The 113056-nt window shown below is 64.9% G+C and carries 105 protein-coding genes, 4 tRNA genes, 1 other RNA gene and 2 pseudogenes (2 of these 112 running past the window's edge); 43 read left to right on the top strand and 69 right to left on the bottom strand.

Annotated features, from left to right (window positions below):
- Positions 1 to 506, top strand: the 3' end of a protein-coding gene (gene aceB / locus AB4Y73_RS11570) for a malate synthase A (RefSeq protein WP_441871643.1). The gene continues 1147 nt to the left of window position 1, outside the view; 506 of the gene's 1653 nt are visible here — the last part of the coding sequence; the start codon falls outside the window, past its left edge; it ends in the stop codon at positions 504 to 506.
- A gap of 293 nt (positions 507 to 799) precedes the next feature.
- On the opposite strand, the gene AB4Y73_RS11565 is transcribed toward aceB, so the two are convergent.
- Positions 800 to 1996 carry an MFS transporter gene (locus tag AB4Y73_RS11565; protein ID WP_441871641.1) on the bottom strand — a complete coding sequence of 399 codons (1197 nt, stop codon included), beginning with the start codon at positions 1994 to 1996 and terminating at the stop codon, positions 800 to 802.
- Between the two features lie 161 nt (positions 1997 to 2157).
- Here AB4Y73_RS11565 and AB4Y73_RS11560 point away from each other — a divergent pair, with 161 nt between their 5' ends.
- A complete protein-coding gene (locus AB4Y73_RS11560) occupies positions 2158 to 3117 on the top strand; it encodes a D-2-hydroxyacid dehydrogenase family protein (protein ID WP_441871639.1) in 960 nt (319 codons plus the stop codon).
- Between the two features lie 10 nt (positions 3118 to 3127).
- Here the strand turns inward: AB4Y73_RS11560 and AB4Y73_RS11555 are convergent, their stop codons facing one another.
- Positions 3128 to 4339 carry an ROK family transcriptional regulator gene (locus AB4Y73_RS11555; RefSeq protein ID WP_441871637.1) on the bottom strand — a complete coding sequence of 404 codons (1212 nt, stop codon included), beginning with the start codon at positions 4337 to 4339 and terminating at the stop codon, positions 3128 to 3130.
- A gap of 162 nt (positions 4340 to 4501) precedes the next feature.
- On the opposite strand from AB4Y73_RS11555, the gene AB4Y73_RS11550 reads away from it, so the two are divergent.
- Genes AB4Y73_RS11550 through AB4Y73_RS11530 form a run of 5 tightly spaced genes read left to right on the top strand, consistent with a single transcriptional unit; the run spans position 4502 to position 9120 of the window.
- Positions 4502 to 5251, top strand: a complete 750-nt coding sequence (locus AB4Y73_RS11550) for a sugar phosphate isomerase/epimerase family protein (protein WP_441871635.1) — start codon at positions 4502 to 4504, stop codon at positions 5249 to 5251.
- Positions 5248 to 6393, top strand: a complete 1146-nt coding sequence (locus AB4Y73_RS11545) for a Gfo/Idh/MocA family protein (RefSeq protein WP_441871633.1) — start codon at positions 5248 to 5250, stop codon at positions 6391 to 6393. Before AB4Y73_RS11550 ends, AB4Y73_RS11545 begins: the two co-directional genes overlap by 4 nt.
- The gene (locus tag AB4Y73_RS11540; protein ID WP_441871631.1) at positions 6380 to 7570 is read left to right on the top strand and encodes a Gfo/Idh/MocA family protein; all 1191 of its coding nucleotides are present in this window, start codon (positions 6380 to 6382) and stop codon (positions 7568 to 7570) included. Before AB4Y73_RS11545 ends, AB4Y73_RS11540 begins: the two co-directional genes overlap by 14 nt.
- A 1-nt stretch (position 7571) precedes the next feature.
- Positions 7572 to 8573 (top strand): sugar phosphate isomerase/epimerase family protein, encoded by a 1002-nt coding sequence (locus AB4Y73_RS11535; RefSeq protein WP_441871629.1) that lies wholly within the window; start codon positions 7572 to 7574, stop codon positions 8571 to 8573.
- Between the two features lie 10 nt (positions 8574 to 8583).
- Positions 8584 to 9120: a GNAT family N-acetyltransferase gene (locus AB4Y73_RS11530; RefSeq protein ID WP_441871627.1), complete on the top strand. Its 537-nt coding sequence runs from the start codon at positions 8584 to 8586 to the stop codon at positions 9118 to 9120.
- A 9-nt stretch (positions 9121 to 9129) separates the two neighbouring features.
- On the opposite strand, the gene AB4Y73_RS11525 is transcribed toward AB4Y73_RS11530, so the two are convergent.
- Positions 9130 to 11277, bottom strand: a complete 2148-nt coding sequence (locus tag AB4Y73_RS11525; protein WP_441871625.1) for an amylo-alpha-1,6-glucosidase — start codon at positions 11275 to 11277, stop codon at positions 9130 to 9132.
- Positions 11278 to 11292: 15 nt separating this feature from the next.
- Positions 11293 to 12411: a glycosyltransferase family 4 protein gene (locus tag AB4Y73_RS11520; RefSeq protein WP_441871623.1), complete on the bottom strand. Its 1119-nt coding sequence runs from the start codon at positions 12409 to 12411 to the stop codon at positions 11293 to 11295.
- 185 nt (positions 12412 to 12596) lie between these two features.
- Between AB4Y73_RS11520 and AB4Y73_RS11515 the strand changes: the two genes are divergently transcribed.
- Positions 12597 to 13295 (top strand): DsbA family oxidoreductase, encoded by a 699-nt coding sequence (locus AB4Y73_RS11515; RefSeq protein ID WP_441871717.1) that lies wholly within the window; start codon positions 12597 to 12599, stop codon positions 13293 to 13295.
- A gap of 83 nt (positions 13296 to 13378) precedes the next feature.
- Positions 13379 to 14008 carry a TetR/AcrR family transcriptional regulator gene (locus tag AB4Y73_RS11510; RefSeq protein ID WP_441871621.1) on the top strand — a complete coding sequence of 210 codons (630 nt, stop codon included), beginning with the start codon at positions 13379 to 13381 and terminating at the stop codon, positions 14006 to 14008.
- On the opposite strand, the gene AB4Y73_RS11505 is transcribed toward AB4Y73_RS11510, so the two are convergent.
- Together AB4Y73_RS11505 and AB4Y73_RS11500 are read right to left on the bottom strand one after the other, a co-directional pair.
- Complete coding sequence (locus tag AB4Y73_RS11505; RefSeq protein WP_441871619.1) at positions 14005 to 14676, bottom strand: LytR C-terminal domain-containing protein; 672 nt, start codon at positions 14674 to 14676, stop codon at positions 14005 to 14007. The genes AB4Y73_RS11510 and AB4Y73_RS11505 overlap by 4 nt on opposite strands.
- On the bottom strand, positions 14669 to 14968 hold the full coding sequence (locus tag AB4Y73_RS11500) for a type II toxin-antitoxin system VapB family antitoxin (protein ID WP_255769974.1): 300 nt from the start codon (positions 14966 to 14968) through the stop codon (positions 14669 to 14671). The genes AB4Y73_RS11505 and AB4Y73_RS11500 overlap by 8 nt, the downstream gene beginning before the upstream one ends.
- Positions 14969 to 15130: 162 nt before the next feature.
- Here AB4Y73_RS11500 and AB4Y73_RS11495 point away from each other — a divergent pair, with 162 nt between their 5' ends.
- Both AB4Y73_RS11495 and AB4Y73_RS11490 read left to right on the top strand, forming a co-directional pair.
- The gene (locus AB4Y73_RS11495; RefSeq protein ID WP_441871617.1) at positions 15131 to 16060 is read left to right on the top strand and encodes a hypothetical protein; all 930 of its coding nucleotides are present in this window, start codon (positions 15131 to 15133) and stop codon (positions 16058 to 16060) included.
- 297 nt (positions 16061 to 16357) lie between these two features.
- Positions 16358 to 17773: a stealth family protein gene (locus AB4Y73_RS11490; RefSeq protein ID WP_441871616.1), complete on the top strand. Its 1416-nt coding sequence runs from the start codon at positions 16358 to 16360 to the stop codon at positions 17771 to 17773.
- A gap of 54 nt (positions 17774 to 17827) precedes the next feature.
- Here the strand turns inward: AB4Y73_RS11490 and AB4Y73_RS11485 are convergent, their stop codons facing one another.
- From AB4Y73_RS11485 to AB4Y73_RS11475, 3 genes are all read right to left on the bottom strand, one after another.
- On the bottom strand, positions 17828 to 18757 hold the full coding sequence (locus AB4Y73_RS11485; protein WP_441871614.1) for a phosphodiesterase: 930 nt from the start codon (positions 18755 to 18757) through the stop codon (positions 17828 to 17830).
- Between the two features lie 122 nt (positions 18758 to 18879).
- Positions 18880 to 19434, bottom strand: coding sequence for a glutathione peroxidase (locus AB4Y73_RS11480; protein WP_441871612.1), 555 nt, complete (start codon positions 19432 to 19434; stop codon positions 18880 to 18882).
- Between the two features lie 55 nt (positions 19435 to 19489).
- Positions 19490 to 20800, bottom strand: coding sequence for a peptidoglycan DD-metalloendopeptidase family protein (locus AB4Y73_RS11475; protein WP_441871610.1), 1311 nt, complete (start codon positions 20798 to 20800; stop codon positions 19490 to 19492).
- 250 nt (positions 20801 to 21050) lie between these two features.
- Between AB4Y73_RS11475 and AB4Y73_RS11470 the strand changes: the two genes are divergently transcribed.
- Positions 21051 to 21968 (top strand): oxygenase MpaB family protein, encoded by a 918-nt coding sequence (locus AB4Y73_RS11470; protein ID WP_441871608.1) that lies wholly within the window; start codon positions 21051 to 21053, stop codon positions 21966 to 21968.
- A 56-nt stretch (positions 21969 to 22024) separates the two neighbouring features.
- On the opposite strand, the gene AB4Y73_RS11465 is transcribed toward AB4Y73_RS11470, so the two are convergent.
- A tRNA-Ser gene (locus tag AB4Y73_RS11465) sits at positions 22025 to 22112 on the bottom strand.
- A 291-nt stretch (positions 22113 to 22403) separates the two neighbouring features.
- Between AB4Y73_RS11465 and AB4Y73_RS11460 the strand changes: the two genes are divergently transcribed.
- The 4 genes from AB4Y73_RS11460 to recR all read left to right on the top strand — a co-directional run bounded on the left by AB4Y73_RS11460 (position 22404) and on the right by recR (position 27131).
- Positions 22404 to 22730: a hypothetical protein gene (locus tag AB4Y73_RS11460; RefSeq protein WP_441871606.1), complete on the top strand. Its 327-nt coding sequence runs from the start codon at positions 22404 to 22406 to the stop codon at positions 22728 to 22730.
- Between the two features lie 111 nt (positions 22731 to 22841).
- Positions 22842 to 22938, top strand: an RNA gene (gene ffs / locus AB4Y73_RS11455) — signal recognition particle sRNA small type.
- Positions 22939 to 23000: 62 nt separating this feature from the next.
- Positions 23001 to 26468, top strand: coding sequence for a DNA polymerase III subunit gamma and tau (locus tag AB4Y73_RS11450; protein WP_441871604.1), 3468 nt, complete (start codon positions 23001 to 23003; stop codon positions 26466 to 26468).
- 63 nt (positions 26469 to 26531) lie between these two features.
- Positions 26532 to 27131: a recombination mediator RecR gene (recR, locus tag AB4Y73_RS11445; protein WP_164202505.1), complete on the top strand. Its 600-nt coding sequence runs from the start codon at positions 26532 to 26534 to the stop codon at positions 27129 to 27131.
- A gap of 6 nt (positions 27132 to 27137) precedes the next feature.
- Here recR and AB4Y73_RS11440 read toward each other — a convergent pair whose 3' ends face one another.
- Together AB4Y73_RS11440 and AB4Y73_RS11435 are read right to left on the bottom strand one after the other, a co-directional pair.
- Positions 27138 to 28283: an ABC transporter permease gene (locus tag AB4Y73_RS11440; RefSeq protein WP_441871601.1), complete on the bottom strand. Its 1146-nt coding sequence runs from the start codon at positions 28281 to 28283 to the stop codon at positions 27138 to 27140.
- Entirely contained in the window at positions 28280 to 29251 is a 972-nt protein-coding gene (locus AB4Y73_RS11435) for an ABC transporter ATP-binding protein (RefSeq protein WP_441871599.1), read from the bottom strand. Before AB4Y73_RS11435 ends, AB4Y73_RS11440 begins: the two co-directional genes overlap by 4 nt.
- Before the next feature lie 217 nt (positions 29252 to 29468).
- On the opposite strand from AB4Y73_RS11435, the gene AB4Y73_RS11430 reads away from it, so the two are divergent.
- A complete protein-coding gene (locus AB4Y73_RS11430; RefSeq protein ID WP_441871597.1) occupies positions 29469 to 30827 on the top strand; it encodes an aspartate kinase in 1359 nt (452 codons plus the stop codon).
- Between the two features lie 106 nt (positions 30828 to 30933).
- Here AB4Y73_RS11430 and AB4Y73_RS11425 read toward each other — a convergent pair whose 3' ends face one another.
- Both AB4Y73_RS11425 and AB4Y73_RS11420 read right to left on the bottom strand, forming a co-directional pair.
- Positions 30934 to 31149 (bottom strand): hypothetical protein, encoded by a 216-nt coding sequence (locus AB4Y73_RS11425; protein ID WP_441871596.1) that lies wholly within the window; start codon positions 31147 to 31149, stop codon positions 30934 to 30936.
- 132 nt (positions 31150 to 31281) lie between these two features.
- On the bottom strand, positions 31282 to 31524 hold the full coding sequence (locus tag AB4Y73_RS11420; RefSeq protein ID WP_441871594.1) for a hypothetical protein: 243 nt from the start codon (positions 31522 to 31524) through the stop codon (positions 31282 to 31284).
- An 80-nt stretch (positions 31525 to 31604) separates the two neighbouring features.
- On the opposite strand from AB4Y73_RS11420, the gene AB4Y73_RS11415 reads away from it, so the two are divergent.
- From AB4Y73_RS11415 to AB4Y73_RS11400, 4 genes are read left to right on the top strand one after another with little or no spacing between them, the layout of a single operon-like run.
- Positions 31605 to 32087 carry a MarR family winged helix-turn-helix transcriptional regulator gene (locus tag AB4Y73_RS11415; RefSeq protein ID WP_441871592.1) on the top strand — a complete coding sequence of 161 codons (483 nt, stop codon included), beginning with the start codon at positions 31605 to 31607 and terminating at the stop codon, positions 32085 to 32087.
- Positions 32088 to 32111: 24 nt separating this feature from the next.
- On the top strand, positions 32112 to 32675 hold the full coding sequence (locus tag AB4Y73_RS11410; RefSeq protein WP_441871591.1) for an SSI family serine proteinase inhibitor: 564 nt from the start codon (positions 32112 to 32114) through the stop codon (positions 32673 to 32675).
- A complete protein-coding gene (locus AB4Y73_RS11405) occupies positions 32608 to 33585 on the top strand; it encodes a 3-methyladenine DNA glycosylase (RefSeq protein WP_441871589.1) in 978 nt (325 codons plus the stop codon). The genes AB4Y73_RS11410 and AB4Y73_RS11405 overlap by 68 nt, the downstream gene beginning before the upstream one ends.
- A complete protein-coding gene (locus AB4Y73_RS11400; protein ID WP_441871587.1) occupies positions 33582 to 33965 on the top strand; it encodes a serine protease inhibitor in 384 nt (127 codons plus the stop codon). Before AB4Y73_RS11405 ends, AB4Y73_RS11400 begins: the two co-directional genes overlap by 4 nt.
- Before the next feature lie 128 nt (positions 33966 to 34093).
- On the opposite strand, the gene AB4Y73_RS11395 is transcribed toward AB4Y73_RS11400, so the two are convergent.
- The 3 genes and pseudogenes from AB4Y73_RS11395 to AB4Y73_RS11385 form a co-directional block, all read right to left on the bottom strand.
- On the bottom strand, positions 34094 to 37129 hold the full coding sequence (locus AB4Y73_RS11395) for a S8 family serine peptidase (RefSeq protein WP_441871715.1): 3036 nt from the start codon (positions 37127 to 37129) through the stop codon (positions 34094 to 34096).
- Positions 37130 to 37800: 671 nt separating this feature from the next.
- A pseudogene (locus AB4Y73_RS11390) lies at positions 37801 to 40744 on the bottom strand (exo-alpha-sialidase).
- A gap of 239 nt (positions 40745 to 40983) precedes the next feature.
- Positions 40984 to 41169, bottom strand: a complete 186-nt coding sequence (locus AB4Y73_RS11385) for a hypothetical protein (RefSeq protein ID WP_441871585.1) — start codon at positions 41167 to 41169, stop codon at positions 40984 to 40986.
- A 270-nt stretch (positions 41170 to 41439) separates the two neighbouring features.
- Here AB4Y73_RS11385 and purS point away from each other — a divergent pair, with 270 nt between their 5' ends.
- The 3 genes from purS to purL are packed head-to-tail and all read left to right on the top strand — an operon-like array spanning position 41440 to position 44772.
- Positions 41440 to 41691 carry a phosphoribosylformylglycinamidine synthase subunit PurS gene (gene purS / locus AB4Y73_RS11380; RefSeq protein WP_066287204.1) on the top strand — a complete coding sequence of 84 codons (252 nt, stop codon included), beginning with the start codon at positions 41440 to 41442 and terminating at the stop codon, positions 41689 to 41691.
- Position 41692: 1 nt separating this feature from the next.
- Positions 41693 to 42466 carry a phosphoribosylformylglycinamidine synthase subunit PurQ gene (gene purQ / locus AB4Y73_RS11375; protein ID WP_441871583.1) on the top strand — a complete coding sequence of 258 codons (774 nt, stop codon included), beginning with the start codon at positions 41693 to 41695 and terminating at the stop codon, positions 42464 to 42466.
- Positions 42463 to 44772: a phosphoribosylformylglycinamidine synthase subunit PurL gene (gene purL / locus AB4Y73_RS11370; RefSeq protein WP_441871581.1), complete on the top strand. Its 2310-nt coding sequence runs from the start codon at positions 42463 to 42465 to the stop codon at positions 44770 to 44772. Before purQ ends, purL begins: the two co-directional genes overlap by 4 nt.
- A 78-nt stretch (positions 44773 to 44850) precedes the next feature.
- Here purL and AB4Y73_RS11365 read toward each other — a convergent pair whose 3' ends face one another.
- The 5 genes from AB4Y73_RS11365 to AB4Y73_RS11345 are packed head-to-tail and all read right to left on the bottom strand — an operon-like array spanning position 44851 to position 47115.
- Positions 44851 to 45144: a DUF503 domain-containing protein gene (locus tag AB4Y73_RS11365; RefSeq protein WP_441871579.1), complete on the bottom strand. Its 294-nt coding sequence runs from the start codon at positions 45142 to 45144 to the stop codon at positions 44851 to 44853.
- Positions 45144 to 45461: a putative quinol monooxygenase gene (locus AB4Y73_RS11360; RefSeq protein ID WP_441871577.1), complete on the bottom strand. Its 318-nt coding sequence runs from the start codon at positions 45459 to 45461 to the stop codon at positions 45144 to 45146. Before AB4Y73_RS11360 ends, AB4Y73_RS11365 begins: the two co-directional genes overlap by 1 nt.
- 30 nt (positions 45462 to 45491) lie before the next feature.
- Positions 45492 to 46121, bottom strand: a complete 630-nt coding sequence (locus AB4Y73_RS11355) for a hypothetical protein (RefSeq protein WP_441871575.1) — start codon at positions 46119 to 46121, stop codon at positions 45492 to 45494.
- Between the two features lie 14 nt (positions 46122 to 46135).
- A complete protein-coding gene (locus AB4Y73_RS11350; protein WP_441871572.1) occupies positions 46136 to 46684 on the bottom strand; it encodes a DUF1990 family protein in 549 nt (182 codons plus the stop codon).
- On the bottom strand, positions 46681 to 47115 hold the full coding sequence (locus AB4Y73_RS11345; protein WP_441871570.1) for an MmcQ/YjbR family DNA-binding protein: 435 nt from the start codon (positions 47113 to 47115) through the stop codon (positions 46681 to 46683). The genes AB4Y73_RS11350 and AB4Y73_RS11345 overlap by 4 nt, the downstream gene beginning before the upstream one ends.
- A gap of 45 nt (positions 47116 to 47160) precedes the next feature.
- Between AB4Y73_RS11345 and AB4Y73_RS11340 the strand changes: the two genes are divergently transcribed.
- Positions 47161 to 48189, top strand: a complete 1029-nt coding sequence (locus AB4Y73_RS11340) for an isopenicillin N synthase family dioxygenase (RefSeq protein ID WP_441871568.1) — start codon at positions 47161 to 47163, stop codon at positions 48187 to 48189.
- A gap of 31 nt (positions 48190 to 48220) precedes the next feature.
- Here AB4Y73_RS11340 and AB4Y73_RS11335 read toward each other — a convergent pair whose 3' ends face one another.
- Complete coding sequence (locus tag AB4Y73_RS11335) at positions 48221 to 48646, bottom strand: CoA-binding protein (protein ID WP_441871566.1); 426 nt, start codon at positions 48644 to 48646, stop codon at positions 48221 to 48223.
- 320 nt (positions 48647 to 48966) lie between these two features.
- On the opposite strand from AB4Y73_RS11335, the gene AB4Y73_RS11330 reads away from it, so the two are divergent.
- Genes AB4Y73_RS11330 through AB4Y73_RS11310 form a run of 5 tightly spaced genes read left to right on the top strand, consistent with a single transcriptional unit; the run spans position 48967 to position 54350 of the window.
- Entirely contained in the window at positions 48967 to 49329 is a 363-nt protein-coding gene (locus AB4Y73_RS11330) for a hypothetical protein (protein ID WP_441871564.1), read from the top strand.
- Positions 49305 to 51314: an acetate--CoA ligase gene (gene acs, locus AB4Y73_RS11325; RefSeq protein WP_441871562.1), complete on the top strand. Its 2010-nt coding sequence runs from the start codon at positions 49305 to 49307 to the stop codon at positions 51312 to 51314. Before AB4Y73_RS11330 ends, acs begins: the two co-directional genes overlap by 25 nt.
- Positions 51311 to 52498, top strand: a complete 1188-nt coding sequence (gene sfnG / locus AB4Y73_RS11320; RefSeq protein ID WP_441871560.1) for a dimethylsulfone monooxygenase SfnG — start codon at positions 51311 to 51313, stop codon at positions 52496 to 52498. Before acs ends, sfnG begins: the two co-directional genes overlap by 4 nt.
- A complete protein-coding gene (locus AB4Y73_RS11315) occupies positions 52498 to 53859 on the top strand; it encodes an O-acetylhomoserine aminocarboxypropyltransferase/cysteine synthase family protein (protein ID WP_441871558.1) in 1362 nt (453 codons plus the stop codon). Before sfnG ends, AB4Y73_RS11315 begins: the two co-directional genes overlap by 1 nt.
- Positions 53856 to 54350, top strand: a complete 495-nt coding sequence (locus AB4Y73_RS11310; protein ID WP_441871556.1) for a CoA-binding protein — start codon at positions 53856 to 53858, stop codon at positions 54348 to 54350. Before AB4Y73_RS11315 ends, AB4Y73_RS11310 begins: the two co-directional genes overlap by 4 nt.
- A gap of 37 nt (positions 54351 to 54387) precedes the next feature.
- Here the strand turns inward: AB4Y73_RS11310 and AB4Y73_RS11305 are convergent, their stop codons facing one another.
- From AB4Y73_RS11305 to AB4Y73_RS11285, 5 genes are all read right to left on the bottom strand, one after another.
- Positions 54388 to 55290, bottom strand: a complete 903-nt coding sequence (locus AB4Y73_RS11305; protein WP_441871555.1) for a hypothetical protein — start codon at positions 55288 to 55290, stop codon at positions 54388 to 54390.
- Positions 55287 to 55838, bottom strand: a complete 552-nt coding sequence (locus AB4Y73_RS11300; protein ID WP_441871553.1) for an RNA polymerase sigma factor — start codon at positions 55836 to 55838, stop codon at positions 55287 to 55289. The genes AB4Y73_RS11305 and AB4Y73_RS11300 overlap by 4 nt, the downstream gene beginning before the upstream one ends.
- Before the next feature lie 249 nt (positions 55839 to 56087).
- Positions 56088 to 56450: a YegP family protein gene (locus AB4Y73_RS11295; RefSeq protein ID WP_441871551.1), complete on the bottom strand. Its 363-nt coding sequence runs from the start codon at positions 56448 to 56450 to the stop codon at positions 56088 to 56090.
- A 341-nt stretch (positions 56451 to 56791) separates the two neighbouring features.
- The gene (locus tag AB4Y73_RS11290; RefSeq protein WP_441871550.1) at positions 56792 to 58081 is read right to left on the bottom strand and encodes an adenylosuccinate synthase; all 1290 of its coding nucleotides are present in this window, start codon (positions 58079 to 58081) and stop codon (positions 56792 to 56794) included.
- 245 nt (positions 58082 to 58326) lie between these two features.
- Entirely contained in the window at positions 58327 to 59298 is a 972-nt protein-coding gene (locus AB4Y73_RS11285; protein ID WP_441871548.1) for a M14 family zinc carboxypeptidase, read from the bottom strand.
- 398 nt (positions 59299 to 59696) lie between these two features.
- On the opposite strand from AB4Y73_RS11285, the gene AB4Y73_RS11280 reads away from it, so the two are divergent.
- On the top strand, positions 59697 to 60332 hold the full coding sequence (locus AB4Y73_RS11280) for a uracil-DNA glycosylase (RefSeq protein WP_441871547.1): 636 nt from the start codon (positions 59697 to 59699) through the stop codon (positions 60330 to 60332).
- A 145-nt stretch (positions 60333 to 60477) separates the two neighbouring features.
- On the opposite strand, the gene AB4Y73_RS11275 is transcribed toward AB4Y73_RS11280, so the two are convergent.
- The 4 genes from AB4Y73_RS11275 to AB4Y73_RS11260 all read right to left on the bottom strand — a co-directional run bounded on the left by AB4Y73_RS11275 (position 60478) and on the right by AB4Y73_RS11260 (position 63895).
- Entirely contained in the window at positions 60478 to 60900 is a 423-nt protein-coding gene (locus AB4Y73_RS11275; protein ID WP_441871545.1) for a DUF3151 domain-containing protein, read from the bottom strand.
- A 2-nt stretch (positions 60901 to 60902) separates the two neighbouring features.
- Complete coding sequence (gene fbaA / locus AB4Y73_RS11270) at positions 60903 to 61922, bottom strand: class II fructose-bisphosphate aldolase (protein ID WP_441871543.1); 1020 nt, start codon at positions 61920 to 61922, stop codon at positions 60903 to 60905.
- A gap of 160 nt (positions 61923 to 62082) precedes the next feature.
- On the bottom strand, positions 62083 to 63042 hold the full coding sequence (locus tag AB4Y73_RS11265; RefSeq protein ID WP_441871541.1) for an endonuclease domain-containing protein: 960 nt from the start codon (positions 63040 to 63042) through the stop codon (positions 62083 to 62085).
- Between the two features lie 163 nt (positions 63043 to 63205).
- Positions 63206 to 63895, bottom strand: a complete 690-nt coding sequence (locus tag AB4Y73_RS11260; RefSeq protein WP_441871539.1) for a TrmH family RNA methyltransferase — start codon at positions 63893 to 63895, stop codon at positions 63206 to 63208.
- A 52-nt stretch (positions 63896 to 63947) separates the two neighbouring features.
- Between AB4Y73_RS11260 and AB4Y73_RS11255 the strand changes: the two genes are divergently transcribed.
- Complete coding sequence (locus AB4Y73_RS11255) at positions 63948 to 64778, top strand: HAD-IIA family hydrolase (protein WP_441871537.1); 831 nt, start codon at positions 63948 to 63950, stop codon at positions 64776 to 64778.
- On the opposite strand, the gene AB4Y73_RS11250 is transcribed toward AB4Y73_RS11255, so the two are convergent.
- From AB4Y73_RS11250 to AB4Y73_RS11160, 19 genes and pseudogenes are all read right to left on the bottom strand, one after another.
- Positions 64775 to 65824, bottom strand: coding sequence for a thioesterase domain-containing protein (locus AB4Y73_RS11250; protein WP_441871535.1), 1050 nt, complete (start codon positions 65822 to 65824; stop codon positions 64775 to 64777). The two genes, AB4Y73_RS11255 and AB4Y73_RS11250, sit on opposite strands and share 4 nt — an antisense overlap.
- An 81-nt stretch (positions 65825 to 65905) precedes the next feature.
- Complete coding sequence (locus AB4Y73_RS11245) at positions 65906 to 66532, bottom strand: hypothetical protein (RefSeq protein WP_441871533.1); 627 nt, start codon at positions 66530 to 66532, stop codon at positions 65906 to 65908.
- Between the two features lie 96 nt (positions 66533 to 66628).
- A complete protein-coding gene (locus AB4Y73_RS11240; RefSeq protein WP_441871531.1) occupies positions 66629 to 67387 on the bottom strand; it encodes a GAF and ANTAR domain-containing protein in 759 nt (252 codons plus the stop codon).
- 86 nt (positions 67388 to 67473) lie between these two features.
- Positions 67474 to 68046 carry an orotate phosphoribosyltransferase gene (pyrE, locus tag AB4Y73_RS11235; protein WP_441871714.1) on the bottom strand — a complete coding sequence of 191 codons (573 nt, stop codon included), beginning with the start codon at positions 68044 to 68046 and terminating at the stop codon, positions 67474 to 67476.
- Between the two features lie 75 nt (positions 68047 to 68121).
- Positions 68122 to 69333, bottom strand: a pseudogene (locus tag AB4Y73_RS11230) (FAD-dependent oxidoreductase); the annotation flags it as partial.
- A 74-nt stretch (positions 69334 to 69407) separates the two neighbouring features.
- Positions 69408 to 71699, bottom strand: coding sequence for a gluconokinase, GntK/IdnK-type (locus AB4Y73_RS11225; protein WP_441871712.1), 2292 nt, complete (start codon positions 71697 to 71699; stop codon positions 69408 to 69410).
- A 70-nt stretch (positions 71700 to 71769) separates the two neighbouring features.
- Positions 71770 to 72999, bottom strand: coding sequence for a D-mannonate dehydratase ManD (gene manD, locus AB4Y73_RS11220; RefSeq protein ID WP_441871529.1), 1230 nt, complete (start codon positions 72997 to 72999; stop codon positions 71770 to 71772).
- A gap of 39 nt (positions 73000 to 73038) precedes the next feature.
- Positions 73039 to 74475 (bottom strand): glucuronide transporter, encoded by a 1437-nt coding sequence (gene uidB / locus AB4Y73_RS11215; protein WP_441871527.1) that lies wholly within the window; start codon positions 74473 to 74475, stop codon positions 73039 to 73041.
- A gap of 316 nt (positions 74476 to 74791) precedes the next feature.
- Positions 74792 to 76165 carry a mannitol dehydrogenase family protein gene (locus AB4Y73_RS11210; protein ID WP_441871710.1) on the bottom strand — a complete coding sequence of 458 codons (1374 nt, stop codon included), beginning with the start codon at positions 76163 to 76165 and terminating at the stop codon, positions 74792 to 74794.
- A 92-nt stretch (positions 76166 to 76257) separates the two neighbouring features.
- Entirely contained in the window at positions 76258 to 77664 is a 1407-nt protein-coding gene (gene uxaC / locus AB4Y73_RS11205; RefSeq protein WP_441871525.1) for a glucuronate isomerase, read from the bottom strand.
- Between the two features lie 87 nt (positions 77665 to 77751).
- On the bottom strand, positions 77752 to 78810 hold the full coding sequence (locus tag AB4Y73_RS11200; protein WP_441871523.1) for a LacI family DNA-binding transcriptional regulator: 1059 nt from the start codon (positions 78808 to 78810) through the stop codon (positions 77752 to 77754).
- A 107-nt stretch (positions 78811 to 78917) separates the two neighbouring features.
- A complete protein-coding gene (locus AB4Y73_RS11195) occupies positions 78918 to 80084 on the bottom strand; it encodes a Gfo/Idh/MocA family protein (RefSeq protein ID WP_441871521.1) in 1167 nt (388 codons plus the stop codon).
- Positions 80085 to 80153: 69 nt separating this feature from the next.
- Positions 80154 to 81023, bottom strand: a complete 870-nt coding sequence (locus tag AB4Y73_RS11190; protein ID WP_441871519.1) for a sugar phosphate isomerase/epimerase family protein — start codon at positions 81021 to 81023, stop codon at positions 80154 to 80156.
- A gap of 48 nt (positions 81024 to 81071) precedes the next feature.
- Positions 81072 to 81977: an ATP-binding cassette domain-containing protein gene (locus AB4Y73_RS11185; protein WP_441871517.1), complete on the bottom strand. Its 906-nt coding sequence runs from the start codon at positions 81975 to 81977 to the stop codon at positions 81072 to 81074.
- Complete coding sequence (locus AB4Y73_RS11180) at positions 81974 to 83863, bottom strand: dipeptide/oligopeptide/nickel ABC transporter permease/ATP-binding protein (RefSeq protein WP_441871515.1); 1890 nt, start codon at positions 83861 to 83863, stop codon at positions 81974 to 81976. Before AB4Y73_RS11180 ends, AB4Y73_RS11185 begins: the two co-directional genes overlap by 4 nt.
- Complete coding sequence (locus AB4Y73_RS11175; RefSeq protein WP_441871513.1) at positions 83860 to 84801, bottom strand: ABC transporter permease; 942 nt, start codon at positions 84799 to 84801, stop codon at positions 83860 to 83862. Before AB4Y73_RS11175 ends, AB4Y73_RS11180 begins: the two co-directional genes overlap by 4 nt.
- 99 nt (positions 84802 to 84900) lie before the next feature.
- Positions 84901 to 86427, bottom strand: coding sequence for an ABC transporter substrate-binding protein (locus tag AB4Y73_RS11170; protein ID WP_441871511.1), 1527 nt, complete (start codon positions 86425 to 86427; stop codon positions 84901 to 84903).
- A 217-nt stretch (positions 86428 to 86644) separates the two neighbouring features.
- The gene (locus AB4Y73_RS11165) at positions 86645 to 87658 is read right to left on the bottom strand and encodes a Gfo/Idh/MocA family protein (protein ID WP_441871509.1); all 1014 of its coding nucleotides are present in this window, start codon (positions 87656 to 87658) and stop codon (positions 86645 to 86647) included.
- On the bottom strand, positions 87655 to 88515 hold the full coding sequence (locus tag AB4Y73_RS11160; protein WP_441871507.1) for a sugar phosphate isomerase/epimerase family protein: 861 nt from the start codon (positions 88513 to 88515) through the stop codon (positions 87655 to 87657). Before AB4Y73_RS11160 ends, AB4Y73_RS11165 begins: the two co-directional genes overlap by 4 nt.
- Before the next feature lie 212 nt (positions 88516 to 88727).
- On the opposite strand from AB4Y73_RS11160, the gene AB4Y73_RS11155 reads away from it, so the two are divergent.
- The 3 genes from AB4Y73_RS11155 to AB4Y73_RS11145 all read left to right on the top strand — a co-directional run bounded on the left by AB4Y73_RS11155 (position 88728) and on the right by AB4Y73_RS11145 (position 91289).
- The gene (locus AB4Y73_RS11155) at positions 88728 to 89744 is read left to right on the top strand and encodes a LacI family DNA-binding transcriptional regulator (protein WP_441871708.1); all 1017 of its coding nucleotides are present in this window, start codon (positions 88728 to 88730) and stop codon (positions 89742 to 89744) included.
- 120 nt (positions 89745 to 89864) lie between these two features.
- Positions 89865 to 90686 carry an ammonia-dependent NAD(+) synthetase gene (gene nadE, locus AB4Y73_RS11150; RefSeq protein WP_441871505.1) on the top strand — a complete coding sequence of 274 codons (822 nt, stop codon included), beginning with the start codon at positions 89865 to 89867 and terminating at the stop codon, positions 90684 to 90686.
- A 96-nt stretch (positions 90687 to 90782) separates the two neighbouring features.
- Positions 90783 to 91289 carry a MarR family winged helix-turn-helix transcriptional regulator gene (locus AB4Y73_RS11145; RefSeq protein WP_441871503.1) on the top strand — a complete coding sequence of 169 codons (507 nt, stop codon included), beginning with the start codon at positions 90783 to 90785 and terminating at the stop codon, positions 91287 to 91289.
- A 30-nt stretch (positions 91290 to 91319) separates the two neighbouring features.
- Here AB4Y73_RS11145 and AB4Y73_RS11140 read toward each other — a convergent pair whose 3' ends face one another.
- The 5 genes from AB4Y73_RS11140 to AB4Y73_RS11120 all read right to left on the bottom strand — a co-directional run bounded on the left by AB4Y73_RS11140 (position 91320) and on the right by AB4Y73_RS11120 (position 96514).
- Positions 91320 to 92099 (bottom strand): enoyl-CoA hydratase, encoded by a 780-nt coding sequence (locus tag AB4Y73_RS11140; protein ID WP_441871501.1) that lies wholly within the window; start codon positions 92097 to 92099, stop codon positions 91320 to 91322.
- Between the two features lie 44 nt (positions 92100 to 92143).
- Positions 92144 to 93067, bottom strand: coding sequence for a 3-hydroxyisobutyrate dehydrogenase (gene mmsB / locus AB4Y73_RS11135; protein ID WP_441871499.1), 924 nt, complete (start codon positions 93065 to 93067; stop codon positions 92144 to 92146).
- A gap of 10 nt (positions 93068 to 93077) precedes the next feature.
- Complete coding sequence (locus tag AB4Y73_RS11130; RefSeq protein WP_441871497.1) at positions 93078 to 94133, bottom strand: enoyl-CoA hydratase/isomerase family protein; 1056 nt, start codon at positions 94131 to 94133, stop codon at positions 93078 to 93080.
- Complete coding sequence (locus AB4Y73_RS11125) at positions 94133 to 95632, bottom strand: CoA-acylating methylmalonate-semialdehyde dehydrogenase (protein WP_441871495.1); 1500 nt, start codon at positions 95630 to 95632, stop codon at positions 94133 to 94135. Before AB4Y73_RS11125 ends, AB4Y73_RS11130 begins: the two co-directional genes overlap by 1 nt.
- 93 nt (positions 95633 to 95725) lie before the next feature.
- Positions 95726 to 96514: an IclR family transcriptional regulator gene (locus tag AB4Y73_RS11120; RefSeq protein WP_441871493.1), complete on the bottom strand. Its 789-nt coding sequence runs from the start codon at positions 96512 to 96514 to the stop codon at positions 95726 to 95728.
- Positions 96515 to 96713: 199 nt separating this feature from the next.
- On the opposite strand from AB4Y73_RS11120, the gene AB4Y73_RS11115 reads away from it, so the two are divergent.
- The 4 genes from AB4Y73_RS11115 (at position 96714) to AB4Y73_RS11100 (ending at position 99746) form a co-directional block, all read left to right on the top strand.
- Positions 96714 to 97433 (top strand): CoA transferase subunit A, encoded by a 720-nt coding sequence (locus AB4Y73_RS11115; protein ID WP_441871491.1) that lies wholly within the window; start codon positions 96714 to 96716, stop codon positions 97431 to 97433.
- 49 nt (positions 97434 to 97482) lie between these two features.
- A complete protein-coding gene (locus tag AB4Y73_RS11110; RefSeq protein WP_441871489.1) occupies positions 97483 to 98154 on the top strand; it encodes a 3-oxoacid CoA-transferase subunit B in 672 nt (223 codons plus the stop codon).
- Positions 98151 to 99335 (top strand): acetyl-CoA acetyltransferase, encoded by a 1185-nt coding sequence (locus tag AB4Y73_RS11105; RefSeq protein ID WP_441871487.1) that lies wholly within the window; start codon positions 98151 to 98153, stop codon positions 99333 to 99335. The genes AB4Y73_RS11110 and AB4Y73_RS11105 overlap by 4 nt, the downstream gene beginning before the upstream one ends.
- A 207-nt stretch (positions 99336 to 99542) precedes the next feature.
- Positions 99543 to 99746, top strand: a complete 204-nt coding sequence (locus AB4Y73_RS11100) for a cold-shock protein (RefSeq protein ID WP_013599688.1) — start codon at positions 99543 to 99545, stop codon at positions 99744 to 99746.
- Positions 99747 to 99845: 99 nt separating this feature from the next.
- Here AB4Y73_RS11100 and AB4Y73_RS11095 read toward each other — a convergent pair whose 3' ends face one another.
- Complete coding sequence (locus AB4Y73_RS11095; protein ID WP_441871706.1) at positions 99846 to 100979, bottom strand: acyl-CoA dehydrogenase family protein; 1134 nt, start codon at positions 100977 to 100979, stop codon at positions 99846 to 99848.
- Between the two features lie 162 nt (positions 100980 to 101141).
- On the opposite strand from AB4Y73_RS11095, the gene AB4Y73_RS11090 reads away from it, so the two are divergent.
- The 3 genes from AB4Y73_RS11090 to AB4Y73_RS11080 are packed head-to-tail and all read left to right on the top strand — an operon-like array spanning position 101142 to position 104736.
- Complete coding sequence (locus tag AB4Y73_RS11090; RefSeq protein ID WP_441871485.1) at positions 101142 to 102896, top strand: AMP-binding protein; 1755 nt, start codon at positions 101142 to 101144, stop codon at positions 102894 to 102896.
- A 48-nt stretch (positions 102897 to 102944) separates the two neighbouring features.
- Positions 102945 to 103751 carry an exodeoxyribonuclease III gene (locus tag AB4Y73_RS11085; RefSeq protein WP_441871484.1) on the top strand — a complete coding sequence of 269 codons (807 nt, stop codon included), beginning with the start codon at positions 102945 to 102947 and terminating at the stop codon, positions 103749 to 103751.
- 34 nt (positions 103752 to 103785) lie between these two features.
- Positions 103786 to 104736: a hypothetical protein gene (locus tag AB4Y73_RS11080; protein ID WP_441871482.1), complete on the top strand. Its 951-nt coding sequence runs from the start codon at positions 103786 to 103788 to the stop codon at positions 104734 to 104736.
- A gap of 37 nt (positions 104737 to 104773) precedes the next feature.
- Here the strand turns inward: AB4Y73_RS11080 and AB4Y73_RS11075 are convergent, their stop codons facing one another.
- From AB4Y73_RS11075 to AB4Y73_RS11020, 12 genes are all read right to left on the bottom strand, one after another.
- Positions 104774 to 105826 carry a LacI family DNA-binding transcriptional regulator gene (locus AB4Y73_RS11075; protein ID WP_441871481.1) on the bottom strand — a complete coding sequence of 351 codons (1053 nt, stop codon included), beginning with the start codon at positions 105824 to 105826 and terminating at the stop codon, positions 104774 to 104776.
- Between the two features lie 31 nt (positions 105827 to 105857).
- Positions 105858 to 106835, bottom strand: a complete 978-nt coding sequence (locus AB4Y73_RS11070; protein ID WP_441871480.1) for a carbohydrate ABC transporter permease — start codon at positions 106833 to 106835, stop codon at positions 105858 to 105860.
- A complete protein-coding gene (locus AB4Y73_RS11065) occupies positions 106832 to 107797 on the bottom strand; it encodes a carbohydrate ABC transporter permease (RefSeq protein ID WP_441871479.1) in 966 nt (321 codons plus the stop codon). The genes AB4Y73_RS11070 and AB4Y73_RS11065 overlap by 4 nt, the downstream gene beginning before the upstream one ends.
- Before the next feature lie 91 nt (positions 107798 to 107888).
- A complete protein-coding gene (locus AB4Y73_RS11060; protein ID WP_441871478.1) occupies positions 107889 to 109226 on the bottom strand; it encodes an ABC transporter substrate-binding protein in 1338 nt (445 codons plus the stop codon).
- Between the two features lie 286 nt (positions 109227 to 109512).
- Complete coding sequence (locus tag AB4Y73_RS11055) at positions 109513 to 110124, bottom strand: hypothetical protein (protein ID WP_441871477.1); 612 nt, start codon at positions 110122 to 110124, stop codon at positions 109513 to 109515.
- Positions 110121 to 110690: a DUF6286 domain-containing protein gene (locus tag AB4Y73_RS11050; RefSeq protein WP_441871704.1), complete on the bottom strand. Its 570-nt coding sequence runs from the start codon at positions 110688 to 110690 to the stop codon at positions 110121 to 110123. Before AB4Y73_RS11050 ends, AB4Y73_RS11055 begins: the two co-directional genes overlap by 4 nt.
- A gap of 74 nt (positions 110691 to 110764) precedes the next feature.
- The gene (locus tag AB4Y73_RS11045) at positions 110765 to 111145 is read right to left on the bottom strand and encodes a hypothetical protein (protein WP_441871476.1); all 381 of its coding nucleotides are present in this window, start codon (positions 111143 to 111145) and stop codon (positions 110765 to 110767) included.
- Positions 111142 to 111333, bottom strand: a complete 192-nt coding sequence (locus AB4Y73_RS11040) for a hypothetical protein (RefSeq protein WP_275214020.1) — start codon at positions 111331 to 111333, stop codon at positions 111142 to 111144. The genes AB4Y73_RS11045 and AB4Y73_RS11040 overlap by 4 nt, the downstream gene beginning before the upstream one ends.
- Positions 111330 to 111815 (bottom strand): Asp23/Gls24 family envelope stress response protein, encoded by a 486-nt coding sequence (locus tag AB4Y73_RS11035; RefSeq protein ID WP_441871475.1) that lies wholly within the window; start codon positions 111813 to 111815, stop codon positions 111330 to 111332. Before AB4Y73_RS11035 ends, AB4Y73_RS11040 begins: the two co-directional genes overlap by 4 nt.
- A gap of 144 nt (positions 111816 to 111959) precedes the next feature.
- Positions 111960 to 112035, bottom strand: a tRNA-Phe gene (locus AB4Y73_RS11030).
- A gap of 48 nt (positions 112036 to 112083) precedes the next feature.
- Positions 112084 to 112157, bottom strand: a tRNA-Asp gene (locus AB4Y73_RS11025).
- A gap of 91 nt (positions 112158 to 112248) precedes the next feature.
- Positions 112249 to 112321 (bottom strand) — tRNA-Glu (locus AB4Y73_RS11020).
- A gap of 168 nt (positions 112322 to 112489) precedes the next feature.
- Between AB4Y73_RS11020 and AB4Y73_RS11015 the strand changes: the two genes are divergently transcribed.
- On the top strand, positions 112490 to 113056 hold the 5' portion of the coding sequence (locus AB4Y73_RS11015) for a PHP domain-containing protein (RefSeq protein ID WP_441871474.1). The gene runs 453 nt beyond the window's last position; 567 of the gene's 1020 nt are visible here — the first part of the coding sequence; it begins with the start codon at positions 112490 to 112492; its stop codon lies beyond the right edge, outside the window.

Raw genomic sequence — 113056 nt, 5'->3', positions numbered from 1 at the left:
GCGAGGTGTTCGACTCCATCCTGGGCGAAAAGCCCAACCAGCTGGACCGGACCCGCGAGGACGTTACCCCCGATGACCGCGCCCTGATCAACGTGGCCGCCACCGAAGGCACCATCACTGAGCAGGGCATCCGGAACAACATCGAAGTAGGCATCCGCTACATCGAGTCCTGGCTGCGCGGAAACGGCGCCGTGGCCATCCACAACCTCATGGAAGACGCCGCCACCGCGGAAATCTCCCGCTCCCAGCTCTGGCAGTGGATGTTCGCCTCCGCCATCACCGACCACGGCGAAATCATCACCCACCACTGGATCGAGGAACTGCTCGACGAAGAGTTCGCGCGCCTGGAACGCTTCGACGGCGACCGCTTCGAAGACGCCCGCGACATCTTCGAAGAAGTCACCCTCAGCCAGGACTTCCCGTCCTTCCTCACCCTCCCCGCCTACGCCCGCTACCTCACCGAAGCACGGGAAAAGGCAACCAAGGAAGAGCTCGCCGCCGCGTAAACGCTGCACAGATTTCCGTCCGCCGGGCAGGCACGCCCTTCGCAACAGGCACCCCGAGATCCGGGGAGCCGGCCCGGCGACGGAACACCCCTTGGGCAGGCCCGACGCCGGACCGACACCGGGTGTGATCCCCCGACGCTCTCTCACTTAATGCAAGAAAACGGCCGACGCTCTCTCACTTTCCTCAGGAAAGTGAGAGAGCGTCGGCCGTTAAGCCGCATTAAGTGAGAGAGCGTTGGATTGGAGGCAGGAGCGTCGGAGGGGAGGGAGAAGAACGACGGCGGCGGGCCGGGTCAGCGACCCTTCGGCACCAGGCGCACGGAGGCGGTGGTGCCAGCGAAGAACATTAGCGTCGATGCCAAAACCAGGAGCAGCGCCGGGGTCCACGATCCTGTGGAATTGTGGACGAACCCCACGAGCGGCGGTGCCACCCCGGCAAAGCAGTAACCGAGCCCCTGAACCGTGGCGGACATCCGGCCGGCCGATGCCTGGTCCTTGGCCAGTTTGATGATGGCGATGAAAATGAGGGTGATGCCGCCGCCCTGCGCAATGCCGCCGGAAGTGGACCACAGCCACCACAGGTCCGGGGCCAGCATCAGCCCGGCGGGCACCGCCGTCCACATGAGTCCCAAGGTGACCGCCGCCGTCGTCGTACTGAAGTACTTGGCGGCGAAGGGAACGCCCAGGCCGCCAACTATGGCGAAGATCTGGAACAGCGAGGACCCCGCGCCCGCGGCGGAGGCGGACATGCCCAGCTCGTCGTTGAGGTAGCTCGGCAGCCACGCTGTCACGGCGTAGTAGGAGAACGCCTGCCCCGTGAAGCCTGCGGTCAGGCCGGCAGTGATCCACCGGGCCCCTTTGACCGCCGGATGCACTTCCCCGCCGCTCACCGTTGCGCCTGAAGGAACGAAAGCCGCGCGGGGCCCCACCGCCAGGGTCCAGAAAACAATGGCCACCACGGCCAGGACGCCCACGGCGGCGAGCGCTACCCGCCAGCCTGCCAGCTCGGCCAGGGGTGCCGTCACCATGGACGTCAGGAACGAACCGATGTTCAGTGCTGCCGTATAAACGCCCATCGCGGTGCCCTGCCGCATCGGGGAGAAGTCGCGGCGGATAATCAACGGCACGGCGATGTTACCGACCGTGATGGCAAGTCCGATGATGACCGTTCCCGCAATCACCAACGCCGCCCCGCCTGCTGAACGGACAATAACGCCCGCCAGCACGCCAAGGATGGTCAGGGTTACGGCGAATTCCGCACCAAATTTGCGGGCAGTCAGGGAAGCCAGCGAGGCAGCCACGGCGAAACACAGCACCGGGATACTGGTGAGCAGTCCCAGGACCACCGGTGAGAACCCGAGTTCGGCCTGGATCACGTTCACCACCGGCGGGACAGCCACGAAAGGTCCGCGCAGGTTCAGTGCGAGCAGGCCGATGCAGGCAAGCAGGATCCACGCCTTGGGAACCTTGGCCAGGAACTGGCCGCTCATAGGGTGACGCCGGGGTTTAAAAGTGATTTCATCACCCCCATTGCTATCACGACTCACCAGCCGGGAGTTTCTGCCCGGATGATGCGCCCTAGAATGACGGGAACTGGCATTCTCTGGACAACAACTCGCGCGGCCCGCTTCTCCGGACGAAGGAACTTCACATGCAGCAACGGCTTGCCATCCTTGACGACTACCAGGACGTGGCGCACGGCTTCGCCGACTGGTCCTCCCTGCAACAGTCCGGCGTCTCCACGTCCGTCTTCAGGGAGCCGTTCCAGTCGGAGGACGCCCTCGAGGCGGCACTGGCCGGCTTCCAGATCGTCGTGGCCATGCGGGAGCGGACCCCATTCCCGCGTTCGGTGCTGGAGCGGCTTCCCGGCCTCAAGCTCCTGGTGACCACCGGTATGGCCAACGCTGCCATCGACGTGGCTGCGGCAGACGAACTCGGCATCACCGTCTGCGGCACGCCCGGCTCCCCCACCGCCGCCCCCGAGCTGACGTGGGCACTGCTGCTGGCCCTGGCCCGGAACCTCCCGGCCGAGGAACACTCGCTGCGGGCCGGCACATGGCAAACGTCTGTCGGGATGGAGCTGTCGGGCAAGACCCTGGGTGTTGTCGGCTTGGGCAACATCGGGCGCCGGATCGCTGCATTCGGGCAGGCATTCGGCATGGAAGTGCTTGCCTGGAGCGAGAACCTGACCGAGGAGACCGCCGCCGACGTCGGAGCCCGGAAGGTCAGTAAGGAGGACCTGTTCAGGAATTCCGACGTCGCCACCCTCCATCTGCGGCTTTCTCCCCGTTCCGAGGGGACAGTGGGCGAGCGCGAGTTGAAGCTTCTCGGTCCCGAAGGCCTCCTGGTGAACACCTCCCGCGGCCCACTGGTTGAGCAGGACGCCCTGGTGCGTGCACTGAATGACGGCTGGATCCGGGGAGCAGCATTGGATGTGTTCGATATCGAGCCCATCCAGCCGGCCCACCCACTCCTCAGCACCCCCAACACGGTGCTGTCCCCGCATCTTGGGTACGTCACGCAGGAAAGCTACCGGCAGTTCTACGGGGGCGCGTTTGAGGACGTGCAGGCCTGGCTTGCAGGTTCGCCGGTCCGGGTGATTTCGCGCTAGCGGGTATGAACTAGCCTGTTGCCTGGAGCGTGGCTTCAATGACCGACGGCGACAACACGTACTGCGTCACCATCTGGCTGGCCCCTAGGATTGCTGCCTTGTCCCCGGCCACTGACAGCGCAATGCGCAAGTGGGTGGTGGCCAACGGCAGCGACCGCCGGTACACCACTTCGCGGACCCCGGCCATCAGGTGTTCGCCGGCCTGGCCCAGGCTTCCGCCGATGACAATCACGGAGGGGTTGAGCAGGTTCACCACCATGGCCAGGACATCTCCCACGTCGCGTCCGGCCTGCCGCAGAGCCTGGATGGCCTGCAGATTGCCGTCGCTGACCAGCCGCAGCACGTCATTGCCCTTACTGGCCGGTACGCCTTGCCGGGTCAGTTCAGCGGCCAGGGCGGGTCCGGACGCGAGCGCCTCCAGGCACCCGTTGTTTCCACACCGGCACAGCACATCATCTCCCCGGGGCACACGGACATGACCAAGGTCGCCCGCTGTTCCGTTGGCACCGCGCTGCAGTTCACCACTGCTGATGATCCCGGCGCCGATACCGGTGGCAACCTTGATGAAGAGGAAATTTTCGTGCTCGGGCCAGTGCGCCGTCCGCTCGCCGAGCGCCATGATGTTCACATCGTTGTCCACGAGCACCGGGACTGGCAGGGATCGCTGGACGTAACGGACGACGTCGAACCCGTCCCACCCGGGCATGATGGGCGGCTTTACGGGCCGGCCGGTGGCGTGCTCCACAGGGCCCGGCAGTCCGATTCCCACTCCGGCCAGGTCCTTGAGGGTCCGTCCAGCCTCGGCCAGGACTGCCAACCCTTCTGCAACCGCGGAGTCCAGCACCGTTTCCGGGCCGGCAGCCACATCCTGCGCCAGCCGTCGTTCGGAAAGGACGTTCCCGCCCAAATCCGTGGCAGCGACGATTACGTGCGTCGCGCCGACGTCGACCGCCAAAACTGAGCGGGCGGCCGGGTTGAAGGCAAAGCGCGACGGCGGCCTGCCACCGCTTGAACTCGCCTCACCGGCCGGCCCCACCAGGCCGGAGGAGATCAGGGCGTCGATGCGTGAAGCCACCGTGGACCGTGCCAGGCCCGTAGTCAGGGCCAGTTCGGCGCGCGTGCGGGCCTTGCCGTCGCGTAGGAGCTGGAAGAGGTCGCCGGCCCGGGAAAAACTGGCGCCGTTATCCGGGGCGGCAGTCAATGGCGCGGGGGTGGGACTCATGGATCATGAATAACATACCTTCCTTCTGCCTGTCACACCGAGCCAAGGCAGACAGTCGACTTGCCACTTTTGCTTGACGCTCGGCATAAGTCGTTCTAGCTTTAGTGAGGGCCACCCCTAGCAACCAGTCAGCGTGGATTCGTCTGCACCTTAGGAGAACCGATGAACTACTCCCTTCAGCTCTATACCCTCCGCGACGCGATCCAGGAAGACCTGCCCGGCACCATCCGCAAGGTCGCTGAGATCGGCTTCTCACAGGTTGAGCCCTACAACTTCGTGTCCACCGCGGAGGAACTCGGGAAGGCACTGAAGGAAAACGGCCTGGCAGCGCCCTCCGGGCACGCACCCCTGCTGAGCCAGGACCAGGACGAAATCTTCGCCGCTGCCAAGGCGCTGGGCATCAGCACCGTCATCGATCCGTATCTCCCGGCCGAGCACTGGCAGAAGGCCGAGGACATCCAAGCCACCGCGGCGAAGCTGAACGAAGCCGCCAAGAAAGGTGCCGAGCATGGCATCCGCGTCGGCTATCACAACCACGCTTGGGAACTGGAGTCCGTCATCGAGGGCCGCACGGCATTGGAGTATTTTGCCGATTTGCTGGATCCCGAAGTGGTCCTTGAAGTGGACACCTACTGGGTTGCCGTAGGCGGCCAGGATCCGGTCGAAGTACTGGACCGGCTGGGCGACAAAGTGAAATTCATCCACATCAAGGACGGTCCGCTGAACACGGACACCAAAGCGCAGCTGCCGGCCGGAAAGGGAAAGGTGGCCGTCTTGGACGTCATCGCTGCTGCCAAGTCCCTCGAAGTAGGCGTAGTGGAGTTTGACGACTACGCCGGCGACGTCTTCGAAGGCATCGCCGAGAGCCTCGCTTACCTGACCGCAAACACCGCCGAAAGGGCAAAAGCATGAACCGCGACGCAACCACCAGACGTGGCCCGGTAGGCGTCGGCGTCATCGGCGCAGGGAACATCAGCAAGGAGTACCTGGACAACCTCACGGTCTTCCCCGACCTGAAAGTCCACGTCATCGCTGACCTCTTCGAAGACGCCGCAGCGGCGCGCGCGAAGGAATACGGCATCCCGGAGTGGGGGCCGCCGGAGCTGGCGCTGAACCATCCCGACGTCGAAATCATCGTTAACCTCACCATCCCGGCCGCCCACGTGGAGGTAGCCACCGCCGCGGTCAACGCGGGGAAGCACGTCTGGACCGAGAAGCCTTTCTCCCTGGATCGCGAATCCGGGCTGGGGCTGCTCAAAGCCGCCGACGCCGCAGGCATCCGGCTTGGCACTGCGCCGGACACCTTTCTCGGCGCGGGCCTGCAGACCGCCCGCAGACTGATCGAACGCGGCGACATCGGCACCCCTCTGACGGCCATGACCACGTTCCAGACGCCGGGGCCGGAGTCCTGGCACCCGAACCCCGCGTTCCTCTTCCAGTACGGCGCCGGTCCCCTCTTCGACATGGGCCCCTACTACCTCACAGCCTTGGTCCAGACGTTCGGCTCCGTTCGCCGCGTGGCCGCAATAGGCTCCAAGGCCAAGGAAGTCCGCGTCATCGGTTCCGGCCCCAAGCTGGGCGAGGAGTTCACGGTGGAGGTCCCCACGCATGTCAGCGCCATGGCACAGTTCGAAAACGGCGCGTCCTCACACAGCGTCTTCTCGTTCGAGTCGCCCCGCGTGCGGATGGGCTTCCTGGAAATCACCGGCACAGAGGCCACCTTGTCAATGCCGGACCCCAACTATTTCGACGGCGACATCAAGCTCTCGCGTGCAGGAGACGAGGACTGGACCACCATTCCCGCCACGGGCCCCACAAACGGCCGCGGCATGGGTGTCCTGGACATGGCCCGCTCTATCCGGGCGGGCGTTCCGCACCGTGCCACGGGCAACCTCGCCTACCACGTGCTGGACACCATGGTCTCGATTTCGGAGTCCGTGGAATCGGGCACCTTCATCGACGTCGAAAGCTCCGCCCCTGCGTCCCCGGCCCTCCCCGAGGACTGGGACCCCACAGCAGCCACTCTCCAGGACTCACGCCATGAACTCCCCTGACAACGGCACCACCCTGGACGGCCCGCCCCTCGGCGTGGCAATGATCGGCTACGCCTTTATGGGCAAGGCCCACTCGAACGCCTGGCGGAACGTTGCGTCCTATTTCGACGTCCCGGCCTTCGAGCAGAAAGTGCTCGTGGGCCGGGACGCCGGGCAGGTCGCGGCGGCCGCCTCGAAATACGGCTGGACGGAATCCGCCACGGACTGGCGCTCGGTCCTGGAGCGGGACGACATTCACATCGTGGACATCTGTGCCCCGGGCTGGATGCACGCCGAGATCGCCATCGCCGCACTCGAGGCCGGCAAGCATGTCCTCGTGGAAAAGCCGCTGGCGAACACCCTGGCCGAAGCTGAGGCGATGGCTGGCGCCGCCCGGGCGGCCCGGGAACGCGGCGTCCAATCCATGATCGGGTTCAACTATCGCCGTGTCCCGGCCCTGGCACTTGCCCGGGAGCTGATCGCCGAAGGACGGCTCGGTACGGTGCGGCACGTTCGCGCCGCGTACCTGCAGGACTGGCTGGTGGACGCCGACTCCCCCATGACGTGGCGGCTGAATAAGGAAACCGCCGGGTCCGGTGCGCTGGGCGACATCGCGTCCCACACGATCGACCAGGTCCTGTTCCTGCTGGGCGGTTCAGTCACCGAAGTCTCGGGCCGGCTGCACACCTTCGTGACCAGCCGCCCCGGGGCGGACGGCCCCGAGGAAGTAACGGTCGACGACGCCGCCTGGGCCACGCTGTCCCTCGCCTCCGGCGCAATCGCCTCAGTTGAGGTCTCCCGGGTTGCCACCGGCCAGAAAAACTCGCTGAAGCTCGAGGTCTACGGGGACAAAGGCGCAATCGTCTTCGACCTGGAAAACCTCAACGAACTCCAGTTCCTGGACGCCACCCTCCCGGCCCGCGAGCAGGGCTTCCGGCGAATCCTCGTGAACGAGCCCGAGCACCCCTACATGGATGCCTGGTGGCCGCAAGGCCACGTGATCGGCTGGGAACACACCTTCACGCACGAAATCCGGGACTTCCTCGCCGCGATCGACGGCGGCACCCCGCCGTCGCCATCGTTCGAAGAGGGCCTGGCCGTGCAGCGGGTACTGGCCGCCATCGAAGAATCCGCCAACGCCAAATCCTGCATCATCCAGCTCACCGCCGCCGCCGTACCCGCCACTGAAGGAGCCTGACATGCCCCGCCCGTACACCCTGTTCACCGGCCAGTGGGCCGACCTCCCCTTCGAGGAAGTCGCGCGCCTGGCTTCCGGCTGGGGCTACGACGGCCTCGAAATCGCCGTTTCCGGGGACCACCTCGACGCCTGGCGCTGGGACGAACCCGGCTACGTCGAGTCCAAACTCGCCGTCCTGGACAACTACAACCTGAAGGTCTGGGCCATCTCCAACCACCTCAAGGGCCAGGCCGTCTGCGATGACCCCATCGACTTCCGCCACGAGGCGATCGTGGGTTCGAAAGTGTGGGGCGACGGCGACCCCGAAGGCGTCCGTACGCGCGCGGCCGAGGAAATGAAGCACACCGCCCGGCTCGCCAAAGCGCTCGGCGTGGACACCGTCGTCGGCTTCACCGGCTCCTCCATCTGGCAGTACGTGGCCATGTTCCCGCCCGTCCCTGAAAAAGTCATCGACGCCGGATACCAGGATTTCGCCGACCGCTGGAACCCCATCCTGGACGTCTTCGACGAATGCGGCGTCCGCTTCGCCCACGAAGTCCACCCCTCCGAAATCGCCTACGACTACTGGACCACCGTCCGCACCCTCGAGGCGATCGGCCACCGTGAAGCGTTCGGCCTGAACTGGGACCCCTCCCATATGATGTGGCAGGGCATCGATCCCGTCTCCTTCATCTGGGACTTCAAGGACCGGATCTACCACGTGGACTGCAAGGACACCAAGCTACGCCAGACCGGACGCAACACCGTCCTGGGCTCCCACCTGCCCTGGGGCGACCCGCGCCGCGGCTGGGACTTCGTCTCCGCAGGCCGCGGCGACGTGCCGTGGGAATCCTCCTTCCGGGCGCTGGCTGCGATCGGCTACAACGGCCCCATCTCCGTGGAGTGGGAAGACGCCGGCATGGACCGTCTCCACGGCGCCCCGGAAGCCCTCGCCGCGCTGAAGAAGTTCGACTTCCCGCCGTCGAACACCTCCTTCGATGCCGCCTTCAGCTCCAAGCCTTAGAGTTTTCTGCATGACCCACACCATCCGAAAAGCTACAACGGACGACGCCGGCCCGCTCGCCGAACTGGCAGCGGTCACCTTCCCGCTGGCCTGCCCGCCGTCGTCGTCACCGGAGGATATTGCCGCCCACTTGGCGAATACCCTGAGTGAGGAGCACTTCCGCCGTTACCTTGCGGATCCGGATGTCACTGTCCTGGTGATTGACGCGGACGGCAGCCTGCGCGGCTATAGCCTGCTCGTCAACCGGCCCACGTCGGACCCGGATGTGGCCTCCGCACTCACACTCCGGCCCTCAGTCGAACTCAGCAAATGCTACGTCCACCCTGAGCACCACGGGCTGGGCGCCGCGGCTGAACTGATGCACGCCAGCCTCGACGCGGCGGCCGCCGCAGGCGCAGCCGGTGTGTGGCTGGGCGTCAACAGCCAGAACGCCCGGGCCACCCGCTTCTATGAGAAGTCGGGCTTCCGCAAAGTGGGCAGCAAGTCCTTCCGGCTGGGGACCACCGTGGAACACGACTTCGTGATGGAACGCGCCTTGCCCCAGTAGCCGCCTGCGTTACTCGCCGGCCTTCCCGCCCAGCCCATCGTCCAAAGCGGGACGCGGCTCCTTCAACAGCTTCAATTCGGGCGGAAGTCCGTCGATATTTCCTTCTTGCCGGTTCGCGCGAATGGAAATTCTGGCATGACCCAGCCGCACGTTGTCGGCCCTGAACTCGCCCTTGTCCTCGGCCAGGATCGGTGCCAGGTGGACAACGCCGCGGGTGAAGTCGGGGTCGAACCGGAGCAGGATTCGGGCCAGCTGGATGGGCGCCGCCGCCGCCCAGGCCTGCGGGGAACACGCCGTCGGATAGGGCACCGGCCCGGAGTATTCGCTGCGGTCGAACCCGCAGAACAGTTCCGGCAGTTGCCCGTCGAAATGGGCTGCCGCATCAAAGATCCCCCGCGCCACCCGTTTGGCCTCAGCTACATAGCCGTAGCGCATGAGGCCCGTTGCCACCAGGGCCGAGTCGTGCGGCCACACGGATCCGTTGTGGTAGCTCACCGGGTTGTAGGCCACCATGTCGGAGGCCAGCGTCCGGATTCCCCAGCCGGTGAACATCTTCGGCGACATCAGCCGCTCCACCACCTGCGGCGCTTTCTCCTCGTCCACGATGCCAACCCACAGGCAGTGGCCCATGTTTGAGGTACAGGAGTCCACCGGCTTCTTGTCCTTGTCCAACGCGACGGCGAAGTAGCCCTTGTCCGGGAGCCAGAATTTCTCGTTGAAAGCCTTCTTCAGCGACGCTGCCCGCTCAGCCCAGCGGTGTTCCGTCTCGGCATCCCCTGCGGAGCCCGCCAGGAGCGCGCGTGCGAGGTAGGCGGCATAGACGTAGCCCTGGACTTCGCAGAGCGCGATGGGAGCCTCAGCCATCCGCCCGTCGGCAAAATTGATACCGTCCCAGGAATCCTTCCAGCCCTGGTTGACCAGCCCATGCGTGTTGGGCCGGAGGTATTCCACAAAGCCGTCGCCGTCCCGGTCCCCGTACTTTTCGATCCATTCAAGGGCGCGGTCTGCATGCGGCAGCAGGGAATCGATGACGTCATCGGACAGCCCCCACCTGCTGAGCTCACCCAGCACACTGACGAATAACGGGGTGGCATCTGCGGTGCCGTAATACGCGGTTCCGCCCAAGGAGAGGCCGGCGGTCACGCCAAGGCGTACTTCGTGCGGGATGCGTCCGGGCTGTTCCTCGGAATCGTTATCGACTTTCGAGCCCTGGAGGGCGGCGAGGGTCTGCAGTGTTCCGGCAGCCAACGTGGAATCCACCAGCAGGGCCATGTAGGAAGACAGCAGCGAGTCCCGGCCGAAGAGCGCCATAAACCAGGGCGCACCGGCTGCAACGGCAACACGGTCCGGATGCTCAGGGTCGAAAATCCGCAACAGCCCCAAGTCGGTCTGACTCCGTTGCAGGGTTTCCTCAATGCTGCTGTCCGCGAGCGAAAGCCGCGGTACATTTTCCTCCCACTCCCGGTGGCGTTGAACTCCCACCCGGTGACGGGGCAGCCCAGCCTCCGTGAAGGGGGACTTTGGGGCCTCCCCATCTATCAGCGGGACCACAATGACGCTGGTGGCCCACTTGCCGCGCGCCGGGATGTGCGCGTGGAACCGCAGGGCGTCGGCGGTAACTTCGGCCCCCGCGGCCCGGATCGCGGAGCCGCGCCGCTGGCCGTTGCGGACGGCTTCGATGAGGAGTTCCGGACCTTTGACAGTCCGGGTCAGGCTGTCTTCGTTGATGGGGCGGCCGCCCTTGACATCGAAGAGGTCCGCCTGGTCCGCGTCCACCAGAAGTTCGATATCACAGTCAACATCTTCCGAGGAATAGTTCTCGAGGGTGATGTCGTCCTGGAGGCCGGGTCCGATGTGGCGTTCCTGACGGACCACCAGTGGACTGTCGAAGCGGCCGTCCGGCCACCGTGCGCGGCCCACGAAAGTGGCTTCGTAGGCATCGGGCCGGTGCGCAACCAGCGGCTCGCGGAGGGCACCGTTGATGCGCAGGATCCATCGGGACACGACCCGGGTGTCCTGATAGAACGCCCCGCTTGTCCCGCCTTCGGAGCTGAGGTCACCGCTGTGGGAAGAGATGCAGAAGGAAGACCCTTCCACCAGGGTTACGGCGTCAACCCCGCCAATATCGGCTTCCGTATCGGCATTCCAAGCAGTCATGGGTGCACTCCTTCCTCAGGGCCTCCGGATAGAAATCGGGCCAGGTTCCGGCGCCCGGACCAGTGCTCGCCCTGCCCGATTCTGGTGTGCATATGCATCGTCCGGAACCCCTGCCCTGTGGCTCTTTTCCACGAGGCTTGCGTACAGATCCAGATGGTTGAGGACCATCCTCTCGGTGCTGAACATCTTGATTGCTTTGTCCCTGCAGTGCGACCTGTCCAGCGCCGCAGCAAGCGGAAGAAAATTGTGCAGTTCCTCTGTCGGCGCGAGGTATCCCGTTTTGCCGTGATCAACGATTTCAGGTGCTGATCCGATGGGTGTGCCCACCACAGGCGTCCCCGTGGAAAGGGATTCGATCATGACCAGCCCGAAGGGTTCGGACCATTGGATGGGATTGAGGAACGCCATCGCCTCCCCCATGAGCAAATACTTGTCCGCGTCCCCCAGCTCGCCTAGAAACTCCTCGTTACTGCCGAGCATCGGCTCAACCTCCGAGCGGAAATACGCAATCTCCTCAGGCTCGCGCATCTTCGCCGCAATCCGTAGCGGAATGCCTGCCTTGCGCGCAATCACGATGGCTTCAACCACGCCCTTGTCCGGGCACATTCTGCCGACAAAGCAGGCATAGCCGCCGCCCCCGGAACCGACAGGTACTCCGGAAACGTCCATGCCGTGGTGGATCACTCGGGTGATGGGCACATCCGGAACCTTGGAAGCCTGGTCACGCGAGATCCCGATAATGGCCGTGTCACCGGCCATTGCACGGTACAGATCCGCCGACGCCGGAATGGGGGGTCCGTGAATGGTGGTCACAATAGGGGCGCTGGATTTCCTCCGGCCAACCAGCGGTCCGGCCAGGGTGTGGTCATGGATGATGTCCACACCACCCATGCCGTCATAGGCCCTGATGACATGGCTCAGCTCTGAGAGTGCCATGCCCATTTCCGCTGGTTCGGACGGCCGCATCCCTGGTACCAGCGTTGCCGGACAGTCGCTGTCAGATGCTGCGGCGAGCATGACCTCGTGGCCCGCCGCAATGAAACCCCGGGCAAGGGAGTCAACAACGCGTTCTATGCCCCCGTATCCGGCGGGTGGAATGGGGATCCATGGTGCTGCAATAAGTCCTATGCGCATGCTTTCCTCCGTGAGGATCACATGCCACGCCCCCAGATATGGCGAGTGAGTGAGTTCAAAAGGCCGTTTGCTTAACCTGTTGCTCTGACTATTACCCTGCCCGGGGTCCCATTTCAACCCCCGACGTGACAAAGCAAACACACCGTGCGGGGAATGCCTCCCGCCCGGAGACGGTTGTGGCGAGCATGAAGATTGAGATCTGGTCAGACGTCGCGTGTCCCTGGTGCTACATCGGCAAACGCCGGTTTGAGGCCGCCTTGGCCGAGTTCCCGCACCGCGAATCCGTGGACGTGACATGGCGCAGCTACCAACTGGACCCCAGCCTTCCGGAACACTACGACGGCACCGAGCTTGAGTACCTGAGCAGGATGAAGGGCATGGCGCAGGCGCAGGTCTCGCAGATGTTTGAGCACGTTGCGGAGCAGGCCAAGGGTGAAGGCCTCAACTATCGCTTCGACCAGGTGGTGGTAGCCAACAGTTTCACCGCCCACCGCCTGATCCACCTGGCTGCCGAACACGGCCAGCAGGATGCAGCCAAGGAACGCCTCCTCAGCGACCACTTTGAGCACGGCAAGGACATCGGGAGCCAGGAGTACCTCACGGAACTGGGCCTGGCGTTGGGCCTCAATGCTGCCGAAATAGCTGAGCTGTTCACTACGGACAAGTACGCCGACGCCGTCCGCTTCGACTTCGAGGAAGCCCGCACGCTGGGAATCACAGGTGTGCCGTTCTTCGTCATTGACCGCAAGTTCGGGCTCTCCGGCGCCCAGCCTGTGGAAACGTTCACCGCTGCCCTCAATCAGGCCTGGCGGGAGGGTAACCCGCTGGTGCTGGTCAACGCCTCGGAGGGCGAAGCCTGCGGCCCGGACGGCTGCGCTGTCTGACCGCCGACGAGTCGGCCATCGCACACCCGACCGCCGACGACACGGTGGCCGCGTTTACTGACACATCGCGATAAAGTGTCTGCATGCCCAGGATTTCGGCGGCCACCAACGCCGCGCAACGAGCCGACACGCAGCACCGGATCCTGACGGCCTTTGGTGAGCTCCTCTTTACCCACGGCCTGCCCGGGCTGACCATGACGGACGTCGCACGGCACGCCGGCGTGGGGCGCACGGCGGTCTACAACTACTACGCCGATATCGAAGAACTGCTGATCTCCTACGCCCTGGATGAGACCGAGCGGTTCCTCGCAGAGCTGCGCGATGCGTTGGCTGCGGTGGACAACCCCGTCGAACGGCTGGCGCTCTACGTTCGCACCCAGGTGGAGGACCTCAGCCGCCGCCACCTCCCGCCCGGGCCGGCCATGGCGGCGGTACTGTCGCCGTCGTCCTTCGCCAAACTGGCGGACCACGTGGGTGAGCTGAGTGTCATGCTTCAAGGCATCCTGCGTGATGGCATGGCGCAGGGCTTCCTGCCGGAGGCTGACATCGGCCAGCAGGCACAACTGATCCACGGGACCCTGTCCTCCAGTGCCGCCCGCGGCAGCAATGAACCCGCCGAACTTGAGGCGCGTATCGCCAGGACGGTGCGGTTCATCCAGTTGGGCGCCGGAGCACGGTTCGACGACGACGGCGCGCCCCTGCGGGTCCGCTAAGGCTTGGCTGTCGCCGTCGGAATTACGGGCCACTTCGCGTCGTCGGCGATGCGGCGGCTTTCCCGCGGGCAGCTGAGCTTTCCGGGAGTCTGGTCCACCCGGTCCGCAGCGGCCAGCTCTTTGTAGTCGCCGGCAAGGATCACGTCTACGCTGGCATCGGTCCGGCCGTCCTGGAAGTAGTCGGAGCCCGGCACGTTCCGCTGGACGGTAAAGGCCGCCGACTGCCCGGCCGCACCCGAGACCACAGCAGCCACGCCACGGTAGCCCGCTTCGGTGTTGGCCACGTTCCCCACCACAAACTTCCGGGCCAGGAGTTCGTCCGCCACCGTGCGGGCCAGTCCGGGCCGGCTGGTGGCGTTGAAGACGTTGAGGTTGATCCGTTCGGGCGGGGTGTAGTCGAAGGTGGCCGAGGGACACGTGCTCCTGGGCTCCTCGCTGGCCGCCGGCGTCGGAAGCTTTATATGCCCGTTGATGATGGCTAACGCCGTGATGATGGCGCCGGCGATGAGGCCCAGCAGCAGGACCAGCACCACGCCGTGCACAACCCTGCGGCGGAGGCGGACGGGATCGTCGGGATCGCCGGCGGCCTCAAAGGTGGCCCGCAGTTCCGCCCCGGTGACAACCCGGTGGCCGTGCAGGACCCGGGCATCCGTGGGTTTCCTAGCCATCTATTACCAGCACGCGGGCGTGGATGGCGGTGCGCTGGTGCAGCGCTGTCCGGACGGCGCGGTGCAGGCCGTCCTCCAAGTACAGGGTTCCCTGGTACTGCACCACGTGGGGAAACAGGTCGCCGAAAAACGTGGAGTCCTCCGCCAGGAGGGCCTCCAGGTCCAAAGTCCGTTTGGTGGTCACCAGTTCGTCCAGGCGCACGGGGCGCGGCGGCAGCGATGCCCACTGTTTGGGCGTGCTGTAACCATGGTCGGGGTACGGGCGTCCCTCGCCCACAGCTTTGAAGATCACCCTGCAACACTAGGCACCTTGGCGGCCCAAGAGAAGAGTCCGGCCCGCGCCGTTTCAAGGTTGTAGCCAAACAGTGACCATCCACCAGAGGCCGGAGGCTTCGGGCCCCCTCGCAGCGGCTAGCGCACCCGGATGCTGGCCCCTGGCTGACACAATGGAGCCATGACTGCATCCGATTTCCCCGCCAGCCCCGCGCCCGGCGTCCGCCTGCCGTCCACCCCGCCGCTTGCCCTTCTGCTCGACGTGGACGGTCCCGTGGCGAGCCCGGTGACCCGCGACGTGCAGCCTGGCATCATCGCCGATATGGTGGCCCTGGCCACCGCAGGCATTCCCGTCATTTTCAACACCGGCCGCTCCGATACGTTCATCCGGGAACAGGTCATGGAGCCCATGATCGCCGCCGGCATGCCGGCCGGAACCGTCATCCACGCCATCTGCGAAAAGGGCGCCGTCTGGTTCAGCTACACCGCCGCCGGCCCCGGCCCCATCCACGTTGACAAGGAACTGGCCGTTCCCAAGGCCTACGGCGATGACGTCCGCAGGCTGGTGGCCGAGGACTACTCGGCCCACATGTTCTTCGACGAGACGAAACGGGCCATGGTGTCCGTGGAGCAGCACATCGCGGTTGCCAACGCCGATTACCTCGCCGAGCAGCAGCTCTTCGACACGGACGCCATGGACCTGATGGCCCGCCACGGCCTGGGTGTGGTCCGCCTGGACCATCACGCGCCGAACTCCGACGACGCCGTGGACTACCGCGTGGACCCCACCATCATTTCCACCGATATTGAGTCGGTGAGGCTGGGCAAGGACCTGGGCGCCAGCCGAGCCGTGGAACTGCTGGCAGCCGAGGGCATCACGCCTCAAGCCTGGCGGACCATGGGCGACTCCCGCACCGACTACGCCATGGCCGACTGGCTGCACCACAACGACCATCCCGTGAAGCACGTCGACGTCCGGCCCGCGGATGGTGTCCCGGTCAAACCCTATGACGTGCTAACCGCAACGGATCTGGGCCTGGGCAACGATGTAATCCACGACGACGCCGGCGCGGCTTTCCTGCGCAGCTGGCGGGAGGCCGTGGGCAACTGACTCCCGGCCGGGTGGCGTGCCGCCCAGCGTAACCGCGCGTTTTGAGGCTACCGCTATCATTCAGTTAAGAACGCATACCAGTTAGCCGCGACGGAGACAACCATTACAGAAGCACCCGTTACAGAAGCACCTGTCCAGGACGAGATCTATTACGGCGGACAGGCCTCGGAAGAACCGCGCACGCATGCGGAGGTCACCTCTCCCGCTGCCGAAGCACGGCTCAAGCACCGCGAGGACGTAGTCCGGCACAAGGGCCGGTATGCCCTCATCAACCACAACCGGACGCCGTACCAGGCCATGGTTGAGGATCTGCTGTTCCTGCGCAATGTACTGGCTGGCGCCGGGCTGGACTACCTCCTGGTGCGTGGAAACAACGACCGCCCGGTCATCGCCCTGGACTGGAAGAACCGCAAAAAACTGCGGACCGCGCTGGTTGAAGCCTGCCGCAACGAGCCCGTTTACTCCATGACCGTTGACGCAAAAAAGAAGTCATCCGTCCTCGTGGCCGACGGGGAGCTCTCCCCCAACCGGCAGGCCCGCATCTTCCGCATCTACCGTCCGCGGGTTGAGCCCGACGGCGGCTTCGAGTTCGGTTCCTCCGCCGGCGTCCAGATTGAACTCTGGAGCTTCGACGGTAACGAGATCACCCTGCCCATCGAGAACTCCCTCACCCGGCGGACCATGCTCGCGCAGGACGCCGTCCGCGGCACTGTGGAGCGGTACGGCCACTCCTGGCCGACCATCGAGAACATGTTCGCGGACCACGCAAGCGACATCAGCTTCGACATTGATCTGGTTTTCTCCTGGGTGGACGGCAGTTCCCCCGAGTACATTGCAGCCCGCCGCGCCCAGCAGAAGGATGTGGTTCTCGGCGAAGGCGACGACCACGAAGCACGCTTCCGGCAGATCAATGAACTCAAGTACGCCCTGCGTTCGGTGTACATGTTTGCACCGTGGATCCGCCGCATCTTCATCGCCACGGACTCGCCCGCGCCGGAATGGCTCGCCGAGCACCCGTCCGTGACCATTGTCCGCAGTGAGGAGTTCTTTTCGGACCCGTCCGTGCTGCCCACGCACAACTCCCAGGCCGTGGAATGCCAGCTGCACAACATCGAGGGCCTCTCGGAGCATTTCCTGTACTCCAACGACGACATGTTCTTCGGCCGCCCGGTGGGGCCTGATCTGTTCTTCACGCCAGGCGGGATCACCAAATTCATCGAGGCCGAGACCCGGATCGGACTGGGCGACAACGACGCCGAGCGGAGCGGTTTCGAAAACGCCGCACGCGTGAACCGCAAGCTGCTCTGGGACCGCTTCGGGCGCATCACCACGAGGCACCTCGAGCATACTGCCGCGCCCCTCCGGCGCAGCGTGGTGGCCACCATGGAGCGCGAGTTCCCGGACGAGTTCCAGAAGACAGCGGCCAGCCGGTTCCGCGCTGCGGACAACATCTCGGTGACGAATTCGTTCTACCACTACTACGCCCTGCTCACAGGCCGGGCGGTCACCCAGACGGCGGCCAAGGTGCGCTATGTGGACACCACCATGCGGGCAGGGCTGAACTACCTGCCCAAACTGCTGGCCAAACGGAACATGGACTTCTTCTGCCTCAACGACGGCAGCTTCCCGGAGGTCCCGGCAGACGAGCGGGCACAGCTGGTGACCGACTTCCTGGAGAAGTACTATCCCATCAAGGCGCCCTGGGAACTCTGACGCCGCGGACTGGCCGGGAGTAGCCGCCCCGCACCCCTGCCGTGGGCCCTGCCGCTAGGTAGCGTAAGGCAGGGGAACCTTGGTGGGAGAGCCGACCTTTGCTTTCTCCGGGATGCTGATGCCGGCCGCGGCCAGGCGCTCGGCCGTCATTTGCGGCGTGACGTGTTCACCCACTGTGGGGGTGCTGCCCAGGGGAACCACGGAGTGGACAATGGTGTGCTCGTAGACGTGCACGAGATTGAAGGCCTGCGCACCGTCCCTCCCGCGGGTGCCGCCGACCGCCACATTGAGGTCCTGGGTGTAGCACGTGGCCGAGGCGACGGAGACGGGAATCCCGGCAAAGCTCGCCGTGGTTGAGTAGTGCAGGTGCCCGGCGAGGATGGTCCGGACGTCCGAGTTGCGGACCACGGCGGCCAGGCTTGCCTGGTCCCGCAGCTCCACCAGCACGGAAAGGTCCAAAACGGATGGGACCGGTGGATGGTGGAGCGCCAGGATCGTGCCATCGGGTGCAGGCGTATCCAACTCGCGGGTCAGCCACTCCAGCTGCGACGTGCTCAGCTCGCCATGGTGGTAGCCCGGTACCGACGTATCCATGGTGATGATGCGCAGGCCGTTAATGTAGTAGCTGTGGTCCACGGGTGCATCACTTGCCGGTTCGTCCAGCAGACCGGTCCTGAAGTTGGCCCGGTTGTCGTGGTTACCCATCGCCCAGATGACTTGGGCGCCCAGGTCGTCGCACGCGGGATCAACGATGGCGCGCAGCTTTGCGTACGCCTCAGGATGCCCCTGGTCAGCGAGGTCGCCGGTGAAGATCACCGCCTCCGGGCGGGCGCCCGAAGCCCGGACTTCCTCGAAAAGCTGGATGAGCTTGGCTTCGCTGTCAACAGCGCCGTAAAGGGGATCCGGACCTCCCAACAGGTGGGGGTCGCTCAGGTGGAGAAGGAAGTGGCGTGGCCGGGGGTGTTCGGCCTCGATGTGCTTCATTGCTGCCTCTGTGGTCGGTGGGAAACGGCGTTTCCCTTCTACCCTTCAGTAACTATTATCAAACCAGATTCTGGGTAAATTTTGAGTAAATTACCGTGGGCAAGTTGGAAAAAGAAAAAGATTTACGCTTCTGAACGACGTGATGCGGCTTCCGGTCCATCAAATTCGGCCAAAGCCTGTTCGATGGCATCCAGGACCTCGGGCGAGTCGGGTACGACGGTCGGGGCGAAGCGTCCCACCACCTCTCCCGCACGATTAATCAGGAACTTCTCAAAGTTCCATTTGATGAGGCCCGGCAGCACGCTGGTCTTGAACTTGGTCAGTTCCACGTAGAGCGGATGCTGGTCCTTGCCCCGCACGTTCGCCTTCGCTGTCAGGGGGAAGGAAACGCCGAAGTTCCGCTCGCAGAACTCGGCGATCTCGCTGTCCGTGCCCGGCTCCTGGCCGGCGAACTGGTTACACGGCACGCCTAGGATCTCGAAACCCTGGTCCCGGAACTTCTCATACAAGGTTTCGAGGCCGGCGTACTGCGGTGTTAGTCCGCACTGCGACGCCACATTGACCACCATCACCACCTTGCCCTTGAACCGGCCGAAGTCGGTCAGGGTGCCGTCGTTGAGCGTCAGCGGGATGGTGTACAGAGAGGTCACAGCGCCGTCCTTGGGGAGGTTGGTCATGCAGGTGATTCGTTGCCAACCATCAACAGTACGGGCGGACGCTGGGAATTTTCTGTCAGGGATTCGTCGGCGCGGGCTCCGAGGCTGCGGCTTCGCCTGTTTCGTCCGACGGCGTGGTTGTTACCGGCGGTGCCGCAGTAGCCGAGCCAGTGGTTGGGGTCTCCATCGGCTGCTCCGATTCGGAGGGTCCCCGCCGTGCCGGCGACGACGGCGCGGAGACGGCGGGCGCTGGCGTCGTAGGTGCTGAAGTCCCTGAGGGCGCCGGGGTGGTAGTTGCAGGCGTGGCGGTGCCGGACGGCGATGCGGTGGGCGTTGCTCTACCCGTCGAAGTCGGCGACGGCGTCAGCGTTGCGGTACCAGTCGGCGTCGGCGTCGCGGTACCGGTCTGCGTCGGCGTTGCGGTACCAGTCGCAGTCGGCGACGGCGTCGCAGTACCCGTTGGTGTGGCTGTACCCGACGGCGACGGCGTTGCAGTACCAGTCGGAGTAGCGGTACCAGTCGGCGTCGGCGTAGCGGTCGCCGTTGGTGACGGAGCGGCCGCTGACGTTGCGGACGCCGTCGGCGCCGTCGCCGGCTCGGTATGCGCCGCGGGCGGCGGCGCCGGCAGCTCGTCTTCACCGTGGAGGACTGCGTGGCTGTTGTCTGCGGCAACGGGAATCGCCCAAGGCTGGGACGTGGCCACGTTCTTGCCTTCGTAACTGACCATGGCAATGTCAGCAAGCATGTCCACCTGGTGGATCGGGAGGAGCGTCCAGTTCAGCGGATTGGTGTGTACGCCATGGAGGATGGTCTCAAAGTGCAGGTGACACCCCGTGGACCAGCCGGTAGTACCCACCCGTGCGATGACCTGGCCCACCTGCACGGCGTCCCCGGTGTGGACGGCGACGGCCTCCAGGTGATTGTAAGTTGTGATCAGCCCGTTGCCGTGGTCAATTTCCACGCGGTTGCCACCGCCCCAGGGATGCCACCCGGCCGCCCTGACCACGCCGGCATCCGCGGCATAGACCCTGGTGCCGCAGCCCGCGGCGAAGTCCTGGCCAAGATGGAAGTCCCCTATCAGGCCCGTGATGGGACTGATACGGAAGCCGAAGGGCGAGCTCGCCGCAAGTGTTTCAAGGGGCGCCATCAGGGAGCCTTCAGGCGGCCGGCTCAGCTGTGCGGAAGCCACATTCAGCGGAGCCTTGCCGTCCTTTGCTATCGTCCTGACCATGGTGCGGCCGAAGGGGACCAGTACACTGCCGTCCGTCAGGATTGCGGGAGCCAAGGCAGGCGCGCCCACGTGGCTGGCGGCGGCTTCCGGCACAGCGCTGCCGGGTTGGAGCCCAGGGACTGCGGGGAGTCCGAGAGCGAAAGAAGCCACAACCATGGCGGCGCAAGCGGCCAGCGCGCGCACCGCCGTCGCACAGGCGCCTGGAGATTCTGTGTCCCGGCCGGAACCCCAATGATTTCCCACTCGCTGACTCCCGGTTGGCCCGTCGGACCCCAATCCGGACGGACTTTCCATCCCATGGGAACACAAAGCCCCCGGCCTGTGAACCCCATATCCGCCACTGGCGGGCTATTTTGTGGATCTGCGGCAACCCACCTCCGCCCGGTTCATCGGCAAGAATGGTGACATGCGCAATTTCCTCAGGGAATGGCAGGGCGAACTGAAGCGCGTCTTCACAGGAAGCGCGGACGCCTTGCCTGAGTGGGTTCCACGGCTGGCGGACGGTAACGACGCCGGCTATCACCTTCCGGGTTCAGCTGTCTGGGCCGTGCACGGCTCCATGTCCCCTATAGTCGCCGGCATCCGCGCGCTGCTCATGCAGTCGCTGCACCCCGCTGCGTTGGCCGGCATCCATGAGCATTCCGACTTCCGGGCAGATCCCCTCCGAAGGCTGGCCCGGACCATCCAGTGGATCTTTACCGTCACATATGGCTCCACTGCCGCCGCCGAACAAGCTTCGGCCCGGGTCCGGCGCCTGCACGTGCCGGTCCAAGGCAGCTACAGCGACCGCAACGGCGCCGTGCATTCGTATGCGGCCAACGATCCCGAACTGGCCCGCTGGGTGCACCTCGCATTCGTGGACGCCTTCGTCACAGCCCATCGGATCTGGGGTGGCAGGGTTCCAGGCGGCCCAGATGCGTATGTCCGCGAATGGGCCCAGGCTGGACGGCTGATGGGAGTTGAAGATCCGCCGCTGAACGAAGCTGAGATGAGGCTGCAGCTGGACGGCTACTATCGCAAGGGCGAGCTGCTGGCGGACAGCCGCGTTGCCGAGACCGTCGGCTTCATCCGCAACCCGCCGCTGCACCCGCTGCTGCGGCCCGGCTACCGGATCATCTTCGCTGGAGCCGTCTACAGCCTTGAGCCGCAATACCGGCAGATGCTGGGGCTCAAGGTTCCGCGGCTGGGCCCCTTCCCGCTCCCGGTGCGGCTGGCGACCAAGGTGACTCTCGGCGTCGTACATCTCGCACTGGGGCGCGGCCCCGGACCCAGCGAGCAGGCGGCCCGCTCGCGGCTCCGCCGGATCGGCTATCAGGGCAGCTGACCGGCCGCAGAAAGCCAAAGACCCGGTCCTGACAGGGTCAGAACCGGGTCTTCGTGTGGCGGAGAATGGGGGATTTGAACCCCCGAGGGCGTTAACCCAACACGCGTTCCAGGCGTGCGCCATAGGCCGCTAGGCGAATTCTCCAGCTGCTTCTGAATCAAAAGCAGGTACTAGACTACCTGAACTTTCCCGCATCGCCCAATTGGGCCCAGGTGGCCTCCGAGGTCGCGCCCGTTAACGTCAAAATGGACGCCCCCAATGCGCCCATTCCTACGGAATACCGTTGAGCTGCCGGGTCCGGCCCTCCAGCCAGGCCCCGCGGCTCACAATCTTGAGATTGCCCCAATCGGTGTACATACCCATGATCGGCCCTGGCCGCCGGATAAGCAATGAAAATCGCTCCCATTTACGCAGGCGCCTTGGCAGGATGAAACCATGACGCAGCTGCACGCACTGGTGGTCTATGTTCCCGAGCCCCAGGCGGAGGCCCTGCTCCAGGCAATCGGAGAGGCCGGCGCCGGCCGGATCGGAAACTATTCGCATTGCTCCTTTGTGGTGCCGGGGACGGGCCGGTTCACCCCGCTTGCGGGCGCTGAGCCCTTCGTCGGTACCGTGGGACAGGGCGAGCGGGTGCCTGAACTGCGGGTGGAGTGCGTTGTGGAGGAAGAGCTGCTCGACGCCGTTGTCATGGCCCTGCGCGCCGCCCACCCCTACGAGGAACCTGCGTTTATGACCTGGCCGGTCAATGGCTGGCGACGTTGAGGGACGCCGGCGGAGAGAACCGCCATCAGGGAGAACCGGCAGCGGGGTGAACCGGCGAAGCCTGCCTCTGACCCCGGTTCGAGCCCAGCCAAAAGTTCGGGTAAAGTTGTCTGCGGCCCCTCATGTGGCGTCATCCTGTTGAACTCCCCCAGGACCGGAAGGTAGCAAGGGTAAACGGGCTCTGGCGGGTGCATGGGGGGTCTTTACTATTCCCCCACAGGGCGACCAGGAGGAATCCTGATTGTCGGCCCGGATTGGTAGGGTTTTTACGTGACTGTTACAACCACCGCCCTGTACCGCAGATACCGTCCAGACTCCTTCGCTGACGTTATCGGGCAGGAACACGTCACGGAGCCGCTGATGACGGCCCTGCGCAAAAACCGGGTTAATCACGCCTACCTCTTCTCCGGTCCGCGCGGCTGCGGCAAGACCACCTCTGCCCGGATCCTGGCCCGCTGCCTGAACTGTGCCCAGGGCCCCACGGACACGCCCTGCGGAACCTGCCCCAGCTGTGTCGAACTTGCCCGCGGCGGGTCCGGCTCCCTTGACGTCATCGAGATTGATGCCGCCAGCCATGGCGGTGTGGATGATGCCCGCGACCTTCGCGAACGCGCAACCTACGCCCCCGTCCGTGACCGGTACAAGATCTTCATCATCGATGAGGCCCACATGGTCACGCCGGCCGGCTTCAACGCCCTCCTAAAGATCGTCGAAGAACCACCGGAACACATCAAGTTCATCTTCGCCACCACAGAGCCGGACAAGGTCATCGGCACCATCCGCTCCCGCACCCACCATTACCCCTTCCGGCTGGTACCACCCGAGCCGCTGATGGCGTACCTGGAACTGCTGTGCAACCGGGAAAATGTGCCGGTGGCCCCGGGCGTGCTGTCCCTGGTGGTCAGGGCCGGCGGCGGTTCGGTCCGTGATTCCCTGTCCGTGCTGGACCAGCTCATGGCCGGCGCCGGCGACAACGGCCTTGACTACGAGCTGGCCGTGGCCCTCCTCGGTTACACCCACGCCTCACTGCTCGATGACGTGGTGGAAGCCGTGGCCGCCTCCGACGCCGCCACCGTTTTCAAAGCGGTGGACCGCGTCATCCAAACCGGCCACGATCCCCGCCGGTTCGTCGAGGACCTGCTGGAACGCTTCCGCGACCTCATCATCGTCCAAGCCATGCCCGAGAGCGCCCAGGTGATCCTGCGCGGCATGCCGGCGGACCAGATCGCCCGGCTCCAGAACCAGGCGCACAACCTCGGCGCCGCCGAACTCTCACGTGCCGCGGACGTCACCAACACGGCGCTGACCGAGATGACGGGCGCCACCTCGCCCAGGCTGCACCTGGAGCTTCTCTGCGCCCGCATCCTGCTCCCAAGTTCGGAGCAGACCGAACGCGGAATTGCTGCCCGGATCGACCGCGTAGAGCGCCGACTGAACTACGCCGGGAATGACGACGGCGGGGCTGCCGCGCCGGCAGGTGCGCCGGTTTCGGCAGCACGAGCTCCTGCGGTCCCGGCTTCGGCGCCGGTGCGGGCTGCGCCCGTTCAGGCTGCACCCGTTCAGGCGGCACCTGCGCCCGCCGCGCCGCTTCAGTCGGCACAGGTTCAGGCAGCACCGGTTCAGGCAGCACCGGTTCAGGCTGCCCCGGTTGAGGCGCCCCCTGCTCCAGCAGCACCGGCGCCGGCACCGCGGGATCCCGCAGCCGCCGTTTCCTCAGCTCCCTCCTCAGCGCAGCCTTCAGCGCCAGCAGCCTCCTCCCACCTTGACCCGGCCCCGCAGCAGGCAGCTGGGCCTGATGATGCGAGGACGCCGCTGACGCCGCCGCGGGTCAGCACCAACGACTGGCCGGTGGACGAGCCCGCAGGTTCCCGTCGCCAGGCAGTGGCACAGCAGCGGCCTGCCCCATCCACGCCTTCGGCTCCCGCCGCCCCCGCTGCGATGGGTGACGTTGAGGTACTGCGCCGTGCGTGGCCCGAGGTCCTTCAGACACTGTCCAAGATCAAGCGCAGCACCTGGGCCCTGGTGGAACCGAACGCCCAGGTAGGCGCCTTCGACGGCCAGGTCCTGACACTTGCTTTCACCACAACTGGTTTGGCGGGCGCGTTCGGCCGGGCTGACCACTCGGAGAACCTGCGGCAGGCGATCCACAAAACAGTGGGCATCGACTGCCAGATCACGGCCGTTGCCGGGGGCGCCAACAGCTCAGCGAGCTCTGAGCCAAACCCAAAAGCACCGGTTAGCCCGCAAACCCCGCCAAGCTCGGCGGACGTCGCCTGGGGACTGGCCCGTGCAGGCAGCGTTGCCACGCCCCCTGTCCAGGCTCAGGCCCCCGGTTCTTCCCCGGCTGACCCGCCGGCAGGCACCCGCCTGGGTGCCCCTGCTGCCGCCCAAACGCCGGCGCCTGCCGCTGGTCCCGGACCCGCGCGCGCCGAACCGGCCGCCGTCGAGCCGGCCGCCATGCCGGCCGCCGAAGCTGCCGCGGATTCAGCCCAGGGCACATCCCCCACCCGAGCCGCCATGGGGGTGACCCCACCTGCTGCTGAACCTGCCGCGTTGCGCGGATCCGCCGTCGAGCCCGCAACCGAAGCGCCTCACCGGGGACAGGGGCCGGACCAGCAGAATCAGCTGCGTCCCACCGAGCCGGACGCCGGCTCGTACGCCTACTCCGACGATGACTGGGGTCCCCCGCGGGACGAGGACGCTCCTCCCCTGGAGGAGGAACCGCCCATGGACTGGGATCCCTCCGCTCCGGCCGCACCGCGACGCACTCAGTCGCAACCCGCGCCAGCAGCGGCCCAATCCGGCAAACCAGCCCGCGCTAACACCCGGCCGGCCGCCCCAGGCAGTATTCCAGCCACCGCCGGTGCTGCTGCAGCCGTGACCCCACCCGACACCTCCCATGACCCGTGGGGCCGCGCCGTCGAGCAGACGCCGGGCGTTTGGGTGGTCGGAAACGAGCCCAACGTTGGAAAGAGCCCTGCAACGTCCATGCCGGACGAAGCGGTTGCCAAGCCTGCCCCGGAGTACGAGCCCGCGACCGCCCAGATCCCCCGGGCTTCGGCCAGCACGCAGTCCGAAGCAGACGCCAGTTGGGGCCTACCGCCAGCATCGTCCAGCCGTTCCTCGGACCACCCTGAGGCGGAGATCAGTGCAGCGGACATCAGTGCGTCCGTCATGGGTGACCGCGAGGTCCCTCCTGCGAGCGTGGATGGAGCCGAGAGCACCGTTTCTTCGGCCGGTATCCCCGTGGCTCACGTCCCCTCACCGGCTGTGCCGGCACCGCGAGGCCCTGCCGCCGGGGGTTCTGCCGCCGGGAATTCTGCCCCCGCACTCGCCGGGCCGGGAAGCCAGGCTCCGGCGTCGGACCGGGAGGCACCAGTCCCGGAACGGGCCGAGGTCCGCGAGTACGCCATGGCGTCTGCGGCGCCGGCCCCAGCACAAACTCCGGCCGTGGCTCCGGCAGCCTTGCAGCCTGCTCCGGCGACGTCCGCCTCGGCGGCCCAGGCCCGGCAGAGCCTTTACCAGCGGCTGTCCAACAGCCCCGAAGCCGAGGCCGGACGTGCCAAGGCTCCGGCCCGCGTGGCAGCTGCGACTTACGTTCAGGACATCCCGAGCGCTGACGACGAAACCATCGAGGAATCGGGCGTCTTCGGGCGTGCCGCGGTCGAGCGTATTCTGGGCGGGAAGCTGATCGAGGAGCGTTCCCCGGACGGAACCCCGATCGTTCCCCGTTTCTAGTCACAGGCGCCGCCCGAGCACTTCGCTCAATTCATCATCCAAGCCAAACCAAAAGAGGAAAACGTGTACGAAGGTGCAGTCCAAGAGCTGATCGACGAGCTCGGACGCCTTCCCGGTGTAGGTCCCAAGTCCGCCCAAAGGCTGGCATTCCACATCCTCGAAGCCGACCCGCAGGATATGAAACGCCTCGTCGAGGCCATCACCACGGTGAAGGAGCGCGTGAAGTTCTGCACCGTATGCGGGAACGTCACGGAGCAGGAACTGTGCAACATCTGCCGGGATCCCCGGCGTGACCCATCCGTCATCTGTGTGGTGGAGGAATCCAAGGACGTCCTGGCGGTGGAGCGCACCCGCTCCTTCCGCGGCCGGTATCACGTACTGGGCGGCGCCATCAATCCCATCGCCGGGGTGGGACCCGAGCAGTTGCGGATCCGCGAACTCCTGACGCGGCTGAATGATGGCGCCATCCAGGAAGTCATCATTGCCACCGACCCCAACCTCGAGGGTGAAGCGACCGCGACGTATCTTGCCCGCATGCTGAAGACAATCGGCATTGCCGTCACCCGGCTCGCCTCCGGCCTGCCTGTGGGCGGCGACCTGGAGTACGCCGACGAGGTCACCCTCGGCCGCGCGTTTGAGGGCCGCCGTAACGCCCTGACCTAGACCGGCTCAGGCGATGCGCGTTCCCCGCGCAAGCCGGTGGGCGGGGGTGCGCAGCGAGCGCCTGCCCAGCCACATCAGCAGGCCGGCGAGCAGAAGCTGCAGACCCAGCCCCAAAGGCCACAGAGGCGTGGACTGTGCCAGGTACCGGGGCTTGGCTTCACCGTTGGCACACGGGTAGGTCCCCGCAGGCCCTGCCATGGCGTAGCGCGCACCCTGGCTGATGGTCTCAATGGCCCCCACCGGTGATGTCATGCCGTAGGCGTTGGCGGTCCGCACGGGGTACGGGATGGCATCGGCCACCACCACGTAGGGGTTCATGGCGAGCATCCAGGCCACCCGGTCAGTGTGCACGGCCGGCTGTGGCCGCAGGGGCCCGGAGCACGTATATTCCGCTTCCATGGGCGCGGGTTGCTCCTCCATCGGTACATATGGGGAGTAGCTGCGGTACTGCGGCTGGTTGGCCATGATGGTGCCCTGCGACAGCCCGGTGCCCAGACCGAATGCGATAAGGGAGCCGAACACCAGTCCGGCCACCGCAAGGTAGGTGACCACAATCGAGAACAGCGGGCGGCCTGCGAGCGCGGAGATTCCGACGCCGGTTGCACACACCACGCCCAGTTCCACGGCCAGCATCAGCAGTGCCACCACCACGTGGCCCGGCGTCATGCCGCCAAGGGCAACGCCAATAATCAGGAAGGGCGTGCTGGCCACCAGGAATGCCAAGGCGGCCGCCCAGGCGGCGAAGAATTTGCCCCACAGGATCTGCCCGGGCCTGAGCAGGGTCACCTGCAGAATGGCGAGGGTGCCGCCGGCACGGTCACCGTTGACGGCATTCGCAGACAGCGCAGGCGCCACCAGCAACGCGAAGAGCAGGACAAAGGCCAGCACCACCTCGAAGATCATGGACCCGGGCCCCGTCTCCGGTGGCACGTAGCTTGAATAGGACCGCTGCGCTTCGCGCTGGGCATTCCAGGCGGCCCACGTCAGCCAGGTCACCAGGCCCGTCAGGATGAACCAGATGCCGAGCATGATGTACCAGCCGCGTGAACGGAGGCGCTGCTTCAGTTCAAGGACCACCACGTCCCGGATGCCGCCGAGGTAGCCCGCGCCGCGGGCTTGTGGACGCTGAGTTGTTTCTGCCTGTTGGCTCATCGCCGCTCCCCCTCGAGGTTCATGTAAGTCTCCTCCAGGGCACCCGAAGCGGGCGCGAAGGACCTGACCGCGACACCGGCGAGCACCAGGTCGCGCAGGAGGCGGGCGGCGTCGTCGTCATTCATCAGCATCAGGCTGACGGCCGGCCGGCGGCCGTCCTCCACCCGGAACGTCAGGCCCAGTTCAGTGAGCTTGGCGGCGAGCGCTGACCCGTCAGTTGCCGAAATGGCATAGCGCCGCCCTGCGGCGGCGGCCTCGTCGGTGGTTTGCTGCCGGATAGTCCGTCCGCGGTTAACGAAAACTGCGGCGTCGGCAATTTCGTCAAGCTCGCTGAGCACGTGCGACGAGACCACAACGGATTTTCCTTCCGCCGCAAGCTGCCGCAGCATCATCCTCAGCTCCACGCGGGATCCCGGGTCCAGGCCGGACGCCGGTTCATCCAGGAGCAGGACGGACGGATCGTGGATCAGGGCGCGGGCCAGGCTGAGGCGCTGCTGCTGCCCCCGGGAGAGGACCCTGGCCGGCTGGTCGGCGAGGTCGCTCAGGCGGACGCGGTCCAGCATCTCCGTGACCCGCTGCGCAATCCCGGCCTTGGGCAACTGGTAGAAGCGTGCCATCTGGGCGAGGATCTCGCGGGCCGTCAGGGATTCCCACACACCCAGTGTGTCCGGCATCCACCCGATCTGCCTGCGCACCTCGGCACGGTGGTGCTGGGGATCAAGCCCCTCCACCGTGATGGTGCCGGAATCCGGCGCCAGCAGTGAGGCCAGCATCAGCAACAGCGTCGTTTTACCGGCCCCGTTGGGCCCGATCAGGGCGGTAACCTTTCCAGCCGGTGCATGAAAATCCATATGCTCGACGGCGTGTACCTGCCCGAAGCTGCGGCTCACCGCCGTCGCCGTAATACCGCCGGCCTCAGGGTCCCCCGGCCGCGCCGGTAAATCCATGTGGTCCTGATTTGCTGTCATTCCCCGAGCACCTGTCCCCCAAGCCGTTGCATGCATACTGACTATCCGAGACTACGCTCGAGGGCGTCGGCGCCGTATCCGCCGGAAGGCTGAGATTCGGTCACAATTCCGCCCGAGCCGCCAGCGGCGATAAACTGGGCTGACACGTCACGCCGTCCAGCCGCTATGGCCGTGCCTGACCCCCAGGAACTCCGATTGATCCAGTGAAGGTACGCGCATGAGTACGCCCACTTCCGAAGTGCACGCAGCCACGCAGCAACAGACGCTGCCCGAAGGCGCTGCCGTCACCAAACAGCTGATCGTGCAGAAGTTCGGTGGTTCGTCCGTGTCGGATGCCGACGGCGTCAAGCGCGTCGCCCGGCGCGTCGTGGACGCGCAGCGAGCCGGTAACGAAGTCGTAGTAGTGGTCTCCGCGATGGGTGACACCACCGACGAACTGCTGGACCTCGCCGGCCAGGTCACCGATTCTGCCCCCGCCCGCGAGATGGACATGCTTCTCTCCGCCGGCGAACGCATCTCCATGGCCCTGCTGGCCATGGCCATCAACAAGCTGGGCGCCTCCGCACAGTCCTTCACCGGTTCCCAGGCCGGCATGATCACGGACGGCATCCACGGCAAAGCCCGCATTATCGACGTCGACCCGCACCGCATCCGCACATCCCTGGACAAGGGGCACATCGCCATCGTGGCCGGGTTCCAGGGCATGAGCCGCACCACCCACGAAATCACCACCCTGGGCCGCGGCGGCTCGGACACCACCGCCGTCGCTTTGGCCGCCGCTCTGGAAGCGGACGTCTGTGAGATCTACACCGACGTGGACGGCATCTACACCGCCGACCCTCGGGTGGTTCATTCGGCCCGGAAGATCGACACCATCTCCAGCGAGGAAATGCTGGAGCTTGCCGCCTCGGGTGCAAAGATCCTGCATCTGCGCTGCGTCGAGTACGCGCGCCGGTTCGGCGTGCCCCTGCATGTCCGGTCCTCATTCAGCCAGAAGGAAGGCACCTGGGTCATCCCCAGCGCCGAAGACAAGATCACCACTCAAGAGGGAGTTGCCTTGGAGCAGCCAATCATCTCCGGCGTTGCGCACGACCGTTCCGAAGCCAAGGTCACTGTTGTGGGCGTGCCGGACATCCCAGGCAAGGCCGCCGCCATCTTCCAGGTCATCGCCGACGCCCACTCGAACATCGACATGATCGTGCAGAACGTTTCCACGCACGGCACGGGCAAGACGGACATTTCCTTTACCCTCCCCATCGTTGAAGGCGCCGAAGCTTTGGCCGCGCTCAAGGCTGCCCAGCCGAACATCGGCTTCGAGAACATCGAGTACAACGAGAAGATCGGCAAGCTGTCTCTCATCGGGGCTGGCATGCGCTCCCACCCCGGCGTCTCGGCAACATTCTTCAAGGCCTTGTCCGACGCAGGGATCAACATCAACATGATCTCCACTTCGGAGATCCGAATTTCCGTTGTCACGCACGCAGACCTGCTCGATGACGCTGTCCGGGCCATCCACAAGGCCTTCGACCTGGACAGCGAAGACGAGGCCACGGTGTACGGCGGCACCGGCCGCTAGGCGCGTCTGGGCTTAAAGAGCAACGCAGGGTCATTTTCGGCCCGATAACCTTGGTTTATCGGGCCGAAAATGACCCCGCGTTGTTTCTGCGTCAGGCGCAGGGGGTTCAGACCATCTTGTCCATATCTTCGCGGCGAACCGCGTAGTGATGTCCCTCGGTATCCGTCTCCACTACGAAGTGCGACAGATCCTCGTCAGAGGCCTGTTCGAAGTCGTCATGCCTGTGGACCACGGGTGCATCCGAGTCAAGACGCGTTGCCGGTCCGAAGACAAAACGGAGCCTGTCGGTCACGTGCATAAAACCAGTGAGCGCGTGTCCCATAATTTCCACCCCCTTCCCGCATTACGGGCGAAAGAGCTACTGACCCCTCGTGGAGCCAGTGCCCTTATTTTACGCCCGAAGCCCAAAAAAGGACCGGCAGGTGCCGGCCCAACCGGGGCGGCCAGACGGTGTTCAGCGCAGGGACTGGTCGCCCGGGTTCCGGGGCACAACATAGGTGCTGCCGTCGGGGCGGGTGACTGTTTCCCACTGTTGGCTTTCCCGCTCACGCTGCACCAGGAGAGCCCGGTTCTCTTCGGTCATGTCATGGACCAGGGAACTGCGGTTTGCCGGGCCGAAAATGACCCTGAGTTTGCCGGTGGCCCGCATAAACCGCTGGGACGCGCTGCCCCTGTCCGCTGATTTGCCCTTCCCCATGGAAGTGAACCCTTCGATAGAACCAATTACTCCGTCCAGTGTACGCTAATAATTAGTGCACTAACTATTGGAGGATTGTGATGACGGCCGTATCCGACGCCGCGCAGCTTCAGGACAACGATCTCCTGCTGGAGCAGCAGCTCTGCTTTGCGCTCACCGTGGCTTCCAGAAGCGTAGTAGGCGCCTACAAGCCGGTCTTGGACAAGCTGGGCCTGACCCACCCGCAGTATCTCGTGATGCTCTGCCTGTGGGAGTCGGCCCCCCGGACGCTGCGGAACATCAGTGAAGCCCTGGCCCAGGCACCGGCAACCATCTCACCGCTACTTCGGCGGCTCGAGGAAGCGGGGTTCATCACGCGCCAGCGGGTGGACGGAAATGAACGCACCTTGGCAGTGGGCCTGACTCCCGCCGGCGCCGAGCTGCGGCAGCAGGCATTGGCGGTCCCAGGCATCATGATGAACCGGTTGGGCCTGAACCGCGAGCAGGTGGGTGAGCTGCACAGCTCAATGATGGCGCTTATTGCCGCGACGGCGGCGGACCATGCGGACGCCGGCAGCGCGTAAAATGGCAGCAACCTAGGAGGGTTCATGCCTTTGCGAACAGTACGGCCATTCTTGGCGATTCTTGCCGTGGCCGGGCTCGCCGCGTGCACGGCCACGCCCGATAATTCCGCCCCATCTTCCGGCGGCCCGACGTCCAGTTCCTCCGCCTCCCAAGGCACCTCCAGCAGCCCGGCCCCGGACACCGAGACCACCGCTCCCGCGCCGTCCCCTTCAGCACCCCCGGCCCCGACCGCCGGTCCCGGCGCCGGCAACGCCGAGCTTGCCATCATGGTGAAGCTGTCTCCTACTGAACCGTCCGTCAGCTACACCCTTGTCTGCCGGGACGGAGTGCCCGCAGCGGAAAGCAAACACCCCAAGGCCGATGCCGCCTGTGCGGCCCTCAAGAAGAACGCAGCCCTCCTCAGCCCTGCTCCAAAGAATGCGGGCCGCGTCTGCACCGAGCAGTACGGCGGCCCGCAGACCGCGACGGTGACCGGCATTGTTGACGACACCCCTGTGGATGCGGTTTTCGCCCTGACCAATGGCTGCGAAATTGCAGCCTGGACAGCAGCGGAGGACGTTCTGGGTGCCACCGGTGGAGCAGCTTAGCCTGCTGACGGACGCTGGCTGGCGCATCCGCGAAGAAGCGCACCAGCAACGCGTCCGCCGCTACTCCGATCCTTACCTTGCCCGCCGTTCGGCGGGACGGAAGCACCCCGTGGAGGATTTCCTCTTCACCTACTACACCCAGAAACCCGGCCAGCTGCTGCGCTGGCACCCGGGCGCCGGCGTCGTACTCACCGGTGAAGGTGCGGCCGCCCGCAGCGGGTGGAAGCACTACAGAGCGCTCGACGACGGCGAACTCGCCGCTGCGGGGCTGCCCTCGGGGAGCGTGGCGGTCACCTTTGACCGCGGCGCCTTTTTGGCTGACCGGCGTGAGGCAGTGGCGTTCGCGGACATCCTTCTCCGCGGAACCGCGGCCCGGCCGGCCCAGTTCGGCTGCTTCGGGCTGCACGAATGGGCCATGGTCTACCGCCAGGAAAAATTCGACCTGCGTCACGAGTACCTGCAGCTGAGGCTGGGTTCCGAGGGTACGGACAAGGTGGTGGAGGACAACCGGATCCGGTGCTCACACTTCGACGCCTTCCGGTTCTACACGCCTGACGCCGTCGGGCGCAACGAACTGACGCCGAGCCGCGAAAACCAGCGGCACATGGAACAGCCCGGGTGCCTGCACGCGAACATGGACCTCTACAAGTGGGCCTACAAGCTGCTTCCCGCGCTGTCCAGCGAGCTGGTCATGGACTGCTTCGAACTGTCCTGGCGGATCCGCGCCATGGACATGCAGGCCTCGCCGTATGACCTCGAAGAGTGGGGCTACCCTCCCATCGCCATCGAAACACCCGGGGGCAAAGCTGCTTATGTGGAGCACCAGCGGGCCTTCGCTGCGGAGGCAGCAGTACTCCGCGGGCGCCTGGCCCAGGCACTGGCCCCGCTTTCCGCGACGGCAATCCCGTGACCGGCCTGGCGACCCCTGAACCCAGGGACAGTGTGGACCTGGCTATCAGGCTCCGGGAGGAACCCGATGCGGGCGAATACCTATTCCGGCTGGTGGCAGCTGGCGGCAGGGTCCTGGACGGCTCCACCCTCCCGGCATCTGCAGCCGCCCTCGCGGCTGTAGAGCGCTTCGGTGAGGAGATCTTCTTCCCCAAACCGGGACCGCCCAGGCTCTGCACACAGCAGTACGGCGGACCCCAGGTGGCCGAAGTCACCGGAACCTTCCACGGACGCCGGGTGCAGGCGGTCTTCCGGCGGACCGACGGCTGCGAGATCGCCCTCTGGAACTCCCTGTCCGCACTGCTGGGCGGAACACCGGGAGCCGGGCAGTCCGCGACGTAAAGAGTTCATGTCATCCATGGGGTAGCAAAGAAAAGCGTCCCGGCCGCAAACGCTGGCCGGGACGCTTTCTGTCCTGCTCTTTCGTGCTGTCTAGCTATTGGTGCTGTACTCGCGGTCAGCCGGCTAACCTAGCTGGCCGGGACCCTGTCCGCGGGCACCATCAGCGGGGCACCTGCGGGGGCCCCCGCAGTACCTGCGCCCACCCGGACGTTGACCAGGGTCTTGATCCCGTTTTCCCCAAGCTTGAGGCGGGACAGGTAGGAGCCCTCCGAGAGCCCCATCCAGTTCAGCGTTGCTGTCGTGGCTGTTCCGTTGGGTGCGACGATCGGATTCGGATTGACCTTCAGGTTCCCGGCGTCACCCACGGCGGCGGCCGCCTGGACCGTTGCCTTGGCGGCACCCTTGTCCGGTGTGGAGTACAGGTTGGCCACGATGAAGTACGTCCCGGCCTGCGGCGACTCGAGCTCCAGGAACTCACTGGCCGCCGCCGTTGCCACCTGGGTGGCCACCAGCCTGCCGGAAGCGTCCGGTGCGTAAACCACCATGTCCCAGTCGGCGTCGTTCGTTTCCGCCTGCACGCCGATGCGGGCGTAGGTGGCGCCTGCCGGAACCGTCACGCTCAGCAGCGCATTATGCGCATCGTTGGCTGGTGCATACGCGCCCGGCATCTTGGAAATGGCAGCCTGGCTCATCGGAGCAAGGCCCTCAACTTTCACGGCTAGCGGAGCATCGGAGCCGGACACGAGGTCCATGGTTCCGCTGCCGGTGCCGGTAGCGGAACTGAAGGAGAAGGACGGCGCGATCCGCGCATCCACGGGCCGCACGGCCATGGGTGAGGTGACTGTCCGCGGGCCCTTCCACGTCAGTGTGCCGGTGGTGAACTTACCGACTGGGGCGCTGACGTTTCGGATGGTGAGGGTCACTTCGCGGGTCTGCCCTGCCTTGGCGAAGTTCAGCGTCTGGGGTTCAACGGTGACGCTGAAGCCGGGCAGCTCCACCTGGGGGCGGTACATGCCCGGAACCAGAGCCGTCAGCTTGCGCTTGACCTGCACTTCGCCCACCAGACTGCCCACGGCAATGGACGGCAGGTTCAGGTCCTGGGCCGCGACCGTCCCGGCTTGGGGCGTTGCTATCCCTTGCCCGTTCAGGAACCCCAGCCAGTCCTTGACACCGGAGTCATAGACCAGGCCGGGATCGAGTACGCGGAGGGAGTCGATGTGGCCGGCGCCGCCGTCGAACGGATTCCGGTTGGGAGTGCCGTCAGCGTTGACCAAGGGGTAGGCGGTGGTCATCATGGCGGACTTGACCGTCGCAGGGCTCCAGTTTGGTTGCTTGCTGAGCACCAGCGCGCCGAAACCGGCGATGTGCGGTGCTGCCATGGACGTCCCGGACATAAACCCGAACTGGGCGCCCTTGTTGCCGATGGTGGAAACGCCGGCAAGGACGTTGACGCCGGGAGCGGAAATGTCGGGCTTGAGGAGGTCGCCGCCAGAAGCCAGGGTGGGGCCCCGGGACGAGAACCCGGCCACCTGCGGTGCGGGAGGCAGCGGCTCCCCGGTGAAGTCGCCTTTGACAAGGCTGACCGTCAACGCCGAGTTACCGGCGAGCTTGGACTTCAGTTCCAGGCTCTTGGGCGCATTCACGTGGACCGTGGGGAGGACGTGGTTGTCGGCGTCTTCCGAGCTGTTGGTGAGGTTGACCAGGATCATGCCCACACCGCCCTTGTTCTGGACCTCAAGGCTCTTGGCCGTCCGGTCCACCACACCGCGGTCGCAGACGACCACCTTGCCGGCCACCTTGGCCGCATCGAGGGTGCCGGGGCCGCACAAATTGGGGTTGGCCGCACCTGCGGCTGCCGCGTTCGCGGCAACAATGACGGGCTTGTCCGTGACCTCGGTCTTCATGATGGAAGCCCCGCGGTACAGGGTTCCGTCCGAGACCTTGACGGTTCCGAGCAGTTCACTGGGAAAAGTGGACGCCGCCACCGTGGTCAGCCACGGCGACGCATGGTTGACGGTGGACGCGCCCGGCCCGGAGTTGCCGGCGGAGGCAGCAATGAAGACTCCGGCCGCGGCAGCATTAAGGAACGACAGCGCCACTGGATCAGTGGTGCTGTCCGTGTTGCCTGAGATGGAGTAGTTCAGGACATCAACGCCGTCCGTGATGGCGGCCTCAATGGCTTCGACTGACGCTGAGGAGTAGCAGCCGCCGGTCGCCGGGTTGTTATCCTCCCAGCAGATCTTGTAGACCGAAACCTTGGCGGCGGGTGCCACGCCGGAACTCTTGCCGAAGCTCATACCGTCGAGCACCTGCTCGACGTTGGCGTTGCCCGCGGCCGTTGTGGCCGTGTGCGTGCCGTGGCTGCCTACGTCCACGGGGGAGATCAATTCCTGGGGGGCGCGGTTTTCCGGCTTGACGAATTGCAGGAAGGAGTCCGCGAAGTACCTGGCGCTGACTACCTTGGAATTGCAGAGCGTCCCGTCGAACGCCGCACCGGTGCCTACACCCTTCTGGCATTCGCCTTGGAACGTGGTGCCATCAGCTTTGAGCATCGCGATGTGGCCATCGGCGGTGCGGTAGGGCACGCCGATCTGTGCCGGGCCGCTCAGAGGCTGGACCGGCTCACCCTGCAGGAAAGGGTTGTCCGGGGCATAGCCGGAGTCGATGACACCAACAACAACACCCTTGCCGGCGTTCTCTTCGCCGCCGAACCGGGTCTTCCAGGCACCTTCCGCGCCGGTGAGCTTCAGGAAGTCCGTGGTGGTGTAGTCGGGGGCATTTTCGACGTCGGGCTCAACCGCCAGCACCCTGGCGTCCTTGGAAAGTTCGGCTGCCTGCGCTGCCGTTAGCTCTGCCGTGAACCCGTTCAGGGCGGCCGTGAACTGTTTCGACGGCGTCACTCCCTGTTGGGCGGCCACGTCCTGCTGCGTTTTGCGAAGGTGCGCATCGTAGGCCTTGTAGTTAGGGCTGCCGGCATCAAGCTTGCGGCCGTTCTGTGGCTTGGTGGCCAGCAGGCCCGGGGTCTCCCCTTCATAGGCGGCCGCAGCCTTGGCTGCGAGGACCACAATGTAGCGGCCATGCTTGAAGTCGCTCGCCGCAGACTTCTGTGCGGTTATTGCCGTATTCAGCCCGGCGGGCGCCGCGGTGGCGGGGCTCATCGCCATCGAGGTGAGGAGCAGCGGCAAGCCAACGGCGAATGCCGTCACTTTCCGGAGTCCCCTGCCCCGGACGGGGCGTTTTGCAGTTGGTTTCACGAGCGACTACACCTTTCACGAAGAACGGCCGGCCAGGTCGCCGGTCTGGAGTAGCTGGAACGGCATATCGCATTACAGGTCTTGTAATGCTGTGACCAGCCGTTACAAACAGTACAGACTGAGAGCTGAATATGACATAGAACACATCCGCGTTTTGTCGTCAATCATCCATCTTTCAGGCTGACACTGGAAGAGCGGCCGGGGCCTTCGTGGTTCCCCGGACTATGAGGCGAGTTGGCAGAACCAGGGGCTGTCCCGGTTGGGAGCGCGCGCCCCGGCAAATGCCAAGAGGTTGGTCACCGCGTGTCGAAGCCGACCACGCTGACGTCCATGGAGGGGAAACCGCGGCTGCACGGCCCTCGGCGTAATGGCGGGCAGGCTTCAGGCCAACAACGACCACCTCCACTCATCCATGAGAACCGCAGAATAGGACGTACCCGATCCCACAATCGGTTACTTCGCCGTGTCAACCAATTGACAGTTGAGTCACCTCTATTCTGCTAGTACGAGAAAAGGCTCCCTCGCGGCCCGGACCCGACGTCCGGCTCGCGAGGGAGCCTGGGTTCTTATGCTCAGCGGGCTCAGCCCTTGGGCGTCACCTGCAGCCGGTCGAAGGAGACCTGCCTGCCGTCCTTGTCCAGCACAACCACGTCGTCGCGGCCGTTCTGCACATCGGAGGGCAAGATGAACTCAACCGTGTTATCGATGGTGGGAAAGAGCCAGCCGATTCGGTGGCTCTTTTTGTTCAGGTACACGTAGTACCACTGGCCATAGTCGAGGCCCTTCAGGGTGATTTTCTGGCCGTTGCGGTACTTGTCCAGCGTGCCAAGATCGAAGGGAGCCGATTGCTCGTCGAGGTCCTGGACGGTCAGGACCGGGTCTGTTTCGGGTTGTGCCGGCTTCAGGTTCAGAACCACCTCGCCGCCGGATACTGTGGCCTTGACGGATTTGGCACCGTTGGAAGCGGTGGCTTCGAACGAGACGGGACCGAGCTTGCCCGCCGCAATGTCGTCTGCGGTCAGGATGTGCTCGCGTGTTGTTATCACGGTGCCGCCTACAGCCAGGGCGTCCTGACTGATCCCTGCGTCCGGGGCGCTGAGTCCGGTCAGTGAGACGTTGCCGGCGTTGCCTACCGTGTAGGTGTACGTGATGGTGTCGCCTGCGCCTGCGAAGCGGTCGCCGTCGACGTCGTTCCACTCCGAAGCGACCGTACCCGCCAACTGGGCATCGCGAACCTTCAGATCCACTTCACCGCCGTCCACCGTGTACGTCCTGGTGGTCTGGGCCGCGGCGCTGACTTGCCACGTGGTCTTCGGAACGAAGAAGCCCTGTTCGGCTTCCTCGGCAGATACGGTGCGGCGTGGCGCAGGTGTAGCCCTGGCCGGCAGGCAGAGCGCTGTAGCGGCAGTTTCCCGGGCCTTCGGGGACGAACGGGCTGAAGTTGCCTGCGGTGGGCACCACCTTTTCCACGAGCGGGCTCGTGTTGCTCACGCTGAACGTGTAGGGGAAGACGTCTCCGGCCGAGTAGGGCTGGGTGGCCAGATCCCGCCCCGCGTCGCCGCGGGCGCCGGCGATGCTGGCGGAAACCAGACCGTCACGCAGTGCCACGGCAGCACCGGTGAACGGAACAGTCTTGGTGAGCGACGGCGTCGCGCTGGCCGTGATAGCGAAGTTCGCCTGCGGTACGAAGTAGCCGCGCTCGATGTCCTCGACGGTCACAGTGTGCTTGGCCGTAGTGCAGTTGTAGGAGGCCCCCGCCGCCAGGTTGTTGTACCGCCGACGGCGGCAGGAAACCTGCGTCAAAGGTCCCGGAGACCGGTACTGAGTTAGCCGTGACATTCGCCGTGCTCTTGACGTTGAAGGAGTAGCTCAGCACCTCACCCACTTGATAGGGGCTGGCGACGACATCGCGGGTGGGGGCGGTTCCGGTGATGGTGAGGTTCACCTGCGGGGCCGCCGGAACGGTGGCGGTGAAGGTGAACTGCGAAACCCTGCCATCCGCCGTCGTGAATGCCGCGTTGAGGTTTTGCGGGCCGCTGGCGTTAGCCGGGGCGGTCAACGCAACGTTGACGGTCACCGAGGCGCCTGGCGCGACGTCGGGCACGGGCACCGTCGTGGCTGTCCAGCCGCTGGGGGTGTATACCGTGGCGTTCGCGCCGGAGAGTGCCGTGGCTTCCTGGTTGGTGACCGTAACCGCTACCTGTGAGGTGGCGCCGGGCGCGGTGGTGACGGCGGGGACGGACAGCGGGGCGCAGACGTAGTTCAGCCAGGCGTCGTTGAACCTCGCGAACTGGATGTCGTCCGTGTAGTTGCCCTCGTATAGGACGCCGAACTTGCCGTCCTCCAGCCGGGACACGGTGGAGTACGCGGAGAAGCCGGAGCGGATGGTGCGTACGCCGGGCCAGGTGGCGCCGTCGTCACAGGAGATACGGGCAGAGACGTTCTCGCGGCTGGTCTTGGAGTTGGAGTTGGTGAAGATGAGCTTCCTGGCCTCGGCCGAACCCTGCTCTGCGGCCGGGAACATGCGGGCAATGGCAGCGTTGTTGGCCGGGTCCGGCAACTCGGTGTCCTGGGTGACGGGCCCGTAAGTGGCGCCGCCGTCAGTGGAGATAGCCACCTTGCGGTAGCCCTGGTTGGCATTGTCACGCGAGTTCAGCAGCACGCGGCCATCGGAAAGTTCAACAGTTTTGTTTTCGTCCATGCGGTCACCCACGTTCCCTTGTGCCAGGTGGCGCCGTGATCGTCCGAGTAGACGCTGTAGGCCTGGATCTTGTTGCTGCCGTCTGCCTGGCGGACATCGCCGGCGTACTGCTGGATGAGGCGGCCCTTGTACTGGCCGTACTTGAGCTGGATGCCTTCGCCGGACGACGCAAAGTTGGAGCGGACATCGCCGGCCACGGGGCTTGTCTTGCTGGTGCCGGGCTTGGTGACGTTGGTGATGAGCCGCGGCTGGGTCCAGGTGACGCCGCCGTCCGAGGACTCGATCACGGCCGAGGAGATCACACTGCGGTCGGCGTCGTTGTTGCCGAACTGGCTGCCAGAAAAGCCTTGGTCCTTGGAATAGACGAACAGTGCGAAGACTTTGCCGGCCTCGGCATCGTAGATGTAGGAGGGGTCGCTGTAGCCGTACTTCGGAGTGGCGGCATCGCCCACAAATCCTGCGGCAATGATCTGCACGGGGCCCCAGGTCTGGCCGCCGTCAGTGCTGCGGCGCTGCACGATCGAGTTGGCATTGGGGGCGTCCGCGGCGCTGCCGGGGCGGCCGTCCCAGGCGGCCAGCACAACCTTGTTGCCAAGGTACGTCAGGGCGGGGATCCGGTAAAAGAAGTTGGCCGGGGTGCGGTCGGCACCAAGATTGGCCTCGGTGAAGCTGCCCGGCGCTGACGCAGGGTCGCTTGGCGGGATGGGAGCCGCCTGGGCGGGGATCCCGGGTCCTGCCAGCAGCGCCAGCGCTACCAGGCCGGCTCCGGCTGTGCGGGCAAGCTGCCTGCGCCTGCTCCGTTGGGTGAAAATTCGCAAATCCATGTCCTTTCAAGGCGCCGCAATATGGCGGCCGAATCGGGAGAGAGGGCCGTGCGGGCGGCGGGACACCAGAGGCATACAACCTGCCACGTACGACGTCCTACGACCATAGTTTGTAGAGCGTCACATGGCTAGGAGTTTCTGCAAGACGACGAGGGTGAGCGCCCGGGAGCACACGCAAAAGCGGGCGCCCCGCCAAGGGACGCCCGCTTCAAAAGCTTGCTGGTTATGTGCCCGGCGGCCTACTGCCTGGGCGTGCGCACCACGTCGCTGATCCACTGGCGGGTCTTCTCGTCCACGGGTCCGGCTATCCGGTTGTCCCGGGCCGCCCTGTCGGCCTTGATCTTCTGCATGACCATGCGGCCCAACCCGGCGAAGACGGCAGCGGCGACCAGCGGCAACAGTACGGATTTCGGTTTCTCAGCCATTCCGCCATCCTAGTGATGCTGCCCCCGCGGGGCCAGAGCCGCCGTCGTTATTCGTGCACCTGCGGGACCTTACCGGGCGTGACAGTGACGGAGCCCACCGAATACGGGGTCCAGCGCTCCGGCCGGTAGAATGGGCTTGCAAGCTCGCGGAGCGCCCGTCCTCACTGTTAAACGACCATGTTTGAAGCAGGTCACCGAACACTTGGAACGGCGTAAGACGGCACCACTCCGCTGCGCCCTTACCCAAAGCTCACGCACAGGAGTTGCCGGATGCCCCGGATCGTTGTTGACGTCATGCCCAAGCCCGAGATTCTGGACCCGCAGGGAAAGGCCATCGTGGGTGCACTCCCCCGTCTGGGCTTCACCGGCTTTAGCTCTGTCCGCCAGGGCAAACGTTTCGAACTGACGGTTGACGGCGAGGTGACGGACGCAATCCTGGCCCAGGCCCGCGAAGCCGCCGAAACCCTGCTGTCCAACCCCGTGATCGAGGACGTCGTCAACGTCGAGGTCGTCGAGGCCTGACATGACTGAACTTCCCCTGATCGGCGAAGCAGTCGCCGTCGCTGCGGAGCGCAGGCTCGCGGGTGCCAAAATCGGCGTCGTCACCTTCCCCGGCACGCTGGATGACCGCGACGCCGCCCGCGCAGTCCGTCTCGCCGGCGGCACCGCAGTGCCGCTCTGGCACGCGGACACCACACTCGGTGACGTTGACGCCGTCGTGATTCCCGGCGGTTTCTCCTACGGTGACTACCTCCGCGCCGGCGCCATCGCCCGGTTCGCGCCGCTGATGTCCAAAATCATCGACGCCGCGAACTCCGACGCCAAACTGCCCGTCCTGGGCATCTGCAACGGCTTCCAGATCCTGACCGAGTCGCACCTGCTGCCCGGTTCCATGATCAAGAACGACCACCTGAAGTTCCTGTGCCGCGACCAGGTCCTGCGCGTGGAGAACAACAACACCGCCTGGACCCTCGACTACGAGGCCGGCCAGGAAATCACGGTGCCGCTGAAGAACCAGGACGGCCAGTACATAGCCGACGAAAAAACCCTGGACGCCCTTGAGGCCGAAGGCCGCGTAGCTTTCCGCTACGTGGGCTTCAACCCCAACGGCTCACGCCGCGACATCGCCGGAATCTCCAACGCCGCGGGCAACGTGGTGGGACTTATGCCCCACCCGGAGCACGCCACCGAGGTCGGTTTCGGCCCCGAATCCCTGGACGGAATCGGCGGGTCAGACACCGACGGCCTCGGCTTCTTCACCTCCGTCCTGAACAAGATTGTGGGAGGCGCCAAGTGACCACGGAAACCACCAAGAAGTTCAACATCGACACCGTCGAGAACGCTGCCAAGACACCGGACACCGAACTGCCCTGGGCCGAACTGGGCCTGAAGCAGAACGAGTTCGATGAGGTAGTCAAGGTCCTGGGCCGCCGCCCCACCGGCGCCGAGCTGGCCATGTACTCCGTCATGTGGAGCGAACACTGCTCCTACAAGTCCTCGAAGAACCACCTGCGCCAGTTCGGCGACAAGGTGACCGAGGAGATGAAGAAGGACATGCTGGTGGGCATCGGCGAAAACGCCGGCGTCACCAACCTCGGGGACGGCTGGGCCGTCACCTTCAAGATCGAGTCCCACAACTCGCCGTCGTTCGTTGAGCCCTACCAGGGTGCGGCGACCGGCATCGGCGGCATTGTCCGCGACATCATCTCCATGGGCGCCCGCCCGGTGGCCGTGATGGATCCGCTGCGCTTCGGCGCCATCGACCACCCGGACACCGCCCGCGTCATGCATGGTGCTGTGGCCGGCATCGGCGGCTACGGCAATTCGCTGGGCCTGCCGAACATCGGCGGTGAAATGGTGTTCGACTCCGTCTACCAGGGCAACCCGCTGGTCAACGCGCTGGCCGTTGGCGTCATGCGCCACGAGGACATCCGCCTCGCCAACGCTTCCGGCAAGGGCAACAAAGTGGTCCTGTTCGGTGCCCGCACCGGCGGCGACGGCATTGGCGGCGCCTCGGTGCTGGCTTCGGAGTCCTTCGACGACACCAAGCCGTCCAAGCGTCCCGCCGTCCAGGTGGGCGACCCCTTCGCCGAGAAGGTCCTGATCGAATGCTGCCTGGAGCTGTTCAAGGGCTCCCTGGTTGAGGGCATCCAGGACCTCGGCGCAGCAGGCATCTCCTGCGCCACGTCCGAGCTCGCCTCCAATGGCGACGGCGGCATGCAGGTTGAGCTGACCTCCGTCCTGCTTCGGGACCCCACGCTGACTCCGGGCGAGATCCTGATGTCCGAGTCGCAGGAACGCATGATGGCCGTGGTTACCCCGGAGAACATCGAAGCCTTCGAAGCTGTGATGGACAAGTGGGCCGTGGAATACTCTTGGCTCGGCGAGGTCACCGACACGGGCCGCCTGATCATCACCTGGGACGGCGTAGTCATCGTGGACGTTGATCCGCGCACCGTGGCACACGACGGCCCGGTCTACGACCGCCCGTATGCCCGCCCCTCGTGGCAGGACTCGGTCCAGACCGATACCTTCACCGGTTCCGTGCAGGACGCCGGCCGCCCCGCCGCCCCCGCGGAACTGGCTGCCGCAGTCACCGAGCTCGTCGCCTCGCCGAACATGTGCAGCAAGGCCTGGATCACCAACCAGTACGACAGGTACGTTGGCGGCAACACCGCCATGGCGTTCCCGGACGATGCCGGTGTTGTCCGCGTGGATGAGGAAACCGGCCTGGGCGTTGCACTGGCCACCGACGCCAACGGCCGCTACACCTACCTCGACCCGTACTACGGTGCGCAGCTGGCCCTGGCCGAGGCGTACCGCAACGTGGCCACGTCCGGTGCCGTGCCGATGGCCGTCAGTGACTGCCTGAACTTCGGTTCCCCCGAGGACCCGGACGTCATGTGGCAGCTCGCCGAAGCCATCCGCGGCCTGTCCGACGCCTGCATGGAGCTGGGCATCCCGGTCACCGGCGGCAACGTCTCGCTCTATAACCAAACGGGCACCACTCCCATCCACCCCTCCCCCGTGGTGGCAGTGCTGGGCAAGCTCGACGACGTCGCCCGCCGCACGCCGTCGGGCTGGCGGGAAGATGGCCAGGCGATCTACCTGCTGGGTACCACGGCCCCCGAGCTGGACGGCTCTGAATGGGCCAACATGCGCGGCCACCTCGGTGGACAGCCCCCCAAGGTTGACCTCGCCGTCGAACGCGCACTGGGTGAAATCCTGATCAACGCCTCCCGCGACGGCATGGTGGACTCCGCCCACGACCTCTCCGAAGGCGGCCTCGCGGCAGCCCTCGTGGAGTCCTCGCTGCGCTACGGCGTCGGTGCACGGATCGCCCTGCAGGATGTCATGGACCGTGACGGAGTGGACCTGTTCACGGCACTGTTCTCCGAGTCCCAGGGCCGCGCCGTTGTTGGCGTGCCCCGCTCTGAGGAAGTCCGGTTCCAGGACATGTGCACCGCCCGCGGCTTTGCCCACCTCCGGATCGGTGTGGTGGACGCGGCCAGCAACACGCTGGAGATCAACGGCGTGGACACCCTGTCCCTAGACGCCCTCCGCGAAGCCCACGAAGGAACGCTGCCGAAGTACTTCGGTTAGTCCCTCCTAGAACCAACACGGGGTCACTTTCCGCCCAATAATCCCTCTGGGACGGGCGTTAAGTGACCCCGCGTTGGTTTAATCTTCGCTGCGGAGTTCCCGCTGCCTTGAACTGAGCAACTCAATTTCCGGCCGCGCGGCCACGAAGCGTTCGACGGCGGTGAGCACCTCCACGAGGTGCGCCCGGTCGGCTGCCACCAGCCCGGCGCCCACTTGCGAGCGCCGGTACTGGTCGTGGTCCCCCACCTCGGCTACGGACACCTCGAAACGGCGCTTGAGCTCGGCCAGCAGCGGCCTGATGACGGAACGCTTCTCCTTCAGGCTCTGGACATCGCCCAGGAGGATGTCGAATTCAATCCAGCCGATCCACATCAGATGGCGAGTTCTCCCATCCGGTCCCACCCCTCGCCGTCGAGCTGTCGGCTGATGATCCGCGGGGTTTCGGCCAGGGCCTGCGGCATGTCAGCCATGGCCTGCTTGAAGTGTGCGCTGTTGACGTGGTCACCGGCGGCGTCATCCTTGAAGGCTTCCACCAGGACAAACTCGTTCGGATCATCCACGCTGCGGGACCAGTCGAACCAGAGGTTGCCGGGCTCCTCCCGGGTTGCCTTGGTGAAGTCATCAACGAGGCCGAGCCAGCGCTCGGACCAGTCGGGCTTGACCTTGAACTTAACCACGATGAAGATCATGGGATTTCCTTCCGTTGGGTGATGATTGAACTACTCAGCCGCAGCCATGTCGAGTTCACAGGCGAGGATGGCCTCGCGGGCCTGCTGCTGTTGGGCACGGGTGCCGGCCTGCTCGGCCCACTGCTCCGCCAACTGGAACTCCACCAGCGCCTGAGTGAACCGGCCGGCGGTGTGCAGCATCCAGCCCAGGTTGTTGTGCAGCCCGGCCATCCAGCGCCGGGTGTGAGGATCATGGGCGGTGGAGGCGTATTCGAGTGCACTTCTTGTCCAGGATTCCGCGTGGGCGGAGTCCGCCGCGGCGAGCATAAGCAGCGCGTCCACCACGAGGAATTCCTCACCGAGGTGGTCCCCCAGTTCGGCGGCCTGTTCAAACAGCGGCACTGCCATGGCCGCGTGGCCGCTTGAATTCAGGAGCCGCCCACGCTCAAGCAAAATACGGACTCCGACGGTGGGTTCGTCCTCGCCGTCAATCGCATCCAGCAGGGCATCGGCTTCCTCATAGCGGCCCTGCAGGCCTATGGCCCGGCCCAACTGCGTGGCAAGTTCGGCTTTTTCGTCGGTGTTGTAGGTCGGATCGGCGAGGGCGTCCCGGAAACGCTGTTCGGACAGCTTGGGATCCTCAAAGTTCCAAAGGCGGTCAAGGGTCACTTGGTCCAGCATGTACCTTCTCCTGATCAGCTTTCACCTGCGGCGAGTTGGCGTGCCCCTTCAACGTATCGCGAAGTGACGTGCCTCTGCGCCGCACGCGTGACCGGTGCGCCGGCGCGGAAGAACCAGTTGGAGGGTTTGCTGAAGGCGGTGATCTTCAAAAACACCCGTCCGGTGGCGTCGATCTCCACCTCGAACGCTTCCTCGCCGCGCGCGGGATGCCCGGGGAGTGTCCCGTAGCCGAATCCCGCAGACTGCGGCCCTTCGCCCGATACTGGCCGCCGAACCCATACCACTTCGCAGGGTGCGTTAACTCGGAATGGTCCGACGCCGAATCCGCTCACCACGCGCGTTCCGGGCCGGACGACGTCGGACTCTGCCCGGACGCGCAGCCCGGACCTGCGCTGCAGCTCCCAGGTCAGGATTCCCTGCGCCACCCGGCGGTAGAGCGCCATGCCGTCGCCAAGGTATGCCTGGGACACCAGGGACGGGTACCCCTCCGGTGGCCGGCCATTCTCCGTGGCGCCGACACCGGGATAGTCGAGCCGGCCGCCCACCAGGCGCTTTTCCTTCATGCCCGTTCTCCCGGCAGTGCCGGCGTCGAAGCGGAGCCGGACAGCCGGGCCCAGCCGAGCTGTTCCTGCTGTTTCCGGCTCAACGTGGCCACCACCAGGTCGTAGGAGTCCTCCACCATGTCCCGGACCATAGCATCCGGGAGGGAACCGTCCAGCCGCACACCGTTCCAGTGCGTTTTATTCATGTGCCACGCGCCGGTGATTTCGGGGTGGGCGTTCCGCAGCTGTTCTGCCAGGGCAGGTTCGCACTTCAGGCTCACGGACAGGTCACCGGCATCGAGCGCGGACGCCGCGAACATCTTCGCTTCGTGCCGGGCTCCCCCGGAAACGGCGGCGCGCACCTTGAACACGGAAGTTTCCGGCCCGAAGGGAAAATCCTCGAAGGCGCCCGGAAATGACAGGCAGAAGGCCTTGAGTTTGGCTGCATTCATGGAGCGAGCCTACAAAGCCCCACCGGCCGGTGCTAGTCTGCGAAGATGTCACCTGATCAGGCAACCATTCCCGTTCTCGACATGAGCGCCGCCCGCCAGCCGTACGGTTCCTTCAGTCCGGAATTCATTGACCAGTTGCGGGACGCTGCCCACAATGTGGGGTTCTTTCAAATTACCGGCTACGGAGCCGCGCCCGGCCAGGCCGAGGAGCTTCTCGCCCTCATCAAACGGTTCTTCGACCTGCCGCTCGAAGAACGGATGAAGCTGGACAACAGACTCTCACCACATTTCCGCGGCTACACCAGGATGGGCACCGAGGTCACCCAGGGCAGGGCCGACGCCCGCGAGCAGATCGACTACTCCCCCGAGCGGGAACCCGTCCACGATTACCCCGCGGACCAGCCCTACTGGCTGCTGCAGGGCCACAACCTCTGGCCGGACGAGGCCCTGCCGGAGCTCAAGGCCGCCGCCATGGCCTGGGCCGAGCTGATGTCCGAGGTCGGCATGGAGCTCCTGCGCGGCATCGCCGTGGCCCTCGGGCTGCCGGAGGACCACTTTGATGAGCCTTTCGGGGATGAGCCCGCCTGGATGGGCAAGCTGGTTCACTACGTTGGCGGCGTGGTGGAGGCAGCCGGCGATCAGGGTGTGGGCTCCCACGCCGACTACGGTTTTGTCACCCTGCTGCTCCAGGACGAGGTAGGCGGCCTGGAGGTACTGCCGCCGGGAACCACCGAATGGGCACCTGTTGAGCCGATTCCGGGGGCACTGGTGGTGAACCTGGGCGAGATGCTGGAGGTGGCCACGGAGGGCTACCTGGCCGCCACCATCCACCGGGTGCAGGCACCGCCGCCAGGTGTGGACCGCTACTCCGTCCCGTTCTTCTGGTCCCCGCGGCTGGACGCGGTTATCGACCCCGTGCCGCTGCCACCGGAACTGAAGGCGCAGGCACGCGGGCTCTCGGACGATCCGAACAACCCCATGCTCGCTTCATTCGGACTGAACATGCTCAAAGGCCGCATGCGCGCGCACCCTGACGTCACCGAGCGGCACTACCCGGAACTGATGCAGCGCTGACACCTGGTCCTGCGCGGGCTCATGGGTCCAGTCAGAGGTTGTATTTCCATGCCTGCTGCGCGGGGCAGACGTTCATCACCACATCGAGGCCAGCGGCTTGCGCCCGTTCGGCCGCGGCCTCGTCAATGACACCCAGTTGAAGCCATACTGCCTTGGCACCGGCCGCGATCGCCTGGTCAACCACCGCGCCGACTTTCTGCGAATTCACAAAGCAGTCGACAACGTCGATAGGCTGCTTTTCTGCGGGGATATCGCCGAGGGTGCGGTACCCCGTTTCGCCGTGCACGGCATCTCCCGGCAGATTTACGGGGATGATCTCCATCCCCAGCCGATCCCGAATGAAGAGTGACGTATCGTACGCAGCGCGCCACTCATTGGTCGTCAGGCCCACGATGGCCCAACGCCCTTTGTTTCGCATGAGGCGCTCTATAACAGCAGGATCGTTGGTGTGGCCCATGTCTCCAGCCTACGCCGCTTTCCCAGAGCACCGGTTGCCGAATTTGTGGCAGGTCTGCACGCGTCCTCAGGCATGTGAACGAACATTACGCGGCGTGAGTGGTGATTTGGCTTGCTTGATTCAGATCAGGTCTAGTAGGTAGTGACCATCCCGAGCGGCCGAGAGACCTGGATCGATGAAGCCGCAGCAACCCTGGTCAGCGGGCGCCCCCACGGCACGCGCTGATAGCAAGGAAAAAGCCTTGGGTACGCGGAACTGACCACTCCGCTAAGAGGCTGAACTCCGTAGGGTGCTACTGCCAGGACCGATGGAGTGATCCCATGCCAGCAGTCCTGATTTCCGAGTGTGCCGCCGAGCCGAGCGGCGCCTCCCCCACCCATGGCCTTCCCTCCCGACGACTCGCCAGTGAAGAAGGCTGTTCCGTGAGCCGCCAGAGGTTCCTGATGGGCCATCCGGAACCCCTTCCTGCTGGCATCAGTGTTGCGGATGAGTGCGCTGCAGCCGCTCCCGCAACAACGGCAGACGCTGCCCAGACGGGTGCCGCTCCGGCACCCGCTCCGGCAACGGGATGGTCTCCCGCCGGAGTCCTTTCCAGGAACTGGGCGCGTCTGCCCCTTGGCATGATCATCCCGGACGCCCTCCTGGGCCTGAAACAGAAATGGGCGGTAAAACGATGGGCCTGAGCACCGTAGACGCGGTTGAAGCCGCACAAGCCAAGCACCCCGCCACCGAGGCCGAGCGCATCGCCTTCTGGGAGGACGCTGCCCGGCGGCTCGAATGGGCCCAGCCGTGGCACACAGCCCACACATTCGAAAAGGCGGTGCGCCTCAGCGGCCCGGACGTCCCTGCCGACGAAGCGGAATACTCCGTTCCGCATATCGAATGGTTCGCCGGCGGCCGCCTGAACGTGGCCTACAACTGCGTGGACCGCCATGTGGAGGCCGGCCGCGGCGACAAAGTGGCCCTCTACTTCGAGGGCGAGCCGGGCGACCGCCGCGCCATCACCTACGCCGAACTCCAGCGTGAAGTCGCCAAGGCCGCCAACGCACTCCTCGCTCTGGGCATCACCAAGGGCGACCGGGTGGTCATCTACCTCCCGGTCATCCCCGAAACCATCATCATCACCCTCGCCGTGGCACGGATCGGCGCCATCCACTCCCTGGTATTCGGCGGCTTCTCCGCTGAAGCGCTGAAGTTCCGCGTCGAGGACACCCGGGCCAAGCTGCTGGTCACCACGGACGGCCAGTTCCGCCGCGGCGTCGCAGTGCCCGTCAAGGACAACGCCGACGCGGCGGTTGCCGGGGACAACGCCATCGAGCACGTCCTGGTGGTCAACCGCACCACCCCGGCGGACCAGCTCGCTGCCGTTTCCATGACGGAAGGCCGCGACGTCTGGTGGCATGACGCCGTCGGAACTGCCCCGGACGTCCACGAGCCGGAGGCGTTCGACGCCGAAACCCCCCTGTTCATCATGTACACCTCCGGAACCACGGGTAAGCCCAAGGGCCTGGTCCACACCTCCGGCGGCTACCTCACTCAGGCGTCCTGGAGCTACGAGCACCTGTTCAGCAGCCCTGATCCCGCCCTCCGGGACCAGGATGTGCACTGGTGCACGGCGGACCTTGCCTGGGTCACCGCGCACACCTACGAGATTTATGGACCGCTCTCCAACGGCGTCACCCAGGTGATTTTCGAGGGCACTCCGAACACCCCGCACCCGGGCCGGCACTTCGAAATCATCGAACGCTACGGCGTGACGCAGTACTACACCGCGCCCACCCTGGTCCGCTCCCTCATGGGCTGGTTCCCGGACGGCGTGCCGGATACCTACGACCTGTCTTCCATCCGCCTGCTCGGCACCGTGGGCGAGGCCGTCAACCCCGAGGCGTGGCGCTGGCTGCGGCAGAACGTGGGCGCCGGCACTGCCCCCGTGGTGGACACGTGGTGGCAGTCCGAGACCGGGGCCACCATCCTCTCCCCCGCCCCCACAGACACCGACTTCAAGCCCGGGTGCGCGGCCCGCCCGCTGCCCGGGGTCAGTACCAGGATCGTGGACGACGCCGGCAATACAGTTCCGCCGGGCGTCCAGGGATTCATTGTGGTTGACGCCTTCGGGCCGTCGATCGCGCGGACCGTCTGGGGCAACCCCCAGCGCTACCTCGACTCCTACTGGCGGCAGTACGCCGAACAGGGCTGGTTCCTTGCCGGCGACGGCGCCAAGTACGACGCCGACGGCGACATCTGGATCCTGGGACGGGTGGACGACACCCTCAACGTGTCAGGCCACCTGCTGTCCACCATCGAGATCGAGTCCGCACTGGTATCCCACCCGGACGTGGTGGAGGCCGGAGTGTGTCCGGTGGCTGACGCCAAGACCGGGCACGCAATTGTCGCGTTTGTTGTACTAAAACGCGGCGTGCCCAGGGAAGTCGCCACCGAACTCCGTAACCACGTTGCCAAGGCGATCGGCCCGATCGCCAAGCCGCGCGACGTCGTCGTCGTTCCCGATGTGCCCAAAACCCGCAGCGGCAAGATCATGCGCCGGCTGCTGACCCAGCTCTTTGAGGGGACCGCCCTGGGCGACACCACCTCACTCCAGAACGAACCGGCGATAGCCGGAATCCAGGACGTCCTGCGCGAGCGGACCCTAGCAAAGGAAAATTCATGAATGACATCAGCAACGTTGCCCGTCTTTCCGAGCCGCTGAAATTCGCCTACTGGGTGCCGAACGTTTCCGGCGGCCTGGTGGTCTCCACCATCGAACAGCGGACCGGCTGGGACTTCAACTACAACAAGAAGCTCGCGCAGATCGCCGAGAACTCCGGCTTCGAGTACGCCCTGACGCAGACCCGCTACGCCGCCTCCTACGGTGCGGACAAGCAGCACGAGGCCACCTCCTTCAGCCTTGCCCTTCTGGCAGCTACGGAGCGGCTCAAAGTCATCTCCGCCGTCCACCCGGGCATGTGGCACCCCGGCGTGCTGGCCAAGTACATCATCACCGCGGACCACATCTCCAACGGCCGGGCCGCCGTCAACATCGTCTCGGGCTGGCTCAAGAGCGAATTCACCAACTTCGGCCTGGAATGGCTGGAGCACGACGAACGCTACGTCCGCACCGAGGAGTTCATCCGAGTCCTGCGCGGCCTCTGGACTGAGCAGGAGTACAGCCAGTCCGGGAAGTACTACAACATCACCGACTTCACCCTGAACCCGGCCCCGGTGGATGTTCCCGGCCGCGCCCACCCGGAGATCTTCTTCGGCGGAAATTCGACGGCGGCCCAGGCCACGGCGGGCCGGGTGGCCGACTGGTACTTCTCCAACGGCAAGGACCTGGAAGGCTTCAAGGAGAACATCGCGGGCGTCGTGGCCGCTGCCGGCGAAACCCGCCGCGGCACTGAAGGCACCCTCCCCGCACCCCGCTTCGGCCTGAACGGCTTCGTCATTGCCCGCGATTCCGAGAAAGAAGCCCGCGACACGCTCCGCGAGATCGTGGAGAAGGCACACAAGCCTGCAGTCCAGGGCTTCCGCGACGCCGTGCAGGAAGCCGGCGCGTCCACCAAGGACGGCAAGGGCATGTGGGCCGATTCGAGCTTCGAGGACCTGGTCCAGTACAACGACGGATTCAAGACCCAGCTGATCGGCACCCCGGAGCAGATCGCCGAGCGGATCGTCGAATACAAGAAGATCGGCGTCAACCTCTTCCTCACCGGTTACCTGCACTTCCAGGAGGAAGTGGCGGCATTTGGCCGGGACATCCTGCCGATCGTCCGCGAACTCGAAGCCGATCTGGCCCGCAGGAACGGCACGGAACTGGAACTCTCCGGTGCTGCTACTGAAAAGGTGGCTGTCTAATGTCTGACCGCAAATTCGGCTTCCGCACCCGCGCACTTCACGCCGGCGGCACGCCCGACGCCGAGCACGGCGCCCGCGCCGTCCCCATCTACCAGACCACGTCCTTCGTGTTCAAGGACACCCAGGACGCCGCCAACCTGTTCGCACTGCAGAAGTACGGCAACATCTACTCCCGGATCGGCAACCCCACCGTGGCCGCGTTCGAAGAGCGGATCGCCTCGCTCGAGGGCGGCATCGGCGCGGTGGCCACGTCCTCCGGCATGGCCGCGGAGTTCATCACGTTCGCCGCGCTGACGCAGTCGGGTGACCACATCGTGGCCGCGTCCCAGCTGTATGGCGGCACCGTCACCCAGCTGGATGTGACGCTTCGCCGCTTCGGCGTGGACACAACGTTCGTCCCCGGCACCGACCCCGCCGACTACGCCGCCGCCGTCCGGGAGAACACCAAGGCGATCTTCGTCGAGGTGGTGGCCAACCCGTCGTCGGAAGTCCAGGACCTTGAGGGGCTGGCCAGGATAGCGAACGACGCCGGCATCCCCCTTGTGGTCGACGCCACCTTGAGCACGCCCTACCTTGTCCGGCCCATCGAACACGGCGCCGACATCGTGATCCACTCGGCCACCAAGTTCCTCGGCGGCCACGGCACTACCTTGGGCGGCGTGATCGTCGAAAGCGGCCGGTTCAACTGGGGCAACGGCAAGTTCCCCACCATGACCGAGCCCGTGGCCTCCTACGGCAACGTTTCCTGGTGGGGCAACTTCGGCGAATACGGCTTCCTGACCAAGCTCCGCTGCGAGCAGCTGCGCGACATCGGCCCGGCACTGTCCCCGCAGTCCGCGTTCCAGCTGCTGCAGGGCGTGGAAACCCTGCCGCAGCGGCTGGACGAGCACCTGAAGAACGCGCAGGCCGTGGCCGAATGGCTTGAGGCCGATCCCCGCGTGGCGTACGTGAACTTCTCCGGACTGCCCTCGCACCCGCACTTTGAGCGGGCGAAGAAGTACCTGCCCAAGGGCCCGGGTTCTGTCTTCTCCTTCGGCGTGAAGGGCGGCCGTTCGGCCGGGCAGAAGTTCATCGAATCCCTGCAGCTGGCTTCGCATCTTGCCAACGTGGGCGACTCGCGCACTCTGGTGATCCACCCGGGCTCCACCACCCACCAGCAACTGAGCCCGGAGCAGCTCGAGTCCGCCGGAGTTCCCGAGGACCTGGTCCGGATTTCCGTGGGCCTGGAGGACATTGACGATATCCTCTGGGACCTGGACCAGGCCCTCACCGAGGCCTCAGCGGCCGTGGCTTCGGCTGACACAGCCACTGAAGACTTCACTCTCGAAGCCGATTCCTGCACGATCGGAGCACGCGCATGAGCAACGAAACCCGAACCTGGGAAGGCCCGTCCGCACCGGAGCGCCTGAACCTGCTGCGTGCAGCCAAGTCGATTGCGATCGTAGGCGCCTCGGACAAGCCGTCACGCGCCAGCTACTTTGTGGCTACGTACCTGCAGTCTTCCACGCGGTACAAGGTCTACTTTGTGAATCCCGTGGTCAAGGAGATCCTGGGTGAGCCGACGTATGCCTCGCTTGCCGATCTTCCCGAAAGACCGGACATCGTGGACGTCTTCCGCAAGCACGACGATCTCCCCGGCGTCTTGGAAGAGGCCATCGCTGCCGGGGCCAAGACCCTCTGGCTGCAGCTGGGTTCCTGGCATGAAGCCGTGGCCGCAGATGCCGAGGCCGCCGGGCTCAACGTGGTGATGGACCGCTGCGTGAAGATTGAGCACGCCCGGTTCCATGGCGGCCTGCACCTGGCCGGCTTCGACACCGGAGTGATCTCCTCCCGCCGGCAGCTTCTGTCCTGACAGGAGGTGCCCTTGGATCTTTCCGGGGCGCTACTGATTAGCGGTTGAACTTTTTCAGCCAGATGGAACCGGGGCCGGCACCGCTGGCCCCGGTTTTTTCTTTCGCTGACGGGTCGATGATGGCTGAGGCCACATTCCCGACGCCGGCGGGTGCTTCGGTCACTAGCTTCCCGGCTCCTTCGAGCACGTCGGCAGGGGCGCTCCCTGAATCCAGTTCGGGAGCTTTCTTGGCGGCCTTGTCATTCGCCGTTCCGGCACCGGTGGTGCCTGACGCGTTCCGGGACTCGCCCCTGTCGGCCGCTGTGTTGCCTGCCGCAGAATGACCAGCGCCTGAGTTGCCTGCACCCTGGTTCGCCGCATCATGCTTGTTGCTCCGCTCAGCAGGGCCCCGTGCCGCGTTTCCCGGCATTTCAGATTGAGACGCCGCCGATCCCTCACTGGCAGAGCCGCGCCCGGCATGTTCGGCATCCGTGGGTTCCGGCTCTGTGTCTCCCGGCTCGGCAGGCGCCGACGCGTCACCGGGACCAGGCCACAACGCAGGCGCCCCGGGCAGGCCGCCTGCGGCACCGCTGGCGGTAGGAGCCCCGGCGATGGTCCAGGCAGGAGCCCAGTCCTGCAGCATGTTCTGGATGGAAGAGCTGGCATGCACTTTCGGCGCGGAGGCGGTGGCGGCCACACCTGTGACACCCAGCCCCATCCCGGCGATGACGGCAAGGCCCACCGCTGCTGTCCGTTGCCTGCGGCGCAGCCGGTGGCGGGCCAGCGGGGTGATCTGCGCTGAGAGGAGGGCTGCCAGTTCAGGGCGGGGTTCGGGGACCGGCAGGGACGACGCGAAGGCGCCGAGCGAGAGCAAGGCGGAGCGAAGCTCCGGGTCGGTTTCGCCGGCGTCGAGCAGCATTTCGTCCACGGTGCTCAGCAGGGCGCTGGTGTTGACGGTCATGGCGTCACGTACTCCTTCACTGCGGCCTGCTCGCGCAGCCGGATCAGCGCACGGCGCTGTAGTTGTTTGACTGCGCCGTTGCTTTTTCCCATAACCTCTGCGGACTGCTCCAGGGTCAGGCCGGCGATCAGGCGGAGGGTCAGGACCTCGCGCTGCTCGTCCGGCAGGACGCTGAGGAGGTCCTGCACTTCCTGGGGGGAGATGCGCTCCATGGCTTCAGTTTCGGCTGATGACTCCTCGCGCCCGTCCAACTCGGCTTCGAACGGAAGCTCAATGGGGGCGCGCCGACGGCGCCGGTGGTCGTCCACCATCCGGGCGTGGGCCACCGAGAAGACGAAGGTCCGCAGGCCCGTCACGCCACCGGTGACTGTTTCCAGCCGCGGCAGGACGGCGAGGAACACTTCCTGCATGACAGCCTCCGGATCTTCTACCCCGCGGGCTGTGAGGTAGCCCAGGACCTGTGCTGCGTAGGTTCGGTACACAATGCTGAAAAGCTCCGGTTCCCGGGCGCGCGCACGCAAAGCATCATCTGTCAGCGCATCGATCACGGACGTAGGGCCTTCGTTGGGGGGACGGTGTCCCCGCTAACTTTACCCTCCGGTAACCACGCGGCCCCGGAGCAATGCGTGCACCTGCGAGGAACAAAAGAGCCAGTCTGAAACCTGATGGGGGACAAGTTTCAGACCGGCGCTTCATAGGGGTAATCGTTCCGGGCCTGCCCAGGGTTACGCGCTGTCACAAAAAACTTGGAAACTTTTCGAATTGCTGAGTGTTCGGCGCGCAGAGCTGTGGACGTTTTAGACGGCACCCGTCCAGCGAGCCCCGGAAACCCGGCCCCGCACTGCGTTGAAGTGGGCGAAGGCGCGGACCCGGCTGACCGGGACAAGCTGCTCGCCGCAGGCCGGCTCAGAAGCAGCAGGAGCCACGGCGGGCTGCACTACCACCGGGGCGGGTCCAGGCGTGCGCTGGTCCCGCGACCGGGCAGACAGGTCGGTGACGAGCCCCGTGCCTGCGCACTCCCGGACGGCAGCAATGCCGGCGGCCACGGCGGACCGGTCCCGGAAACCACCGGACACCGCCATCACCGCGCCGTCCGGTGCCTTGAGCCGGAACCGAAACTGTGAATCAGCATCGAGAAAAACTTCAAACATGCCGGCCATAACAAAATCCTTCCGGTTCGGCCGGTCGCTTCCGGCGTCGTCATTGCCACTTGCTAGCCCGTACATGGACCTGCGCCGGCATCGCTGCCGTGAGGTTGAACGGGCTGGTGATCAGTTCACCTCGGTATTAAAAGTCTGCTGGCCGCGGCTGCACCCCTACAAGACCGGCACCGTTAACCCTGTGTAAATTGCATCCATCCTCAGCGCCCAGGCCGCGTCCTCCCCGCACAACGACGGCGGCGGACCACCCCCTCAGGGTGACCCGCCGCCGTCGAACGTCCCCACCCGCTCCCTAACCTCGCAAGCTCGGCCAGGGAACCCAGCGGGCGTGGGCCCACATGTCAGTCGTTGATGAGGTCGTGGACCACGATGGTCTGGTCCCGGTCCGGGCCAACGCCGATGGCCGAGAAGCGGGTGCCGGAGAGCTTCTCGAGTGCCAGCACGTAGTTGCGGGCGTTCTCCGGGAGGTCCTCCAGGGTGCGGGCGCCGGTGATGTCCTCGGTCCAGCCGTCGAAGTACTCGAAGATGGGCACGGCGTGGTGAAACTCGGTCTGCGTCATGGGCATTTCGTCGTGCCGGACGCCGTCAACGTCGTAGGCGACGCAGACCGGGATCTGTTCAATCCCGGTGAGGACGTCCAGCTTGGTGACGAAGTAGTCCGTGAAGCCGTTGACGCGGGAAGCGTGGCGGGCCAGGACGGCGTCGTACCAGCCGCAGCGGCGCGGCCGCCCGGTGTTCACGCCGAACTCGCCGCCGGTCTTCTGCAGGTACATCCCCATCTCGTCGAAGAGTTCCGTGGGGAACGGGCCTGCGCCGACACGGGTGGTGTAGGCCTTGATGATGCCGATGGAGCGCGAGATGCGGGTGGGCCCGATGCCCGAGCCAACGGACGCGCCGCCTGCGGTCGGGTTGGAGGAGGTAACAAAGGGGTAGGTGCCGTGGTCCACATCCAGGAACGTCGCCTGGCCGCCTTCCATCAGAACCACCTTGCCCTCATCGAGGGCGTTGTTCAGGACCAGGGTGCTGTCGATCATGAGGGGACGCAGGCGCTCAGCGAAGGAGAGGAAGTAGCTGACGATCTCCTCCACCACAACGCTGCGGCGGTTGTAGACCTTGACCAGGAGTTCGTTCTTCTGGCGCAGGGAGCCTTCCACCTTCTGGCGGAGGATGGACTCGTCGAAGACGTCCTGGACTCGGATGCCCAGGCGGGCCACCTTGTCCATGTAGGCCGGGCCGATGCCACGGCCGGTGGTGCCGATGGCGCGGCTGCCGAGGAAGCGCTCGGTGACCTTGTCCAGCACCTGGTGGTAGGGCGCAACCAGATGAGCGTTGGCGGAAACGCGGAGGTTGGACGTGTCCGCACCGCGGGCCTCCAGGCCGTCGATTTCCTGGAACAGTGCTTCGAGGTTCACCACGCAGCCGTTGCCGATGATCGGAACCGCGTTGGGGCTCAGGATGCCGGCCGGAAGGAGCTTGAGCTCATACTTCTCACCGCCTACGACGACGGTGTGCCCGGCGTTGTTCCCGCCGTTCGGCTTGACGACGTAATCAACACGGCCGCCGAGAAGATCGGTGGCTTTGCCTTTTCCTTCGTCGCCCCACTGGGCTCCTACGATCACGATTGCTGGCATGGGATCCTCCCCCATTCGTTCGGGCCGCACAGTTTGTCCACCGAAGTGGCAGATCCGGCACGGCACCGTTCATGAGAATGCCCCGAAGGCAACCACCCGGCTGGGCCGCGACGGCGGCCAGCCACGCAAGAGTTCCGGGGCTCTTACCACCCAAGTTTAGCCGATCACAGAATTTGTCCACTCGAGAGGCCGCCCGCGGCCCTTCGTGCATAGCAAAGGACCACGGGCGAACTGTACCCGGGGTGCTACTCGCTGTCCGCTTCCTCGCCTGGACGGGAGGTCTGGGTGGCCAGGCTGTCCCAGAAGGAAGTGTCGGCGTCGGCAATCGACCCGTCCGCGATGGCCGCCGCCGTGGCAGTCAGCGTAGTCACCGTCTGCTTGATCAGGTAACCGTTGCTGCGAAGCCCGAGCGCGTAGCCGTCCAGATAGTGGTCCGACATCCCCCGCATTTCAAAGAGCAACGTGGCGATCCCGTACTCCACTGCAATGCCGTTGCGGCTGATGGTCTCGGCACTGCCGCCCACGTACTTCCCCAAGTGGCCCCAGCCTGTGGAGTCAACGTTGCCGAAGACCACGGCGCCCAACTGCTTGGACTTTGCCACGACAGCCGGATCGGCGTTGGGGGTCGTGGGGTAAAGGATGGACCCGGATACGAGCTTCCCGTCGCGTTCGCTTCGCGCGCCCTGATGGTGGAGGTCAATCATGTAGTCGATCTTGTACTTGCTCATGACGTTGTTGTGCAGAGCCTGCGTTTCGGGCTGCACCTTGGCCACATGGTCCCGGTTCAGGTCCACCTCCTCGGCGTTGTACCGCGTCATGTTGCGGTCGCCTTTGGCCAGGTAGTCATCCAGCGGAAAGTTGACGTCTCCCATGGCACCGTCTGCGTTGAGCATGGGAACAATCAGGATGTTCACTCCCTTGAGGATGTCCCCCGACTTTCCGGTACCGAGATGCTTGACAAATTGCAGGGCGCCCTCGGTGGTGAGCTGCTCATTGCCGTGTTGCTGGGTCAGATAAAGAATGGTGGGCTTGGCCGGGTCCGACAGGTATTTCACCAAGTGAATATCCCGTCCCTTGACAGTCTGGCCAATCACTTCGAGTTCCATGGCGGGCTGCCGGGCGTCCTGATCCTTCAGGAAGGAGACCATCTCGGCATAGGTCGAGAGCTTGGACGTGGTGATCTGACCATTGCCGTCATAATTGGGCCCTTCGCCCACGGCGTTTGCCAGCGGAGCCGGGGCGGCCAGGGCCGCGAGCGTCAGGGCTCACGAAACTGCCAGTGTCCTCATGGTTGCCAGGGTTTTCATCACAGTGCGTTACCTCTTTCGAGTGCATTAGGGTGCGCCGGCCGCGACATTATCGTTGCGGACCGGGACAGCAGCCAACCAAGCTATACGAGATAAGTCAACGACCTTGACAACCCTGGCTAGATTCCTCCCCGTCGTATCAAAACGTCGCCGGCCCGGCGTTTCGTTTCGCTGGGCTTGGTAGACTGATAGAGATCGACTAGGAATCGGTCCACACCACATTTCAAACCATCCCGGATTTGCCGCGCCCTACCGCGCCCATTTCCGGGCTGGCGCAGCACCGAGCCCCGCAGGAGACATTGCACTATATGACAGCCCTGGCCCCCGAATCTTTCCGTGAACAGCTCCTGAGCCGCCGTTACGAGCCCAACGTTGCCGGCGTCAACGAGCTGTGCGATTCCCTGCAGAGCGTCAAGCCCCACACCGAAGTTCCCTACGTCGACCCCATGCACGACGTTGACGAATGCCGCATCATCAGCCTTTACTCCAACATCGGTGAGGCCGACCCCTCCGGATTCATCACCGCCGGCGACGACGACGCCGCCACCCGCATGCTCGGCATCCAGTGGAAGCTGGGCCTTCGTCCGGAGTTCGTGATGCCGTGGAACGTCCACCCATGGCATACGCCCGGCGAGGTCAACGGCAAGTTCACCCCGGACCAGATCTCCGCAGGCCTCAAGCCGCTGCTCAAGTTCCTGGCTCTGGTCCCCCGCGCCTCCGTGATCGTGGCACACGGCACCGAAGCCAACCGCCTGGCCAACCTGCTGCTGAAGACCGAGGTGCCCATGATCTGGCGCCGCGGGCTGAAGACCTACAAGGTCCGCTCCCTCAGCGGCCGAGCGTTCGCCGGAACCCCCGCCCGCCAGGAGCAGTACCTCGAGGAAATGCGCGTCGCCTACGCCGACGCCATGGCCCGCACCGGTCTGGTCAAGGCTGCTAGCTGACCTAAAACGGTACGACGGCGGGCGGTTACCTTTCAGAAGAAAAGGTGACCGCCCGCCGTCGTAATTTAACAAACAACGCGGGGTCACATCCTGCCCAAAAACGGTGGTTTATCGGGCGGGAAGTGACCTCGCGTTGCTCTTCGCCTTACTTCGCTTCGATGGCTGCCTTCGCGGCCGGGTCCGAGTCGTTCAGGAACTTCTCGATGCGTTCCGGCTCTTCAGCTTCGCCGATGGCGGCGGAAGCCCGGCCCAGCGAGTAAAGCGCCCGCAGGAACCCGCGGTTGGGTTCGTGCTCCCAAGGGATGGGGCCTACGCCGCGCCAGCCGTTGCGGCGCAGAGAGTCCAGGCCACGGTGGTAGCCAACGCGGGAGTATGCGTAGGAGTCGATGGTGCGGCCCTCGGCCCACGCCTCCTCCGCCAGGACAGCCCACAACAGCGACGACGTGGGGTGCTTCTCCACCAGGTCCAGGGCTTCCTGGCCGGCTTCCAGCTGCTGGTAGACGTCGGTCTCGGCAGGCAGGAGCGTAGGCTCCGGGCCCATCAGGTTCTTGCGGAACTCGTCGGACATATTTAGAACGTCTTTCCGGCGGAACCGAGCTGCTTGGTTGCCTCGACGACGCGGGCGGACAGGCCGGCTTCGGCGGAGGCACCCCAGACACGCGGATCGTAGAGCTTCTTGTTGCCCACCTCGCCGTCGACCTTCAGCACACCGTCGTAGTTGCGGAACATGTGATCCACCACCGGACGCGTGTAGGCGTACTGGGTGTCGGTGTCGATATTCATCTTGATCACACCATAGGAGACAGCGTCAGCGATCTCCTGGTCGGAGGAACCCGAACCGCCGTGGAACACGAGGTCGAAGGGGCTGTCCTTGCCCAGCTTCGCTCCCACCTGGGCCTGGATGTCCTTAAGGATCTCCGGACGCAGCTTCACCCCGCCCGGCTTGTACACACCGTGCACGTTGCCGAAGGTCAGGGCCGTGATGTAGCGGCCGTTCTCGCCGGCGCCGAGGGCCTCGATGGTGGCCAGGGCGTCCTCGACCGTGGTGTACAGCTTGTCGTTGATGGCGTTCTCCACGCCGTCTTCCTCGCCGCCCACAATGCCGATTTCAACTTCGAGGATCATCTTCGCCGCAGCCGTACGCTCCAGCAGCTCACGCGCGGTACTCAGGTTCTCATTGAGCGGCTCGTGCGAACCGTCCCACATGTGCGAGTTGAAGATCGGGTTGCGGCCGGCCTTGACCTCGGCCTCCGAAGCTGCCAGCAGCGGCAGGACAAAGCCGTCCAGCTTGTCCTTCGGGCAGTGGTCCGTGTGCAGGGCGATGTTGACGTTGTAGTTCTGGGCAACTTCACGGGCGAACGCGGCGAAACCAAGCGAACCGGCCACCATGTCCTTGGTAGCAGCACCGGACCAGTAGGCGGCACCGCCGGTGGACACCTGAACAATGCCGTCGGACTCAGCCTCGGCGAAGCCGCGCAGTGCGGCGTTCAGCGTCTGCGAGGAGGTGACATTGACGGCCGGGAATGCATAGCCGCCGGCCTTCGCGCGGTCGATCATCTCGGAGTAGATCTCTGGGGTTGCAATGGGCATGCTGACTCCTATGCTGAATTTTCGTCTATGGGTTGTGACCCTGGAGTAGACCTCTTACGGCTAGCCACCATCCTAGCCATTTCTCTGCAGCGGCAGTGTTTCCGGTCACGCGGGCGGGTAACACTCGCGCTCACACCCTGTGCCGAGAGTGCACTTCGCGCTAATGTCCGGCGCCACGACCAGCGCGAAGTGCGATCTCGGCGCGGTACGCCAGGGCGCTGCGCACCTTGCCAACGACGCCGGGCCGGTCACCCGTAAGATCGATCCTCGAAACCCGGACCTCGTACCACCCATAGCGGGCGGACACCTCGGCCCGGACGATGTCCTTTTGATACTGGTCCTCGCGCCCATGGTGTTCTCCGTCGTATTGCAGGGCGATCCGGTGATCGGGATACGCCGCATCGGGCCAGAGGACAGGTAGCCCCGAATCACCGCGAACGATGTGGTTCAGAACAGGTTCGGGCAGCCCTGCCATCACCAGGGCCAGACGCATCCTGCTTTCGGGGACGGAGTCGACGCCCACACGGATCAGCTCAAGCGCCTCGCGGGCCTTCCGGATTCCACGCAACCCCGGGTACCGGCCAACGATGTTGCGCAGCTCCTGAATTCTGCATATGGCATCGCGAGGGAACGGAAAATCCTCCCCATGACTGCTCACCAGGTAGTCCCCTGCTATCACCAGATCATCCACAGAATTGCGCATAGAGGCCAGGTCCAGCCACGTCCTGGCCGGTGTGGTGAGCCGGACGCCGTCGCACTCCATCACCTCATCCGGTGCCAGCGTCAGGAGGTGACCCGCCACGTTGGCCCTGCGCGGAGCAGCGAACCCGCGGCGCCGCGGCAGATGGATACGCCAGTCGCCTTCCTGCGGAGCCGGCACCGGCATCCCTATCACCCGCGCGGCTGAGCACAGCACCAATATGGATGTGTCATCCACGTCTGTATACGCCCGCACAGCGTCCGCACCGGAAGGCTGTGCGGCCAGTGGAATCCGTATCCCGCGGGACACCGGAAGGAGATCCTTGGCCCTGGTCCGGGTGCGTGTCACGCCGGCTTTGTCCGACGTCCGCAGAGCAAAGGCCACGCCCTTCAGCTGGTCCGGCAACTCGGCTTTGCGCATGCACCCAATTGTTGCCCTGATGCTTTACCCACGCAGGAGTTATCCACAGCCCCGGGTGCTCCGGTGCACCGAGAGTGCACTTCGCGCTGGTGCACCGCGATTCGACTAGCGCGAAGTGCACTTTCGACGGGGTTTCGGAGGGCGGTGGTAGGGGTGATGCGGGCTAGGACACGGGCTGGTTGAACACGTGCCGGCGGATCCAGGCGTGCATCGCTATGGCCGCCGCCGAAGCAGCGTTGATGGAGCGGGTGGAACCGAACTGCTCGATGGAGAGGGTGGCCAGCGCGGCGTCGTGGACTTCCGGGGTCAGCCCTGGCCCCTCCTGGCCGAACACCAGCACGCAGTCCCTGGGCAGCTCGTACGTCTCCAGCGGCACGGAGTCCGGGAAGATGTCGATCCCAATAATCGCCAGCCCCTCCCCCTGCGCCCATGCCACGAAATCCTCCACTGTGGGGTGGTGGCGGACGTGCTGGTAGCGGTCGGTGACCATGGCTCCGCGGCGGTTCCACCGGCGTCGTCCGATGATATGCACTTCCTTGGCGAGGAATGCGTTGGCGGTCCGCACCACGGTGCCGATATTCATGTCGTGCTGCCAGTTTTCGATGGCGATGTGGAAGTTGTGCCGCTTGGAATCGAGGTCCGCCACGATCGCGTCGTGCTTCCAGTACCGGTACTGGTCCACCACGTTGCGCCGGTCCCCGTCCGCCAGCAGCTCGTGGTCCCATTGAGCGCCTTCGGGCAGCTCGCCTTCCCAGGGCCCGACGCCGACCTCCGGCTTTGGCGCGTATTCCTCCTCAGGCTCCGTCTTTCCGAATGCGTGCGGATCGGCTGGGGTCCCGGGCGTTTGATTCACCCCTCAACACTAGACTGGTGCACTGGAGCATTCATCACCTGTGGAGGTAAACGTGGCAGAAGCAGACGAGGTAGCAGGAAACCCTGCGGTGTACCGCAGCGGACAGGAGATTGAATGCTGGCTGACGGACATGGACGGCGTACTGGTCCACGAAAACCATGCCGTACCGGGCGCCGCAGAACTGATCCAGCGTTGGGTGGACACATCCAAGCGATTCCTGGTGCTGACCAACAATTCGATCTTCACGCCGCGCGACCTGGCGGCCCGGCTCCGTGCCTCCGGGTTGGAGATTCCCGAGGAGAACATCTGGACGTCCGCCCTGGCCACCGCGCAGTTCCTCAAGGACCAGGTGCGGGGTTCCGGTTCGGGAAACCGCGCCTACACCATCGGCGAAGCAGGGCTGACGACGGCGCTGCATGAGGCGGGCTTCATCCTCACCGACCAGGACCCGGACTTTGTGGTGCTCGGCGAAACCCGCACGTATTCCTTCGAGGCAATCACCATGGCCATCCGACTTATCCTGGCCGGGGCCCGCTTTATTGCCACCAACCCGGACGCCACCGGCCCGTCCAAGGACGGACCCATGCCCGCCACGGGTGCCATCGCCGCGCTGATCACGAAGGCCACCGGCCGGGAACCATACATTGTTGGCAAGCCGAATCCCATGATGTTCCGTTCCGCGATGAACCAGATCGACGCCCATTCCGAAACCACCGCGATGATCGGCGACCGGATGGACACTGACATTGTTGCCGGCATGGAGGCCGGGCTGCACACGGTGCTGGTGCTCACCGGCATCACGCAGCGCGAGGATATTGCTGCTTTCCCGTTCCGGCCCAATCAAGTGCTGAATTCCGTGGCGGACCTGAAGAACCAGATTTAGAAGATGCTCACCCTCGAGCCCCCGCGGGGCAACGGGAAGAACTCGTCCATCAGCTTATCCACGATGGGCCGGTAGACGAGCGGACTCCAGCCCGGGCTCGCGTGGGCCGGAAGGGCACCTACGGTCTGCAGGTCCGCGGAAACCATGCGGGGGGCGAACACGGCGGACCACGCGTTCCTGGCCCCCTGGTACCGGACCGTGCGGTCATTCGGGTTGCCGATGTACGCCATCCGGGCGCCGCCCAGCTGGTCCACAAAAAGGCTGCCGTCGAAGTGGTAGATATACGCCGACTCCGACTGGATCAGCACGCTGGACGGCGCGATCGGAGACAGCTGCTCCCACGACTGGTCAATGATCTGGCGCCATGTCCGCTCATCTTTGTGGATAACGCGCTCCCCCAGCTCGTAGCTGCCACGCAGCACGGAGGGAAAACGAAAGCCGCTCTCGTAGAGGAACACCACGCCGTCGAACCAGCTCTCGTCCAGCACGTCGCTCCGGCTGTACGGGCTGGAGTCCAGCAGGATGAACTCGACTTCCACTCCGTGCAGTTCCCGAAGCCGCGCGGCTACTTGCGTGGCCACCATGCCGCCGAAGCTGTGCCCGTAGAAGTAGAGCTTGGTGAGCTTCTTTGCACGGACGTGTTCAATGACCGCGCTCACCACCTGGTCGATATCCAGCCCCTGGTTGGAATAACCGACGGCGGCCAGCATCCCTCTCTTGTTCAACGCCCCCCGCAGGGCGTTCAGGATCCACTGCGCCTCTTCCCAGCTGGTCTTGAAGCCCGGGAAGAGGAACCAGCTGGCATTCGGGTAGTAGGCGTCCGCGAAATCGTCCGGCACCTGCAGGATCCTGTTGACCCGCCGTTCTGCCTGCACCCGGCGGGTGAAGAGCATGTCCGCCGCGAGCACGGTGGAGGCACCCGCTCCGGCGAGGAACCCGCGGCGCGAAAACCGCTTGAGGGCAGCGGCGTCGGCAAGCAGCCGGGCTTGGTGCACCCCTGGCTGCCCGGGCCTTTCCAGCGGTTCTGCTTCCTCTCGGTACGGCACATCTCTACCGTAGCCACAGGAGAAGCCGCCCACGCAACCCGGTTTCCCCTTGACCGGGAGCCGGGCGGGGACAAAGCGGCGTTAGCTTGCGGCTTGCCGTTCCTCGGCTGGGTTCAACAGCTCAGTGAGCGGGGTCCGCCGCAGAATTTCCTCGCCGATGTCGTTGTACCGGCCAAGCAGGTCCGGGCCGCCCACAGCCTCCGGGTCATCAAGCAGCGAAAACACTTCGTCGCTGGCGGCGTAGAGTTCGTCGTCGGAGTAGTCCGCCAGTGGGCGGATGGCCAGCGGCACCGGTAGCGGCTCCGCGTCCGACAGGCTGGGAGCGTTAAAAGCAGCGGCGTATTCTGCCTCGAGTACCTCAGTGATTTCCCGTATCGGGACTACGGTGTTGCCATCCGGCTGCTCCGCTTCCGTACCGGTCAGCAGCAAGGAAACGCCGCCACCAAGAGTGACTGGCGCGCCTTCCATGGTGTTCAAGTCCGTGCGAAGGCCGGCCAGTGCCGTTGACTCCACCCGGGCGGCCCGGGACAGGTCAACACTGACGTAGGACTGGATTCCCCTGCTGCGGAGCGTCTGAATCATGTGGACGAGGGCTGGGCGCGATGCCTGGTCGAGGCTCCCGAGGACGTCAACCCGGACGGTGTCTGTGAGCTCGTCATGGTTGGTGGTGGCTTGCAGGCCGTCGCCGCCGTTTGAGGGGTGGTCCATAGGTACTCCAAATAAAGGGGGTGTCTATGGCCGACGGCTCAACCTCCGCAAGCGTAGCCTTCGGATTGACCCGGCACAAGCGCAGGCAGTGCGCGTTCAGACCGCCTGGGCCTGTTCCGGCTGCTGGTAGTGGGTGCGGGTGCCGGTTCCGCCTACGGAGTCCACGAGAGCCTTCGCAATGTCCCGAAGTTTGGTATTGCTGTTGCTCGAGGCATCAGTCAGGATCTGGACCGCGGCATCCTGGCTGCAGCGGTTCTGTGCCATGACGACGCCAATCGCGATGTCGATGATGGTGCGGGACTCCAGGGTGGCACGGAGGTTGGTGGCGTTGTCGCTGTGGGCTGCGCACCTGACCGCCAGCCGCAAGGCCTGGGAAATCTCCCGGGTAAAGCCACGGGCTTTGGCTGCGGCGCGTTCATCGAATTTATGCGGCACATCCGAATAAAGGTTCAGCGCAGCCCGGGCCTCGCCCTGAAGATTAAAGGGCAGCGAAAGCACGGAACGCAGCCCATGGGAAGCCACTGCGTCCGCGTAGGTTGGTCCCCACCGGTCCTCCTCGAAGAGGTCCGGCACGTTGACTTCGCGCTGCTCCTCGGCCGCGGTCAGGCATGGGCCCTGCGACAGCGAGTATTGGATTTCGTCTACGTCGCGGGCGTCGTCGCTGCTCCAGCCGATGGTGGCAGCCTTGCGGTCACGGAGGAGCGTAATTCCGCACAGGGCGTCATCGCCGTCGCCCGCCATCTGGTGCGCCGAAAACCTGGCGAGTTCATTGAGGAAATCCTCAAAGTCCGCACTTTCCAGGATGAGGTTCTGGATTTGTTCGGTGGTGTTCAAGGGTGCTTCGGGTGGGAGCATGGTGCACTTTCTCCAAATGGTGCGAAAAGGCCTGAGAATATGATACCGGCACCTCGGCTCCCCGACCCTCTTCCAACCCCTGGCTGTTAGGAAAGTCCCAGCTCGTCCTTGCCGAAGGCGAACAGGTACGGCACGCCGGTTTCGGCCTCGATCTTTTCCTTGGCCCCGGTGTCCCGGTCCACGATGACGGCCACAGCCACCACATTCCCGCCTGCCTTGCGGACGCCTTCGACGGCGGTCAGCGCGGACCCGCCGGTGGTGGACGTATCCTCGAGCACCAGGACTTTGCGCCCCTCGACGGACGGCCCTTCGACCTGCCGGCCCATGCCGTAGGACTTCTGGGCCTTGCGGACTACAAAGGCGTCCACGGGACGGCCGGCATCAACCGCCACGTGCATCACCGCGGTTCCCACGGGGTCGGCACCCATGGTCAGGCCGCCGGCGCACTCAAAGTCGATCCCGGCGTCGTCGGCCAAGGCCAGCATGACCTGACCCACCAGTTTGGAGGCTTCGTGGTGCAGCGTGATGCGGCGCAGGTCGATGTAGTAGTCGGCCTCGGCACCGCTGGAGAGGATCACTTTGCCGCGGACAACGGCAAGTTCCTTGATCAGTTCAAGGAGGCGGGCACGTGCGGCGGCGGCATCAAGAGGGGAAGTCATGGTCTCCAGTTTAGTGGTTTCCGGGTTTGTGACGGCGCGGCCCTGCGCCTCCCGCGGCCGAACGCGGCGCGCAAAGGCCGGTGCATGTTCGGGCCTGGGTCCGAAGGCGATCATCCGGGGCAGGAGCCGCCGCGCCAGCGGAACATGCCGGACCACAAAGAGCAGGAACGGCGGGACCCCTGTCCTCTTCCCGGTGAACAACGGAACGAACACTGCCCGGTGCATCACGCGTTGGACGGTTTGGACAACAACTGTGGGCATCCTGCGCCGCCGCTGCACCGCCGCCAGGTCCTTGACACTGACGTCGCGGCGGAGAAGTGCGGGAGCCAGCCGGGCTGCGGCCGCGACGGCATCCTGGATGGCAAGATTGATCCCCACGCCTCCGGCCGGTGACATGGCGTGGGCGGCGTCGCCGATGCACAGCAGCCCCTCCACGTACCACCGCCTCAGCCGGTCCAGCCGCACATCCAGCCAGTGAAGATCCTCAATCGAACGGATCGAGTCCACGCGGTCGGCCAGGTCGGGACGCAGGCCGGCAACCCGTTCCCTGAACCGTTCCACCCCTTCAGCCCGGATCCGCGCGTCCATTCCTTTCGGGCCGAGGTACCCCATCTGGTAGTAGTCGTCACGGAACAGGGCAATCATGGCTTCCCCGTCCCGGAACGCGGGAACGATCCCCGCAACCTCGCTCTTTTCCGAAGCAAGTCGCGGAAGCCTGAACCACCAGGTGTCGAACGGCACCGGGTACTCCTTCGGCTGGAGCCCGGCGCCGCGACGCAGCACGGAATGGCGTCCGTCGGCGCCCACCACCAGGTCCGCGCGGAGTGTCCCTTCACTGCCATCACGCGTCCGGTAGCGGACACCGGTGACGCGGCCGCCGTCGAAGATTAACGACTCGGCTTCATGCTCCATCAGCAGCGTGAAGGTCGGTTCGCGCGCAGCCTCGCCGGCCAGGAAGTTCAGGAAGTCCCACTGCGGCATCATGGCGATGTAGTTGTACGGGGGCTTCAAAGATGCGAAATCGCCGAAGGTGACCAGGCCGGCGCCCGGGACTGGAAGCGCAACGGTACTCAGCCGGCTCTGCGGAAGTTTGCGGAATTCGTCGCCGAGTCCGAGCTCGTCAATCAACCGGATCGTGGAGGCATGCACGGTGTCGCCGCGGAAATCCCGGAGGAAGTCGCCGTGCTTTTCCAGGACCGTGACTCTCACGCCCGCCCGGGCCAGCAGCAACCCCAGCATCATGCCCGCCGGGCCTCCACCTACAACAGCGCATGCCGTCCGCTCCATGCCCTAACGCTACGCCGGACACACCAAGGCCGCACGCTCAATTGATGCGCGTGCGGCCTTGGTGCGGTGCCTGGTTAGAGCCGGGTGTCGAATGAGTCGCAGAAGACGTTGTCGTTGAACGTCCCCTGGAACCCGGACTTGCCCATGATCTTTTCGATCGTGGCCCGGATGGCCTCCACCGAATCCGCATGCGTGTGGATAGCGGTCTTGACCATCGGCACGTCAATGAGGTGGTTCGGCTGGTTCAGTGACACCAGCACCGTGGGCACTTCCGTGACGTACCACGGGATTTCCGCCGCCATGGGAGTGGACCACTTGATGCGGATGGCCGCTTCCTGGGCAAACCCTTTGACGTTGGCGAACACAAACGCGGCGTCGTACTTGTCCGCGTAGTCCCCCGTGGCTTCCTCGGAAATGACGGACATAAAGTTGATGCCCGTCTCCCCCGCAGCCTCACGCTGGGCGGCCGTCTTGAACAGGTGCACCTCGAAGCCGGCTTTTTCCAGCTCGTCCTTGACCTTCTCCAGGTAGGCCAGCGGATCAGCCCGGGTAAAGTCCGAATCGCCGGAGATGCCGTACAGGCGGATCCGTTTGTGCGTTTCCGGCGTGATGGGCAGGTTGTGTGCGGTGTCCTTGACCAGGGTGACGGTCTTGTCCGCAACCTCGGCGGCCACGGCACGGTGCTCCGCGCTGCCGATCTTGGCCAACGCGTCGGTGGCCGGAACCAGCTCCTCGCGGGCCTTCAGGTGCAGCCCCAGCGAGGCCTTGAGTGCCAGGATGCGGCGCAGGGCGTCGTGCAGGCGCTGCTCGGTGATGACCCCGGACTTGTAACCGTCCAGCATGTAGCCGAAATCCTCCGCCGGGTTGCGGAAGAACAGGAACATATCGCAACCGGCGGCGATGGTGGCAGGGACCAGGTCCTTGCGCTTCATGGCCTGGGTCAGCCCGATCATCTGCGAGGCATCCGTGAGGATCAGCCCGTTGAAGCCAAGCTCGCCACGCAACAGGTCCTGGAGCAGCTCGGGCGCCAGCGTGGCCGGCTTGATGTCCGCATCTGCCAGGCCCGGGCGGAAGTGCCGGGACAGCTCCGGCGCACCGATGTGCCCGATCATGATCGACTGCACGCCGTGGCCGATCATTTCGCGGTACACATGCCCGTAGGTCTTGTTCCACTCCTCGTAGCCGAAGGTGTTGTAGGAGGTGACCACGTGCTGGTCGCGCTCGTCCACACCGTCGCCCGGGAAATGCTTCATGGCACAGGCCGTGGGTGACTCGCTGATGCCGTCGAAGTATTCCTTGGCGCGCTCCACGACGATCTCCGGCGTGTTGCCGAAAGACCGGGTGGAGATGACCGTGTTCCGCCAGTTGTAGTGGATGTCCACGATCGGAGCGAAGGCCCAGTTGCAGCCCAGTGCGGCGGTTTCGACGCCGGCCACCTGGCCCATCCGGCGTGCGATGGACTTGTCCGGGTGCGATCCGGCCTGCAGGTGCGTGGACACAAACGTGCCGTCGTCGCAGCTTCCGGCCCCACCCATTTCCGGGTTGGACGCCACCAGCAGCGGCACCTTGGACTTCGACTGGGCGTAACGGATGTGCTCCTGCACGGCGCCCGAGGGGCCCGGCCGGTAGCGCATGCCGCCCACGTGGTAGTTCTCCAGCACGCCGTCGAGGTACTCCGGGGAGTAATCGTTGTTGTGGTTGATGAAGAGCTGGCCGATCTTTTCCTCGAGCGTCATCGATTCCAGGGTGCTGTTCACCCACTCAACCGCTGCGTCATCGAGGTTGAACGGCGCGGCCTTGAGGTCGACGTCGAACTGGCGGCCCTGGGTGCCGGCGGCACCTGAGGCGCTGTCTGCTGAGCTTCCGACGGCGGGACCTCCGGCGGGTGCCTTCGCGGCGGCGATTCCTGCCAGGGCGTCGGCCACCACCTGGGCCACGGGCCCGGCGATGTCCACCACGATTCCTGCCTCATCGGCTTCCAGGGCTTCGAGTGTTGCGAGCTGCGATTCGAGCAGCCCTGCCGGCATGAAGTGCCCGGTGCGGCCTTCCAGCCGCGATCCGAGGACTTCCTTGCTGCCATGCAGGTGCAGGAACACCGTGTCCGGCGCCTGGGCGCGGATGGCGTCGCGGTAGCTCCGGCGCAGTGCCGAGCAGGCCAGGACCAGTCCGCCGCTTCCGGCGGCGGCAAGTTCCGTACCCACCCTGGCGAGCCACGGCCAGCGGTCCTCGTCGGTCAGCGGTGTGCCGGCGGCCATTTTGGCGACGTTCTCCACGGGATGGAGCGAATCGCCGTCGAGGAACGGTACACCCAGTTCCCTGGCCACCAGGTCACCGATGGTGGTCTTGCCGCAGCCTGAGACGCCCATGACGATGACACGGGGGCCGATCCGGCCCTCGGTGGATGTGCCGGTTTGGTTGTTGATCACCTGTGGTGCCTCACCAGTCATGGACAGTGCCGTCCACCAGGCGGTTGTACGGCAGGTAGGCCTGCTGGTACGGGTAGGCAGCTGCGGCTTCTTCATTGAATTCGACGCCGATGCCGGGCTTGTCGCCCGGGTGCAGGTATCCGTCCACGAAGGTCATGGACTGCTCGAAGACCTCGTTGGTCTTGTCCGAGTGCTGCATGTATTCCTGGATGCCGTAGTTGTGGATGGCCAGGCCCACGTGCAGTTGGGCGGCGAAGCCCACCGGGGAGATGTCGGTGGGGCCGTGGAAACCGGACTTGATCTGGTACTGGGCGGCGAAGTCCATGACCTTCTTCAGCGGGGAGATGCCGCCGAAGTGGGTGGATGCTGCGCGGACGTAGTCGATCAGCTGTTCCTTGATGATGGTCTGATAGTCGTACACGGTGTTGAAGATTTCACCGATGGCCAGCGGGGTGGTGGTGTGCTGGCGGACCAGGCGCAGGGCCTCCTGGTTTTCGGCGGGCGTGCAGTCCTCAAGCCAGAAGAGGTCGTACGGTTCCAGGGCCTTGCCAAGCTTGGCCGCCTGGATGGGGGTCATGCGGTGGTGTCCGTCATGCAGCAGCGGCAGTTCCGGACCGAATTCGTTGCGGACGGCCTCGAAAACGGTGGGCAGGTGGCGCAGGTAGGCGCGGGTGTCCCAGTCCTCTTCCACCGGAAACGCGCCGCGGCCGGCAGGCTCGTAGTCGTAGCGTTCGCCCGAGGCCTGAGCCTGGGCAGCCACACCGTAGACGGCTTTGATGCCCGGGACGGCGGTCTGGATGCGGACGGACTTGTAGCCCAGTTCCAGGTGCTCACGGACGGAGTCGAACAGCGACTCGATGTCCGAGCCTGAGGCGTGGCCGTAGGCCCGCAGGCCGTTGCGTGACGCACCGCCGAGCAGCTGGTAGACCGGCATGTTGGCCACCTTGCCCTTGATGTCCCACAGTGCCATGTCCACGGCGGCGATGGCCGCCATGGTGACCGGGCCGCGGCGCCAGTAGGAGCTGCGGTACAGGAACTGCCAGGTGTCCTCGATCCTGTGCGGATCCTTGCCGATCAGCAGCTGTGCCACGTGCTCTTTGAGGTATGCGGCAACAGCAAGTTCGCGGCCATTCAGCGTAGCGTCACCGATGCCGGTAACGCCGTCGTCCGTTGTGATGCGCAGGGTCACAAAGTTCCGGGACGGGCTTGTCACGAACACTTCAGCGGCAATGATTTTCACGGCAGTTCCTTTCGGGGGGCAACAGGTAAGTTGTTGGTGCTAGAGCTTTTGGCCTGAGGGCTTGCCGGCGTCAACAAGCGTGCTGACGTCAGCGGAGGCGGTGGGGGTGGCGTGGTTCTCGTCAGCCGGGCCGGCATACGCCGTTTTGGTGCGGCGGGCCTGGATTTCCTTGAGGATTTCCGCGTGCGTGGCATCTGTCAACTTGTACTTGGACATGACCAATACCGCAAGGATCACCATGACGGCGGGGAGTGCGCCGGCCGCCACCTGGATACCGAAGATGGCGTCGGGGGTCTGGGCAGCGCCGCCGGATTTGTAGCCGCCCAGTGCGAGGGCGTAGGCGGCAAGCGCGCCGCCGACGGCCTGGCCGGACTTGCGGGTGAACGAGAAGAGCGCGTAGGTGATGCCCTCGGTGCGGACGCCGGTCTTCCACTCGCCGTACTCCACGGTGTCGGCTTCCAGGGCCCAGACCACAATGTTGACGGCGAGGACACCCACCAGGCTGATGACGAGGCCGGAAAAACCGATCCAGACCCGGCTGGCAGGGGTGAAGAAGATAATCACGCCGCCTGCGATGGTGATCATGGAGGAGTAGATGTAGACGTTCTTCTTGCCGATGGTGCGGACCAGACGGGACATAAAGGCAGCGAGCACGAAGGTCAACGCCAGCTGGACGATGGAGAGTACCGGGTAGAGGTCCAAACGGCCGAGGACATCACGCAGGTAGTACAGCTGCACGGACGTGAGGGCCAGGTACCCGGTGAGGAAGAAGAAGGAGCTCAGGCACAGCATCATCAGGGGCTTGTTGGTCTTGAGGGTCTCCATGCTCTGCTTGAGCGAGACCTTGGGGACACTGCGGTGGACGCGTTCCTTGGCGGTCAGGGCCGTGAAGAAGTACAGCGCCGTTCCGATCACCACGAAGACCAGGGTGATGGTGGTGAACGTCTGCTGGAGGTCTGCGCCGGGCTTGATCAGCGGGGCGACAAAGATACCCAGGGCGGAGCTTACGGTCAGGGCGCCGACAAGCCGGGCGGAGCCGAGCTTTGCACGCTCGCCCGGATCCTGCGTCATTGCGCCGGCCAGCGAGCCGTACGGAATATTGACGAGGCTGTAGGCGAGGCCAAGGGCCGCGTAGGTGACGTAGGCGTACAGCAGTGCCCCGGATTCACCGATCTGCGGGACGGAGAACACCGCCACGCTCAGCAGGAGCAGCGGGATGGAGCCGAACATGATGAAGGGACGGAATTTTCCAAAGCGCTTGCTGTAGGTCCGGTCGACGATCCGGCCGGCAAAGACATCGGCGAAGGCGTCGAACAATCTGACGACAAGCAGCAGGGTTCCGGCGGCCGCTGCGGAGATACCGGCAACGTCGGTGTAGTACACCAGCAGGAACATGGTGGCGGTGGTGAATGCGAGGTTGTTAGCGGCATCGCCCGCCCCGTAGCCGACGATGCTGAGCTTGTTTAGCTTTTTCATGTTTGGGCTCCTTTACCCTTGCCGCCTTGGGGGCCGGCGAAATATTGAAATGCTATGAAGCCGTGAATCCTTGGCCATGCCTCAACCGGAAAATCCACATTGGACGGGGGCCGTCTCCTGAAACTCGTTGCCTGTAATCCTAGTCACTTGGCAATAAAATGGCAAGCGGTTGCCAGAAATTTCTATTGAAAATCCGAAACTGCACGTCAGCCGAAACAGCACTGCTCTGTCCAGGTTCCCGGACCGGGCAGTGCTGTTAGCGGACAGTGCGCTTACTTAACAACGCGCTGGTGCGGCGCCATGCCAAAAAGTCCGTTTAGGCGTCTGCCGCGAAACTCCCGAGCAGGCCGGCCACCAACTCCACCACGGCGTCGTCGGCAGCAACTGCCGGATCGATCAGCGCCAGCAACGCGCGCACACGCTCCGTGCCCGCGAGCTTATTGCCGTCCGCCACCTCAGCGGCGAGCGGATCGTGGAACGTCTCGGCAGCCGCGCTGAAATCCATCCACGCCGCGATCATGAGTGCGGCAGCAGCGCCGGACCTGCCCTGGGCGCGTTCGGCCAGCAGGACCGGCACCGCCCGCATGCGCAGCTTGGTGCTGCCGTCCATGGCGATCTGGGCAAGGTGGTGGGCGATGCGCGCGTTGCTGAAGCGTGCGAGCAGGGCGTCACGGTACGCGGGGATCTCCAGGTCAGCGCCGCCGGCGGCCGCGCCGGACAGGTTGACCTCGGCCTCGTCCCAGAAGCTCGCCACAGCTTTGCGGCACTCCGGGTCCGCCAGGGCTTCGGCCACGGTGGTGTGTCCGCGGAGCTGGCCGGCGTAGGCCAGCAGGGAGTGAGCGCCATTCAGGAGCCACAGCTTGCGGTTCTCGAACGGTTCAATGTGGTCAACGAAGACCGCACCGGCATCTTCCCAGCGTGGCCGGCCGGCGGGGAAGTCACCACTGAGCACCCAGTTGGTGAAGGGTTCGGCAACAACCGGGGAGTTGTCGTGGTACCCGCAGGCGGCCTCGACGGCGGCGACGTCGGCTTCCGTGGTGCGCGGCGTGATGCGGTCCACGGACGTGCTGACAAAGCTGACGTTCGCCTCAACCCATGCCGCGAGGTCGGCGTCCCAGGCAGCGGCCAGGCCGGTCACAGCGTTGTGGGCAACGGTGCCGTTGTTGGCGAGGTTGTCGCAGCAGACCACTGCGATTGGCCCGGCTCCGGCGGCCCGGCGGGCGGCGAGGGCGAAGACCAAGCGGCCCAACGGCGTCGACGGGTTCCCGCTGCCTGAAGTCAGCAGCTCAAGGTCCGCGGCGACGTCGGACGCGTTGGTATCGAGCTGCCCGTCGGCACCCAACCGGTACGCGGCTTCAGTGACCGTCAGCGTGACCATGGCGGTGGCCGGTGCTGCGACCAGTTCGGCGAGCCGCGGCACGTCCGCGCCGTCCACCGCTTCAACGATGCTTCCGACGACGGCGAACGAGTCGCCGCTGTCAGCGCGCTCCACGAGGGTAAAGAGGCCGTCCTGCTCGGCAAGTGCAACGGCAGCGTCCGGACGGCGGCCGGTGAAGGCCGCGATGCCCCAGTCCGCGGCGTCGCCGGCCTGGCTGGTGAACCAGGCCTGGTGCGAGCGGTGGAAAGCGCCGAGTCCGAGGTGGACGATCCGGACCGGTGGTTTTGCGGCCGCGTGCAGTGTCCGGTTCAGTTGGGGAAGCGCGCCGGGAGTGGCTGCCGCGCCGGTCTCTGCGGGGCTTGTCTGTTCGGGGCTTGTCTGTTCGGGGCTTGTCTGTTCGGCGGTCACAGTTTGAAAACCCTTCGCGGGGACGAATCGACGATGTCCACGATGATTTCGTGGGCACGCTCCTCACTGACACGGTGCTCGGCCACGAGGCGGGCAAGGAAAGCGGCTTCAATCCGGCGGGATGCGTCGTGGCGGGCCGGGATGGAGCAGAAGGCGCGGGTGTCGTCGATGAAGCCTGAGGAGCGGGAAAAGCCCGCGGTTTCGGTGACGGCGGAGCGGAACCGCAGCATCGCATCCGGGGCGTCCAGGAACCACCAGGGCGCGCCAAGGTAGACGGACGGGTAGAACCCGGCCAGGGGTGCCAGTTCACGGGAGAACACGGTCTCGTCCAGGGTGAACAGCACCAGGTGGAAGTCCTTGGCCGTGCCGAAGTCCTGCAGCAGCGGGCGGATGGCCTCCGTGTAGTTCACGGCGTAGGGGATGTCGTGGCCGGTGTCGGCGCCGAAAGCCTCGAACGTGGGCGTGTGGTGGTTGCGGAAGGAGCCCGGGTGGATTGTCATGACCAACCCGTCCTCCACGGACATGCGGCCCATTTCGTACATCATGTGGGCTTCGAAGGTGTTGCGGTCCGCTGCGGAGGCCTTGCCGGCCCGGGCGAGTTCAAAGATCCGCTCGGCCTCGGCACGGTCCAGCTTCAGCGTCGCGGGGGTGGCCACGCCGTGGTCGGCCGAGACTGCGCCATGTTCCACGAAGTAGTGGCGGCGGTTCTCCAGGGCCGTGATGTAAGCGCTGTAACCGCTGGCGCCGTCACCCGCCGCGTCGATCAGCCGGTCAACGTTGGCGGTCCAGGTCGGGTGCGCGATATTCAGGTACTGGTCCGGGCGGAAGGTCGGCAGGACACGGCCTTCGAAGGTGGGGTCCTCGGCGATCGCTTTGTGGCTGGCCAGGTTGTCCAGGGGATCGTCCGTGGTGGCCAGGACCTCGATGTTGAAGTCCTTGAAGAGCTGGCGCGGACGGAAACCGGGCTCAACGAGCTTGGCGGCGATGGCGTCATAGCTGGCGTCAGCGGACATGTCGCCAAGGTCTGCGCCGAGCTTGAAGACGCTATCGAACTGGGTGCGCAGCCAGTAGCCGGAAGCCGTGCCCTCGAAAAGCGGCCAGGCTTCCACGAAGGTGCGCCAGATGTTCCTCGATTCGGGGGTGGCGGCGCCGCCCGCGCGCAGTTTGTCCAGGGAGACACCGTTGGCGTGGATCAGTCGCGTGACGTAGTGGTCCGGGCTGACCAGCAGTGCCGCTGGATCAGGAAAGGGCGTGTTGTTCTCGATGACAGCAGCGTCAACGTGGCCATGCGGGGAGATGATGGGGAGGTCCTGGACGCGCTGGAGCAGGTCGCGCGCGATGCTGCGCGTTCCTGGATCAGCGGGCAGGAGCCTGTCTGGGTTGGCGGCAATCGACTGTGACATAGGTCAATAATCCGGCTTGGCCCGTAGTTTTGTCAACCGGTTGCCAAAACTTGCCAAGCGCCGGCGCGGGACCAGTCACCCTGCCAGTCAGGCGGACAGAATCCGGCCGCTGGAGCCCCTGAGGACCAGCTCCGTTTCCACGCTCAGGGTGCCGGACGGCTCGCCGGTTCCGTGCAGCAGGTCCAGGAGGCGCGTGGCGGCGCCCGCTCCGCACTCCCCCAGTGGGGAACGCACGGTGGTAAGTGGCGGCGTCGTGAAGTCCGCACCGAAAATGTCGTCGAAGCCCACAATGCTGATCTGGTCCGGCACGCTGATGCCGGCGGCCTGAAGCTCCTGCATCAGCCCGATGGCGAGAAGATCGTTGTAGGTCAGCACCGCCGTGGCACCGCTGGCGCGGACATCCCGCGCCGTCTGCCGGCCGCCGTCGACCGTTGGTTTGGTGGACTCAAGCCGGACTGCCTCCAGCCGTGACCACTCGCTGGCCGCCTGTACGCCCTCCCAGCGCCGCTCGGACATCCAGGACTCGGGCGGACCTGCCACGTAGGCGATCTTGTGGTGGCCATTCCCGGCGAGGCTCCGGACCGCCTCACTGAGCCCCTTGTGCACATCCGGAACCACGCACGGCACACCCTCGACTTCGCGGTTGATGACCACTACCGGTTTGTCCCTGGCCAAGGCACGGATGTTGTCATCGTCCATGCGGGGGCTCGCCAGGATGAGGCCGTCTACTGTGGCCATCAGACGGCGGGCGGCAGTAAGTTCCGTTGCCGGTGACTCGGCTGACTCGGCGAGCACCAGGGTGTAATCACGGTCAGTCGCGGTGGTCTCGGCGCCGCGGATAATGTCGAAGAAGGTGGGGTTGGTGATGTCGGCAACGATCAGGCCGAAGGTATGTGTCTTTCCGGTGGGAAGGGCGCGGGCGAACGGGTTCACGTGGTAGTTCAGCTCGGCGGCTGCGTCCTCGATCAGCTTCTGAGTTTTGGGACTGACCCGGCCGGGCTTGCTGAGCGCCCGCGAAACGGTGGAAGCGTTAACGCCGGCAATCCTCGCGATGTCGTAAATCGTCGCGTTGGATTTTCCATCCCGGCCATGCTTCTTGGCGGCGACAGCAGGGCTGGCGGCATCCGGCGTCTTGGGTTCACTCACCGCCCCATCTTAGCGATGAAAGCGCTTAACCCGGTCGCGGCTGTGGCCCGTTTTGGGGTGTCCAAAACGGGCCACAGCCGCGGCTCAGTGCCGCTTCACTGAGGAGGTTACGCGCGCTGCGGGAACTTGCCCTCTTCGGCGATCCGTTTGTTGAGCTCCGCCAGGAACTCGTCTTCATCGAAGTCCAGCCCAACTTCCTTGCCGGTCCAGGCGGAAAGGTGGATGGCGTTTGCCAGGCGCACGCCGTTGATGCCGTCCGAGCCCGGGGCGAGGAGGGGCGTACCGTCCAGGATGTTGGCGGCGAAGTTTTCCAGGACGCCGGAGTGCTGGGCACCCCAAGCGGACTCGAACTCGATGACCTCGGTGGTGTAATACTCCTCCGGGTTCAGCTCGCCCATGAAGAGCTTGCGGACGTCATCCATGTCCATGCCTTCACTGAGCTCGCGCTCGGGCTTGTACAGCCTGGTCACGGTGGCGGTCTTGCTGTTTTCGACGACAATTTTGCCCTGGTCGCCCAAAATTTCGAAGCGGTCCGTGCCGGTCAGATCATGCGTGGCCGTGACAAAGACGCCGGTGGCGCCGTCGCCGTAATCCACCACTGCCGTCACTTCGTCCTCGACGGCGATATCGCGCCGGAAGCCGAACGCCACCTTCGCGTACACCGACTTCGGCACGCCACAGATCCACTGCCACAGGTCCAGCTGGTGCGGTGCCTGGTTGACCAGGACGCCGCCGCCCTCGCCGCCCCACGTGGCGCGCCACGCGCTGGAGTTGTAGTAGCCCTGCGGCCGCCACCAGGTGGTGATGATCCAGTTGGTCCGGCGGATCTTGCCGATCTCGCCGTTCGCCACGATCTCTTTAAGCTTCTGGTACAGCGGGTTGTTGCGCTGGTTGAACATGATGCCGAAGGTCAGTTCCGGCTTGGTGGCAGCGAACTCGTTCAGTTCCTTGACCTGCTTGGTGTACACGCCGGCCGGCTTCTCAACCAGCGCGTGGATGTTGCGCTTGAGCGCCTCGATGCCCATCTCAGGGTGCAGGAAGTGCGGAACGCAGGTGACGACAGCGTCAACATCGCCGCTTTCCAGCATGGCGATGTAGTCCTCATAGAAGGGAGCGTCCGGGTACGTGGCCGAGGCAAGTTCCTTCTTGGCAGGGTCGATGTCGCAGATGGCGCCGATCTCCATGTTGGGAACCAGCCCGTCCGTGATGAACTTGGCGTAGGCGCCGCCCTGCTGGCCCAGGCCGATGATGCCAAGGCGTACTTTCTTGCTCACAGTAGTCTTCCTTCTTCGTTGGTTGAGCTTGTTTCGTTGGTTGAGCTTGTCGAACCCAGCCCGGTCCGGCTAGAAGAGCTCGGCGTGTCCCAGCGCAACGAGGTTGTCGTAGGAGGTCTGCAGCGCTTCCCAGACAGTCCGGCCGTAAAGCTCGTCCTGTTCCACCAGCAGGTACGCGGCACCGGCAGCCTGAGCGGCCGGGATGATGGACGCGAAGTCAAGGTTGCCCTCGCCCACTTCGGCGAACTGGACAACGTTCTTGAACTCGGTCATGAAGCCGGCGAAGTCCCCTGAATCCAGCAGCCCGAGGGAGGACTCGGGCATAACGCCGATCCGGTAGTCCTTGAGGTGGACCATGGCGGTGCGGCCGGCGTACTTTTCCAAGGTCCGGACCGGGTCCAGGCCGCCACGCTGTACCCAGTGCACGTCGATTTCCATACCCATGGCCGGGGAGTTTTCCGCGATGATGTCCAGCATGTACTTGCCGTCGAACTTCGCGAATTCAATGTGGTGGTTGTGGTAATACAGGCTCAGGCCCTGCTCCTGAAGTCGCTCCGCGTAGTCGTTGGCCTGCTTGGCGAAGTCAACCACTGCACCGATCGAGGTCATCGCCGTGAAGGGCAGCATGCCGATCCGCAGCAGCTTCGAGTCCAGGCGTTGGGCGTCATCAACAATCTTGTCGAAGTGCTCGGCCAGGGAATCGCCCGGGCGCCCCTTGGGAGTCTCCATGGCCACGGAAAGTGCGGCGATGTCCATGCCCAGCTCAGTGCGGGAACGGTCCAGTTCAGCCACGTTCTCCGGCGACATCGGGATCTGGGAGATCTCGACGGCGTTGTAACCGATCTCGCTGACCTTGCGGAGCGTTTCGAATGCTCCGGCTTCAGCGAAGCTGTCCCTCAGCATCATTGCCTGTACGCCAATTTTGGCTGATTCGGCCATGTTAGCCCTCCATCGTTTGTTGCGGTTCAGTTGGTTCTGGCAGGAACCCTAGGCGGGGACGCCAGCCTGTTCGTTCTGGTGCCGCTGCTCCTCGAGCAGGCGGTGGCGGTCGGCGCGGCGCTTCTCCTGGCGGTCCGGATCCGGCACCGGGGAAGCGAGGAGCAAACGCTGTGTGTAGGGGTGCTCGGGGTTGCGCGTGACAACCTCTGCCGGCCCCTGCTCCACGATCTCTCCACGGTACATCACGGCCACACGGTGGCTGATGTGGCGGACCACGTCAAGGTCGTGGGAGACAAACAGGTAGGAAACGCCGGTGTCCTTCTGGATCTGCAGGAACAGATCCAGGACGCGGGCCTGTGTGGAAAGGTCCAGGGCGCTGACCGGTTCGTCGCAGACAATGAGCTTCGGTGAGAGTGCCAGGGCCCGGGCGATCGCCACGCGCTGGCGCTGGCCGCCACTGAACTCGCGCGGCAGCCGGTGGATGGCATCCGACGGAAGACCAACCTGGTCCAGGAGCTCCTTCACGCGCTTTTTTGCTTCTGCCGGGGACTGACCCTGGACACCCAGGGGCTCGGCGAGGATCTCGCCGATCTCCAAGGCCGGGTTCAGAGAGGTGTAGGGGTCCTGGAAGACCACCTGCATGTCGCGGCTCAGGAGGCGGCGCTGTTTCCGGGTGGCATGACTGATGTCCTTGCCTTCGAAGGTGATTTTGCCGCCGGTTACCGGCGCCAGGCCCAGCACGGCACGGCCGAGGGTTGTCTTGCCGGAACCGGACTCCCCCACCAGGCCCAGGGTCTCGCCCTGGCCGATGTGGATGTTGATGTCCGTCAGGGCACGGAATTTCCTGGCCCGGAACCCCTTGCCTGCATAGTCCACCACCAGGTTCTCCACGCGCAGGAGTCCATCGCGTGCCGGGGCTGATGCCGCGGCATCCAGGGCTACAGTTTCGGTCACAGTGCGTTCTCCTTTGCGGTTGACGACGCCGTTGCTGACGAGGTGGTTGAGACGAGCATGGTCATGGGTTCCTTGCCTTCGAGCATGGAAGCCAGCAGGGTCTGGGTGTAGGTTTCCTTCGGTTCGCGCAGGATTTCCCGCACGGGGCCTTCCTCCACCAGCCGTCCGTTCTGCATGACCACCACACGGTCGCAGAGGTCGGCCACCACACCGAAGTTGTGGGTCACCAGGATGACGCCGACGCCGAGGCGGCGCTGGAGGTCGCGGATGAGGTCCAGCACATCGGCCTGCACGGTGACGTCCAGGGCGGTGGTGGGCTCGTCCGCAATGATGAGGTCCGGTTCGCAGCTGATCGCGCCGGCGATGAGCACACGCTGGGCCATGCCGCCGGAGACCTCGTGCGGGTAGGCCTTGAAGGTCCGTTCCGGGTTGACGATTCCGACGTCGGTGAGCAGCTTCATGGCACGGGTGGTGGCTTCCGCCTTGGAGATTCCCAGGACCCGCACCATCGGGGTGACCAGCTGGTAGCCGATGGTGAACGCCGGATCCAGGTTGGACATGGGTTCCTGCGGGATGTAGGAAATCCGCTTGCCGCGCAGTTTGGACAGCCGGCCCTGGTTGACCTTGTCCTCGCCGGGAGCCACAGTGTAGTTGCCGTCGAACTGGATGGCCCCGGCCACGATGCGTGCCGTGTCCGGCAGCAGGCCCAGGATCGAAAACGCCGTCTGCGACTTGCCCGAGCCGGACTCGCCCACGATGCCGAGGATCTCGCCGCGGTCCACGTGGAAGGAAACGTCATCCACGACCTTCTTGACCGAACCGTCCGCCTGGGGATACCCGACGCCGAGGTTGGTCACCTTCACGAGGTGGTGCTCGGTACCGGCTTCGACGGCGGCAACGGTCTTGCGGGCGGCCTTGGCGGCGCTGGCGGCAGCCGCGTCCTGCGCCGCATGTGCCTTCTTCCTGCGGTGCTTAATCTTCTCGCCGTCTTCCAAGGCATCGCGGATTGCATTTCCAAGCAGGACCAGGGAACCGATGGCCAGTGCCATGGCAAAGGCGGGCCAGAAGAGCAGCGAAGGCGTGAGGTAGACGTTCTTGAATCCTTCGCTGAGCATCACACCCCAGGTTGCCTTGGCGGGATCGCCCAGACCCAGGAACTCCAGGGCGGACTGGATGGCAATGGCCACACCGGTGATGGCCGCAGTCTGGATGATGATCGGAGCACGGACTACGGAGAAGATGTGCCGGGTGATGATCCGGACGTCGGAAAGCCCGGAGACACGGGCTGCATCAACATAGAGCTCGTTGCGGACCGACTGGACCGCTGAGCGCACCAGCCGGAAGTAGGAGGGGCTGATCAGCACGCCGAAAGCGACCATGGCAATCCAGACTGACGGGCCAAAGGCGGACCGGATCGTCATCAGCACAATCAAGCCTGGGAGGCTCATCAAAATGCCAACAATCCAGTTGGCTACGGCTTCAAACTTTCCGGCATAGTAGCCCGCCACGAGTCCGGCGGGGAGGCCGATCACGATGGCGACAGCGGCGCAGAGCAATGCCGAGGTAAGCGTCAGCTGGGCGCCGAAAAGCAGCCGGCTCCAGACATCCCGCCCGGAACTGTCCGTTCCGAGGATGTTGACGGAGTCGGGTGCTGCCAGGGTCTTGGAGATGTTCGCGAAGTTCTGGTCGAACGGTGCCAGGACATTCGCGAAGACGGCCAGACCGGCCAGGGCCAGAAGGATGACGATGGCGATGAGGCCGAGCGGATTCTTCAGCAGGCGTTTGAGCACTGTTGACCGGACCACCGTGCCGGTCTGACCGGACAGCCCAGGGACGGGCGTGCCGGGGGCGGTGGTCAGTGCTGAGGTTTCGACGGACTCGGTCACGAGACACGCACCTTCGGGTTGAGCCAGCCGTTGAGCAGGTCAACAATCAGGTTGACCACGATCACAACGGCGACGGTGTACATAACGACGCCCATGACTACCGGCTGGTCGCTCTGGATGGTAGCCGTGACAGCCATGGGTCCCATGCCTGGCAGGGCAAAAATCGACTCGAGGATGACCACGCCACCGAGCATGCCGATCAGTTGGAGGCTCAGCACGGTCAGCCCGGCTGGAGCGGCACTGCGGAGGACGTGCTTGAAAAGGACTTCCCGTTCACCGATTCCGCGGCTGCGGAGGGTGCGGACGTAGTCGCGTTCGAGCTGCTTGATGACGGCGCTGCGGATCTGCTGTGCACCGCCGGTGACGCCGTTGATCAGAAGGGCGATCACCGGAAGGGTCAGGGATAGCACCCAGGCGGAAGCATCGACGCCCGGGGCAATGGTGCTGGTGGCGGGGAACAGGCCCATCTGGATGGCCAGGATGGTGACCAGGATGATGCCGATGACGAATCCGGGGATGGAGTCGCCGATGATGGCGCCGACCTGGACCACGCGGTCCACCCAGCCCCGTTTGACGGCTGCTGCCACGCCAATGAGGGTGGCGATAAGGGAGATGAGGATCATGGCCACCACCACCATGGTCATGGTCACGGGAATGCGGGTTGCCAGGGCATTGGCAACGGGTTCGGACGTGAACCACGAGGCGCCCAGGTTGCCGCCCAGGGCGTCCGTGAGCCAGCTGAAGTAGCGAGTAACGATGGGCTGGTCGAGACCCAATTCGGCTTCTTTGACGGCCAGCTGTTCGGGTGTTGCCTGATCGCCCAGGATGTTCCGGGCGATGCTGCCGCTCGATACGTAGAGCAGGGAAAAGGTCAAGATCGAGACGGCGAGCAGGACTACTATTCCGCTGCCGAGGCGTTTAAGGATGAAAGGGATCATGGCTGGCTCCGTTGAACTGGCATGGTGTTGAGTGCGGGTCCGGCGGCCCGCTTGGGGCGGACCGCCGGACCTGCGCCGGTTTTGGCTGCTAACCCGTGGCTAGGAGGCGGGCGAGTAGTTGTAGATCGACGGGACGGCCTGCTGGATCTGCGGCCTCACGGTGATCTTGGAGTTGTGGTAGTACATCTGGTTCACCCGGAACAGAGGTGCGAACCAGGCCTGCTCAACCACGTACTTGTTGACTTCCTGGGCCAGCTTCGGGGCATCGGTACCACCCTTCTGGACGGCGTCGATCTTTGCCTGCAGTTCAGGGGTGGTGTTCTTGAAGGCGTTGTAGAGGGCCTTGGTGGAGACGATTTGGTTGATGGCAACCCACGGCTCACCCTGGAAGAGCGAGAAGTACATGGTGGTGAACTTCTGTGCGGCGACGTCCGAGGTGAAGGTGTTGGTGATCGCGGAGCCAACGTTCAGCGTGATGCCGATGTCCGCCAACTGCTGCTTGACCACGGCGATCTGGGTTTCGAAGCCCGGAACCGAGGGCAGTTCGATGGTCACTCCAGTCTCATAGCCGGCTTCCTTCAGCAGGGCCTTGGCCTTCGCGGGGTCATAGGGGTACTTGTTCTCGAGCTCTTCAGTCCAGGCGCCGCTCTCCTTGCCGAAGGGCTGCGAGGTGGGTGTGCCCTGGCCCAGCAGGACCTGGTCAAGGATGGTCTTGCGGTCAAACGCGTAGTTGATGGCCTGGCGTACGCGGACGTCCTTCAGCGGTGCGTTCTTGGCACCGTCGCGGTCCATCAGGATCAGGCCCTGCCAGTCGACCTGGTTGGCTGCGAGGGTCATCTTCGCGCCTTCGGCCTGCTTGCCGGTCTTGGGATCCAGCAGTGTGGCATCCACCTGGCCTGAGACGAGGGCGTTGGTGCGGGCGGTCAAGTCGGTCAGCGTCTTGAAGGTGACCTTCTGGAACTTCTGGAGGTCCTTGTTCCAGTAGTCCTTGCGCGCGGTGAACACGGACTGCGAGTCCTTGACCGTGGCGGCCTTGTCCATGACGTAGGGTCCGGAGCCCACAGGCTCGGTCTTGATGGCTTCGGTCCCGAGGGCCTTCGGGCTGCCCATGAGGCCGGCGGCCTGGCTGAGGTAGAACTCCAGCGACGGATCCGGGGTGGAGAGGTTCAACTGGATGGTGTCCGCATCAACCACGGCGACGTCGGTGACCGCCGTCAATTGGGCCATCTGCGGGCCATTGGCCGTCTTGAAGTGGTCCAGGTTGGCCTTGGCAGCCTCGGCGTCGAACTTGGCGCCATCGCTGAAGGTCACGTCGGTGCGGAGGTCAACCGTGAGCTTGGTGTTGGTGTCGTTGTATTTCCATGCGGTGGCCAACATGGGGCTGAGCTTGCCGTCCGGCTGGCGCAGGAGCAGGGAGTCATAGGCTGCCTGGTAAGGCTGGAGAATGTGGCCGACGTGTGCCTGTGCCGGGTCCCAGGAACGAATTTCCTGAACGGTGCCCAACGTTAGGGTGGTCGTCTTGGCCGCGGCCGGATTGGCGCCTGTGGCACCGCCTCCGCAGGCGGTCAGCGCCAAAGCTGCGCTGACGGTGATGGCGGCTGCTGCCGCCTTGGGACCTAACTTCATTGTTGGCTCCTGAATCTGTGGAACGTGAGAGAGACGAATCCGCCGTGTGGCCTGGGCCACACCGACCTTGCGAGATTCAGAGTACGCAGGATTGCCAAGCTTGGCAACCGATTGTCAAAAATGTTGCAGTATTAAGATCCAACGGACTCGAGTGAAACGTTCCAACGGTCCCCAATCGGTTGCATCTAACGTTGCAGAGACAAGCCGGAAGGGTGGTTCAGGAGACCTTCCCGGCGGCGTCGGGATAGCTCTGGCGGTAGATTTCCTTGACGATCCGCAGGGACTTTTCCGCCTCTTCCGCGTCTATCCAAAAGGGCCCGGCTTCGCTGAGTTTGCTGTAGAAGTCGCTGATGAGCAGTTCGTGCGAGACTCCCCAGTAGGCGCGGCCGCCGGACTCCACCACCCGCTCGGGCACTACCTCCACCCGGCCGTCACCGTATGTAACAGTGAGGTCCCCGCGGAGGCTCAGCGTGGCCTTCTCCGTCACGATATCCAAGGTGACGGGCGCGTTGACGGCGTTGGCCAGCGTGGCATAGAAAGCGCTGCGGACACCGTTGGCATGCTCCGCCACGAACTCTGCAGTGTCCTCCACCTCGATGGTTTCGCCCAGGAACCTCGTGGCCGCATTGCCGGAGAGCGATACCACCTCGCCGACCAGCCATTGCAGCAGGTCAACGGTGTGGATGGCCTGGTTCATCATGAGGCCGCCGCCACCGCCTGCCCAGGTGCCGCGCCAGGGGCGGCTGCGGTAGTAGTCCGTGTCCCGGTGCCACATCACGGTGGCTGAAGCTCCCACCACCGAGCCCAGGTCGCCCGCGGACAGTAGGGAGTGCATGGCCTGCGCCGTGGCGTTGTAGCGGTTCTGGAAGCAGACAGCGAGCTTTGCGTCGCTTGCCTTGGCGGCTTCAACCAGCCGGCGGCCCTCCTCGAGGGTATGCGCCAGCGGCTTCTCCACTATGACGTTGACGCCCCGGTGAAGGCAGTCAGCGGCAATCGCTGCGTGGGTGTTGTGCGGCGTGGTGATGTGCACAGCGTCCGGCCTTACGGCCGCAATGAGGCTGGCGTGGTCCGAGAATCCCGGAACACCGAAGGCGCCCACGGCAGCGGCGAGGCGGCCGGGGTCTGTGTCGCACACGCCCGCCAGCCGGACGCCGTCGAGCTTTGCGATGGCTTCGAAGTGGACAGCGGAAACGTCACCGCAGCCGATCACCGCGGCTTTGAGGTCCGTCACGAAAGTTCGATTCCGTTCTTGGCCGCAAGGGCGGCGAAGGCGCGCGCGGCGACACCAAAGGCAACCGGCCCGGAGAAGCCGCCCAGCTCATGCTGGATGGCCAGGTGCGGCTCCAGGGAGGCGAAGCCCGTGTAACCGTCCGCTTTGAGAGCCGCGACGGTGGCGTCCAGTTCGCCGTCACCTTCTCCGGACGGGACAACTTCACCCGTGGCCATGATGGCGTCCTTGACCTGGAGGTACTCGAGGTACGGCCGGAGCATGGCGTAGCCCTCGGTGTACGGCCGGACCCCCACCTGGACGAAGTTGGCGTTGTCCCAGGCAACGCGGAGGGCGGGGGAATTGACGGATTCCATGATGTCCAGGACGCGCTTCGGGGTATCGCCGTAGATGTCCTTTTCGTTTTCGTGCAGAAGTACGACGCCGGCGCTTTCGGCTTCGGCGGCGAGTGCCCGCATGCGGGTCATGACGTCGTCGCGGATTTCTTCGGGCGTCTGGGCTTCACCCCGGTAGAAGGAGAAGATGCGGATGTATTTGGTGTCCAGGCCCTTGGCCACGGAGATGATCTGGCGCAGGCACTCCACCTCGTGCTCCACCGGCAGGCTGATGTCCACCTTGCCGATGGGGCTTGCCACCGCGGAGACCTTCAGGCCTTTCGCGTCCAGGATTTCCTTGAGCTCGGCCACCTGCTCGGGCGTCAGTTCGGAGACGTTTACGCCCCAGGCGCTGCGGACCTCGATGTAGCTGGCGCCCAGGGCAAGCATGACGGCGGCCTGGACTGCCGGATCAGGATCTACCTCGTCGCCGAATCCGGAGAGCTGCCAGGCGGTGGGTGATGCTGCGCTGGATGTTGCGGTCACAGGGATCTCCTTGGGTTTGCCGCGGCGGGACAGCCTGGTTGCCGCTCCGACGCGGGGTGACTTGCTTCACAAAGTTCTGCCCTCAGTCTAGACACCTGGCCCATTTGATGACAACCGATTGCCAAATGTTGACATCTTGTGGCAATCTAGGAGCATTAGGGCTGTGGTTATCGTCACAGTGCCCGTCCCGTTCAGAGAGGAACGCCATGGCGATGCAAACAGCCGGAACAGAGCGTCCTGCCACCATCCATGACATCGCCGCCATGTGCGGGGTGGCCGCGTCCACCGTTTCACGCGCACTTTCCACCCCGGACAGGGTCAATATCCGTACCCGCGCACGCATCGAAGCGGCAGCCGCAGAGCTGAACTACACTCCGAACAGCCAGGCGAAAGCCCTGAGCTCGGGACGCACGGGCGCCGTCGGCGTCCTGGTACCGGATATCACCAATCCGTTTTACTTCGACCTGATCAGGGGCACCCAGCTGCAGCTTAAAGCGGCCGGTTACACCCAGCTGCTCGTGGACACGGAGGAGTCGGACGAGGTTGAGGCCAGCAGCATGGAGCAGCTGCGCAAGAGCGCCGACGGCATCATTGTGACGGCGTCCAGGCTCAGTGACGACGCGTTGCTGGCCGCGGCCGCGAAGATTCCCATTGTCACCATCAACCGCGACGTGGCAGGGGTACCGGCGGTGGTCATTGACACGCCCTCGGCCACCAGCCAGGCCCTGGACCACCTCATCTCCCTCGGTCACACCCGCATTGCCTATATGGCCGGTCCCCTCACGTCCCAGTCGAGTACGCTGCGCTGGAACGCGCTGGCTGCCGCCGCCGAGGACCGCGGCGTGGAAGTGCGCCGGCTCGGCCCCTTTGCCCCCAAGACGCAGTCGGGTGCAGCGGCCGCCGACGCCGCGGTCCACTCGGGGGTGACGGCGTGCATCGCCTTCAACGACCTCATCGCCATCGGCATGCTCCAGCGGCTGCGCGAACGCAGCATCCGGGTACCCGAGGACATGAGCGTGGTGGGCTGTGACGACATCTTCGGTGCTGACTTCTGCAATCCCCCGCTAACCACCATGGCCTCCCCGATCGAGCAGGCAGGCCGCGTGTCCGTGTCCATGCTGCTGGCCCAGCTGAACCCGTTGGCTGGTGGCGGCAGCCGCAGCCGCTCCCTGATGCCCACGCACCTCACGGTGCGCGGCTCCACAGGGCCGGTGCCGCAGTCTTCATAAAGGCGGCTACTTCACCCAGCGCCGGCTGATTCGTGGCGTAACCCGGCGGCCTCGGGCGACACGATACCTCCACGGGGACACAGTTGAGCGTTGTTGACACGGCTGACTAGGCTGGATCACATGCGCGAACTCCAGGCCACCATCATTGAAGAAATGGGCGTGCAGCCCCGGATCGATCCTGCCGGGGAGGTGCGCAAACGCGTGGAGTTCCTGAAGGAGTACCTCCGGGCAACCCGGACGAAAGGCTTTGTGCTGGGCATCTCGGGCGGGTTGGACTCCTCCCTCGCCGGGCGACTGGCCCAGCTGGCCGTGGAGGAGCTTGAGTCCGAGGGCGTGGACGCGAACTTCGTTGCCGTCCGCCTTCCCTACGGCGTCCAGCACGATGAAGATGACGCTCAGGCCGCCCTCGACTTCATCCAGCCGAAGACTGAGTGGACCTTCAATATCTCCGCCGCCGTGGATGGCTTCGAGGACGAATTCGAGAAAACCGTGGGGGCCGAGATTTCGGATTTCCACAAGGGAAACACCAAAGCCCGCACCCGGATGATCGCCCAGTACGCCCTCGCCGGCGAACACAACTATTTGGTGCTTGGCACGGACCACGGCGCCGAGTCCGTCACCGGGTTCTTCACCAAATTCGGCGACGGCGGCGCGGACATCCTGCCCCTGTTCGGCCTGAACAAACGCCAGAACCGCGAACTCCTGGCCGAACTGGGTGCTCCCGCCCGCGTCTGGGAGAAGGTGCCCACAGCAGACCTGCTCGATAACAAGCCCGGCCGCACCGACGAGGACGAACTCGGCATCACGTACGACCAGATCGACGACTACCTCGAGGGCCGGGATATCCCGGACGCCGCGGCCGAACTGATCGAACAGAAGTACCTGCGCACACGCCACAAGCGCACCGTCCCGGTTACCATCTTCGACACCTGGTGGAAGTAGCCGGCCCGCAGCACCCTTCCATACCCTTGGAAGTCCTAGTATATTGCTGGTGAGACACATGACGCGGCCGTTGGCCCAGCAATGTCAGGAGGCACCGTGGGCAGCCCGCTCCCCCGAGACCCGATCGCCGAGGCCCGGCAGAACTGGGAACGGCACGGCTGGGGCGATGTAGCAGCACCGATGGCCGCCATCACGGCCATTATGCGGACCCAGCAGATCCTGCTGGGAAGGATCGAGACGGTTCTTAAGCCGTTCGGGCTGACCTTTGCGCGCTACGAACTGCTGGCATTGCTGAGCTTCGCCCGCAGCGGCGCGCTACCCATGAACAAAGCCAGCGCCCTGCTGCAAGTTCACCCGACGTCGGTGACCAACGCCGTCGACCGCCTCGAGCAGGCCGGGCTTGTGGCCCGATCCCCGCACCCCACGGATGGACGGACCACGCTGATCGAGCTCACCTCCGGGGGCCGCACCGTGGCCAAACGCGCGACGACGGCGCTCAACGCCGAGGTCTTCGGCCAGTCCGGTTTCGCGGACGACGACGTTGACCACCTGCTCCGCGTCCTGGGCAACTTCCGCAAAGCCGCCGGCGACTTCACCGACTGAGGACCAGGCCGGCCCATCTCGCCGCCGGTGTCAGCGGTGCTTGAACTCCGGCTGCCGCTTCTCGCTGAACGCGGCCATGCCTTCCTTCTGGTCCTCCGTGGCGAACAGCGAGTGGAACATCCGGCGCTCAAACAGCACCCCCTGCGCGAGGCCCAGCTCAAAGGCAGCATTCACCGCTTCCTTGGCAAGCATCGCAGCCGGTTTGGACTTCGAAGCAATCACCTCGGCGGCCTTCACGGCTTCCTCCACCACGGACGCGGCCGGCACCACGCGTGAGACGAGTCCCGCGCGCTCGGCTTCCGCGGCGTCCATCATCCGTCCGGTGAGGACCATGTCCATGGCTTTGGCCTTGCCCACTGCGCGGGTCAGACGCTGTGAGCCGCCCATGCCGGGGATGACGCCGAGGTTGATCTCCGGCTGGCCGAACTTTGCATTGTCGCCGGCAATGATGACATCGCACATCATGGCGAGCTCACAGCCACCGCCCAGGGCGAACCCGGAGACCGCGGCCACCACCGGAATCCGCAGCCGGGTCAGGCTTTCCCATCCCCGGAACCAGTCCTCGGCGTACATCTCCATGTAGCCCTTCGAAGACATTTCCTTGATGTCCGCCCCAGCCGCGAAGGCCTTCTCTGACCCTGTGATCACCACGGCACCCACGGCGGGGTCGGTGTCCATGGCGGTAACGGCGACTACAACCTCCTCCATGGTGGCTTTGTTCAGGGCGTTGAGCGCCTGGGGCCGGTTGAGGGTCACCAGGCCCACCCGGCCGCGGTGTTCCACCAGAATGTTCTCGAACTGCTGCGCCAAACCGTGCCCCTTAGGTGTGTAGTGAAAATTGTCCAGTTCCAACGCTACGTGGCGGACTTGTCCCGGATGTCAGTAATGATGCCCGAGAAGTCGCGGCCCGCGCCGCCCCCTGCGGCGAACTCGTCGTAAATCTTCGAGGCGAGCGGCCCCATCTGAGCCGCCACTCCGGTGCTTTCCAAGGCGTTGAGGGCGAGCCGGAGGTCCTTGGCCATGAGCGCGCCGGCGAATCCTGGCTGGTAGTCGCGGTTGGCCGGGCTGGTGGGCACTGGGCCTGGAACGGGACAGTTGGTGGTCAGCGCCCAGCATTGGCCGGAGGCGTTGGCGGCGACGTCGAACAGCGCCTGGTGCGTCAGGCCGAGCTTTTCGCCGAGCACAAACGCCTCGCTGACGGCGATCATGGACACACCCAGGATCATGTTGTTGCAGACCTTCGCCGCCTGCCCTGCGCCGTGGTCCCCGCAGTGCACGATGCGTTTACCCATCAACTCCAGGATGGGCTTCACGGTGTCGAAGTCTTCGGGCAGGGCACCCACCATAAACGTCAGAGTGCCTGCTTCGGCACCCACCACGCCGCCGGAAACCGGGGCGTCCACAGAGCGGTGCCCGGCGTCCAGTGCGATCGCCGCGGCCTCCCGGGCCTCATCGACGTTGATGGTGGAGCAGTCCAGGAACATGGTGCCCGGCGCGGCCGTTGACAGCAGGCCGGGCGCCCCGTTGGCCCCGCGGTAGGCGTCCAGGACATGCTGCCCGCTGGGCAGCATGGTGAGTACCACCGCGGCACCGGCCGCCGCCTCCGCAGCGGAGGCTGCCATGGGGACGCCGTGGGCATTGGCTGCCTCGACGGCTGCGGGCACCGGATCGTAGCCCACCACGCTGTGCCCGGCCTTGATCAGATTCGCCGCCATGGGGCCGCCCATGTGGCCGAGGCCCAGGAAGGCGATGGTGCCGGTAGCTGCGCTGTCAGACATGGTCGGACTCCTATAACTGAAGTTGGAGCTCACGGTCGCCCAGGGGCGCGAAGTAGTGCTCGACGTCGGCCGCACTCACCTCGGCGAGGGACGCGGGCGTCCACTGCGGATTGCGGTCCTTGTCCACCACCTGCGCACGGATGCCTTCGCGGAAGTCCGGGCCTTCAAGGGACCGCAGCCCCACCCGGTATTCCTGCGCCAAGGCTTCCGGGAGCGAGAGCCCGCGCACCCGCCGCAGCGATGCGAGCGTGAGCTTTACAGCCGTCGGCGACTTCGCTTCGATGGTGGCGGCAGCGTTCGCGGCCTCGCCGCCCGCGGCCCGAAGCCGGCGCACAATCTCTTCGGCGTCGTCGGTGGCGTAGGCGGCGTCGATCCATTCCCGCTGTTTTTCCAACGCCGAGGCCGGCGGTTCCTGGACAAAACGCGCGACGGCGGCATCCGCCGTCGCGCTTTCCAGCGCTTCCGCCAGTGCCGGAAGGTCTTCTGACGGCACAAAGTGGTCCGCGAGCCCGAGGAACAGGGCATCAGCTCCGCTCAAGTGGGCGCCGGTGAGGGCCGAGTGCGTCCCGGCTTCACCCGGCGCGCGGGACAGCAGGAGCGTGCCGCCGACGTCGGGTACAAAACCGATGGTGGTTTCCGGCGTGCCGGTGCGGGTGCGCTCGGTGACAATACGGACCGAGCCGTGCGCCGAGATCCCCACGCCGCCGCCGAGCACCAGGCCGTCCATGAGGGCAACGTACGGCTTGGGGTAGCGGGAAATGAGCGCATTGAGCCGGTATTCGGTGGTCCAGAACTCCGGCGCCTGGCCTGTGCCCTCCACCATGTCCCGGTAGATGGCCACGATGTCCCCGCCTGCACACAGGCCACGGTCGCCGGCGCCGCGGACCAGGACGGTGGCCACGGAATCGTCGCCGGCCCAGGCGGTGAGCTGCTCCAGAATGGCCGTGACCATGCCAAGGGTGAGGGCGTTGACGGCTTTGGGCCGGTTGAGGGTGACGACGCCCAGGTGTCCGCGGCGTTCGAAGAGGACGTCGGCGGTTTGCTCCGCTCCGGGGAAACCAGTCATCAGCTGCCGGCCGGCATCACGAAGCTGGCGCCCTGGCGGATGCCGGAGGGCCAACGGGTGGTGACCGTTTTGGTCTTGGTGTAGAAGCGGAACGCGTCGGCGCCGTGCTGGTTGAGGTCCCCGAAGCCGGACGCCTTCCAGCCGCCAAAGGTGTAATACGCGATGGGCACCGGGATGGGGACGTTGATGCCCACCATGCCCACCTCCACGCGGCTGGCGAAGTCGCGGGCGGCGTCACCGTCGCGGGTGAAAATCGCGACGCCGTTGCCGAACTCGTGCTCGGAGCAGAGCCTGAGCGCTTCGTCGTAGTCAGCTGCGCGCAGGACGCTGAGGACGGGACCGAAGATCTCTTCCTTGTAGATCTTCATGTCCTTGGTGACGTTGTCGAAGAGCGTGGGGCCCACCCAGAAACCGCCGTCGTAGCCGTCCACGGTGAGCCCGCGGCCGTCAGCCACCAACGTTGCGCCTTCGTCCACGCCGGACTGGATGTAGCCCTCAATCCTGTCTTTGGCGGATTCAGCCACCACGGGGCCGAAATCGGACTCCTTGTCCAGGCTGTGGCCAACCTTGAGGCCCTTGACGCGCTCGGCCAGCTTGGCCACCAGGGCGTCGGCGGTTTCCTTGCCCACGGGTACGGCGACGGAAATGGCCATGCAGCGTTCGCCGGCGGAACCGTACCCGGCACCGATCAGGGCATCGGCGGCCATCTCAAGATCGGCGTCGGGCATGATCACCATGTGGTTCTTCGCGCCCCCGAAGCATTGCGCGCGCTTGCCGTGCGCTGCAGCCGTGGCGTAGATGTATTGGGCGATCGGGGTGGAGCCCACAAAGCCGATGGCCTTCACGCGCGGGTCCTCCAGGAGTGCGTCCACTGCTTCCTTGTCCCCGTTGACCACGTTGAAGACGCCGTCCGGAACCCCGGCTTCGCTGTACAGTTCGGCGAGCCGCAAGGGCACGGAGGGGTCGCGCTCGGACGGCTTGAGGATAAAGGCGTTCCCGGCGGCGAGCGCCGGGCCGGACTTCCACAGCGGGATCATGGCGGGGAAGTTGAAGGGGGTGATACCGGCAACCACGCCTAGGGGCTGGCGCAGTGAGTGGACATCGATGCCCTGCCCGGCGCTGTCCGAAAACTCGCCCTTGAGCAGGTGCGGGGCGTTGGCGGAAAACTCCACCACTTCGATGCCGCGCTGGATGTCGCCCTTGGCGTCCGGGAAGGTCTTGCCATGCTCGGAGGACAGCAGGGTGGCGAGCTCATCCATGTTCTCGTTGACCAGGTCCACGAATTTGAGCAGGATCCGGCCGCGGCGCTGCGGGTTCATGGCCGCCCATTCAAGCTGGCCCTTCTCGGCGTTGGCCACCGCGTTGGCCACTTCCTCCTTGCTGGCCAGCGGCAGCCTGGCCTGCACCTGCCCCGTGCAGGGGTCGTAGACGTCGCTGAAACGCCCGGAGGTGCCGTCGACCCGCTGGCCGCCGACGTAGTGTGAAAGCTCGTGCACCATCGAATGCTCCTTCGCATGTGGTCATCTTTGAACCCGAATCTACTCGGACTTCCTACTAATTTCTAGGGGGCTTCCGGGTTGGCGTGCCGGGCCTTAGCCGGCGTGCACAGGCCTCGCTGCGGGCAGCTTGGCACTCATCCGGTGGGCTTCCTCCATCAGCAGTTTGCCCAGGAATTCCTGCCGCTCCGCGCGGAACCGGGGCTCGATGCCTGTCAGCGACAGCGCGCCGACGGGGCGGCCCTGTTGGTCGAACACGGCTGCCCCCATGCCCCAGCTTCCCTCCAGGACCAGGCCGGGATTCACGGCGTAGCCGTGCAGCCGGGTCCGTTCGAGGTTGCTGCGGACCACGTCTTCGCGGTGTCCGGAAGCAAAGGTTCCGGCATGCTCATCCCAGGTGGACAGGATGGCCTCCTGGTCCCCGTCCGGCAGGAAAGCCATCATGGCCGTCCCGGCCGACGCCACCCCGAGCGGAAAGCGGACTCCTTCGTGCAGGACGAACGAGCGCACCGGGAAACTGCCCTCCTCGCGCAGGACGCAGACCGCCTCGTGGCCCCGGCGGATGGAGTAAAAAGCGCTCTCGCCCGTCTCCTCGGCCAGTCGGCGCAGGCTGGGCCGGGCGATGTCTTCAAACGGGAAGCGGGCAGCTGCCACGGATCCCAGCAGGAAAATCTCCGGGCCCAGGATCCAGTTGCCGCTGCCGGCATCGTGGTCCAGGAGCCCTTCGGCAGCGAGGGACGTCAGGAGCCGGTGGACCGTGGGCCGGGTCAGGCCGGATTCCCGGACCAGGCCGGCGAGGGAGCTGCCCTCGGGCTTCCTGCCGACCAGGCGCAGCAGTGACGCCACCCGTCCCACCACCTGCGTTCCCTGGACTCCACTACTCACTTTTGCCTCCCAGACGAAAGAATTCCTCCACAATGTGGACACCCCTCAGCCTACCGTCCACGCTATGAAATATCCGCTGTTCTTGGCAATTTAGGTCATTGACCCGCCTGCACGCCCTCTCTAGGCTCCTACATCAAGCCCGTTGTCCACAAAGTGGATAACGTCGCAGGCTCTGACCACTCGATGACGAGGAGATGGAATGTCCAAACTTCAATCCAACGCCGGCACTATCCTGCAGGATCTGCTCCGGGACGGCATGACGCTGGCCGTGGGCGGCTTCGGCCTGAGCGGGATCCCGGCGGACCTGATCGAGGCTGTCCGCGATTCCGGGGTCCGCGACCTGACGGTCGTGTCCAACAACATGGGTGTGGACGGCAAAGGCCTGGGCATCCTGATCGAGGCCGGCCAGGTCCGCAAGGTCATCGCCTCCTATGTAGGCGAGAACAAGCTCTTTGCCGAGCAGTACCTCGCGGGACAGCTCGAAGTGGAGTTCACCCCCCAGGGCACCCTGGCGGAGCGCCTCCGGGCCGGCGGCGCCGGCATCCCCGCGTTCTACACCAAGACCGGCGTGGGCACCCTCGTGGCCGAAGGCAAGCCGCTGGCGGAGTTCGACGGCGAAACGTACGTTCAGGAGCGCGCCATCCGCGCCGACGTCGCGCTTGTCCACGCGCACACCGCGGACACGGACGGGAACCTGATCTACCGCTACACGGCCCGGAACTTTAACCCGGTGGTCGCCACCGCGGGCGCCGTCACCGTAGCGGAAGCCGAAGTCATCGTGGCGCCGGGCCGGCTTGATCCAAACCACATCGTCACCCCGGGCGTCTATGTCCAGCATCTGGTCCAGGCAAGCGGCCGGGTCAAGGACATCGAACAGCGCACCGTCCGCCCCCGCACCGCGGCAGCGGTCCCCGCCTGAACCAGGCAATCACCGACCCCACTGACTTTCTAACCCCAAGGAGAACCCCATGGCCTGGACCAGGGATGAAATGGCTGCCATCGCAGCCGAGGAACTGAACGACGGCGACTACGTAAACCTGGGCATCGGCATCCCCACGCTGGTGGCCAACAACCTGCCCGACGGCATCCGCGTGGTCCTGCAGAGCGAAAACGGCCTGCTCGGTATGGGCCCCTTCCCGTATGAGGGCGAGGAAGACGCCGACCTCATCAACGCCGGCAAGCAGAGCGTCACCGTGCTCGACGGCGGCAGCATCTTCGACTCCGCCACGTCCTTCGGGATGATCCGCGGCGGCCACGTCAAGGTGGCCATCCTGGGCGCCATGCAGGTCTCCGGCAACGGCGACCTCGCCAACTGGACCATCCCCGGCAAAATGGTCAAGGGCATGGGCGGTGCCATGGACCTCGTGGCCGGCACCCCGCGCGTGGTGGTCCTGACAGAACACAACGCCAAGGACGGCACCCCCAAAATCGTTACCGAGTGCACCCTGCCGCTCACCGGTCTGAGCTGCGTGGACCGGATCATCAGCGACCTTGCCGTATTTGACCTGAAGAAGGCAGGCGATGGCCGTCGTCGGCTCACACTCACACGGCTCGCCCCCGGCGTCACCCTGGTGGAAATACATGAAAAGACGGAAGCGGCATTCGATATTGCCCTTGAACTTGAAGGAGCCACGGCATGAGCCTGCAGGAACAGTTTGGCAAGGATGTCCTGCTCACCGGTTGGGGCCACAGCCGCTTCGGCAAGCTGACCGACGAGACCCTTGAATCCCTGATCGTGCAGGTGGCCACCGAAGCCATCAGCAACGCAGGCATCGAGCCAGGCCAGATCGACGAGATTTACCTGGGCCAGTTCAACTCCGGCATGATGCCTCTTGCCTTCCCGTCCTCACTGGCGCTCCAGGTCTCCCCCGACCTTGCCAACGTGGCTGCCACCCGGGTGGAAAACGCCTGCGCTTCCGGTTCGGCCGCCTTCCAGCAGGGCACCAAGTCCCTCCTGGCAGGCACGGCGAAGACCGTCCTGGTGATCGGCGCGGAGAAAATGACCCATGCCGGGGCCGACGTTGTTGGTGCCGCCCTGCTGGGTGCGGACTATGACATGGCAGGCCAGACCTCCACCACGGGGTTCACCGGCCTGTTCGCCGACGTCGCCAAGCACTACCAAAAGCGTTACGGGTCAGTCTCTGACGTGCTCGGCACCATCGCGGCGAAAAACCACCGCAACGGGGTGGACAACCCCTACGCCCAGCTCCGCAAGGACCTCGGCGAGGAGTTCTGCCGCACCGTGTCGGACAAGAACCCCATGGTTGCCGATCCGCTGCGCCGTACAGACTGCTCTCCCGTGTCCGACGGCGCCGCCGCCGTGGTGCTCTCCACCTCACCGACGGGCGGGGCAACTGCGCCGGTGCGGCTGGCGGGCTTCGGTCACGCGAACGACTTCTTCCCTGCCGAACGCCGGGACCCTACGGCTTTTGCGGCCACGCGCACGTCCTGGCAGCGTGCACTGGCGATGGCCGGCGTCGGGCTTGAAGACCTGGACTTCGCAGAAGTGCACGACTGCTTCACCATCGCCGAACTGCTCATGTACGAGGCCATGGGACTGACCGAACCCGGGCAGGGCGCCCGTGCCGTGACCGAGGGATGGGCGTTCAAGGACGGCAAGCTGCCCATCAACGTTTCCGGCGGGCTCAAGGCCAAGGGCCACCCGGTTGGGGCCACCGGCGTGTCCCAGCACGTCATCGCCGCCATGCAGCTCACCGGGACCGCCGGTGACATGCAGCTGGGCCGCGCCCGGCGGGCTGCGGTCCAGAACATGGGCGGCGTGGGCATCGCAAACTACGTCAGCGTCCTAGAGTCCGTCTGACACAGCAACGCGGGGTCAGATGTGGCCGCTGCATGGCTCAAGAACGGCGCATAATTCAGACACTATTCAATAACAGGAGTGACAGTTGGTGACCGCAGCTATTGCACGGCCACCGTACACCCCCTAGGTTTGAGAGTGCGGACCACAGTTTCCGCGTCTGCCTGCCGTCCGAGCAGGACCAGAAAAGGGTTACAAAGGAAGTTAGCAATGGCAACAGGCACAGTTAAATGGTTCAACGCTGAAAAGGGCTTTGGTTTCATCGCTCCGGACGACGGATCCGCCGATGTTTTCGCGCACTACTCAGCAATCGCCAGCAGCGGCTACCGCTCCCTGGACGAGAACCAGAAAGTCGAATTCGATGTGACCCAAGGTCCCAAGGGCCCGCAGGCAGAGAACATTCGCCCGCTGTAAGGTTCTGATTAACTGCCCTGGCCATGCTGCGAAGCGTGGCCAGGGCAGTTTTTTGTTAAGCGAATAGTGCTTACTAGAGTCAGCTCTTAACGGTCCGCACTAAACGAACGCGGATTTCCCCGTGACAGCCCGGCCCACGATCAGCGAATTGATTTCGTAGCTGCCTTCATAGGTATATAGGATTTCGGCGTCGCCAAAAAGCTTGCCTATTTCATAGTCGGCGCTAATACCGTTGCCGCCCAGCAGCGACCTGCCCATGGCAACTGAAGAGCGCGCCAGCCGGGTGCAGGTGGATTTCGCCATGGCAGCCTGGGCCATCTCCAGTTTTCCGTCTGTTTGGATCCGGGCGAGCTGTGCCATCAGCGCCAGTGAGGCGGACGCGTTGCCGAGGATCTCCGCCAGCTGCTGCTGGACCAGCTGGAAGCGCGCCAGCTCCTTGCCGAACTGCCGGCGTTCCAGGGCGTAAGCCCGGGCGATGTCGAACGCGGCCAGCTGAATACCCGCACCCTGCCAGCCAACCCAGGCCCGGGAGTCCCGCAGGAGGTCGTTGGCTTTGGCGAAGTCCGTGGCCCCCGGAAGCAGGTTGGACTCGGGAATCCTGACGTTGTCCAGTGCGATGTCCGCGTTCTGCATGATCCGCAGGCCGATCTTGTTGGCAATCTTGGTGGCCCGGTACCCCGGACGGTCCGTCTCCACGATGAAGCCCTTGATCTGCCCGTCCGCCTGGTCCCGGGCCCAGACCAGCGCAAAGTCCGCTATGGTGCCGGAGCCAATCCAGCGCTTGGCTCCGTTGATGACCCACTCGCCGTTCTCCAACCGCGCGGACGTCTCCAGCCCGCCGGCAATATCCGAGCCATGCTCCGGTTCTGTCAGGGCGAACGCACCCAGCTGGGTGAACGCTGCCAGTCCGGGCAGCCACCGCTGCTTCTGCTCCTCGGAGCCCAGGGCGTCGATCATGCCCACGATCAGTTCGTTGTGGATTCCCACCAGGGCAGAGAGTGAAACGTCCGCCCGGGCCACCTCGACGTACATCAGGCCTTTGAACAGCTTCGAGGTGCCGTCCGTCTGGAGCTGCCCAAGCCCGCGCTTGCCCAGCTCAGCCAACATCCCGAAGGGGAACTCCTCGCGGTTCCAGTAGTCGATGGACGCGGGCCGCACCGTGGACTGGAGAAACGCCCGGGTGTCCAGGTACCGGTCACGCTCGGCAGCCGGCAGCAGGTCCACTATGTACATCAGGTCGGCATCGGGAAACGGCGGGAGGCCTGTCACATCAAGCCCACGTCCTAATGGCTGCACGGTTTGTGGTCCCTTCGGTCTTCCAAACTCTTGGATGTCCTAGTATATTGCAAAGGGTTGGGTATTAGTGATGCGCATCACGTGGCGAAAGGTCTCTCCTTGTCAGTGACCGATGATTTCCGGGAAGCACGGGACCACCTGCTGGCACTCCGTTCCGACTACCACCGCGCCAGGCGTGAATTCCGCTGGCCGCAGTTTTCAGAGTTCAATTTCGCACTCGACTGGTTCGATCAGATCGCCGCCGATCCTGCGAAGGCCAACCGCCCCGCCCTCGTGATCGTGGAGCAGGACGGCTCGGCGACGCGCCGGAGTTTCGCCGACCTCGCGGCGCGGTCAAACCAGGTGGCCAATTGGTTGCGGAGCCAGGGGATGCGCCGGGGCGACCGGATGATTGTGATGCTGGGCAACCAGGTGGAGCTGTGGGAGCTAATGCTTGCGGGGATCAAGCTTGGCATCGTCCTGATCCCCACCACCACACTGATGGGGCCCGCGGACCTGGCCGAACGGGTGGAACGCGGCGAGGCGCGCTGGGCCGCCGTCGGACATTCCAACATCGGCAAGTTCGCCGGCGTTCCCGGCAATTACCGCCTGATTGAGATCGGCCCCGCATCCGGCACTACAACAGCGGCGCTCCAATATGGGGACTCGGCGACGGCGCCAGCCACCTTCGAACCCGGCGCCCCCACCAGGGCAGATGAGACGCTCCTGCTCTACTTCACGTCCGGGACAACGTCCAAGGCCAAGCTGGTGGAGCACACGCATACGTCGTATCCCGTGGGGCATCTGTCCACGATGTACTGGATCGGCCTGGAACCGGGCGACGTGCACCTGAATGTCGCCTCCCCCGGCTGGGGCAAACACGCGTGGTCCAACTTTTTCGCCCCGTGGATCGCGGAGGCGTGTGTTTTTGTCTACAACTATGAACGGTTCGATGCCCGCGCCCTGATGGAGCAAATGGACCGTGAAGGCGTCACCAGTTTCTGCGCCCCGCCCACGGTGTGGCGCATGCTGATCCAGGCCGACCTGAAACTGCTGAAAACTCCTCCGAGCAAGGTGGTTTCGGCCGGTGAGCCGCTGAATGCCGAGGTGATCGACCAGGTGCAGCGTGCTTGGGGCCAGACCATCCGCGACGGCTTCGGGCAGACCGAAAGCACGGTTCAGGTGGCCAACACGCCGGGCCAGCCGGTAACCATTGGTGCCATGGGGCAGCCGCTCCCCGGCTACGACGTGGTGCTGGTGGACCCAAATACCGGGGAGGAAGCGGACGACGGCGAGCTGTGCCTCCGGCTGGACCACCGGCCTGTGGGCCTGATGAAGTCCTACTACGGCGACGCCGCGAAGACGGCGGATGCTTTCCGCGGCGGGTATTACCATACCGGCGACATGGCCAGCAGGGACAAAAGGGGAACCATCACCTACGTGGGCAGGGACGATGACGTCTTCAAGTCGTCGGACTACCGGCTCTCGCCGTTCGAACTGGAAAGCGTGCTCCTGGAACACCCCGCAGTGGCCGAAGCGGCGGTGGTGCCGTCGCCGGACGCGCTCAAACTTTCCCTGCCGAAGGCCTACGTGGTCCTGGTGGCGGGGCTGGAGCCGGGACCCGAGTTGGCGGAGGACATCCTGCGGTACTGCCGTGAACACCTGGCACCGTTCAAGCGCATCCGCAGGCTCGAATTCGCTGCGCTGCCCAAGACGATCTCGGGCAAGATCCGCCGGGTGGAGCTGCGGCATCGCGAGGAAGCCAGGCATGGCACCGGAACCAGGGAGACGGCAGGAAAGTCTGCAGGGAAGGACACGGCTGCCGGCTTCGGGGTCGAGTACTCCGACGCAGATTTCCCGGGGCTGAAAGGCTGAAGCGCAAGGCTTTCCCCGCACCTGCACGGCCAAGGTAAGTTAGGGACTGTGAAGATTGCTACCTGGAATGTGAACTCCCTCCGTGCCCGCGCCGACCGTGTCGAGGCCTGGCTGCAGCGCAGTGACTGCGACGTCCTGGCCATCCAGGAAACCAAGTGCAAGGACGAGAACTTCCCGTGGGAGCTGTTCGAACGCATGGGTTACGAGGTGGCTCACTTCGGCGTCAACCAGTGGAACGGTGTGGCCATCGCATCCCGGGTGGGCCTGGAAGACGTGGAGCGCACGTTCCTGGACCAGCCCGCCTTCGGCAAGGAAGGCAAGGACCCCGTCCAGGAGGCCCGTGCCATGGCAGCCACGTGCGGCGGCCTCCGGATCTGGAGCCTGTATGTGCCCAACGGCCGCTCCCTCGACGACGAACACATGCCGTACAAAATCAAATGGCTTGAATCCCTCAAGGACCACGCACAGAGCCTGGTCGCCGCGAACCCCGACGCCCAGGTTGCGCTCATGGGCGACTGGAACATTGCCCCGTTCGACGACGACGTCTGGGACATCGACCTTTTCGTCAACGACAGGTACACCCACGTCAGCCCGCCGGAACGCGCCGCCTTCCACGCCTTCGAAGAGGCCGGGTTCAAGGACCTGGCACGCGAGTACACGCCCGGGCCCGGCGTCTACACCTACTGGGACTACACCCAGCTGCGGTTCCCGAAGAAGGAGGGCATGCGCATCGACTTCGTGCTGGGCTCCCCCGCCCTGGCCGCCCGGGTCACCGGCGCGTCCATCGACCGCGAGGAACGCAAGGGCAAGGGCGCCTCGGACCACGCCCCTGTCATTGTGGAGCTGGCTGACTGATGACCGCTGCCGGGGCCCGGGAAGGGAGACTGCGGTGACGGGTAACCTCTACCGGGGCCAGGCCGGCCTGCCATTCTCCTCAACGCTCCGGGTCTACGAACCGCTGGAAGCCTTCCCCGAAGGGCAGCGGGAAGCCATCCGGGCCGCCGGCGCACGCGCGGCCTCCCGGGCCGCCGTCGAAAACGCCGAGCTCTTGGCTTCGCTGGGCCGAATCACCCGCGCCGGAGGGGACCCTTTCCCCACCGGGCGTACGGACCTGGTCAGGGTGACCAGCGCTCCCGGCGTAGCGCGTCACGCGGCTCCGCAGGCAGGCGCCCCGGGGGCGGGAACGTCCGACGCCGGTGCTGCCGCCGGCCCGGATGGCGAGTCCCTTACGGGCGGTGCCGAGCGTATTCTGCTCTACTGTCCGAGCCAGCTTGTCCTCCGCGCCGGGCTCGCCGCCAACGCCCTGATGGAAGGGATCCACGGCCCCCTGGCTGAGATGTTGATTCCGGAGGAACAGCGGGACAAACATCAGGAACGGATTGACCAGGTCAAGGCCCGGGATGGCAGCATCCGCGTGCATACCCGCGCCTCCACCTGGGGCATACCTTTCAGCTGGTTCTCGCTGTTTGCCGAGGGCGACCACAAGGATGTAGTGGAATCCGGCGGCCGCATCCTCACGGTCAGAGTGTGGGCCCCCATCACCGAGGCCATGGAACGGGCACGCTACGCGGTGGCTAACCTGGCCCTGGCGGCGCCCGACCTGGACATGCTGGATGACCTGGCCCAGCTGACCGAGTGGCTGGAGATGTTCCACGTCAATTCCATGGTGGAGCTCGACTACGGCGCGGTCGCGGACAAGGTGTACCCGGATGAATCGCCCATGGACATCCGGCTGGGCATCGAGTGCCTCGCCGAGGGGGACATGACCGGTGCCGCGGCAGCCTACCGGCGGCTCGCCTCCCGCTGGATCCCCATCCGGCAGCTCGCGCGCGCCTCCTGACCATAGCTCCGTAAACCCTTGGCCGAGGTGCGCAGCCTCAGGAAGGAGGCGCCGCCGTCGTACGCCTGACGATGAGCTGGTGGGGCGCGACGGCGGAACGAACTGCCCCGGCCACACCGTTCAGTTCGTCGAGGAGCATCTTGGTGGCCAACTCTGCCTGCTCATCCGGCCGTTGCCTCACCGTGGTGAGGCCCATTGCGTCCGCGAAATCGTGATCGTCGATGCCCACCACCGACAGATCCTCCGGCACCCGGACGCCCGCCCGCGCGGCTTCGAAGATAACGCCCATGGCCATCTCGTCACTGGCGCAGAAGATGGCGGTGGGCTTGGAGCCAGGCTGGGCCCAGAGCCGCCTGAACGCTTCCTGGCCGCTGCGGAGTGTGAAGTCTCCCCACTCGTCCCATTCGGGCCGGACGGGGAGCACCGCGGCGCCCATCACGTCCTTAAACGCCTGGATCCGCACGCGGGGAACGTCGAAGTTGAGGTCCGTGTCGGCGTCTCCGTGCAACAACGCAATGTCCCGGTGGCCGAGGTCGATCAGGTGCCGGACTGCGGTGGATGACGCGGCGTAGTCGTCGATACCGATGTACGCGCACTCCTCCACATGCCCGCCCACCACGATCAGCGGGATGTCAATCTTCTGCAGGTGGTCCAACTCATCAGGGGTCAGTGCCATACACAGGACCAGCAAAGCGTCGATCTGCTTATAGACCATGGTCTTGCTGAAGAGCCGTTCCCTGTGGCTGCCGTGCCCGCCGAGGTTGAACAGCGACAGGTTGTACTGCCTGGCGTGAAGTTCCCGGTCCGCGCCTTCAATGGCTTTGGAAAAAAACCATCGGCTCACAAAAGGAGCCAGGACGCCCATGGTCCTGGTGCGGCCGGTGGCCAGCCCCGAGGCGGACGACGACGCCACGTAGCCCAGGGCCTCCGCCACCTCGAGGATCTTTTCCCGGGTGGCGGGCGAAACCCTGGGCAGCCCCCGCACGGCCCGCGACACCGTTGCCGTGGATACTCCGGCGGCTGCAGCCACGTCCTCGATGGAGACGCCGCTGTGGCCCCCGCGTTGCGACCTCTCCGTAATGCGTGCCACGGTTTCCCCTCATGGACGAATCGTCCCTGGCTCAGCCCTTGAGTCCGCCGGCGAGCAGCCCGCGGACAAAGTAACGCTGCAGGCCAAAGAAGACAGCCAGCGGAGCGATGATGGACACGAAGGCCGCCGCGGGGTTCAGGTAGTCCCTGCTGCCGCGGGTACCGGAGATCTCTGCGAGCCGTTGGGTGATCGGAGCAACGTCCGCCGTTCCGCCGGAGAACACCAGGGCAACCAGCAGGTCATTCCACACCCACAGGAACTGGAAGATCGCGAGCGAAGCCAATGCAGGCACCGACAGCGGCAGGATGATCCGCCAGAAGATCGTGGTGTGGCCGGCCCCGTCCACCTTGGCCGCCTCGATCACTTCGCCCGGGATTTCCGAGATGAAGTTGTGGAGGAGGAAGATGCCCAGGGGAAGGCCGAACATCGTGTGCGCAATCCAGAGCTGGGCGTAGGATCCCGGCGGAATCTGAAGCACCTGGGTGAACAGCGTCAGCAGCGGGATCAACGCCATCTGCAGGGGGATGATCTGGAGGGCGAAGACAAAGATGAATGCTGCCTCGCGGCCTTTGAAATTGCCCCAGGCGAAGATGTAGGCCGCCATGGAGGCAAGCACCAGCACAAAGACCGTTACCGGGATGACGATCGCCACGGAGTTGGCGAAGTACTGGGACAGGTTGGCGGACTGCGATCCGGCAGCTGCAGTGACGTCCACATAGTTCTTGAACGTAAAGTCCCAGTCGGTAAAGAAGTTCCACCAACCATCGGAGCGCGGCCCCACCTGCTTGGCCGCCGGGCGGAAGGAGGACACCAGGAGGCCAAAGGTCGGCACCGTCCACACGGTTGCGATGATCACGGCGGCGGCGGTAGCCCACCGGGACGTGAGCTTGTTCTTAACGCGCCGCATGATGGGCGCGGAGTCCTCCGGCGAGGCGGGACGGCCGTTTGCTGGGCGCACCTTGGTCCGGGAAGTGTTCGCTGCCTCATCCGGCGCTGGCATGACTGTCATCGGATTTCCCTTTGCTGACGAAGTACGCGGGCGTTGTAGACCACGATGGGCAGGACCAGAAGGAAGAGAACCAGGGCAAGCGCTGCACCCCTGCCAGGTTCGCCGGCACGGAACGCCTGGGTATACATCTCATTGGCGATCACCGAGGTGTCGTAATTACCCGCTGTCATGGTGCGGACAATGTCGAAGACCTTCAGAGTCGCGATGGTGATGGTTGTCAGGACCACCACCAACGCGCCGCGGATACCCGGGATAGTGACGTTCCGGAACTGCTGCCACGGGTTGGCCCCGTCCAGCCGGGCCGCCTCCACGAGTTCCATCGGCACGCCCTTGATGGCTGCCGAAAGGATCACCATGGCGAACCCGGTTTGAATCCAGACCATGACGATGATGAGGAAGATGGTGTTTTCCGGAGCGTCGAGGAGGAACTGTTTGGGGTCCATGCCGAGGGCAACCCGGATTGCGTTGATCACGCCGGTCTGTTCGATGGAGGGGCCGCGGTAGTCGTAAACCAGTTTCCAAATGATGCCGGCACCCACAAACGAGATGGCCATGGGCATGAACACCAAGGCTTTAAGGACCTTCTCGCCGCGGGCTTTGTCGATAAAGACCGCGTAGGCGAGGCCGAAGCTGGTGGAGAGCAGCGGCACCAGGATGGTCCAGATGATCGTATTCCGGAGTGTAGCCAGCGCTGCGGGCTGGGTGAACATCCAGACGAAGTTATCCACGCCGTTCGCTTGGCCCGAAGCATCCGTAAAGGCCAGAAAGGATGTCTGAACGGCCGGATAAACAAGGCCGACCAACATCAGGATTGCCGCCGGCGCCAGAAAGCCAACGATCGTTACTTTGTCTTTGACTGATTTGGGAGCCCTGTCCACAATCAGCATGATCAGCCCGATAAGCGCGGCAAAAACCGCTAAAGCTATAAAGACTTGAAGAAACTTTCCTCCAAGGAATTCCATTGCCCAACCTCCGTGGTGTGCGTGGATCAGATAGTGCGGAAGACACCGCGCCCTTGGGACTCAAGATCCCAAGGGCGCGGTGTGAAGGAGGTCAGCCCTTCGGCCAGCTGCTTTCGATGCTGTCAGCAACCTGCTGGGCCGGGGTGCCGTTGATCCATGCAACGATGCCCTTCCAGAAGGAGTTGGAGCCTACTGCGCCGGGCATCAGGTCAGAACCGTCGAAACGGAATACCGTCTTCGGATCCTGGAGGAGTGCGATGGACTGCTTGTCGAGTTCCGTCTGCGCGTTCGCCGGGTCCAGTCCCTTGTTCGCGCTGATCACGCCACCGAGCTTGACCCGGTTGTTGGCGAACTCGGCGCTGGCCAGGTAGGCCTGGAAGGCCTGCACCTCGGGGGTGTCCTTGTACGCGCCCACCATTTCGCCGCCGCCGGTGATTGCCTGGCCCTTGCTGGCATCAATCGGCGGCGTCATGAACGCCCACACGTCGCCGTCGGGAGCCACTTTGGTCCCTTCCGGCCAGTTGGCGGCCTGGAAGTTGGCCTGGTGGTGCATGGCGCACTGCCCATCGAGGACAGGCTGCCCTGCCTGCGCGAAGCCGGTGCTCAGGATTGAACGAACGTCGCCGAAACCGCCGTTGACGAATTTGTCGTTCAGGAGGATCTCACCGGTCTTGTTCATGGCAGCCACGATCTTGGGATCGTTGAAGGGAATCTGGTGGCTTACCCACTGGTCATAAACCTCGGGTCCCTGGGCACGAAGGACAACGTCCTCCACCCAGTCAGTGCCCGGCCAGCCGGTCGCTTCGCCCGATTCGAAGCCCGCACACCACGGCTTCATGGTGCCGTCGTCGGCGATCTTCTTGGACAGCGTCAGCATTTCGTCCCAGGTCTTGGGGACGGCCCAGCCTTTATCCTTGAAGGTCTTCGGGGCGTACCAGACGTAGCCCTTGACGTTGGCCAGCATTGGAGCGGTATAGAAGACGCCGTTGACGGTGCCGTACTTTTTCCAGTCAGCGGACCAGTTTTTGTCCACCAGATCGGAAACTGCCTTGGGCGCGGACTTCAGGTTGCCGGCCTTGGCCTGGTCGGCCATGAGTCCGGGCTGGGGGAAGATGGCGATGTCCGGCGCGTTTCCTGCCTTGGCCCGGACCCCGATCTGGGTCTCGAATTCCTTGCTGCCCTCGTACTTGATGGTTGCCCCGGTGCACTGCTCGAACGGCTTGAACGCAGACTCGAGGTTCGTCGCCTCGATATCGACAATAGTGGAGTAGACGGAGACGGTTTTCCCGTCATGCTTGCCGTAGCTCGCGTAGGCCGAGCAGTCAACGTTCTTGGTATCCGCCCCACCCCCGGAACTGCTGCACGCCGTCAGGGCTAACGCCAGTGCTCCGGTTGCGGCAATCGGAAGCAGATATTTGCGGTTATTCATTTGCTGATGACTCCTCGGTGAGTTCCAGAACAGGTGCGTGTGCAGTTACTGAAGGCCATGGACGTGGTACGGGTCACACAGTAACTAGGTTTTCGCGCTAAATGCAAGCGTTTACACCGCGTCGTGTCCGAAAGGAGACCTGGGTCAAGAACCGGTCCCGGGAGCACCAAAGGTGTCACCGGCGCAGGAACAATGCATTCGGACCTATGCCCTGAGACGTCTCCCCGGGGTAGACCCGAATTGGGCCGGAGGGCTGGTTGGGCGGGCAGCCCGGGATAGATCTGTGCTAGCGGACCCGCTCGGCGCGGCTGAACCGTGTCCGGGCCCCGGCACCGATGTGGATCAGGACGGGCGTTGGTTTTCCCACCACTGCGTCCAAGGCCGCCACGAGCGCCGTGACTTCCGCCGCCAAGAGGTGGGGCGCGACGCCCTGGCGCGGTTGAAGCCTGATTTTCAGGGCCGGCGTGCCGTGGACGTCGTAGGTGGCCACCGTGGCACCGGCAAGATCCGGGCGTTCCGCCAAGGCATGCTTCAGCGCCTGCTCTGCGACTCCCCCGCTGATCCGCACGTCTCCGGGGACGGCTCCGGGATCGAAATCGGTTACCAGCAGGTTGCTTCGGCCTTTGCCCTGCTGGGCAATCCAGGCAACCATAAGGCCAATCAAGACCACCAGTGCGAGGGCCATGATGATCCACAACCAGCTTTCGGGGCGGCCGGGAAACTGGGTGCTGGCAAAGGCCTGATTGAGCCCGTTCCAGGCCGCAGCCGACCACCCGTGCCACCACGTCCCCACGGCGGGGACCGTGGCCAGCAGCACCAGGAGGACGCCCACCGCGAACAGTTTGAATCCAAGGATTCCGATCAGGATGCGGTTGAGAAGCGCGGGTGTGCTGGTCATGCGCCAATCACCCCTGCCGTGGAAATGTTCACGCGGACCTCCGGTAGCGGATCCAGCTCCATCTCCCTGAGTTCGTCTTCGACGGCGGCAAGCACCGCCTGCTCCGTCACCGGCACTCCTGAGGTGGGCCGGACATTGACGGTGACCTGCCGCTGCGAGACCACCACCATGACCTGTTCCGGAGTGACATTGGCGGCAAGCGTGGCCCTGCGGGCCAGGGCCGACGCGATGACCTCGTCATCCACCACCACGGCGGTGGAGAAACCGCCGCCGCTCAGTACGTGCCGCGCGCGCCTACCGGGCAGCACGGCGTTGAGCAGAAAAAAGAGCCCCACCATCGCAATCACGGCACCGCCGGCACCGAGCAGCAGCGGGGGAAATCCGGCGGGCAGTGCAACGATCCGCTCAGCGGCCAGTTGGGGTTCGATCAGCCAGGCCGGTTGCCCTATGGCGTGCACGGCCGATTCGAGCAGGCCGTAGCCCGCGACTGCCATAACTAGCACGGCCGCCACCACCGAAAGTGCCGCCCGCGGTGAATGCGTCTCCCGGTGGACTACCCTGCGCATGTCCAACTGACGTCCGTTGGGCGCCGGGGCCGCCTCCCTGGGGCCCGCCACGTGCTCATCCACCAACTTGTGACTCACTGGACCCTGCCTCCCTCGCTTGGCTTGACACCGCTGATTCGGATATCCACCCTGCTCAGGCGCGCGCCGCTCAACGCCGTCACGGTGGAAAGGATCCTGCTTTTGGCCTCCACCGTCCGGTCCCAGATGGGTCCACCGAACGCGGCCACCCTGCCGGCATCCCGCAGCACGGCAGTCAGGGGCGGAATCCTGATGGGCGAGACAAGCGTCAGAGCCAGCAGGCCGTCGTCGTCAGACCAGTCCGCCCGTACATCGTGCGCCTCCACTCCGAGGGCCTCGGCAGCCGCTGCTTTTGCAAGGCTGGTCAGGGCCTGTGTGCTGATCCGGTTATGACCATTCAGCCCCTGTCCAGAAACGGAGGGTGCGGCCGCGGTCATGATGAGGAGCGCCGGCCGATGATTGCATCCATGACGCCGCGCAGGTCCAGTTTTCCTTCTGCAGCGCGGCCCAGCAGGGCCCCGATGGCCATGAAGAGGAGCGATACCAGGAAGCCCCACAGCCCGAATTGAAAGGACATAAACGCCACGAACGCGCCCACGGCGATGCCCACTACGGTCAGGTTCACAGCAGAGCCTCCCTCTCTGTGGCCACAGGGGCGGCCGCCTTGGGCGGCGGCGCCACGTAGACGTCGGTTACTTCGACATTGACTTCAATGACCTGAAGGCCAACAAGTTCCTCGACGGCGCGGTACACCGATGCGCGGACTTGATCGGCAAGGGAGTGGAGCGGGGTGCCGTAGGAGGCCACGAGGCTGATGTCCACGGCCACCTGCGTCTCGCCTACCTCGGCACGGACACCGGCGGCATGGTCTGAGCTGCCAACTGCATCCCGGATGGCACCAAGAGCCCGCGACGGAACGGAGCCTAGGGAATATACGCCGGGCACGGCGCGCGCGGCAATGCCGGCGACCTTTGCCACGGCCGCTTCAGCGATCACGGTGCGGCCATGGCCGGGCACAGGTGCCGTGCCGGCGAGCTGACTGGCAGCAAGCGGACCGGCATCAAACTGGCGCCCGGTCGAATCGGGTTGTGGGTTCTGGTATTCCATCAGGCACTTCCCCTTCTGTTGTTTCCAACCCTATCCCCTGGCCGTGACAACCTGCTGGAATTTTGCGCGGCCCGCCAGGCCGCGCACTCCGCAGCACCGGTTAAAGAAGAAAAGCACCAGTTCCGAAGAACTGATGCTTCCCAGTGGTGGCTCCGACCGGCGTCGATCCGGTGACCTTTCGATTTTCAGTCGAACGCTCTACCAACTGAGCTACAGAGCCTAGGTGACATGTCACCATGACCGCCGAAATCTCTTCCGGCAACCAGAGCGACCCTGACGGGACTTGAACCCGCGACCTCCGCCGTGACAGGGCGGCGCGCTAACCAACTGCGCTACAGGGCCTTGCTTTTCTTGCTTCGCAGTATGACTACCGCGTTTTTTCAAGGCTTCCAGCTTACCAGACAATTTCTGCCTGCCTGACCAGTTCCTTGCGTACCCCCAACGGGATTCGAACCCGTGCCGCCGCCGTGAAAGGGCGGTGTCCTAGGCCGCTAGACGATGGGGGCCAGAACCCGTTCGGAACAAAAGAAAAGGCTTCGGGCCGAGGCCGTCAGTCTTTGTCGTTTGGTGTTTCTCCGAACTGGACTCTAAAACTATAGGGCCTTGGACGGAATATTCCAAAATCGCGCGGGGAAGCCCTCATCGAAGTCGCCTGGACAGGCGAAGATGGACAGATGGATGCCGTTGCTGCGCTCAATGAGATTGCCTTCTGGCTGGAGCGCGGACGCGCTGCCACCTTTAAGGTTCAGGCTTTTCGCAAGGCAGCCGGGGTCATCGCGGGCCTGCCCTCCGCCGAGGTGGAGGCCCGCGCCCGGGACGGCAGGCTCAAAAGCATGAAGGGAATCGGCGACCGGACCTACCAGGTGGTGCGCCAGGCGGTGGACGGCGAAGTGCCGGACTATCTCGCAGATCTCCGCCTGAAGGGGCAGGAGCCGCTGGACGACGGCGGGGCCGAGCTGCGGAAGTCCCTGCGCGGCGACCTCCACAGCCACAGCGACTGGTCCGACGGAGGGTCCCCCATCCCTCTGATGGCTGCGGCGGCGAAGGTGCTGGGCCGCGAATACCTTGCCCTCACCGACCACTCGCCCAACCTGACCATCGCCAACGGCCTCAGCGTGGAGCGCCTCACCGAGCAGCTCGACGTCGTGGCAGGGCTCAACGCCGGCAACACGAACGGCTTCCGGCTCCTCGCCGGCATCGAAGTGGACATCCTGGAATCCGGCGAGCTGGACCAGGCGCCG

The sequence above is a fragment of the Pseudarthrobacter sp. TAF60_1 genome, from assembly GCF_052113505.1.
GTDB lineage: Bacteria > Actinomycetota > Actinomycetes > Actinomycetales > Micrococcaceae > Arthrobacter.
The sequence above is the reverse complement of the archived record's forward strand: the minus strand, read 5'-3'. Positions and strand labels throughout refer to the sequence as shown.

Excerpts from the sequence above, each read along its gene's own strand:
- AB4Y73_RS11535 (WP_441871629.1), top strand. The coding sequence starts at position 7,572 with ATGCCCCGCCCGTACACCCTGTTCACCGGCCAGTGGGCCGACCTCCCC.
- AB4Y73_RS11525 (WP_441871625.1), bottom strand. The coding sequence starts at position 11,277 with ATGACTGCTTGGAATGCCGATACGGAAGCCGATATTGGCGGGGTTGAC.
- AB4Y73_RS11545 (WP_441871633.1), top strand. The coding sequence starts at position 5,248 with ATGAACCGCGACGCAACCACCAGACGTGGCCCGGTAGGCGTCGGCGTC.
- AB4Y73_RS11100 (WP_013599688.1), top strand. The coding sequence starts at position 99,543 with ATGGCAACAGGCACAGTTAAATGGTTCAACGCTGAAAAGGGCTTTGGT.
- AB4Y73_RS11565 (WP_441871641.1), bottom strand. The coding sequence starts at position 1,996 with ATGAGCGGCCAGTTCCTGGCCAAGGTTCCCAAGGCGTGGATCCTGCTT.
- AB4Y73_RS11035 (WP_441871475.1), bottom strand. The coding sequence starts at position 111,815 with ATGGAATACCAGAACCCACAACCCGATTCGACCGGGCGCCAGTTTGAT.
- AB4Y73_RS11440 (WP_441871601.1), bottom strand. The coding sequence starts at position 28,283 with ATGAGCCAACAGGCAGAAACAACTCAGCGTCCACAAGCCCGCGGCGCG.
- AB4Y73_RS11125 (WP_441871495.1), bottom strand. The coding sequence starts at position 95,632 with ATGGTGCACGAGCTTTCACACTACGTCGGCGGCCAGCGGGTCGACGGC.
- AB4Y73_RS11540 (WP_441871631.1), top strand. The coding sequence starts at position 6,380 with ATGAACTCCCCTGACAACGGCACCACCCTGGACGGCCCGCCCCTCGGC.
- AB4Y73_RS11070 (WP_441871480.1), bottom strand. The coding sequence starts at position 106,835 with ATGACAGTCATGCCAGCGCCGGATGAGGCAGCGAACACTTCCCGGACC.
- AB4Y73_RS11480 (WP_441871612.1), bottom strand. The coding sequence starts at position 19,434 with ATGACCAACCTCCCCAAGGACGGCGCTGTGACCTCTCTGTACACCATC.
- AB4Y73_RS11430 (WP_441871597.1), top strand. The coding sequence starts at position 29,469 with ATGAGTACGCCCACTTCCGAAGTGCACGCAGCCACGCAGCAACAGACG.
- purQ (WP_441871583.1), top strand. The coding sequence starts at position 41,693 with ATGACTGAACTTCCCCTGATCGGCGAAGCAGTCGCCGTCGCTGCGGAG.
- AB4Y73_RS11530 (WP_441871627.1), top strand. The coding sequence starts at position 8,584 with ATGACCCACACCATCCGAAAAGCTACAACGGACGACGCCGGCCCGCTC.
- AB4Y73_RS11520 (WP_441871623.1), bottom strand. The coding sequence starts at position 12,411 with ATGCGCATAGGACTTATTGCAGCACCATGGATCCCCATTCCACCCGCC.
- AB4Y73_RS11240 (WP_441871531.1), bottom strand. The coding sequence starts at position 67,387 with ATGCTCCCACCCGAAGCACCCTTGAACACCACCGAACAAATCCAGAAC.
- fbaA (WP_441871543.1), bottom strand. The coding sequence starts at position 61,922 with ATGCCCATTGCAACCCCAGAGATCTACTCCGAGATGATCGACCGCGCG.
- AB4Y73_RS11355 (WP_441871575.1), bottom strand. The coding sequence starts at position 46,121 with ATGCTGGACCAAGTGACCCTTGACCGCCTTTGGAACTTTGAGGATCCC.
- AB4Y73_RS11170 (WP_441871511.1), bottom strand. The coding sequence starts at position 86,427 with ATGAAGTTAGGTCCCAAGGCGGCAGCAGCCGCCATCACCGTCAGCGCA.
- AB4Y73_RS11060 (WP_441871478.1), bottom strand. The coding sequence starts at position 109,226 with ATGAATAACCGCAAATATCTGCTTCCGATTGCCGCAACCGGAGCACTG.
- AB4Y73_RS11405 (WP_441871589.1), top strand. The coding sequence starts at position 32,608 with ATGGCTGCGAAATTGCAGCCTGGACAGCAGCGGAGGACGTTCTGGGTG.
- AB4Y73_RS11510 (WP_441871621.1), top strand. The coding sequence starts at position 13,379 with ATGCCCAGGATTTCGGCGGCCACCAACGCCGCGCAACGAGCCGACACG.
- AB4Y73_RS11310 (WP_441871556.1), top strand. The coding sequence starts at position 53,856 with ATGAGCAACGAAACCCGAACCTGGGAAGGCCCGTCCGCACCGGAGCGC.
- AB4Y73_RS11410 (WP_441871591.1), top strand. The coding sequence starts at position 32,112 with ATGCCTTTGCGAACAGTACGGCCATTCTTGGCGATTCTTGCCGTGGCC.
- AB4Y73_RS11315 (WP_441871558.1), top strand. The coding sequence starts at position 52,498 with ATGTCTGACCGCAAATTCGGCTTCCGCACCCGCGCACTTCACGCCGGC.
- nadE (WP_441871505.1), top strand. The coding sequence starts at position 89,865 with ATGCGCGAACTCCAGGCCACCATCATTGAAGAAATGGGCGTGCAGCCC.
- AB4Y73_RS11110 (WP_441871489.1), top strand. The coding sequence starts at position 97,483 with ATGGCCTGGACCAGGGATGAAATGGCTGCCATCGCAGCCGAGGAACTG.
- uidB (WP_441871527.1), bottom strand. The coding sequence starts at position 74,475 with ATGAAAAAGCTAAACAAGCTCAGCATCGTCGGCTACGGGGCGGGCGAT.
- AB4Y73_RS11560 (WP_441871639.1), top strand. The coding sequence starts at position 2,158 with ATGCAGCAACGGCTTGCCATCCTTGACGACTACCAGGACGTGGCGCAC.
- AB4Y73_RS11490 (WP_441871616.1), top strand. The coding sequence starts at position 16,358 with ATGGTTGAGGATCTGCTGTTCCTGCGCAATGTACTGGCTGGCGCCGGG.
- purS (WP_066287204.1), top strand. The coding sequence starts at position 41,440 with ATGCCCCGGATCGTTGTTGACGTCATGCCCAAGCCCGAGATTCTGGAC.
- AB4Y73_RS11420 (WP_441871594.1), bottom strand. The coding sequence starts at position 31,524 with ATGGGGAAGGGCAAATCAGCGGACAGGGGCAGCGCGTCCCAGCGGTTT.
- AB4Y73_RS11425 (WP_441871596.1), bottom strand. The coding sequence starts at position 31,149 with ATGGGACACGCGCTCACTGGTTTTATGCACGTGACCGACAGGCTCCGT.
- pyrE (WP_441871714.1), bottom strand. The coding sequence starts at position 68,046 with ATGACTTCCCCTCTTGATGCCGCCGCCGCACGTGCCCGCCTCCTTGAA.
- AB4Y73_RS11475 (WP_441871610.1), bottom strand. The coding sequence starts at position 20,800 with ATGGTTGTGGCTTCTTTCGCTCTCGGACTCCCCGCAGTCCCTGGGCTC.
- AB4Y73_RS11155 (WP_441871708.1), top strand. The coding sequence starts at position 88,728 with ATGCAAACAGCCGGAACAGAGCGTCCTGCCACCATCCATGACATCGCC.
- AB4Y73_RS11460 (WP_441871606.1), top strand. The coding sequence starts at position 22,404 with ATGACGCAGCTGCACGCACTGGTGGTCTATGTTCCCGAGCCCCAGGCG.
- AB4Y73_RS11290 (WP_441871550.1), bottom strand. The coding sequence starts at position 58,081 with ATGCCAGCAATCGTGATCGTAGGAGCCCAGTGGGGCGACGAAGGAAAA.
- AB4Y73_RS11065 (WP_441871479.1), bottom strand. The coding sequence starts at position 107,797 with ATGGAATTCCTTGGAGGAAAGTTTCTTCAAGTCTTTATAGCTTTAGCG.
- AB4Y73_RS11175 (WP_441871513.1), bottom strand. The coding sequence starts at position 84,801 with ATGATCCCTTTCATCCTTAAACGCCTCGGCAGCGGAATAGTAGTCCTG.
- AB4Y73_RS11350 (WP_441871572.1), bottom strand. The coding sequence starts at position 46,684 with ATGAAGGAAAAGCGCCTGGTGGGCGGCCGGCTCGACTATCCCGGTGTC.
- AB4Y73_RS11470 (WP_441871608.1), top strand. The coding sequence starts at position 21,051 with ATGCGCAATTTCCTCAGGGAATGGCAGGGCGAACTGAAGCGCGTCTTC.
- AB4Y73_RS11225 (WP_441871712.1), bottom strand. The coding sequence starts at position 71,699 with ATGGGCGTCTCAGGCTGCGGCAAGACCACCATCGGTGACCTGGTGGCC.
- AB4Y73_RS11330 (WP_441871564.1), top strand. The coding sequence starts at position 48,967 with ATGCCAGCAGTCCTGATTTCCGAGTGTGCCGCCGAGCCGAGCGGCGCC.
- AB4Y73_RS11360 (WP_441871577.1), bottom strand. The coding sequence starts at position 45,461 with ATGATCTTCATCGTGGTTAAGTTCAAGGTCAAGCCCGACTGGTCCGAG.
- AB4Y73_RS11130 (WP_441871497.1), bottom strand. The coding sequence starts at position 94,133 with ATGACTGGTTTCCCCGGAGCGGAGCAAACCGCCGACGTCCTCTTCGAA.
- AB4Y73_RS11275 (WP_441871545.1), bottom strand. The coding sequence starts at position 60,900 with ATGTCCGACGAGTTCCGCAAGAACCTGATGGGCCCGGAGCCTACGCTC.
- AB4Y73_RS11555 (WP_441871637.1), bottom strand. The coding sequence starts at position 4,339 with ATGAGTCCCACCCCCGCGCCATTGACTGCCGCCCCGGATAACGGCGCC.
- AB4Y73_RS11095 (WP_441871706.1), bottom strand. The coding sequence starts at position 100,979 with ATGTACATAGTGGACCTGCTGCCGGCTGCCGAGCGTGACCGGTACCTG.
- AB4Y73_RS11415 (WP_441871592.1), top strand. The coding sequence starts at position 31,605 with ATGACGGCCGTATCCGACGCCGCGCAGCTTCAGGACAACGATCTCCTG.
- AB4Y73_RS11295 (WP_441871551.1), bottom strand. The coding sequence starts at position 56,450 with ATGGCCGGCATGTTTGAAGTTTTTCTCGATGCTGATTCACAGTTTCGG.
- AB4Y73_RS11055 (WP_441871477.1), bottom strand. The coding sequence starts at position 110,124 with ATGACCAGCACACCCGCGCTTCTCAACCGCATCCTGATCGGAATCCTT.
- AB4Y73_RS11265 (WP_441871541.1), bottom strand. The coding sequence starts at position 63,042 with ATGCGCAAAGCCGAGTTGCCGGACCAGCTGAAGGGCGTGGCCTTTGCT.
- AB4Y73_RS11365 (WP_441871579.1), bottom strand. The coding sequence starts at position 45,144 with ATGTGGATCGGCTGGATTGAATTCGACATCCTCCTGGGCGATGTCCAG.
- AB4Y73_RS11345 (WP_441871570.1), bottom strand. The coding sequence starts at position 47,115 with ATGAATGCAGCCAAACTCAAGGCCTTCTGCCTGTCATTTCCGGGCGCC.
- AB4Y73_RS11045 (WP_441871476.1), bottom strand. The coding sequence starts at position 111,145 with ATGACCGCGGCCGCACCCTCCGTTTCTGGACAGGGGCTGAATGGTCAT.
- AB4Y73_RS11335 (WP_441871566.1), bottom strand. The coding sequence starts at position 48,646 with ATGGGCCACACCAACGATCCTGCTGTTATAGAGCGCCTCATGCGAAAC.
- AB4Y73_RS11280 (WP_441871547.1), top strand. The coding sequence starts at position 59,697 with ATGACAGCCCTGGCCCCCGAATCTTTCCGTGAACAGCTCCTGAGCCGC.
- acs (WP_441871562.1), top strand. The coding sequence starts at position 49,305 with ATGGGCGGTAAAACGATGGGCCTGAGCACCGTAGACGCGGTTGAAGCC.
- AB4Y73_RS11385 (WP_441871585.1), bottom strand. The coding sequence starts at position 41,169 with ATGGCTGAGAAACCGAAATCCGTACTGTTGCCGCTGGTCGCCGCTGCC.
- AB4Y73_RS11495 (WP_441871617.1), top strand. The coding sequence starts at position 15,131 with ATGACTGCATCCGATTTCCCCGCCAGCCCCGCGCCCGGCGTCCGCCTG.
- AB4Y73_RS11105 (WP_441871487.1), top strand. The coding sequence starts at position 98,151 with ATGAGCCTGCAGGAACAGTTTGGCAAGGATGTCCTGCTCACCGGTTGG.
- AB4Y73_RS11505 (WP_441871619.1), bottom strand. The coding sequence starts at position 14,676 with ATGGCTAGGAAACCCACGGATGCCCGGGTCCTGCACGGCCACCGGGTT.
- mmsB (WP_441871499.1), bottom strand. The coding sequence starts at position 93,067 with ATGTCTGACAGCGCAGCTACCGGCACCATCGCCTTCCTGGGCCTCGGC.
- AB4Y73_RS11435 (WP_441871599.1), bottom strand. The coding sequence starts at position 29,251 with ATGACAGCAAATCAGGACCACATGGATTTACCGGCGCGGCCGGGGGAC.
- AB4Y73_RS11550 (WP_441871635.1), top strand. The coding sequence starts at position 4,502 with ATGAACTACTCCCTTCAGCTCTATACCCTCCGCGACGCGATCCAGGAA.
- sfnG (WP_441871560.1), top strand. The coding sequence starts at position 51,311 with ATGAATGACATCAGCAACGTTGCCCGTCTTTCCGAGCCGCTGAAATTC.
- AB4Y73_RS11050 (WP_441871704.1), bottom strand. The coding sequence starts at position 110,690 with ATGCGCAGGGTAGTCCACCGGGAGACGCATTCACCGCGGGCGGCACTT.
- AB4Y73_RS11395 (WP_441871715.1), bottom strand. The coding sequence starts at position 37,129 with ATGGCGATGAGCCCCGCCACCGCGGCGCCCGCCGGGCTGAATACGGCA.
- AB4Y73_RS11305 (WP_441871555.1), bottom strand. The coding sequence starts at position 55,290 with ATGACCGTCAACACCAGCGCCCTGCTGAGCACCGTGGACGAAATGCTG.
- uxaC (WP_441871525.1), bottom strand. The coding sequence starts at position 77,664 with ATGTCACAGTCGATTGCCGCCAACCCAGACAGGCTCCTGCCCGCTGAT.
- AB4Y73_RS11340 (WP_441871568.1), top strand. The coding sequence starts at position 47,161 with ATGTCACCTGATCAGGCAACCATTCCCGTTCTCGACATGAGCGCCGCC.
- AB4Y73_RS11245 (WP_441871533.1), bottom strand. The coding sequence starts at position 66,532 with ATGGACCACCCCTCAAACGGCGGCGACGGCCTGCAAGCCACCACCAAC.
- AB4Y73_RS11485 (WP_441871614.1), bottom strand. The coding sequence starts at position 18,757 with ATGAAGCACATCGAGGCCGAACACCCCCGGCCACGCCACTTCCTTCTC.
- AB4Y73_RS11115 (WP_441871491.1), top strand. The coding sequence starts at position 96,714 with ATGTCCAAACTTCAATCCAACGCCGGCACTATCCTGCAGGATCTGCTC.
- AB4Y73_RS11190 (WP_441871519.1), bottom strand. The coding sequence starts at position 81,023 with ATGGCCGAATCAGCCAAAATTGGCGTACAGGCAATGATGCTGAGGGAC.
- AB4Y73_RS11515 (WP_441871717.1), top strand. The coding sequence starts at position 12,597 with ATGAAGATTGAGATCTGGTCAGACGTCGCGTGTCCCTGGTGCTACATC.